98 protein-coding genes and 1 pseudogene are annotated in these 107,809 nt (G+C 34.2%); 22 read left to right on the top strand and 77 right to left on the bottom strand.

The window, feature by feature from the left end; translation table 11 throughout:
- Positions 1-207: 207 nt before the first annotated feature.
- The 23 genes from RT412_RS11495 to RT412_RS11390 form a co-directional block, all read right to left on the bottom strand.
- Complete coding sequence (locus tag RT412_RS11495) at positions 208-483, bottom strand: hypothetical protein (protein ID WP_313346629.1); 276 nt, start codon at positions 481-483, stop codon at positions 208-210.
- 35 nt (positions 484-518) lie between these two features.
- Positions 519-686: a transposase gene (locus RT412_RS17180; protein WP_398439355.1), complete on the bottom strand. Its 168-nt coding sequence runs from the start codon at positions 684-686 to the stop codon at positions 519-521.
- A 69-nt stretch (positions 687-755) separates the two neighbouring features.
- The gene (locus tag RT412_RS11490; protein ID WP_313346631.1) at positions 756-2,465 is read right to left on the bottom strand and encodes a stalk domain-containing protein; all 1,710 of its coding nucleotides are present in this window, start codon (positions 2,463-2,465) and stop codon (positions 756-758) included.
- A gap of 51 nt (positions 2,466-2,516) precedes the next feature.
- The gene (locus RT412_RS11485; protein WP_313346633.1) at positions 2,517-3,719 is read right to left on the bottom strand and encodes a hypothetical protein; all 1,203 of its coding nucleotides are present in this window, start codon (positions 3,717-3,719) and stop codon (positions 2,517-2,519) included.
- Entirely contained in the window at positions 3,697-4,923 is a 1,227-nt protein-coding gene (locus RT412_RS11480; RefSeq protein ID WP_313346635.1) for an O-antigen ligase family protein, read from the bottom strand. The genes RT412_RS11485 and RT412_RS11480 overlap by 23 nt, the downstream gene beginning before the upstream one ends.
- A gap of 37 nt (positions 4,924-4,960) precedes the next feature.
- Entirely contained in the window at positions 4,961-6,055 is a 1,095-nt protein-coding gene (locus tag RT412_RS11475; RefSeq protein ID WP_313346638.1) for a glycosyltransferase, read from the bottom strand.
- Positions 6,056-6,069: 14 nt separating this feature from the next.
- Entirely contained in the window at positions 6,070-7,086 is a 1,017-nt protein-coding gene (locus RT412_RS11470) for a Gfo/Idh/MocA family oxidoreductase (RefSeq protein ID WP_313346721.1), read from the bottom strand.
- A gap of 14 nt (positions 7,087-7,100) precedes the next feature.
- Positions 7,101-7,679 carry an acyltransferase gene (locus RT412_RS11465; RefSeq protein ID WP_313346640.1) on the bottom strand — a complete coding sequence of 193 codons (579 nt, stop codon included), beginning with the start codon at positions 7,677-7,679 and terminating at the stop codon, positions 7,101-7,103.
- Between the two features lie 2 nt (positions 7,680-7,681).
- Positions 7,682-8,866, bottom strand: coding sequence for a DegT/DnrJ/EryC1/StrS family aminotransferase (locus RT412_RS11460; RefSeq protein ID WP_313346643.1), 1,185 nt, complete (start codon positions 8,864-8,866; stop codon positions 7,682-7,684).
- 13 nt (positions 8,867-8,879) lie between these two features.
- A complete protein-coding gene (locus RT412_RS11455) occupies positions 8,880-10,217 on the bottom strand; it encodes a UDP-glucose/GDP-mannose dehydrogenase family protein (RefSeq protein WP_313346646.1) in 1,338 nt (445 codons plus the stop codon).
- A gap of 1 nt (position 10,218) precedes the next feature.
- Positions 10,219-11,487: a glycosyltransferase family 4 protein gene (locus RT412_RS11450; RefSeq protein ID WP_313346649.1), complete on the bottom strand. Its 1,269-nt coding sequence runs from the start codon at positions 11,485-11,487 to the stop codon at positions 10,219-10,221.
- A 144-nt stretch (positions 11,488-11,631) separates the two neighbouring features.
- On the bottom strand, positions 11,632-12,267 hold the full coding sequence (locus RT412_RS11445; RefSeq protein WP_313346652.1) for a sugar transferase: 636 nt from the start codon (positions 12,265-12,267) through the stop codon (positions 11,632-11,634).
- A gap of 24 nt (positions 12,268-12,291) precedes the next feature.
- Positions 12,292-13,533, bottom strand: a complete 1,242-nt coding sequence (locus RT412_RS11440; RefSeq protein WP_313346655.1) for a polysaccharide pyruvyl transferase family protein — start codon at positions 13,531-13,533, stop codon at positions 12,292-12,294.
- Between the two features lie 22 nt (positions 13,534-13,555).
- The gene (locus RT412_RS11435; RefSeq protein WP_313346658.1) at positions 13,556-14,227 is read right to left on the bottom strand and encodes an HAD-IA family hydrolase; all 672 of its coding nucleotides are present in this window, start codon (positions 14,225-14,227) and stop codon (positions 13,556-13,558) included.
- Positions 14,221-15,204, bottom strand: a complete 984-nt coding sequence (locus tag RT412_RS11430; RefSeq protein WP_313346661.1) for an ATP-grasp domain-containing protein — start codon at positions 15,202-15,204, stop codon at positions 14,221-14,223. Before RT412_RS11430 ends, RT412_RS11435 begins: the two co-directional genes overlap by 7 nt.
- A 1-nt stretch (position 15,205) precedes the next feature.
- Entirely contained in the window at positions 15,206-16,321 is a 1,116-nt protein-coding gene (locus RT412_RS11425) for a DegT/DnrJ/EryC1/StrS family aminotransferase (protein ID WP_313346664.1), read from the bottom strand.
- A 104-nt stretch (positions 16,322-16,425) separates the two neighbouring features.
- Complete coding sequence (locus RT412_RS11420) at positions 16,426-18,330, bottom strand: nucleoside-diphosphate sugar epimerase/dehydratase (protein ID WP_313346666.1); 1,905 nt, start codon at positions 18,328-18,330, stop codon at positions 16,426-16,428.
- An 18-nt stretch (positions 18,331-18,348) separates the two neighbouring features.
- Entirely contained in the window at positions 18,349-20,208 is a 1,860-nt protein-coding gene (locus tag RT412_RS11415; RefSeq protein ID WP_313346669.1) for an O-antigen ligase family protein, read from the bottom strand.
- A 233-nt stretch (positions 20,209-20,441) separates the two neighbouring features.
- Complete coding sequence (locus RT412_RS11410; RefSeq protein WP_313346672.1) at positions 20,442-20,903, bottom strand: small multi-drug export protein; 462 nt, start codon at positions 20,901-20,903, stop codon at positions 20,442-20,444.
- Between the two features lie 51 nt (positions 20,904-20,954).
- A complete protein-coding gene (locus RT412_RS11405) occupies positions 20,955-21,926 on the bottom strand; it encodes an LCP family protein (RefSeq protein WP_313346674.1) in 972 nt (323 codons plus the stop codon).
- Between the two features lie 136 nt (positions 21,927-22,062).
- Positions 22,063-23,091 carry an S-layer homology domain-containing protein gene (locus RT412_RS11400; RefSeq protein WP_313346676.1) on the bottom strand — a complete coding sequence of 343 codons (1,029 nt, stop codon included), beginning with the start codon at positions 23,089-23,091 and terminating at the stop codon, positions 22,063-22,065.
- A gap of 127 nt (positions 23,092-23,218) precedes the next feature.
- The gene (locus RT412_RS11395; RefSeq protein WP_313346679.1) at positions 23,219-24,730 is read right to left on the bottom strand and encodes a GGDEF domain-containing phosphodiesterase; all 1,512 of its coding nucleotides are present in this window, start codon (positions 24,728-24,730) and stop codon (positions 23,219-23,221) included.
- Positions 24,731-24,886: 156 nt separating this feature from the next.
- Entirely contained in the window at positions 24,887-26,167 is a 1,281-nt protein-coding gene (locus RT412_RS11390; protein ID WP_313346682.1) for an ABC transporter substrate-binding protein, read from the bottom strand.
- A gap of 225 nt (positions 26,168-26,392) precedes the next feature.
- Between RT412_RS11390 and RT412_RS11385 the strand changes: the two genes are divergently transcribed.
- On the top strand, positions 26,393-27,811 hold the full coding sequence (locus RT412_RS11385) for a HAMP domain-containing sensor histidine kinase (protein WP_313346685.1): 1,419 nt from the start codon (positions 26,393-26,395) through the stop codon (positions 27,809-27,811).
- Here RT412_RS11385 and RT412_RS11380 read toward each other — a convergent pair.
- Genes RT412_RS11380 through RT412_RS11360 form a run of 5 tightly spaced genes read right to left on the bottom strand, consistent with a single transcriptional unit; the run spans position 27,800 to position 32,444 of the window.
- The gene (locus RT412_RS11380) at positions 27,800-28,504 is read right to left on the bottom strand and encodes an ABC transporter ATP-binding protein (protein ID WP_313346688.1); all 705 of its coding nucleotides are present in this window, start codon (positions 28,502-28,504) and stop codon (positions 27,800-27,802) included. The two genes, RT412_RS11385 and RT412_RS11380, sit on opposite strands and share 12 nt — an antisense overlap.
- Positions 28,482-29,225: an ABC transporter ATP-binding protein gene (locus tag RT412_RS11375; RefSeq protein ID WP_313346691.1), complete on the bottom strand. Its 744-nt coding sequence runs from the start codon at positions 29,223-29,225 to the stop codon at positions 28,482-28,484. Before RT412_RS11375 ends, RT412_RS11380 begins: the two co-directional genes overlap by 23 nt.
- Complete coding sequence (locus tag RT412_RS11370) at positions 29,206-30,192, bottom strand: branched-chain amino acid ABC transporter permease (RefSeq protein ID WP_313346693.1); 987 nt, start codon at positions 30,190-30,192, stop codon at positions 29,206-29,208. Before RT412_RS11370 ends, RT412_RS11375 begins: the two co-directional genes overlap by 20 nt.
- Positions 30,186-31,040 (bottom strand): branched-chain amino acid ABC transporter permease, encoded by an 855-nt coding sequence (locus RT412_RS11365; protein WP_313346696.1) that lies wholly within the window; start codon positions 31,038-31,040, stop codon positions 30,186-30,188. Before RT412_RS11365 ends, RT412_RS11370 begins: the two co-directional genes overlap by 7 nt.
- Positions 31,041-31,100: 60 nt before the next feature.
- On the bottom strand, positions 31,101-32,444 hold the full coding sequence (locus tag RT412_RS11360) for an ABC transporter substrate-binding protein (protein ID WP_313346698.1): 1,344 nt from the start codon (positions 32,442-32,444) through the stop codon (positions 31,101-31,103).
- 189 nt (positions 32,445-32,633) lie between these two features.
- On the opposite strand from RT412_RS11360, the gene RT412_RS11355 reads away from it, so the two are divergent.
- From RT412_RS11355 to RT412_RS11335, 5 genes are all read left to right on the top strand, one after another.
- Positions 32,634-33,308: a response regulator transcription factor gene (locus tag RT412_RS11355; protein WP_313346701.1), complete on the top strand. Its 675-nt coding sequence runs from the start codon at positions 32,634-32,636 to the stop codon at positions 33,306-33,308.
- A gap of 469 nt (positions 33,309-33,777) precedes the next feature.
- Positions 33,778-35,052 carry a homoserine dehydrogenase gene (locus tag RT412_RS11350; RefSeq protein ID WP_313346704.1) on the top strand — a complete coding sequence of 425 codons (1,275 nt, stop codon included), beginning with the start codon at positions 33,778-33,780 and terminating at the stop codon, positions 35,050-35,052.
- Between the two features lie 173 nt (positions 35,053-35,225).
- Positions 35,226-36,176, top strand: coding sequence for a TAXI family TRAP transporter solute-binding subunit (locus RT412_RS11345; RefSeq protein ID WP_313346707.1), 951 nt, complete (start codon positions 35,226-35,228; stop codon positions 36,174-36,176).
- Positions 36,177-36,227: 51 nt separating this feature from the next.
- On the top strand, positions 36,228-36,707 hold the full coding sequence (locus RT412_RS11340; protein WP_313346710.1) for a DUF1850 domain-containing protein: 480 nt from the start codon (positions 36,228-36,230) through the stop codon (positions 36,705-36,707).
- On the top strand, positions 36,704-38,656 hold the full coding sequence (locus tag RT412_RS11335; protein ID WP_398439342.1) for a TRAP transporter permease: 1,953 nt from the start codon (positions 36,704-36,706) through the stop codon (positions 38,654-38,656). The genes RT412_RS11340 and RT412_RS11335 overlap by 4 nt, the downstream gene beginning before the upstream one ends.
- A 90-nt stretch (positions 38,657-38,746) precedes the next feature.
- On the opposite strand, the gene RT412_RS11330 is transcribed toward RT412_RS11335, so the two are convergent.
- The gene (locus RT412_RS11330) at positions 38,747-39,466 is read right to left on the bottom strand and encodes a pseudouridine synthase (protein ID WP_313346712.1); all 720 of its coding nucleotides are present in this window, start codon (positions 39,464-39,466) and stop codon (positions 38,747-38,749) included.
- A gap of 153 nt (positions 39,467-39,619) precedes the next feature.
- On the opposite strand from RT412_RS11330, the gene RT412_RS11325 reads away from it, so the two are divergent.
- Complete coding sequence (locus RT412_RS11325) at positions 39,620-40,231, top strand: LysE family transporter (RefSeq protein ID WP_313371174.1); 612 nt, start codon at positions 39,620-39,622, stop codon at positions 40,229-40,231.
- Between the two features lie 70 nt (positions 40,232-40,301).
- Here the strand turns inward: RT412_RS11325 and RT412_RS11320 are convergent, their stop codons facing one another.
- The 7 genes from RT412_RS11320 to RT412_RS11290 all read right to left on the bottom strand — a co-directional run bounded on the left by RT412_RS11320 (position 40,302) and on the right by RT412_RS11290 (position 48,205).
- Positions 40,302-41,165: a radical SAM protein gene (locus RT412_RS11320; RefSeq protein WP_313344836.1), complete on the bottom strand. Its 864-nt coding sequence runs from the start codon at positions 41,163-41,165 to the stop codon at positions 40,302-40,304.
- Positions 41,166-41,167: 2 nt separating this feature from the next.
- A complete protein-coding gene (gene murA / locus RT412_RS11315) occupies positions 41,168-42,421 on the bottom strand; it encodes a UDP-N-acetylglucosamine 1-carboxyvinyltransferase (RefSeq protein ID WP_313344833.1) in 1,254 nt (417 codons plus the stop codon).
- A 357-nt stretch (positions 42,422-42,778) separates the two neighbouring features.
- Entirely contained in the window at positions 42,779-43,030 is a 252-nt protein-coding gene (locus RT412_RS11310) for a hypothetical protein (RefSeq protein WP_313344831.1), read from the bottom strand.
- A 128-nt stretch (positions 43,031-43,158) separates the two neighbouring features.
- Positions 43,159-43,575: a putative ABC transporter permease gene (locus RT412_RS11305; protein ID WP_313344828.1), complete on the bottom strand. Its 417-nt coding sequence runs from the start codon at positions 43,573-43,575 to the stop codon at positions 43,159-43,161.
- 340 nt (positions 43,576-43,915) lie between these two features.
- Positions 43,916-46,021, bottom strand: a complete 2,106-nt coding sequence (locus tag RT412_RS11300) for a HAMP domain-containing sensor histidine kinase (protein ID WP_313344825.1) — start codon at positions 46,019-46,021, stop codon at positions 43,916-43,918.
- A complete protein-coding gene (locus tag RT412_RS11295) occupies positions 45,993-46,685 on the bottom strand; it encodes a response regulator transcription factor (RefSeq protein WP_313344823.1) in 693 nt (230 codons plus the stop codon). The genes RT412_RS11300 and RT412_RS11295 overlap by 29 nt, the downstream gene beginning before the upstream one ends.
- 8 nt (positions 46,686-46,693) lie before the next feature.
- The gene (locus RT412_RS11290; protein WP_313344821.1) at positions 46,694-48,205 is read right to left on the bottom strand and encodes a glycosyl hydrolase; all 1,512 of its coding nucleotides are present in this window, start codon (positions 48,203-48,205) and stop codon (positions 46,694-46,696) included.
- Between the two features lie 184 nt (positions 48,206-48,389).
- On the opposite strand from RT412_RS11290, the gene RT412_RS11285 reads away from it, so the two are divergent.
- Both RT412_RS11285 and RT412_RS11280 read left to right on the top strand, forming a co-directional pair.
- The gene (locus tag RT412_RS11285) at positions 48,390-48,812 is read left to right on the top strand and encodes a nucleoside recognition domain-containing protein (protein WP_313344819.1); all 423 of its coding nucleotides are present in this window, start codon (positions 48,390-48,392) and stop codon (positions 48,810-48,812) included.
- A gap of 4 nt (positions 48,813-48,816) precedes the next feature.
- A complete protein-coding gene (locus RT412_RS11280) occupies positions 48,817-49,272 on the top strand; it encodes a nucleoside recognition domain-containing protein (RefSeq protein ID WP_313344816.1) in 456 nt (151 codons plus the stop codon).
- A gap of 11 nt (positions 49,273-49,283) precedes the next feature.
- On the opposite strand, the gene hisS is transcribed toward RT412_RS11280, so the two are convergent.
- From hisS to RT412_RS11260, 4 genes are all read right to left on the bottom strand, one after another.
- A complete protein-coding gene (gene hisS, locus RT412_RS11275; RefSeq protein WP_313344814.1) occupies positions 49,284-50,534 on the bottom strand; it encodes a histidine--tRNA ligase in 1,251 nt (416 codons plus the stop codon).
- A 130-nt stretch (positions 50,535-50,664) separates the two neighbouring features.
- Positions 50,665-51,993, bottom strand: a complete 1,329-nt coding sequence (gene dsdA, locus RT412_RS11270; RefSeq protein ID WP_313344812.1) for a D-serine ammonia-lyase — start codon at positions 51,991-51,993, stop codon at positions 50,665-50,667.
- Positions 51,994-52,092: 99 nt separating this feature from the next.
- Entirely contained in the window at positions 52,093-52,305 is a 213-nt protein-coding gene (locus tag RT412_RS11265; RefSeq protein WP_313344809.1) for a DUF2922 domain-containing protein, read from the bottom strand.
- Positions 52,306-52,378: 73 nt separating this feature from the next.
- Complete coding sequence (locus tag RT412_RS11260; protein ID WP_313344807.1) at positions 52,379-52,612, bottom strand: DUF1659 domain-containing protein; 234 nt, start codon at positions 52,610-52,612, stop codon at positions 52,379-52,381.
- Positions 52,613-52,717: 105 nt separating this feature from the next.
- Here RT412_RS11260 and RT412_RS11255 point away from each other — a divergent pair, with 105 nt between their 5' ends.
- Both RT412_RS11255 and RT412_RS11250 read left to right on the top strand, forming a co-directional pair.
- On the top strand, positions 52,718-54,583 hold the full coding sequence (locus RT412_RS11255) for an Eco57I restriction-modification methylase domain-containing protein (protein ID WP_313344804.1): 1,866 nt from the start codon (positions 52,718-52,720) through the stop codon (positions 54,581-54,583).
- Positions 54,584-54,592: 9 nt separating this feature from the next.
- Positions 54,593-56,218: an S-layer homology domain-containing protein gene (locus RT412_RS11250; protein ID WP_313344801.1), complete on the top strand. Its 1,626-nt coding sequence runs from the start codon at positions 54,593-54,595 to the stop codon at positions 56,216-56,218.
- Between the two features lie 66 nt (positions 56,219-56,284).
- Here the strand turns inward: RT412_RS11250 and pepT are convergent, their stop codons facing one another.
- Positions 56,285-57,508 (bottom strand): peptidase T, encoded by a 1,224-nt coding sequence (gene pepT, locus RT412_RS11245; protein WP_313344846.1) that lies wholly within the window; start codon positions 57,506-57,508, stop codon positions 56,285-56,287.
- Positions 57,509-57,637: 129 nt separating this feature from the next.
- Here pepT and RT412_RS11240 point away from each other — a divergent pair, with 129 nt between their 5' ends.
- Positions 57,638-58,273 (top strand): lactate utilization protein, encoded by a 636-nt coding sequence (locus RT412_RS11240; RefSeq protein ID WP_313344799.1) that lies wholly within the window; start codon positions 57,638-57,640, stop codon positions 58,271-58,273.
- Between the two features lie 79 nt (positions 58,274-58,352).
- Here RT412_RS11240 and RT412_RS11235 read toward each other — a convergent pair whose 3' ends face one another.
- Positions 58,353-58,871, bottom strand: a complete 519-nt coding sequence (locus tag RT412_RS11235) for a peptidylprolyl isomerase (protein ID WP_313344796.1) — start codon at positions 58,869-58,871, stop codon at positions 58,353-58,355.
- 247 nt (positions 58,872-59,118) lie between these two features.
- Here RT412_RS11235 and RT412_RS11230 point away from each other — a divergent pair, with 247 nt between their 5' ends.
- Positions 59,119-60,078 carry a hypothetical protein gene (locus RT412_RS11230; RefSeq protein WP_313344793.1) on the top strand — a complete coding sequence of 320 codons (960 nt, stop codon included), beginning with the start codon at positions 59,119-59,121 and terminating at the stop codon, positions 60,076-60,078.
- A gap of 102 nt (positions 60,079-60,180) precedes the next feature.
- On the opposite strand, the gene RT412_RS11225 is transcribed toward RT412_RS11230, so the two are convergent.
- Together RT412_RS11225 and RT412_RS11220 are read right to left on the bottom strand one after the other, a co-directional pair.
- Positions 60,181-61,641 carry an ATP-binding protein gene (locus tag RT412_RS11225; RefSeq protein ID WP_313344790.1) on the bottom strand — a complete coding sequence of 487 codons (1,461 nt, stop codon included), beginning with the start codon at positions 61,639-61,641 and terminating at the stop codon, positions 60,181-60,183.
- The gene (locus RT412_RS11220; protein ID WP_313344787.1) at positions 61,631-62,326 is read right to left on the bottom strand and encodes a response regulator transcription factor; all 696 of its coding nucleotides are present in this window, start codon (positions 62,324-62,326) and stop codon (positions 61,631-61,633) included. Before RT412_RS11220 ends, RT412_RS11225 begins: the two co-directional genes overlap by 11 nt.
- Before the next feature lie 172 nt (positions 62,327-62,498).
- Between RT412_RS11220 and RT412_RS11215 the strand changes: the two genes are divergently transcribed.
- Positions 62,499-62,927, top strand: coding sequence for a DUF2680 domain-containing protein (locus tag RT412_RS11215; RefSeq protein ID WP_313344785.1), 429 nt, complete (start codon positions 62,499-62,501; stop codon positions 62,925-62,927).
- An 89-nt stretch (positions 62,928-63,016) separates the two neighbouring features.
- On the opposite strand, the gene RT412_RS11210 is transcribed toward RT412_RS11215, so the two are convergent.
- The 10 genes from RT412_RS11210 to RT412_RS11165 form a co-directional block, all read right to left on the bottom strand.
- Entirely contained in the window at positions 63,017-64,069 is a 1,053-nt protein-coding gene (locus RT412_RS11210; RefSeq protein WP_398439335.1) for an AI-2E family transporter, read from the bottom strand.
- Positions 64,070-64,147: 78 nt separating this feature from the next.
- Positions 64,148-65,905, bottom strand: a complete 1,758-nt coding sequence (gene pyk / locus RT412_RS11205; RefSeq protein WP_313344782.1) for a pyruvate kinase — start codon at positions 65,903-65,905, stop codon at positions 64,148-64,150.
- A 225-nt stretch (positions 65,906-66,130) separates the two neighbouring features.
- Positions 66,131-67,090 (bottom strand): 6-phosphofructokinase, encoded by a 960-nt coding sequence (gene pfkA / locus RT412_RS11200; RefSeq protein ID WP_313344779.1) that lies wholly within the window; start codon positions 67,088-67,090, stop codon positions 66,131-66,133.
- A 37-nt stretch (positions 67,091-67,127) separates the two neighbouring features.
- Positions 67,128-70,625, bottom strand: a complete 3,498-nt coding sequence (locus RT412_RS11195) for a DNA polymerase III subunit alpha (protein ID WP_313344776.1) — start codon at positions 70,623-70,625, stop codon at positions 67,128-67,130.
- A 22-nt stretch (positions 70,626-70,647) separates the two neighbouring features.
- On the bottom strand, positions 70,648-71,220 hold the full coding sequence (locus tag RT412_RS11190) for a chromate transporter (RefSeq protein ID WP_313344774.1): 573 nt from the start codon (positions 71,218-71,220) through the stop codon (positions 70,648-70,650).
- Complete coding sequence (locus RT412_RS11185; RefSeq protein ID WP_313344772.1) at positions 71,217-71,783, bottom strand: chromate transporter; 567 nt, start codon at positions 71,781-71,783, stop codon at positions 71,217-71,219. The genes RT412_RS11190 and RT412_RS11185 overlap by 4 nt, the downstream gene beginning before the upstream one ends.
- Positions 71,784-71,820: 37 nt before the next feature.
- Positions 71,821-73,353, bottom strand: coding sequence for a cardiolipin synthase (gene cls / locus RT412_RS11180; RefSeq protein ID WP_313344770.1), 1,533 nt, complete (start codon positions 73,351-73,353; stop codon positions 71,821-71,823).
- A 113-nt stretch (positions 73,354-73,466) separates the two neighbouring features.
- Positions 73,467-74,954, bottom strand: a complete 1,488-nt coding sequence (locus RT412_RS11175) for a carbon starvation CstA family protein (protein WP_313344767.1) — start codon at positions 74,952-74,954, stop codon at positions 73,467-73,469.
- A 250-nt stretch (positions 74,955-75,204) separates the two neighbouring features.
- The gene (locus RT412_RS11170) at positions 75,205-76,824 is read right to left on the bottom strand and encodes a carbon starvation protein A (protein ID WP_313344765.1); all 1,620 of its coding nucleotides are present in this window, start codon (positions 76,822-76,824) and stop codon (positions 75,205-75,207) included.
- A 57-nt stretch (positions 76,825-76,881) separates the two neighbouring features.
- Positions 76,882-77,373, bottom strand: coding sequence for a hypothetical protein (locus RT412_RS11165; protein ID WP_313413274.1), 492 nt, complete (start codon positions 77,371-77,373; stop codon positions 76,882-76,884).
- 166 nt (positions 77,374-77,539) lie between these two features.
- Here RT412_RS11165 and RT412_RS11160 point away from each other — a divergent pair, with 166 nt between their 5' ends.
- Both RT412_RS11160 and RT412_RS11155 read left to right on the top strand, forming a co-directional pair.
- Positions 77,540-77,833, top strand: coding sequence for a hypothetical protein (locus RT412_RS11160; protein ID WP_313344761.1), 294 nt, complete (start codon positions 77,540-77,542; stop codon positions 77,831-77,833).
- 11 nt (positions 77,834-77,844) lie between these two features.
- Positions 77,845-78,774, top strand: coding sequence for a TRC40/GET3/ArsA family transport-energizing ATPase (locus RT412_RS11155; protein ID WP_313344758.1), 930 nt, complete (start codon positions 77,845-77,847; stop codon positions 78,772-78,774).
- Positions 78,775-78,805: 31 nt separating this feature from the next.
- Here the strand turns inward: RT412_RS11155 and RT412_RS11150 are convergent, their stop codons facing one another.
- The 11 genes from RT412_RS11150 to RT412_RS11100 all read right to left on the bottom strand — a co-directional run bounded on the left by RT412_RS11150 (position 78,806) and on the right by RT412_RS11100 (position 88,749).
- A complete protein-coding gene (locus RT412_RS11150; protein ID WP_313344755.1) occupies positions 78,806-79,606 on the bottom strand; it encodes an undecaprenyl phosphate translocase family protein in 801 nt (266 codons plus the stop codon).
- 98 nt (positions 79,607-79,704) lie between these two features.
- Positions 79,705-80,949 carry an MFS transporter gene (locus RT412_RS11145; RefSeq protein ID WP_313344752.1) on the bottom strand — a complete coding sequence of 415 codons (1,245 nt, stop codon included), beginning with the start codon at positions 80,947-80,949 and terminating at the stop codon, positions 79,705-79,707.
- A 137-nt stretch (positions 80,950-81,086) separates the two neighbouring features.
- A complete protein-coding gene (locus RT412_RS11140; RefSeq protein WP_313344749.1) occupies positions 81,087-81,635 on the bottom strand; it encodes a ferritin family protein in 549 nt (182 codons plus the stop codon).
- A gap of 98 nt (positions 81,636-81,733) precedes the next feature.
- A complete protein-coding gene (locus tag RT412_RS11135) occupies positions 81,734-82,522 on the bottom strand; it encodes a zinc dependent phospholipase C family protein (protein WP_313344747.1) in 789 nt (262 codons plus the stop codon).
- A gap of 20 nt (positions 82,523-82,542) precedes the next feature.
- Positions 82,543-83,196 (bottom strand): hypothetical protein, encoded by a 654-nt coding sequence (locus RT412_RS11130; protein WP_313344744.1) that lies wholly within the window; start codon positions 83,194-83,196, stop codon positions 82,543-82,545.
- Between the two features lie 183 nt (positions 83,197-83,379).
- Positions 83,380-83,841, bottom strand: a complete 462-nt coding sequence (locus RT412_RS11125) for a methylated-DNA--[protein]-cysteine S-methyltransferase (protein ID WP_313344741.1) — start codon at positions 83,839-83,841, stop codon at positions 83,380-83,382.
- 90 nt (positions 83,842-83,931) lie between these two features.
- Positions 83,932-84,843 (bottom strand): HAMP domain-containing sensor histidine kinase, encoded by a 912-nt coding sequence (locus RT412_RS11120; protein WP_313344738.1) that lies wholly within the window; start codon positions 84,841-84,843, stop codon positions 83,932-83,934.
- 133 nt (positions 84,844-84,976) lie between these two features.
- Positions 84,977-85,831 (bottom strand): 2-oxo acid dehydrogenase subunit E2, encoded by an 855-nt coding sequence (locus tag RT412_RS11115; protein ID WP_313344736.1) that lies wholly within the window; start codon positions 85,829-85,831, stop codon positions 84,977-84,979.
- Between the two features lie 295 nt (positions 85,832-86,126).
- Positions 86,127-87,092, bottom strand: coding sequence for a stalk domain-containing protein (locus tag RT412_RS11110; RefSeq protein WP_313344734.1), 966 nt, complete (start codon positions 87,090-87,092; stop codon positions 86,127-86,129).
- An 88-nt stretch (positions 87,093-87,180) separates the two neighbouring features.
- Positions 87,181-87,939, bottom strand: coding sequence for a YoaP domain-containing protein (locus RT412_RS11105; protein ID WP_313344732.1), 759 nt, complete (start codon positions 87,937-87,939; stop codon positions 87,181-87,183).
- A 186-nt stretch (positions 87,940-88,125) separates the two neighbouring features.
- On the bottom strand, positions 88,126-88,749 hold the full coding sequence (locus tag RT412_RS11100) for a flavodoxin family protein (protein ID WP_313344729.1): 624 nt from the start codon (positions 88,747-88,749) through the stop codon (positions 88,126-88,128).
- Between the two features lie 193 nt (positions 88,750-88,942).
- On the opposite strand from RT412_RS11100, the gene RT412_RS11095 reads away from it, so the two are divergent.
- Genes RT412_RS11095 through RT412_RS11085 form a run of 3 tightly spaced genes read left to right on the top strand, consistent with a single transcriptional unit; the run spans position 88,943 to position 92,522 of the window.
- Positions 88,943-89,581: a TetR/AcrR family transcriptional regulator gene (locus RT412_RS11095; RefSeq protein ID WP_313370258.1), complete on the top strand. Its 639-nt coding sequence runs from the start codon at positions 88,943-88,945 to the stop codon at positions 89,579-89,581.
- A 2-nt stretch (positions 89,582-89,583) separates the two neighbouring features.
- A complete protein-coding gene (locus RT412_RS11090; protein WP_313344724.1) occupies positions 89,584-90,282 on the top strand; it encodes an ABC transporter ATP-binding protein in 699 nt (232 codons plus the stop codon).
- Positions 90,276-92,522: an FtsX-like permease family protein gene (locus RT412_RS11085; RefSeq protein WP_313413272.1), complete on the top strand. Its 2,247-nt coding sequence runs from the start codon at positions 90,276-90,278 to the stop codon at positions 92,520-92,522. Before RT412_RS11090 ends, RT412_RS11085 begins: the two co-directional genes overlap by 7 nt.
- 82 nt (positions 92,523-92,604) lie before the next feature.
- On the opposite strand, the gene RT412_RS11080 is transcribed toward RT412_RS11085, so the two are convergent.
- The 5 genes and pseudogenes from RT412_RS11080 to RT412_RS11060 form a co-directional block, all read right to left on the bottom strand.
- Positions 92,605-93,135, bottom strand: coding sequence for a 2'-5' RNA ligase family protein (locus RT412_RS11080; protein WP_313344718.1), 531 nt, complete (start codon positions 93,133-93,135; stop codon positions 92,605-92,607).
- A gap of 156 nt (positions 93,136-93,291) precedes the next feature.
- Positions 93,292-93,525 (bottom strand): annotated as a pseudogene (locus RT412_RS11075) (ArsR/SmtB family transcription factor); the annotation flags it as partial.
- A 141-nt stretch (positions 93,526-93,666) separates the two neighbouring features.
- On the bottom strand, positions 93,667-95,265 hold the full coding sequence (locus tag RT412_RS11070; protein WP_313344716.1) for a hypothetical protein: 1,599 nt from the start codon (positions 95,263-95,265) through the stop codon (positions 93,667-93,669).
- Between the two features lies 1 nt (position 95,266).
- Positions 95,267-96,166, bottom strand: coding sequence for an ABC transporter ATP-binding protein (locus RT412_RS11065; protein ID WP_313344841.1), 900 nt, complete (start codon positions 96,164-96,166; stop codon positions 95,267-95,269).
- Positions 96,167-96,182: 16 nt separating this feature from the next.
- Positions 96,183-96,806: a TetR/AcrR family transcriptional regulator gene (locus RT412_RS11060; protein WP_313413271.1), complete on the bottom strand. Its 624-nt coding sequence runs from the start codon at positions 96,804-96,806 to the stop codon at positions 96,183-96,185.
- A gap of 390 nt (positions 96,807-97,196) precedes the next feature.
- Between RT412_RS11060 and RT412_RS11055 the strand changes: the two genes are divergently transcribed.
- Entirely contained in the window at positions 97,197-97,541 is a 345-nt protein-coding gene (locus tag RT412_RS11055) for a hypothetical protein (protein ID WP_313344710.1), read from the top strand.
- A 105-nt stretch (positions 97,542-97,646) separates the two neighbouring features.
- Here the strand turns inward: RT412_RS11055 and RT412_RS11050 are convergent, their stop codons facing one another.
- Together RT412_RS11050 and RT412_RS11045 are read right to left on the bottom strand one after the other, a co-directional pair.
- A complete protein-coding gene (locus RT412_RS11050) occupies positions 97,647-98,726 on the bottom strand; it encodes a chromate transporter (protein WP_313344708.1) in 1,080 nt (359 codons plus the stop codon).
- Positions 98,727-98,824: 98 nt separating this feature from the next.
- Positions 98,825-99,754, bottom strand: coding sequence for a helix-turn-helix domain-containing GNAT family N-acetyltransferase (locus RT412_RS11045; protein WP_313344705.1), 930 nt, complete (start codon positions 99,752-99,754; stop codon positions 98,825-98,827).
- 246 nt (positions 99,755-100,000) lie between these two features.
- Here RT412_RS11045 and RT412_RS11040 point away from each other — a divergent pair, with 246 nt between their 5' ends.
- On the top strand, positions 100,001-100,465 hold the full coding sequence (locus tag RT412_RS11040; protein ID WP_313344703.1) for a ferritin-like domain-containing protein: 465 nt from the start codon (positions 100,001-100,003) through the stop codon (positions 100,463-100,465).
- Positions 100,466-100,752: 287 nt separating this feature from the next.
- Here the strand turns inward: RT412_RS11040 and RT412_RS11035 are convergent, their stop codons facing one another.
- From RT412_RS11035 to ppsA, 5 genes are all read right to left on the bottom strand, one after another.
- On the bottom strand, positions 100,753-101,553 hold the full coding sequence (locus tag RT412_RS11035; RefSeq protein WP_313344701.1) for an ABC transporter permease subunit: 801 nt from the start codon (positions 101,551-101,553) through the stop codon (positions 100,753-100,755).
- A 4-nt stretch (positions 101,554-101,557) separates the two neighbouring features.
- Positions 101,558-102,355, bottom strand: a complete 798-nt coding sequence (locus RT412_RS11030; protein WP_313344698.1) for an ABC transporter permease subunit — start codon at positions 102,353-102,355, stop codon at positions 101,558-101,560.
- A 13-nt stretch (positions 102,356-102,368) separates the two neighbouring features.
- Positions 102,369-103,241, bottom strand: coding sequence for an ABC transporter ATP-binding protein (locus tag RT412_RS11025; RefSeq protein ID WP_313344696.1), 873 nt, complete (start codon positions 103,239-103,241; stop codon positions 102,369-102,371).
- A 78-nt stretch (positions 103,242-103,319) separates the two neighbouring features.
- Positions 103,320-103,943 (bottom strand): TetR/AcrR family transcriptional regulator, encoded by a 624-nt coding sequence (locus tag RT412_RS11020; RefSeq protein ID WP_313344693.1) that lies wholly within the window; start codon positions 103,941-103,943, stop codon positions 103,320-103,322.
- Positions 103,944-104,360: 417 nt separating this feature from the next.
- Positions 104,361-106,985, bottom strand: coding sequence for a phosphoenolpyruvate synthase (gene ppsA / locus RT412_RS11015; protein WP_313344691.1), 2,625 nt, complete (start codon positions 106,983-106,985; stop codon positions 104,361-104,363).
- A 151-nt stretch (positions 106,986-107,136) separates the two neighbouring features.
- On the opposite strand from ppsA, the gene RT412_RS11010 reads away from it, so the two are divergent.
- Positions 107,137-107,709 carry a TetR/AcrR family transcriptional regulator gene (locus tag RT412_RS11010; RefSeq protein WP_313344688.1) on the top strand — a complete coding sequence of 191 codons (573 nt, stop codon included), beginning with the start codon at positions 107,137-107,139 and terminating at the stop codon, positions 107,707-107,709.
- The last annotated feature ends 100 nt before the right edge of the window (positions 107,710-107,809 follow it).

Below are 107,809 nucleotides of genomic sequence, written 5' to 3'. Positions count from 1 at the left end.
ATTATCTCATCTTATTATTTTGCTGTAAATGTACCGGCAGGTTTGACGCTTACGACGCGAGTGTAGATGATAAATAGAATTAGTTCTTTCCGGAGTTGATTGATTTCAGTAAAAAAAGTGGTATAATCAAAGTAAGCGTCAAATACGCCCACCCCAAATACCACTTTTAAATATATAATTTTTAGCTCAGCATCTTTTGCTGAGCTTTTATAAAATATCGTCAAATTTTAATTCTTTAAGTGCTTTTTTCATAATTTTACGTAGCTTATCTTCTGGATCATCATGGTGTATATCAAATGCTTTTTGAAACAAATAATAATTAATCATATCTGCGTAAACCTCATCCTCACGGCACATTGCATCATATTTTTCAATAAAATTATGCATGAAATCTAACGTAAAATTCCAATAGTCGCCGCCATTTACAAATTCTTCAGCCATGCCAACAATAAAATCTATATTAGGAGTCTTTTTTCTTCTCATTTTTAAATGCCTAAGGAAGTAGTTTTGGTGTATTTTTAAATATGTATGTATTCAAAAGGATCTATCTTGTTAATTTTTGCCGTTTCCACAATGCTCATGGATAATTCACTTGAATCTGCACCTTTTGGTGTATTTGAAAACAAAAAGTTCTTTCTGCTTACCACAAAGCTTTTTGCCAGATGTTCCGCATTGTTGTTGCTAATAATTATGTAACCTCATAATAAAAGTGCGTATATAAAAAAGTAAAAATTTATATACCTAAAAACATTTAATTACTTTAACTTCGATGCAAGTCTACATACAAGCTCATTCGCTCCATTGTAATAACTATCAGGAAGTTTAACAATTTTATGTCTTTCTCTAGTTGTATTCGGTCCGACATATATATCTATAACATTCTCATAAAGGGGAAATCTTTGTGCTGTTTCATAATATGCTTCGCTTATTCTTTCAGTTTTTAATAAGCTCCACCATCCCAGTGTGAATGTGCCAGACAACTCAAACGGCCCATATCCGTTCCCCTGTCCTTGAGTTAGGTAATTCCATCTGTAAATGCCGTTTCTTCCATCCATGAAATTTGTTGTTCTATATCCATTGAATTCTTCGTTGGGCTTAACCAACACATTTTCGTAGAATTGTTTTTCAAGATTAGTTCTTATATCAATAAAATAATCCATTTTATCAATATCTCCGGCTGATTCGTAAGCGCCTATAAAACTGTTTATCCATAGAGGAAACCTATGGCTGTGTGATGAATCACTTGCAATTCCTTCTACAGGCATTGGCATAATATCATCAGACTTTTTATCATTGCCGGCATATGTATAATCCGGATGCTCTTTTTTTACACCGGGTTGGAAAACCCAGTTTCCGCCTTCTGTTATAACACTTTCTTTGCAGAATACTTCATATGCATAACCAACTATTTCTTTTTTATAATCAATTTTATTAATATATGAATCGTTTACAGAATTCTCATAATTATATAAATTAGCCCCAATTGCAAGAACAAAAAAATCCTCGTCAATTATTGCTCTATAGTAACTTCTGTTAACATCCCGGTTATCCAGCTTCCACCGAATCCGCTCCTTTATTCCTCCCTCAAACGAATCCCTATTCCATTGCCACGCAGGTTCCCTTTCCCACATACTGTATATTTCTTCGTTGATTATATGCACCAAACCATCAGGTATCAGATGCTCGCTCTTACTTTCTTCGCACAGAACAACAAATTGGCTTGCCAGGTACAGATAATGGAGCCTGTCCAGCCTTTCTTCTACTATATCTTGTTGGTTATAAGTATATACTTTAACAAATCTCTCAAAGTGATCTGAAAACTGATTTTTCCAATTTTCCTGATTATAAGTAAAGGCAGCATGCATTGGTATCATAAGATAATGACCAGCATCATAAGCATATAAGTTTATCCACAAATCATCCTTCAAATAATCTTCGAACGTATTTTCCCATAATTCTATATCACCATCATCTATAGAACTTCTATCAATACTCAAGCTGCGGTTTTCTTTGTCAATTTCTTCGACTATAACAAAACCTTGATTTTCGTGATAATCAACACTAACATTAAGCATTTCCTCAAAAAAACTACTTGGTGCATAGCTTCTGTTTCCTTTGATTTCAAGCAGACAGTTAGTAGGAGTCACATAATCTTCATTGTAATAATTGCTATCCATTTGAAGAAATATGTTCTCATTATCTTTTTGCAATCTTACCTCTTTACCCTCCTGCCAAGTTACGTCAAATCCCAATATTTCTCCTATTTTTCTCAAAGGAAGCATCATTGTCTTCGATTCATTCACATATGGTGCAGAATCAGAAACATCCAATATATTTCCGTTAAAACTAATTTTAATTTGTTCACTTAATACGTCAGCTCCAGATGCATAAACCGAACTTGAATTATTAAAAATTAAAATAAACGAAATAATTATTGCTAAATAAACATAATACTTCTTTTTCATTTTGATGTATGTCTCCAATATTTTTTAGTAAATTGCATATAAAGCATAATCTTAAATATAGGTATTTTTAATCTTCAAATTACTTACATATACGCCTATCATAAGCAATAATTTTAATACGTAAGTCATTAAAATACCAATGCAAAAACCTTTCAAGCCATATAAATTATAAAATAGTATTGTAAAAATAATATATACTACAATTTCTGTAACGCTTAGTACCATCTGCCAGTTTACATTATTAAATCTTAGGATTATGGGATTTATCACCGAACATACAGCTCCAATAATGGCAGTGGCTGTAGTGATATTCACTAACTCAAGAGATTCAATTGCCCAATCAGGATATAAAAGAAGCAGTAATGGCTTACTCACGACTATGCACACATAGTATCCTACTATTCCAACCACACCTGCAAAAGAAAGTATTTTTAAAAAATTTCTTAGATTTATTTCCTTTATATTAGGCAAATAACTTAAAAATACACTGCTGATTGGGGTTATTCCCATAGAAATAATTTTACCTAATATCGTAGATGAATAATAAACAGATACCGCCGCAGGTCCCAGTAAAGGATATATAATCAACTTGTCAGCATATGTAACAAATGATTTTAAAAATGTTGAAAAAAACAGAACAGCACTTTTATACGTAGTACTTTTAAACAAACGAGTAACTGCATATTTTTCGTTAATTAAATTAGAATTTTTTATAATATATATTAAGCTAACAAGATATCCGCATAAATAAATCAATTGCCAATATCCGATAATATTAAAAATTAAAAATCCTGCAAAATATCCAATCATCAAGAAAATATTGTTAAGTAGAATCGCTTTATAATTCAGGCTTATCCTGAAAGCAACTATTAAATACTCACGACCAAGATTTAAGGCCGAAACAATTATGCTTAACAAAATACTCGCATACGAAAACGACCCTTCATAGTATACTGTTCCGACTATCATAATGATTGTATTTACTACCAATCCAACAATCAATAAAATATTAAAATCGCCTTCCACATCATTCTCTATATATTCATTATTTTGCAGAAGTCTTATATTATTGAGAACATTTCCATACGGATGACCTATCAGATTGAACAAACTGACCATTGTTATCATCAGTCCGTATTCGGCATTTCCCAATTTTTCCGCAACAGCAGGATATATTAGTAATTGAATAAGTACAATAGGCACAGCTGTTGCAGCTATATTTAAAATCATATCAAATATTATTTTTCTTTTCATCTTGCTCCTTTATTCCTATTAATTTTGATTTAGTTATGATATTTAATATTAGCCCTAAAAAAATCCAAAATTTAATATCAACTAAATATGAACTGCTTATAAATAGATGTACAAAGCCTAAACTAAACCATATTATAATCATATCATATTTCTCATTATCTTTTATCATAAGTGCCCTGATGATTAATAGAAATAAAATAAAAATAAGTATCAAGCCCACAAACACTCCAAAGTCTAACAACAATTCCAAAAATATATTATGAGAATAACTACCTGTTATAACTCTATCACCTGCTAACCCTAACCCCAAAATAGGATTAGTATATATTGCAGAAAGTATGCTATAATATATATTTTCTCTGCCACTTAGATGAACTCCAGATTCTAAAAATAAATGTATACTTCTGCTATTGATGCCTTTTTCGATTAAAAAACCATTTAACGAAATAAGTATATTCCTATAGTTAATTAATAAAATAGTTATTAAAGCAACAATTAGAGTATATTGAAATATATTTTTTCTATTTAGAATCTTTTTCTTTTTAAAGAACTTTAAAACAATAAAAATTATTGCACATAAAATTGGACCTCTTGCTCCTAAAGTAAGAATTATAATAACTAAAATCAAAAAACTAAAAAAATATTTTAACGTAAATTTATCCATAAGTTGATCTAAATATATGACCGCTGGAATCAATATATAATATGATAAGGTCATACTATATGAACCAACAGATGCTTTCCCTAAAAATACCATTACAGCTATAATTATACCAAATACAGTCATTACATTACTTGATTTTTTCATGATTCGACCAAAAACATTTAAATTATAAATACTGTAACAAAAAATAAATGATGGCAAGCAAGTGAAAAAGAACGGAAATATCAATATTTCAATATACTCTCTATTTTCAGTGAAATTTAGATAATTTATTAAAAAAACAAGTGCTGCTGCCACATAAGTTAAAATTAATTTTAGATTGTTCCTCTTCAGTGCAACTGGTAACGCATAAATAAAAATAATACCAACAATTAATTTTGATATTATTTGAACCTTATTTCCTATATCTGTATCAATAATATCAAAGAAAACAAGAATAAAATATTGTAATATAAGTACAACAAAAGTTGACATCAGTGCAATACTTAGTTTTATATCACCTTTAATTCTTGCTTTTGATATTTCACAATTACTATTCATCATATCCTCTACAAATTATTCATCAAATTTAGTTAAACTAACAATATATGTTATTTAAATTTTTGACTACATCTTCCCATATATAATTATATTGCATCTCACTTAAATTATCTTCCTTTTCTGCAATTACATATCTATTTTTATTTATATGGTTTATTAAAAATTTAATTTTTTCAACATTTCCAACGTCAACAGAAAATCCAATAATGTTCTCAGTTACAATTTTTTCTAAAGCTGTATCCTTATTAACAATAATAGGAGTCTTTGTTATTATAGCTTCAAACAGTTTTATCGGATATGCATTTTTCCAATTTTCAATATGTTCATTATAAGCAGCATATAAAATATCTGTTCTTTTATACAATTCACAACTTTCGCTATAATGATATTTCCCTGTTATTTCAACGTTTTTATATTTATCTTCAACTTCTTTTAGCTTGAAATACGAAACTCCTGCACCATGTATCGATATATGTACATCTTCCATCTCTTTACATGCATTCATTAAATTCATTAATTCATCATATTGTCTGACTGCTCCAATATATGAAATTCTTAGTTTATCGTCTCGTATTTTTTCACAATTAATGTAATTTTCTCTCTCTGGATAATTAGGCAAAAAAATGAGCTTTTCTAAATTTGCCCTTTTCATCGAATATTTTTGTACATCATTTAAGTAAATAATAAAATCTGATTTATCATGCAAATAATTTACAATGTATCTGATAAATAATTTTATTTTCTGTTTTTTGCCTTGCCCTTCATAAAATTCATGCATATCAAAAATCATTTTACTTTTTTTATTTTTAATCAAACATCCAACAACTGCACCATCCAAATCATGACAATGTATATAATCATAGTCTTTATTCTTTAAATATTGTTTAACTTGCTTTTTAAAAGAAAAATAAGCACCAATTTGCTTCAGACCGGAACCATATTTTGAATAAGGATAAAATCTTTTTATATTTATCCCCTCAACATTTTCCGTTTCTCTTTCTAAATACTCATTTTCTCTATCCCAACACAAAATTTCAACTTGTATTCCTATGGAATTTAAGTATTTAGCTTCCTTATAAACTCTTGGATCAGGATCAAATCTATTTGTAAGTATCATTTTAACTTTTTTCATAAATAAAACACCCTTTACGCATTGTCATATGCTCTAAGTATGATTTCTAATGCTTTTTTACCTTCTTTTCCGCTTATATAAGGTTCTCTATTATCTCTAATTGCACCAATAAAATCTCTATACAGCGAAATATGTCCTTTTCCATACACACTATCAACTTCTGTATTTCCTTCTTCACTATCATAATCCCTTTCATCAGCAAACTGCCATGTTTGAATTTTATTCACCGCAAGTCCACCAATAACTACAGTTCCCTTTTCACCAAATATGCTTAAAGTTTCTTCAAGGTTTTGCGGATATACACAGGCACTTCCTTCCACAATACCGATTGAGCCATTTTTGAAACGAATGAGTATTGCTCCGAAGTCTTCCATTTCTATACTTCTCAAAAAAGTATCTCTCTCACAGGTTATTCTCTCAACTTCACTTCCCATCATCCATTGTAACAAATCTATATTGTGAATGCATTGGTTCATCAAAGTACCACCATCCAGAACTTTGGTTCCTCTCCAGGGTGCTTGATTGTAATAATTTTGGTCTCTTGTCCACAAAATTCTTGCAGTACCGTTTATTATTTTTCCGAAACGCTCTTCTTCAATAGCTCTTCTCAATTTTTGAATAGGAGGATTAAAACGGTTTTGATGACACACTCCAACCTTTAAGGTTTTCTCTTTGCCTAACTCAATAATCCTATCTGCATCTTCCAAAGATAAAGCCATTGGTTTTTCTATAAGCACATGTTTGCCATGATTTAAGCAATCAATGGCATGCTTTGCATGATAACCGCTCTCCGTACATATCACCACAACATCTATTTTTTCATCTTCAAGCATTTGAATATAATCAATATATACTTTTACATCGGCATTTGCAACATTATCTTCATACTGATTTTTTCTTTGAAATGCTTTGTCCTTTATAATATCACATACCGCAACCAAATTGCAATTATTTGAATTATATATCAAAGCATCTATATGATTTTTTGATATTCTTCCACAGCCTATTATTGCAAAATTCAGCATATTAATCACCTCTTTAAATTTTATAACATTTCATCCAGAACATTATTTTCATTTAATAAATATTTAGCTTCACATTTGTCACAATATATTTTTCTTTTTGACATTGTTAACCTTTCTCCACATTTGCATACATATCCAACTATTTTACCTGGGTTGCCTATTACTAAAGCATAATCAGGCACATTCTTTGTTACAACTGTTCCTGCTCCTATCATAGCATATCTGCCAATTTTATTTCCACAAATTATTGTAGCATTTGCTCCAATAGATGCACCTTTTTTTACAATTGTTTGTTTGAATTCAGATTTTCGCTCTATAAAACTTCTTGGGTTTAATACATTAGTAAATACACATGATGGACCGAGAAAAACATCATCTTCACAGACAACTCCAGTATATATGGAAATATTATTTTTTATTTTTACATTATTGCCTATAATTACACCACTTTCTATAAAAACATTTTGTCCGATATTACAGTTATTGCCTATAACAACATTATTCATAATATTACAAAATTGCCATATTCTTGTATTTGCACCAACCCTAGCATTTTTATCTACTAAGCTAGTGCTATGAACAAAACTATTATCTTTCATGTTTATCCCTCAAAGTCATTAATAAATTTTATCACTTGATCTTGTTCCAAATTTGTCAGTTCAGCAAACATAGGAATAGCTAATGATTTTTCTGAAATTTCTTCTGCATTAGGCATGTCTCCCAATTTATAGTTTAAATACTTAAACACTTCCTGCATATGAAGTGGTACAGGAAAATATATACCTGTTGTTATGCCATATGACTCAAGATACAATCTTAATTTATCTCTATGATTTGTTTTTATTACATAAACATAATATATATGTTTGTTATTTTTCCCCTTTAAAGGGCAAACAATATCTTGATTCTCTATTTTATCACTATAACAACCAGCTATGTGTATCCTTACTTCATTCCATTCATCTAAATATTTTAATTTAACTCTAAGTATCGCAGCCTGAATTTCATCCAGTCTGGAATTGTGACCAACTACATAATTAAAATACTTGGGTTGATTCCCATTGAAATCGGTATCATTCAAATCTTCTTTTATATTATTTAGAATATTGTAAGTATATTTGCCATCAAGTCCACTTCCATGTGCTCTGTAAGCTTTGCATATTTTTGCATAACTATCATTATTGGTAGTAATGATTCCTCCATCTCCTGCACAGCCCAAATTTTTGGTTGGGAAAAATGAAAAACAAGCAATATCACCTAAATTGCCCGCCCTTTTATTTTTATACTCCGCGCCTGCAGCTTGTGCAGCATCTTCTATGACCTTCAGATTATACTTTTTAGCGATAGCATTTATCTCATCCATATCCGCACATTGCCCATATAAATGTATCGGTATTATTGCTTTAGTTTTGTCTGTTATTTTTTCTTCAATTTTTGTATAGTCTAACACATATGTATCTTTAGTACAATCAACAAATACCGGAATAGCGCCAACCATTGCAATTGCTTCAGCAGTGGCAAAAAAACTCATAGCACAAGTGATTACCTCATCGCCAGATCTAACTCCAATTGCTTTTAATGCTATTATCAAAGCATCTGTTCCGTTGCCAACAGATATAGCATGTTTTACTCCCAAATATTCAGCAAATTCTTTTTCAAATTGTTTTACATTGTCCCCCATTATATACTTGCCTGATTTTAAGACTTGTAAAACTTCACTGTTTATTTCATTTTCTATATTATCATACTGTCTTTGTAAGTTCATTAAAGGTATTTTATTTTCCATGCTTCATCATCTCCTAAATTCCAACGGCATTATATTTAAATAGTTTATTCATTTCATCTTTCTTTTTTGCATATATGTTTCTGAGGTCAAAAAAATAATTATCAGACATATTATATTTAATCCTGTCTAAATCTAATCCCCTAAATTGAGCCCATTCAGTTATTATAACCATAGCATCCGCATCCTTTGAAACCTCATATTCATTTTCCATATATTTAATATTTTTCTCCAGATTTTTAAGCCTCCATTTAGATTCTGTCATTCCTTGAGGACAGTATGCCTGTATCTTTGCTCCAGCTTGGATCAATCCTGTTATAATATCAATAGAAGGAGCATCTCTCATATCATCCGTTTCAGGCTTAAATGACAATCCCAGAACTCCTATTATCTTATTTTCCAAACTTCCGTTATTGCCCATCGCTGATATAATCTTATTTAACATTTTCGTTTTTTGTTTTTCATTTGCATCTATAGCAGCTTGTATTATTTTCATTTCTTCGTTGTACTGTTTTGCTATATCTACAATCGCCTTTGTATCTTTCGGAAAACAACTTCCTCCATACCCCGGTCCGGCATGTAAAAATTTAGGCGATATTCTTCCATCCATTCCCATTGCACGTGCCACCTCTTGTACATCAGCACCAACCTTTTCTGTCAATAATGCCATTTCATTTATAAATGAAATTTTAACTGCTAAAAAAGCATTAGAAGCATATTTTATCATTTCTGCAGTTTCTATATTTGTATAAATAATAGGAGGCTGATTAATATTAAATAATCCATATACATCCCCCATTATTTTTCTTGCTTTTTCGGCTTCTGGCTCTGTTCCGATTACTATTCTGTCAGGATTCGAGCAATCCTTCATTGCCTTTCCTTCTCTCAAAAATTCAGGATTAGAAACAACATCAAAATCATAATTAACTTCTCTTTCTTTCAGTATCTCTCTCACAGTTGATTTGATTTTCTTTCCCGTTCCTACAGGAACTGTTGATTTTGTTACAATAACCTTATATTCATCCATATTCGATGCTATATCTTTCGCAGCTTGTAAAACATATTGCAAGTCCGCACTTCCATCTTCATTGGATGGTGTTCCAACGGCAATAAAAATAACTTCGCTTTTACGTACCATTTCAATGACATTTGTTGTAAACATAAGCCTTTTCAACTTAATATTTTTTTGCAATACTTCCTGCAATCCCGGCTCATATATTGGTGTTTCACCTTTGTTCAACATATCAATTTTTTCTTTTGAAACATCCATACATGTTACATTCATACCAAATTCAGATAGAATAACACCTTGTACTAATCCAACATATCCTGTACCTATTATACCTATTTGCATCTTAATTTACCTTCCTAATAGTATCTCTTATTACTTCTTCTAACTTATCAGTAAGTTTTTCAAAATCAAAATCTTGTGCTGCTTTTATTGAATTCTCTCTGTAAATGTCATATTCTTGCTTTGTCATATTATAAAATTTCAATATATTCGCTGCTATTTCTTCAACATCTCCATTTTTGATAGAGAAGCCACAATTGTATTTTTCAATTAGATCGTAATTCATTTTTATATTAGAAATTATTGGCTTGCCAGAAGCAAAATATTCAAACAATTTATTTTGGCTACCTCCATATTTGAACACGCTTACTTTATCATTATATATTAGTAAATTCAAATTCGATTTTCCTAATATATATGGAATATATTTTTTATTCACACTTCCCTTAAACACAATATTTTGTAAATGTTCTTCATTACATATTACTTCTAAATATTTTCTATCATCCCCATCCCCATATATAATAAACTTAATATCTTTAAAATCTTGTTTATTCATTAATCTTGCAACATTAACTATAGTTTCAATATTATTAAAAGCTCTTATTGACCCTGTGTATATTACTTTAAAAATACGTTCGTTATCAAAATCTATATCTTCAAAAGCTTCTGATACTTGTTTTTCCTTGAAGTTATATAAATCAACACCATTATTTATATGATAGACCTTTGACAAATCTATATCATCCCATCCTTTATCTAAAATATAATCTCTTCCTCCTTCCATGGTAAAGATTATGCTGTCAGCCTTTCTATAAATATAATGTTCAAACTTATATAAAATTTTAGTAATAAAATTCCTGTCAGTAATTTTATCCATTTCAACTAAAGTAAGCGGCCATAAATCTCTAACTTCACATATACAAGGCACGCCAAACTTTTTTGCAATCTTTATTCCTGCTACTAATGTTAGCGGATGCACACTTGAAGCTATAATTACATCTGGTTTTCCATTTTGGTCTCCATATTTTATTGATATAGAAAGTAATCCTTTGTAAAAGTCCACCATATTTTGGATGCGTTTTATACTATTTTTAATATAACTATGAGTTTTAATGAATACAAATTTTATTCCTTCAACTGATTGGATTAAATAATTATTTTGCCTCATGTTTATGCATTCTGATGAATTATGTCTTGTAGATGCACAGAAAATTGTTACATCATAGCCTCTGTCAATTAAATTTTTAGCAAACCAATAATGTCGCCCACCTTTATTGAAATACATATTTGTAGCATAATGGTTTATTATCCATATTTTCCTAGCGTGCATATGCATTTTCTCCTTATATAGTCCATGTAGTTAAATTAATTCTAATAACTCAAAATTTTTGCTTGTAATAATCTACAGTAATTTATTCAATAACATTGCAAGTGTATTTGATTGATCAATAATTGTGCTATAAGTTGTTTTATTTTATGTCTTGGAAACATCGTCTATAACATCTCCTGCATGCTTGCTTATTTCATCGTGAGCAACAAACTCAATCTTTTCACTTTTAAATACAACGACAAAAGTCTTTAAAATGATCTTTAAATCATTTAAAAATGTTATATTATCAACGTAATCTATATCATATTGTATTTTCTGCTCCCAGCTTAAACTATTACGCCCATTAACTTGCGCGAGTCCTGTTAATCCAGGCTTCGCTTTCAATCTTATTACTTGATTATCATCATACTTTTCGACTTGATATGATAGTGTTGGACGAGGACCTACTATTGACATATTCCCAATGAAAATATTGATTAATTGAGGTAATTCATCAATGCTAGTTTTTCTAAGTATATTCCCCACTTTAGTTATTCTGTCATAGTTTTCGATTCGTGACCCATCAGGATAAAAGCTGTCTTCGAAAGTCAGCATCGTCCTAAATTTAAAAATTTTAAATTCTTTGCCTTCTTTCCCAACTCTCTTTTGAGTAAATAGTGCCGATCCATTTGAATCGATTTTAATTAAAATAATGACTATAAGAAAAATTGGGGATAATAATATAAGACCTATTCCACTTGCAGTTACATCTATGAAACGTTTAAAAAATTGTTGATACATATTTATCGCTCCGTCTTTAATAAATTATTTAATGTTCCGGTCGAGGAAGGATTTCCTCTTTTGCTTTAATTTCTCCATGTTTTTTTCATACAAATAATTATAGTTATTTCTTTGAACACGAGTGATGTGTTCAAAGTGTTCTGATATAAAATCCAAAGCTTCTAAATAATCTAATCTCAAATAGTCTCTTTCATCAAAATCAATGCCATTTAATGCTTGGTTCAACATGCCCAGATTTTTATTGTAATAATACCTTTTATCGCCCAATACATCTTTTAGTACACTTACTATTGGAGTTTCAACTGATAAAGCCACTACTAATGCGTGGTATCTAGAGCTAATAACTAACTCTGCCTTTTTTATCAATTCAGTAGCATCTTCAATAGGTAAGTAGCCTATCGAATCAATATCAAAATAAGTATAATTGCTAAGTGTTGATTCAAAATATAAAGCTTGATCCATCCCCCCATGTTTAAGATTAAAGGGAAGAAATAATATACTTAAACCAAATTTTTGATGAATATTATGAGAAAACTTCTTAAATAATTGAATATTTTTCTTGATGAAATCTATAGGTAAAAATGTTTCCATAACTATATATCTCTCAAGTTTTATTGGTCTCCTAAGATCTTTATTAATTAATTTCTCATTTACAATAAAAAAATCATCTGGAATAAACTCAATTCTGTCTTTGTCAATACCTATTTGACTTGCCCACATTGGAGACAGTAGATTATCTCTTGAACCTATTACAGAATTTTTTAACGCATTAAAAGTACATCCGAAAAATTCAGCATCATCGGTAAACGGACCATAACTATTACCCGTAAAGACAACTCTCTTGTTAAGATTATTCGCAACTAATATCGGAGCAATAATCTTTAACAATCTCTCAATTCGATGTGGCATGCTCCACAAACTGTTGAAGTATCCTCCACCATTAACAACTAAAACATCAAGATCACTCATAACAGACGCAATTTCATCATAATTTAAGAGATTATGTAAAATATCTATTGGTGTTAGTATTCTAGTTTTGCTTTCTTCAGCGATATTAAATTTATCTTTGAATTTCACATCTACTATATTGATGTTGAAATTAGATAAATAATCTTTTTTTATAGTATTCAGGAATGGCGAATCATAAGAAAATAAAACTATATCACTTATTTCCAAATCATATATGTTGTTTACAACCATAGCATAATCACCAAAATTGACATCTGCAAAAGGTCCTGTAAATCCAATTTTCCTTTTTTCTATCATCTTAGACACCTCTAATATAGAATCATAAATAGCTTTTTATCTCTTCTATCGACTTAATTCTAAAATCTTCTTCTATGGATTGATAGTAGGTTTTCGAGGAGTGTACATAATCCTGTCTCATAATTCTGAACGTTTTAATAGGATAAATAGTTCTGATGTGAAAATCTTTCTCTGGATTATCTCCTACATAAATCATCTCATCAAAATTAACTTCTAATTTCTCTCTAATAAGTTCAAAAGCCTTAGGATGTGGCTTCCAATAATCTCGTCCAAGTTCATCCGTTACAATTATTTCATCAAAGTATTCATCTGCTCGAACGGTTTTTAGTTTCTGACGTTGTGCTATAGCATATCCATCAGTAATAATACCAACTTTAATTCCTAATCTCTTCAACTCCGAAATACAAGGTAAAACGTCATCATATAAATGAATGTCTGGTAAATGTCCTCTGTACTCGTTAACTAAATCAAGTATCATTTCTTTAGAATACTCAATTTGATATTTATCATAAAGTCTATTAAATACATTCTGATGACTAACTCTAAAGATACTCATTAAATCAACAAATACTTGATTTTTGTCAACACCGAATCTCTTCTCAACAATCGCAGCAATATGACGGTATCCACTTTTTATATATTCTTTTTCAGAAATTAATGTGTCGTCTAAATCGAAAATTACTGCCTTTACCATTGGATAATCTCCATGTTTCCATCTACACATATGCTATTATCAAATCTAAAGAACATAATATTATCTCGATAATTTTCGTTATATTCTATCTTTTCTCCCCTTAACAAACGATATAGATTTTCACAAGAGTCTGCACCACTTTGAATACTCATTGGTGCACCGCCACCAAATCTAGGATTGATCTCAATATATTTAATACCTTTATTTGTTTTCATTAGTTGTACTGTAATATGACCGATAGGCTTTAATATCTTAACAAGCCTTTTTATATCTTCAATAATTTCATTATCTTTAACAATCTTTCCCTTAGAGATTTCACCGCTTCGTGTTGCCATTCTTAGTCTTGGAACAACGGTGATTAAATCCCCATTAAAATCTAAAAAAACATCAACTGTAAATTCTTTTCCTTCCATGAAGTCCTGAACTATAGGCTCCTTTATTAAGAATCTGTAGGTATTCAATTCTTCTAAATTGTTTACTTTGAAAGTATTGATACTTGAACTTCCTGACTTTGGTTTAATAAATAATGGGAATTGTATATTTTTAGAATCTAATTCTTCCTCAGAGTACATCTTAGGAATTTTAAACCCGTTTTCTTCAAGAAACTTTTGCGTATTGATTTTATCTCTGCAAATAGACACCGCTTCAGTACTAGATATTAACACAACAGCGCCAGATTCAGATTCTATTCTTTCTCTCTCTTCAGACAAGAGTAACAAGTCAGTATCAATTGTAGGAACAACTAACTTAACATCCTCTTTCTTACAAACATTAATAATCTCATCTATATAGTTAGGCTCATTAATACTAGGTAAAATCACTTTTTTATCTGCAAAATAAATAGCTGGTGCAGTCTCAGAACAATCTCCAGCTAAAACATTGCTCTTAATATTCAATCTCTTGGCCGCTTTTTGGAAGCTTTGTACTAACTCTACTCTTCTACCTGCACTTAATATTAAAATATTAATTTCTCTCATATTACGTCCACTGCCCTTTTATTATTTTTACTATTCTCTCAAGATCTTCATCTGCCATCTTCGTATCAGATGGCAAGCACACACCATTCGCAAACAGCTTCTCACTAACATTGCCACCGACATGATCATACTTAGCAAAGAATGGCTGCATGTGCATAGGCTTCCATACAGGTCTTGACTCGATATTCTCTTTCTCTAGTGCTTCCATAACATTTAAAGGTCTAACTTTCCCTTTTAATGTCATTACACTTAACCAGTAATTCGGCTCATTCCAGTCGTTGATCGGCATGAAATCTACACCCTCTAATTGACCTAATTCCTTCTTATAAAATTCAAATATATATTTCTTTTTAGCTACTCTCTGGTCTAACACCTTGAGCTGCCCTCTACCAATCCCAGCAACTACATTACTCATCCGGTAATTGAAACCTAATTCGCTATGCTGGTAGTGCCTCGCTGCATCTCTTGATTGAGTAGACCAGAACCTAACTTTCTTAATCTTCTCTTCATCATCAGAAACAAGCATGCCGCCACCTGAAGTAGTGATAATCTTATTTCCGTTATATGAGAACACACCAAACTTACCATAGGTTCCAGTATGTCTTCCTTTATAATAAGTGCCCAAAGACTCAGCTGCATCCTCGATGACAGTTACATCATATCTATTGCAAATCTCCATAATCTTATCCATATCAGCAGACAGACCATATAAATGTACAACTAAAACAGCCTTTACCTTGTTACCATAATTCTTGAAGGCTGTCTCTAATGCCTTTGGATCCATATTCCACGTTTCATAATCACTGTCGATAAATACAGGAGTTGCATTCTGATAGATAATCGGATTGGCTGTAGCAGAAAAAGTGAGAGTGGAACAGAACACGATATCGTCTTCGCCAACACCTATTGCCTTCAACGCCATATGAATTGCTGCTGTTCCGGATGATAGAGCAGCTGCATGTTTTGCTCCTACTTTATTGGATAGCTCATTCTCAAATCCATCTACATTAGCCCCTAACGGAGCAATCCAATTAGTTTCAAAAGCTTCATTAATATACTGCATTTCATATCCTTCATCACTCATGTGTGGTGAAGATAAATAAATCTTTTTATTCATAGTTTATCCCTTTCAATGAGATCCCTCGCTTTGCTCGGGATGACAATAAAATTATGAGATTCTTCGCCTACGACTCAGAATGACATCTTGTAAATTTTTTCATCTCAGTTTGGGTGACCGATTAAGCAATTAATTGCCTCTGATTTCTCGTTAGTTGTTCTTTTATATGTCGGTACTAATTTTTCTATTAAAAATATTATTCTGTCAACATCTAAATCATGTGCTGCTTGTTCTAATTCCTTAATTAATTCAAATAGTTCTTGTTCATCAAATTTTGTAGGTCGTTCTATGAAAATTTTATCTATATCAGTTTTAATTTGATTTTCATTATTAGTTATTAGTAATTCTTCATATAGTTTTTCTCCCGGTCTAAGTCCGGTGTATTCTATTTTTATGTCGACTTCCGGTTCTAACCCAGAAAGCTTGATTAAGTTGTATGCCAAGTCTTTTATTTTAACCGGCTCTCCCATATCTAAAACGAATATTTCTCCGCCCTTTGCCATAGATGAAGATCTAAGAACAAGTTGGACAGCTTCAGGTATAGTCATGAAATAACGGGTTATTTCTTCATGAGTGACGGTAATAGGTCCACCTGCTTTAATTTGTTGTTTAAATAATGGAATTACAGAACCGTTACTACCCAATACATTGCCAAATCGTACAGCTACATAATCAGTTTCACTGTGTTTGTTAAATGATTGAATTATCATCTCGGCAATTCTTTTAGTTGCTCCCATAACATTAGTAGGATTAACCGCCTTATCAGTAGATATAAGAACAAATTTCTCGACATTATATTCATCAGATGTCTGAGCAACATTATAGGTTCCAATAACATTGTTTTTTATTGCTTCTTCAGGATTTTTTTCCATTAACGGAACATGCTTATGTGCTGCTGCATGAAATACTATGTCAATATTTTTTGATTCAAATATTTTATCTAATTTATTCTTATCCCTAACAGAGGCAATTTCAACCTCTATATCTAAGACATCTCCATATGCTCTTATTAATTCTTGCTGTATATCATATGCATTATTTTCATATATATCGAGAATAATTAATTTTTTAGGTAAATATGATGATATTTGCCTGCATAATTCTGAGCCTATAGAACCTCCGCCTCCTGTAACAAGAACAGTTTTATTATTAATATATTTCTTAGTTAATTCACAGTCTAAGTTTATAGGTTCCCTACCTAGCAAATCATCTACCTGCACATCTCTGATTTTAGCCATTACATCCATGTCATTTGTAAGCAGGCTGTATACTTCAGGTAATATTTTTAATTTACATTTTGTAGTTGAACATATATCCAAAATACGCTTTTTGTTTTCTTTATCTATTGAAGGAATTGATAGTATTATTTCTTCAATTTTATATTTTTTTACCATCAAAGGTATGTTTTCTGTTAAAGATACAATAGGAACTGAGTTAATACTCCTGCCTACCTTGGTTTCATCATCATCAACTATACATCTTACTATATAATTATTAGGATTATTTCTGTCTATTTCATTTAATATAGCTGACGTAGCCTGTCCCGCACCAACTATCATTATATTTGTATAATGACTTAATTTCTTTGTATTCTTATCTCCAAGTATCAAAATTGCCCTGTAGACAATTCTTACTGCCATGGTGCAAAAGCTTGATACAGGAAATACTACAGGATATACATAGTATCTGACAGGTATTCTAAATAATATAGTCACTGCAAAAAACAGAATGTTCCCAACAACAGACGCTTTAAGACATTGAAATATATCTTCTATACCTGCATACCTCCACATATTTTTATATACACCCATTACTATAAAAGCACCTATATAAATTGACGTAAAAATTAGAAACTGCTCTTTGAAAAAATCTATTTTTATTGGATGTATACCACTTACAACATATGGCATTAAGTATGATAATACTGCTATGCAAGTATCAATAAGCACAAGTATTAATTTGCGATATTTATTTAATATATTGTATAAATCTTTATATATTCTTGCCATTTTAGCCTCAATTCTTATTTATGCTTCAGTACTTTTACTCTGCAATCTTATATTTATACTTATACCTATACCAAGTACTATCCAAAATAATGGTGATACGGATACAATATGGTCATTAAACATTGCAGCAACTAAGTATCCTATTATACTAACAAAGCATGCTGCTCCGATAATTTTATCTAATGAATCAAATATTGTTTTGCTATACCATATTAAACTGTTAATAATATATATTCCCCATATAACTATTAATGCTATCAAGGAAATAAATCCGGTATTTACAGCTATTTGCATATACATATTGTGTGGTTTGTCAATTACTAAATTCGCATTTGAACCGTTTCTTAGCTTAGCTACAAAGTCATCTTGGGGAAATGCTATTGGATAGTTATCTGCTCCTGCACCTTTTATTATAAACGTTTTAAGCAACGGAATTGTTCTACTCCATATATATCCTCTGCCGGACATAAATCTTTCTAATCCATCTAACGGTTCAAATCTGTCTGCTACCATGGGGTCTACTATTCTTCCACCTGAACCTAATATTTTTATTCCATCTTGAGCAAAGTAAAAATTAATATTTCCCCATCCCCAGTGAGTTGTTAAAGTTAGTCCAGGATAATTTTTTGAGATTGTAAAATTATTAATTTCCCAATAATCATCTTTATCATTTATTCGATTTATTTTAATTTTGTTTCCAGTTTGTGTTATAGATAATTCATTATAATCTTTATCCGAAAAATATAGTTTATCTTCTTCTATTTTCAAATTTAAAATTTGTCTGTTGGTTTTTATAGAAATAGAATCTTTCCCCAATTCTATGTTTTCAAACTTAAAGTCTGTTTCATTTTTTTCTTTAATTTTATTTATTTGTTCAACAATATTAAAAGTTTTCAATCTACTATATAATGCTCCATCAGAAACAACATTTAATCCAACTAACATTACCACCATTACAGCAAGTAGTCCAATTGATACTTTCCAATGTTTCTTTATAACCTTCCTGAACAACCACAAAGCAAATATACTTGCTACTGCAACGCCAAGATACCCAGCTCTCGAATTACAACCTATCCAAACAAATAACATCAGCAATACAGCTATCCCTGAAATAATTCTCTGTTTTTTAGTATTTGCCCCCAACAGAAATGCAACTGATAACGGCAGCATCAATGTAGCAAAACTGCCTACGAAGTTTGTATTAAACAATGTACCGTATATTGTTTTAGGTCCGAAGGAAAATGATAGATCTTCTACAACTAAGTTTCCCGGTATGATTAGAGATTTACCTATTTCTGTTTGGAAGAAATCAAAACCAAAATATTGTCCTACACCTATAATTCCTTCTATTATCATCAAAAACAAAAAGGCATTGACAAACAAATTTACATCTCTTTTGTTGTTAACAAAGTTTATTGTTAAGAATGTTAAAAGTACATAGCTTAGCAGTACAAACATACCTTGGTACATATCAACAAAACCCCATAGAGCTGTCGGTTTGTCTATTGCAAACATGGTTGATATTATCACGAATAGTGCGTAGATACCGAGAGGTATATAGTATTGCTTTAGGTTTTTTAAGGGCAGTTTTTTTTGTAAATAAAGTATTATATAAAATAAAAGTGCGATCGTTGTTAAAGCAACTACCCACCATGATTTCCAGTAGCTGAAGAAATCCAGGTACTGGCGCTGACCTGTCCAATATAATGCTTGAGTTGTACCTGTAAGATCAACGTATTTTGCGTATACTATTAAAGGTACAAAGCCTGCTATTAATAATAGTGGTAAGAAATAAAAAACTGACAATTTTTTATTTTCATAATCTATGGTAATTACATTTTTTGTTTTGCTTTCTATGTTTTGTTTTTTGATTTTCACAGTAATACCCCGCATATGGTCTTTATTTGTCGTATAATATTGTAACACCTTATACCGTATGTTGCAATGCTTTTTGTGAAAGTTTATATTTGCAATAACTGTAAGTTGTTACTATTCACAGTTACCCAACAATTTGTCAGCCTGAGCGTAAGCGAAGGATATCATCTTTTGAAATTCTGAGATTTTCCACCTTCGGTTCAGAATGACACGGTCGGCGGCTATTATATCTGAGTTTACCATCCAAATATACTTACAGCTCCAAAGCTTAAAGTCATTATGAATATTGATGCAACGAGATTTCCGATTACAATTGTGGGAAAGGCGTACTTAAATCTCAAGTCGAGCAGTGAGGCAATAAGGCTTCCGGTCCATACTCCCGTACCGGGCAGTGGGATTGCAACAAAAATAAACAGTCCCCAGTATCCGTACTTCTTGACATTGCCGCTTTTGTTCAAGGATTTGTGTATGAGCTTATGTATGATTTTTTTGAAGGTCACTGTTTCCTTTAAATAATTAAAAATGGGTCTTATTGTAAATAAAATTATCGGTACCGGAAGGATGCTTCCCAAAAAAGCAAGTATGGTAGCATGGATGGGTGACATACCCAAGGCTATCCCTACCGGTATTGCTCCCTTTACCTCCACTATGGGAAGTGCTGCGGTAAATATTACTTTAAATTCGTTTAGTATAAGCATTTATGTCTCCATTCTCTACTGCGTTCAGAATGACAGAGCACTCAGGACGACTTAATATCCTATATATTCCTTTAGTAGTTCTCTGTTTTTCTGCAAGTCGGGAACAAGTACCGACATATCATTGACTGTAGCAGGAATGAATGCATCGTCTGCCGGTAGACGGTATGTTTCTATATCTGAAACACCCATGAGAATCACATTTGTTGCAAGTCCTAATATTTGCGTGCTTGTCAGATTGGTTGTTACAAGAGGCAAAATGTCATCTGCAATATCTAATAAAGTTTTTATGTTCGAATCCTTTAGTTTGTTAAATACTGCAACAAGCACTTTTCGTTGACGCTCTGTGCGTTCATAATCATCATGTCCGATGTATCTGATTCTGACATATTTTAAAGCCGTTTCTCCCGTCAGGTTGTTTGTTCCCGACTTCAAATTTAGTCCGCTTATGCTGCTCAGATAGTATGCTTCATCTATGTTTAAATCTATATCTACTCCGCCTATTTTATCTATTATTTTCTCAAAACCGGCAAAATCTACTTCTACACATCCATCAATTCCTACATGGAAATTTTCAGTTACTGTTTCAGTCAAAAGATCCATTCCTCCAAAAGCATAAGCAGCATTGATTCTATTGTCGGCATAGTCGGGAATCTCTACATACATATCCCTCATAAGAGATGTCAATTTTATAGAATTGCTTTTATTATTTACTGTGGCAATAATCATTGAATCGGACCTGGAGCTTTCTTCTCCGGAGCTTATATCTTTGCCGATTAAAAGAATATTGATGATATCTTTATCCTCTTCGGTAACTATATCATTTTTATCAACTCTTGGTTTACCGTTCCTGCTTGTTACACTGTCATTATGAGCAGAATCTATAACAGGCGGTTTTTCATTGCGATTGATTTTATTTAACAATGAATTTACATATAAGCTGATTATTATTAATATTATTATTAAAGTTGAAAAAGCCACTGTGAAATTTTTTTTATTTAATAAAATTTTCTTTAATTTTTCCATCTCTCACTACACCTATATTTATATAGTCATTTTATTATTATATTATTATGGAGTTATATTATCAACTGTTTTTTGATTGACACCTAAGTAAACAAGACCACAGGCAAGCCGGTGGTCTTGTTTAGTTTGCTGCAAATTACTCTTTTTTCACAATGAATTTATAGGTAGTGTCAGTATACACTGTATTGCCTATTTGCGGGCTTGACACTGTTAACTCAATTAAATACTCATCGTTTTCGTCTAAGTCAATACTTATTACACCGTTTACCGCAGATAAAGTAGTAACTGATGATGGTGATAATTGTGGAGTTATTTTAACATCAATTATTGCGTTGTTTGGTGTTGTAATTGCAGTAATTGTGATGGCTGATGAAGTTGTTGTAAACAGAACCGAACCTGTTGTTACTGCTGATGGCGTTGTAACATCAAAGGTTAATCCATTTTCATCTTCAATTTTAAAGCTTGTGATTATTGCTGCAGCGGTTGTTACTGTACCGCCGCCACCACCACCACCGCCGCCACCACTACCGCCATTAGGTGGTGTAGTTGGTTCGGTTGGTTCAGTTGGTGTTTCTTCTTCGTAAGACCTGTCGATAATTACCAAAGCTTCTGCTCTGGATATAAATCTGACAGGTCTGAAGGTATTGTCTTCATAGCCAATCATGTATTTTGCTCTTGCTATAGCACCGACTCCACCCTTAGCCCAGGTTGCTATTTGAGAAGAGTCATTAAATACATTTACTCCCGAAGCATAATCACTTAGTTCTTTGATTCTTGCAATAATCAGTGCGGCTTCCTGTCTGCTGATCTTGTTATCCGGTCTTGCTGTGTTATCCTCATAACCCATCAAATATCCGGCTTTTACAGCTTTTTGTACTTCCGGGTAATACCAGTCATTTGAATTTACATCACGGAAATTAATTGTTTCCTTTTCAGTATATTCAAATGCATTGTTTACCATTGTCATAAATTCTGCTCTTGTAATTTGTGAATCCGGTCTGAATGAACCGTCTTCATACCCTTTCAGCTTATTGCCGTCAAACCACTTCTGTATGGTGTTTTCAGCCCAGTGACCAGAATAATCGGCACCGAAGGCGAAACTTGGCATCAGAAGTGTCAGCAGCATAGCGAGTATCAGGGTTAATGCTGTTTTTCTTTTAAACATCCAATATCCTCCTTTTGTTGTATTTATATAATCAATTAATAAATAATTGACTATTACAAAATTAAAAAAGCCCAATAATATTGGGTTCGTTAATTTCAATACAAAAAAACAGGGTATTTGCTCATTATTAAGGAAATATTAATAAATACTCCTCCAACTCTTCCGGTGAGAGGGGTATGGAGTAATAGAATCCTTGTATCATGTCACAGTCAACAGTTTTAAGTGTTTCTATTTGTTCTATCATTTCAACACCTTCCGCGACGACCTTTATTCCGAGGCGATGGGCGGCATTGATAATATAATCAACTATGATTAATTTTTCGTCCTTTATGATTTTATCTATGAAAATTTTATCTATTTTTAAATAGTCGAATTTATCTGCAAAATCAACCAAGTTCTTTAATGAATTGTGTCCGGTTCCGTAATCATCAAGAGATATTTTGATACCCATGTGTTTTAAGCTTTTCAACGTCTTAGCAGCGGTTTCTCCGTCGTTTATAATGGATCTTTCAGTTAATTCAAACTGTATGTTTTTTGGCTTTATGTTATTTTTTGATATACAATCCTTTACATAATCTATGAATGTATCATCTGATAAATCTCTTGCCGAAACATTTATGGAAACAGGTATTTCTATACCCTTACCATTCCATATTTTTATTTGATCTATTACATTTTTTATAACCCACTTAGTTATTTCATTGATGAAACCGGCATCTTCTGCTATTTTAATCAGCTCAGCTATTGACATATTATTGTGATTAGAGTCATTCCATTTAAGCAATGCTTCAGCACTTTCAACCTGATTTGTTTTTACGTTTACTATAGGTTGATAATGCATTTTAAACATGTTGCCTTTTAATGCATGATACAGCGAAACAAGGTCCTGATAATATCTTTCTTTATCTTTTTCTGCCATATCATCATAAATCATTACGTCGTTGTGAGTCATATCAGACAATTTCAATGACTTGCCGAGCATAACGATTATATTGTCTACGTTTGTTTCATGTAACGGATAATTTACTATACCTGCCTTAATAACAGGTGAAATAGGTAAATCATCTATGTATATAGGGTTTTTTGTTTGTTGTATAAATTTCTTGGCTAAACTATATGCATCATTTATATTATATCCCGGCAGCATTATAACTATTTTGTTCCCATAGGCAGAATAAACGCATATATCGCAAAAAAATTCCCCTGCAATTTCATGCAGCTTTATATATGATTTGTCTCCTACTTCAAAATTTACATATTGCCTGATCATATCCATATTTTCATATTTAAATAATATTATTGATATGCTTGAGTATTTTTTACTGCTGATTTCACTGTTTAAATCAACCTTTAGCTTATTTAAATTGTGATAACCTGTTGTAACATCCTCATATGCTTTCTTTTTTTCTAATTCATTAAATTTGTCTGCTTTTTCCGACAGCTTGCCCACAATTAAAACAATCACTATGGATATAATAATTCTAAATACCCACAATGCCGTCGGCTGCATGGCATTTGTCGCTGCGTAAGGCGTGAACGGTCCTATTACAGCAATTTGTAATAATACAAAACTCATCCACAAAACTATATTGTTTTTTATCGCAATATTTTTCATTAATTTTATTAACTTCTTATACATATATACACTCCCTATACCCCACTCATATGCCCAACATTTCATTCAGGATAAACGACCGGCACCAAATCATAGATTTGGGTCGTCTGCATATATTTCGGCAGATTTGCAAATTAATTTGGGGGGATTTGTAAAAACGCCGGGTGTCTGACCCAGCGTTTAATTCTTGTTTAGAATCTGCGGTTGTTTTTCTTGAATTTCCATTGGCCACACTACTTCATACTTATCGTCTTGTATCTGAACCATAAATGAAATTGTCTGAGAGTTCTGACCGTTTTCATTGAACCTAATGCTTCTTGATATGAAGTACGGTGTTTGAAAGCTCTTGGTTTTTAAAACTTTAACAATTTCATCGCTGTCTGTTGAACCGGCAGTATTGATTGCATCAGCAATTATCATGGCTGATGCAAATTCCTCCAATGCCGGACCGTCAATATCTTCACCTGATTTTTGCTTATAAAGTTCATTAATTAAATTTTCTGATTCGCTGTTTTTAAATATTGCCGGCATGCTTGCGCTTGAACCGGAAAAATAATTACCGTCATCTCCTAAATTGTCTATAAACACAGGGTCCTGGAAACCTCCGCAATAGTTCAAAACGGCTTTTGGAACTATATTGTTTTCCTTATATTTTTTCACAAACTGTGTTACATCCTCAATATATGATGCCTGAAATATAACGTCAGGATTTGCTTCTTTTATTTTCTTGATACCATCATCTATATCTAACAAATCTTCTGAATATATAACCTTAGCAGCTATTTCAAATCCCTGTTCTCCATACTTTTCATCAAGCCACTTATCTACCATTTCAGCAGCGTGAATTCCATATTCGTTGTCTATATATACTACTCCTATGGTTTTTATGCCTGCGTCGAAGCTTTTATTCAGATATGCTATATACTCAAAGAAAAATTCCGTTTCCATATCATCATTGGGGGCAATTCTGTAAAAATAGTTATAACCTCTGTTTGTTAAGGATGCGGAGCTTGATGATCCCGCAAGAAAAGGTATCTTATACTCTTCAGCTACCTGACTTGCTGTCTTGGTTGCGGAACTATGATATGCTCCTATCAGTGCGGCAACATTCTCTTCTTTTATTAACCTTTCTGCTTCAGTCCTTGCTGTTTCAGGATTTGCTCTATGATCTGTATATATAAATTCTATTTTTTTATTATTAAAATCAGGAAGACCTTCTGTCGAACCTAAAGCAAAATCTACATCGTGTTTGCCGTTTATTATTTCCCCTGCCACCTCGATAGCGTATTTAAGCTTTGTACCGGTCGGCTCTGCCGGTCCTGTCAAAGGAAGCAAGACACCGATTTTAACGGTTTCATCCTTTTCATCTGCAATGATATCAAAACCTTTAATATTTATAAATGCTATTAAAAAAATAATTGTCATAATAATTATTAAGCTTATTTTAATATTATCTTTCATGATGACGTCTCTCCTTGCAACTTGCTAATGACATAAATCTACTTTATGGTTAGCACACATATTATAACATAGTGTATTGAAATTGGAAAGAAAAATGTTTTCCCTGCATGGATTTTGTGGTATACTTGAATAATCAGGGAGATTACTCTCTATGCTCGGAATGACACAAACCACAGGGAGATTCCTCGCTTTGTTCAGGATGACAAAATATAAAGAGGTTTTCTTATGAAAAAATATAATATAATGCCTGCGAAACACGGTTTAAAATATAATATTTGGTTTTACTTTGTTTTTTTAATAATTTTTATTGCCATGCTTATGTGGTTGTTTCAAATTGTATTCTTTAATCAATTTTATTTAAAATTTAAAGAGCGTGAAATAAGAAATATAGGTAATGTTTTAATTTCTGAATATAAGACCGAAAATTTCCACGGCAATATTTACAGAAAAACCAACTATGACAGCATGCCTGTTCGTATATTTAACAGAGACGGCATTGCTAATTTGGCTTCGTCATTATTACAGCTCTCTAATCCGGACCCCATTGATATTATATTGTTTTCTGAGCCGTACGTCGAAACCTACACTAACGAAATTTTCAAGGTAGTGGATAATCCAAGCACCTCCGGCTCTCAATACATGGTTTACGGCATGTTTTTGAAAGAAGGCGAAACCGAAAGCAAGGATATTTATATATATATCTTTTCACAGCTTGCTTCCATGGATAATACTGCCTCGGTTTTAAAGGAACAATTAGTTTTAATCACAATAATATCTTTAATATTTGCTGTTATATTATCGCTGATTATCTCATTCAGATTAGCTAAACCAATATCTCAGCTTACGGATACAGCCGGTCAATTAGCTACAGGTAACTACGATATAACCTTTGAAGGCGGTGTCTACGCTGAAATTGATAAATTAGCCGATTCTTTAAACTATGCCACAAATGAGCTGTCTAAAACCGATAAGCTGAGGAGAGAATTAATATCTAATGTTTCTCATGAGCTTCGCACACCTCTTACATTGATTAAGTCATATGCTGAAATGATAAGAGATTTATCCGGCTCTAACCCCGTAAAAAGGGAACAACACCTTAACGTTATAATTAATGAGTCAAACCGGCTCACTGATTTGGTTAATGATATATTGGATTTATCTAAATACGAATCAGGTACAAGCCAATTGGAATTTTCCTGTGTAAATATTACTCAGGTGACTAAAAATATAATCAAAACATTCAGCGATATGCATTCCAATGATGGTTATACTTTTATTCTGCATTGTGAAGAGGATTTAGAAGCTTCAGTCGATAATAAAAAGTTTCATCAAATACTTTACAATCTTATTTCCAATGCAATAAATTATACCGGCGATGATAAAAAAGTATTTATATCTGTCAGAAAAGCAGATAGTAAAATCAGATTTGAAATTACCGATTCAGGCGACGGAATACCATCAGATAAAGAAGAAAAAATTTGGGATAGATTTTACAGGGCAAATGAATACAAGTCCCGCCCTGTTTCAGGCACGGGACTTGGTCTGTCAATAGTTAAAAGCATTTTAAAGCTTCACAATGCCGAATATGGCATAATAAACAGGAAGGGAAACGGCTGTACTTTTTGGTTTGAACTACAAACCTAAGTATGCTTTTTTAACTATGTCTGTTTCCATCAGCTCTTCGCCCGTACCTTCAATTACCATTCTGCCGTTTTGAATTACGTATCCTCTATCGGCTATTTCCAATGCTTCCTGAACCTTTTGTTCAACCAGTAAAACAGTAAGTCCTGTTGAGCTTACATATTTTAATGCCTGCATAACTGTTTCCACCATCAGAGGAGCAAGTCCGAGAGACATTTCATCTACCATTAACAGTTTTGGATTTGACATAAGCCCTCTGGCTATTGCAAGCATCTGCTGTTCTCCGCCGCTCAATGTTTCTGCCTTTTGATTTTCTCTTTCTTTAAGCTTAGGAAATATTTCATACACCTCAGACAGCTTTTTGTTTTTTTCTGATTCTGATTTTAAGATGTATGCACCCATCATTAAATTATCTTTTATACTTAGCTTGCCAAAAACATGTCTGCCCTCCGGCACATGAGATATACCTCTCTCAACTATTTTATTCGGTTTCAGATTATCTATCCTTTCATCCAAAAACTCTATTTCTCCGTTCATCGGCTTCAACAATCCCGAAACAGTTCTTAAAATGGTTGATTTGCCGGCTCCGTTTGAACCGACAATTGATACTACTTCTTTTTCTCTTACTTCAAAGGATACATCAAAGATAACAGGAACATTATCATATCCAACTTTAAGATTTTTGACTTTTAGCATGATATTTATCCCCCAAATAAGCTTTTATTACTTCGTCGTTATTAACAATGTCCGAAGGTATACCTTCGGCAATTTTTTTACCGGCATTTAAAACCACAATATTGTCGGATATAGGCATTATCGCTTCCATTATGTGCTCGACTATCAGGAGTGAAAGCCCGCTTTCTTTAAGCTTTAAGCAAAGATTCATTACATCCTTGATTTCTGTTTGATTAAGCCCTGCCATACACTCATCCAACATAAGTATTTGCGGTTTAGTCGCTAAAGCTCTCGCTATTTCAACTCGTTTTTTATCAACTATGGTCAAGCTTCCTCCAAGAACATTTTTCTTTTTGGTAAGGTCTGTCAATTCCATAATTTCTGATGTAATACGCTCGGCCTCTTTTCTGCTTTTTGTATGAAGAAATGCACCTGTCATTATATTTTCTTCAACAGTCATTTCCTTTAACGTCTGAACTATCTGAAATGTCCTTGTAATTCCTAATCTGCATATTTCGTAGGCAGTAAAACCGGTGATATCCTTATCCTTGTAGGTAACTTTTCCGCTAAATGGCTGATAAAATCCTGTTATACAATTAAAAAGAGTGGTTTTTCCGGCTCCGTTTGGTCCTATTAAGCTAACTATTTCATTTTCATGAATGGTAAAGGATACATTTTCATTAGCAACCAAGCTGCCGAATTTCATAGTTATACTATCTATGTTAAGAATTTGCTTCAACATTTCCTTCACCTTCCTTTTTAAATTTCTTCGCTACTTTGTTTACCAAGCCGATAATTCCTTTCGGCTGATAGCATGCAACAAATATTACCAGCAAACCAAATATCATTAAGTCTATTCCTCTGCCTGTACCGCCTAATTTTACTCTGGTGATTTCTGATAGAGGTATAAGTATGGAAGCACCGATTAACGGTCCGTAAATATTGCCTATACCGCCCAAAACCGTCAAAAGAACTATTTTAATCGATATATCCAAAGTAAAAATCATAAACGGATCTATATACAATACATACTGAGCATACAATGAGCCGGCAAATGCAGAAATGAACGCACTTATAACCATTGCCAATGTTTTATAATTTGTCGTATTAATTCCTATGGATTCGGCTACCTCATGACTTTCTCTGATAGCTTTCAAATAAAATCCTGTCTTTGAATTTTCGATGTAGTTACATACAAATATCACAATCGCAAACAATCCCAATGCAATATAGATGTATGGGAGCTTTGTAGTATGAAATTCCATGCAAAGCCAGCTGTCATTAACTATGGGAAGTGAAATCCCGGTTGCACCCTCTACAAATTTCCAGCTTACAAATAATTGTTTAATAATTTCGGCAACGGCCAAAGTTGCTATTGCGAAATAACTTCCCTTTAATCTGAAGGTCGGGTAGCTTATAATTAAGGCAACCGCAGCTGCAAATATTGCTCCTACAAACATACCCATCCACGGACTTATATCAAATTTATAAAAAAGAACGGACGAGGTGTATGCACCTATACCAAAAAATGCCGCATGTCCGAATGATGTTTGACCTGCGAAGCCGGTAATAATGTTCCAGGCCTCCCCAAGTGTAGCATATATAAGCAGCAGCACCATAATATTATGGAAGCTGTCCGATTTAAAAATTAAAGGCAATACTGCTAACGCAGCTATAATTATGATTAATGTCTTCTTATTCTTTACCATCCGAACAACCCCTTTGGTCTTACTTGTATAACGATTAAATAAATTAAAAATACAAGTGCATATTTAAATTGTGTTCCTAAGAAATAACCGCCCACTGCCTCCGTCAATCCGATTATTAAACCGGCAAACAGTGCACCTTTAATATTTCCGAACCCTCCGAGTGCCACTATAACGAAGGCAAGTATGCTGTAAAGTGCTCCCGATTGAGGATATATTGGAAAAAATGATGACATTAAAGCTCCTGCCACGCCGACGCATGCACCTGAAAGTCCAAAGGTTATGGCATAAATTTTGTCAGTATCTATTCCCATAAGTGATGCGGTATCCCGGCTTAGAGCAGTTGCCTGAATTGCTTTTCCTGTCTTCGTTTTATTCATAAAATATATTATAATCAGGGTCATTACAATGCTTCCGATTGCTGCCACAACCTGAGGCATACCCAATATTATGTTTCCTATCACTATTTTATTGTCAGTTACCATTGCACCGTTAATGTATCTGTAATTTGGACTCCACAAAAATTGTGCTAAATTCTTTAAAAACATACTTAATCCGAATGTAGCAAGAAGAGCAGTCAAACCGCTTCCTCCTAATACCTTTTTAATTATCAGCTTATATATTAAAACTCCTAAGACAAATATAACCGCTGCACTTATAGGTATTGATAACAGCGGGTCTATTGAATACAACTGAAACATCCAAAATGCAGAATACATGCCCAGCATTAACATTTCACCGTGAGCGAAATTTGTAACATCCATAACGCCCCAGGTCAAGGTTAAGCCAACGGCAACTAAGCTGTATATAAATCCCATTAATATTCCGTTGCTTATAATTTGCCCTAACATAATTCCTCCTTTATTTTTGTCATCCTGAGCTATGCTCAGGATGACAAATAAATTATCTTCTTACTTACGTTCTGTCCATGTTGGGAATGGAGCAATCGGTTTAGCAGTTTGAATGTCTACAGGGAAAACTGCTTCATACTCTGCATTTTGAGTTTGCACTATGAATGATGCCGAATATTGATTCTGACCTTTATCATCGAATTGAATTGCACCTGTTGAGAAATATGGAGCATCAAATTTTGCAGTTCTTATAACTTCCATTACTGCATCCCCGTTTGTGGATTTAGCTTGATTGATGGCATCAGCTACAACCAATAAGGAAGCAAATTCTTCTAATGCAGGACCGTCAATATTTTCTCCGCCTGATTTAACCTTAAATAATTCGTTTATCTGATTTACAACTTCCATTTTATCAAACAATGTAGGTGCGCATGCAGCTCCGCCTGAGAAGAAATCTCCGTCCTTATCAAGGTTTACTACAAATTGTGTATCCTGGAATCCGCCGCAATAGTTTACAACTGCCTTCGGTGTGAATTCAAATTCTTTATACTTCTTAACGAATTGAGTTATATCACCTATATATGAAGCGTGGAACAATACGTCCGGATTAGCTGCCTTAATTTGTTGAACCTCAGTATCAACGCTTGTTACGTCTGTCGGATATTTAACTGCAACGACTTTTTCAAAACCATCTGCAGCATATTTTTCCTCTAACCACTTATCAACCATTTCAGCTGCGTGAACGCCATACTCATTGTCTATATATACAACTCCGATTGTTTTAATGTCAGCGTTAGTTTCTTCGTTCAAATATTTCAAATATTCAAAGAATACTTCTGTTTCCATATCATCATTAGGAGCTATACGTGTGAAATAGTTAAGCCCTCTTTCAGTTAAAGCAGCTGAGCTTGATGAGCCGGCAACGAAAGGTATTTTGAATCTTTCTGCTGATTGACTTGCAGGTTTTGTTGCAGAACTTTGATATGCGCCGATTAATGAAACAACTTTTTCATTTTGAATTAATCTTTCTGCTTCAGTCTTTGCTATTTCCGGATTTCCCTGATGGTCTGAAAATACTACCTGAACAGGTGCATTTCCTAAGTTTGGAAGCCCCATAGTTTCAGCTAACGGCAAAGCAATTTCCGGATGCTCTCCGTTGATGATTTCTTGTGCCACTTCAATTGCATATTTCAATTTAACACCGGTTGCTGCAGCTGAGCCGGACAACGGCAATATTGCTCCAACCTTGACAGGTTCACCTGATGCCGGCCCTTCAGGTTCATTCGCAGGACCTTCTGTCTTCGGCGGTTCTGCCGGTGTTTGAGTTTGACTGCTTGTACAGCCGGTTGCTGTAATTGAAATTAACATAATTAACACTAAAAACAAAGCTAATTTTGATTTCATTAATACTCCTCCTATTTTTAATAAATATGTAATCGTTTTCATTGTACGCGCTGATTGTGTTAAATAAATGAACAAATTATGATAGTTTTGTGAAAATTGAAAGATTAATTTTAAATATTGCATTTTTTGCTTTATTATTTACATTTATATGCTATAATTTTAATAGTATATCATTAAGGAGTGAATGTCTTGTACAAAGTTCTTATAGTTGATGATGAAATTAAAATTCGTGAGGTTATAAGAGAATATGCTGAATTCGAGGGTTATTGTGTCAGTGAGGCAAACGATGGCATGACTGCTGTAAACCTTTGCAAAGAAAATGATTATGATATTATAATTATGGATATCATGATGCCGAAAATTGACGGATATCATGCAGCAAAGGAAATACGTAAGATAAAGGAAGTGCCTATTGTAATGCTGTCAGCTCGCGGGGAAGAATATGACAAGCTGTTCGGATTTGAAATAGGAATTGATGACTATGTTGTTAAGCCGTTTTCTCCAAAGGAATTAATGGCAAGGATTAATGCCATTTTAAAGAGAAACTATAAAAAAGATCCTGATTCTATAATGAAAAGCTTCAAATTTAAGGATCTCGAAATTAATATGTCCGGTAGATGCGTCTATGTGGAAGGAGCAAAAGTCGACCTTACTCCAAAGGAATATGAACTGTTATTTTATTTAGTAAAAAATAAAAATGTGGCTCTTTCCAGAGAAAAAATTTTATCAGAGGTCTGGGGATATGACTTTTTCGGATTTGACAGAACTGTTGATACTCATATAAAAATGCTTAGAAATAACCTTGGAAAATACAGATATATAATTTCTACCATACGAGGTATAGGATATAAATTAGAAGCGTAAAAAATTTAATTTTTTTATGTTTAAAGCTGCACTTAGGGGGTATATTATTAATACAACTTAAGTTAAACTAAAATCTTACAGAAACACAAAATCTATCAGTAATTTGAGGACGCACTGCAAAAGTATTGCACGGGAGCTTTCTATAGGAAAAGCTCAAGGTTGCAGTAATGGATAAGATGAATCAAATGAAAAAAGTAGACTTGTAGGATAATAGGTTAACCAGTTGATAATATAGATGGATATTGACAAAGGAGGTGGTTCCAACAGGCATGATAAAAGAAAACCCAAATAAATAGCACCTGATTTTCGAATTAAAAAGAAAATTGGGTGCTATTTATTTTGTAACGGTTGTGTCATCTATCAATTAATTAAAATTAAATATTGATTAAGGCTCTAAGTTATGATATATTGTTTCAATATTCAATTTAAAAACATGTGTGTTTAATATATAAACATCAAGGAGGACAAAATGAAGTCAATAAACTTAGGAATATTAGGAATGGGAACTGTTGCGTCAGGACTTATAAGTATTATTGAGTTTAATAATACAAAGATTGTCGGAAATATAGATAAGCAGCTGGTTATCAGCAAGGTTCTTGTAAAAGACATCAGTAAAAAAAGAAGTGTAAATTTGCCGGCAGATACCTATACAACAGACGCTTATGAAATCATAAATAACAAAGATATCCAAATCATTGTTGAATTAATCGGAGGGATAAATCCTGCTTATGAATACATAAGAAATGCGTTAAATAACAAAAAGCATGTTGTAACGGCTAATAAGGCGCTTTTAGCAACTCACGGCGAAGAATTAGAACAGTTAGCTCATATAAACGGCGTCAGATTGATGTATGAAGCCAGCGTCGGCGGAGGTATTCCCATAATTAATACTATTACAGAAAATCTTTCAGCAAATGAATTTGAACATATAGCCGGAATAATTAACGGAACGACTAATTATATCCTGACTCAAATGACAGAAAACGGTCTTGAATATGAGCAAGCTGTAAAGGAAGCGCAAAGGTTGGGATTTGCCGAAGCTGATCCTTCTTCGGATGTAGACGGTGATGATGCCGCATATAAGATAGCCATATTGTCTTCAATTGCATTTGATCAAAGAATTAGTGTTAGTGATATACCAAAGGAAGGTATCACTAAAATTTCTAAAGAGGATATTATTTATGCAAAGGAATTAGGTTACAATATTAAGCTTTTAGCTTCTGCTTCCAAGTCAAATAACGAAATAGAATTAAGAGTTCATCCTGCATTTGTACCTTCAGACCACCCTTTATCAACTGTTAAAAATGAATTTAATGCTGTATTTTTAAAGGGCAACGCCGTAGGGGAGATAATGCTTTACGGCAAGGGAGCAGGTTCGCTTCCAACAGGCAGCGCTGTGTTAAATGATATAGTATCCATTGTTAAAAATGAAAGCAGGAAATATGCAGAAAGTATAAATGCCGATAAATACAAAATAGTAAACAGAGCATATAAAAAATACTACATCAGATTTGAAGTTATAGATAAACCGGGAGTATTGGCAAGAATAGCGAGTGTATTCGGTAAAAATAACATATCCTTAGATTCTGTTGTCCAAAGACAAAAAAACGGCAATAATACAGCACCGTTAGTGTTCATTACTCACGATATTGAAAGAAAAAATATTGATAATGCCTTAAAAGAAATTAGTAATTTTGATTGTGTAATTCAAATCGCCAGCATTATAGTGGTGGAGGATTTCTAAGAAATTTGTCGTTCATCTTTTTATTTACATTTTTTTACTCCAATGGTATAATGTCTTAATATAACGTTTGCATAAAAATTGTAATGAAAATAATTAAGAAACATATATTTGTTTTAAGGGATGTATGTCCTTTTATTTATAATTTATTTACAATTAAATCTTAGGAGGAATTTATGAAAAAAAGAATTTCAGTATTATTAGTTATAGCTCTATTAATGACAATTGTTATGGCAGCTTGTTCAACTCCTCAGACAAACCTTATTTTAGCTACAGGCGGAACAACAGGTACCTATTATCCTTTTGGCGGCGCTATGGCAAACATTTTTAACACAAAAATTGAAAATATGAATGTAACTGCACAGGCAACAGGCGCATCTGTTGAGAACTGTAAGCTGTTAGGTAAAAACGAAGCCGAGCTTGCTATATTGCAAAATGATATGCTTGACTATGCTTATAACGGAACAGAAGCTTTTGCTGAAGGAAAACTTGAAAATCTTCGCGGCATAGCAAAATTATACCCTGAAATTATTCAAATCGTTGCTGCAGAAGGAATTAACGGCATTGAAGATTTAAAAGGCAAAAAAGTATCGGTTGGAGCTCCGGGCAGCGGTGTTGAAGCAAATGCGAGACAAATATTGGAAGCATACGGCATGACTTATGATGATATGTCTGTAAGCTATTTATCATTTGCTGAATCGGCAGATGCTTACAAGGATAAGCATATTGATGCATTTTTCGTAACTTCAGGTATTCCTAATTCATCAATTCAGGATATTGCAGCAATGAATCCTGTTTCATTGGTATCATTATCTGATAATGCAATAGGAACCTTGGTTGAAAAATATCCTTTCTTCGTAGAATACACAATACCTTCCAATACATATAACGGACAGTCTTCAGACGTTAAGACTGCTGCTGTGTTGGCTTGTTTGGCAACAAACAGTGAAGCTTCAGAAGATATTATTTACGATATTACTAAGTCATTATTTGAAAACCAACCGGAACTTGCAACTGCTCACGCAAAAGGTGCAGAGCTTAAGTTAGATGAAGCTGTTGATGGTATATCAATACCACTTCATCCGGGTGCTGAAAAATACTTTAAAGAAACAGGCATTTTGAAATAGTGTAAAACCGGGGGGACATTCCTGTGTTCCCCTTCCACTTAAGGAGAACAAATGAAAAATAAAATATTCATTGTCTCGTTTTTTGTTTTATTAGCAATAATTTTTCTTTTTGTTCCCTTAATAGAGCAGTTTACTATTTCTAACGGGAACACAAACAAAATAGTATATATAGGAAGTGTTGATGATTTCAGATATTTTCATATAAGCTTCCTGCATTCAGTTAACAGAACACCTGTAAATGAATTTTACAAAATAGATAAAAATAAGTTCATAGTTTATAAAACAACCTTTTATTCATATGGTGCAGGAATGGAGGGTGGTACACTTAAAGATGGTGTGGTTGAAATAAATGATATTGACAGAGAATTAAAAGAATTTACTTACATGGTGGGAACCTACGCAGATCATACTCTTTATTCAGATAACATAAGCTTTAAATTAGAAAAATTTATTGAGCACCAGCAACCTGCCGTGTTTCAAATCAAACGATGCTCAATATTTAATATATTAAGGAGGAATTTTCAAACATGAGTGACTCTAACTTAAATGAACCCCCTGCTGAAAAAAATGTTGATATTGATGAAAATTTAGATATTGATGAAATAATGGCCAAATTCGACAAAGAATCCTCATATAGGAGATTAAGCGGAATACAAAATAAAATTGTTTCCGTATTAGCAGTAATATTTGCATCATTTCAGCTTTATACTGCGATATTCGGAATATTGCCGGCTCAGATACAACGTTCTGTTCATTTAGCTTTCATTTTTGCTTTAGTATACTTATTGTATCCGGCATCCGGTAAAGCCGACAGAAAGAAATTCGGATGGATTGATGTTTTATTTTCAATAATAGGTTTTTCGGTAGCAATGTATATTTCGTTAAATTTTGAAGCTCTTTTATTAAGAGCCGGAGATCAAAATACATTGGATATTGCTATAGGAATAATTGGTATTATTTTTGTACTTGAAGGTGCCCGAAGAGTTGTTGGATTGCCGATTGCAATAATCGCAACCGTATTCCTTGTCTATGCATTCGTAGGTCCGTACATGCCGGGATTCTTAAACCACAGAGGTTATTCTTTGTCAAGAATAGTAAGTCACATGTATTACACTACAGAAGGAATTATAGGCATTCCTTTAGGAGTTGCAGCCACATTTATATTTCTTTTTATAATGCTTGGCTCCTTCTTAGAGAAAACAGGTATCGGAGAGTTTTTTATCGACCTGGCAAATTCTGTTGCAGGCTTTGCTGCGGGAGGACCGGCTAAGGTTGCAGTAATAACAAGTGCATTAGAAGGAACTATTTCAGGAAGCTCCGTTGCTAATACTGTTGGTTCGGGCAGCTTTACTATTCCTTTAATGAAAAGCTTGGGATATAAGCCTGAATTTGCGGCAGCAGTAGAGGCGGCAGCATCCACCGGCGGTCAGTTAATGCCCCCGATTATGGGTGCAGCGGCATTCTTAATGGCAGAATTCATCGGTATACCATATTCTCAGATTGCCAAAGCTGCAATAATACCGGCTCTGCTATATTTTACAGGTATCTTCATAAGCGTTCATCTTGAAGCAAAAAAATTAGGTATGAGAGGAATGAGCAAAGAGGAGCTTCCTAAAATTTCAAAGGTTATGCTTGACAGAGGATATTTGTTCGTTCCGTTAGTGGGAATAGTTTATTTCTTAATGGAAGGCTCTACTCCTGTTAAAGCTGCCCTTTATGGTTTAGGACTTTCTGTTGTAACAAGTGCTATCAGGAAATCAACAAGATTAAGTTTGAGAAATATATATGAAGCATTAGAACAAGGTGCTAAAAATGCCCTTGGAGTTTCAATGGCATGTGCTTGCGCCGGCATTATAGTAGGAACTATTACATTGACAGGATTAGGACTTAAGTTAGGCAACGGATTGGTTGCACTGTCAGGTGGAAAATTATTGTTGACATTATTCTTTACAATGATTACTTCCATAATATTAGGTATGGGGGCACCGACTACGGCAAACTATGTTATAACATCGACCATAGCAGCTCCTGCTTTAGTTTTGCTTGGAGTTCCGGTACTTGCGGCTCACATGTTCACATTCTACTTCGGTATTATTGCTGATATAACTCCACCTGTTGCCTTAGCTGCCTTTGCAGGAAGTGCTATAGCAAAGAGTAATCCTTTAAAGACGGGGGTGCAAGCAAGCAAGCTTGCAATTGCGGCATTTATTATACCGTATATGTTTGTTTTGAATCCTGCTATATTGTTGATTGATACAACACCGATACAAATTGTACAAATGATAATAACGGCAGTAATCGGAATGGTCGGAATAAGCTCTTCCATGGAAAATTACTTGTTTGCACCTATGAACAAGTTTGAAAGAGTCGTATTTCTGGTTGGCGGATTGATGATGATTCATCCGAATATAATAACAGATTTAATAGGAATTGCAATATTAGCAATTGTATTTATATATCAAATGAAAAAAGCTAAGTAAGATGCCCTGACTCTATTTTGAAGTAAATATTTTTGTGAATGAGACTGCGAGAATCTCATCTTTTCATCCGGTGAGATCCTCGCTGTTTTTTTATTTTTGTTTTAACATCTCAATTTCATTGTCGGTCAAATGCCTGTATTCTCCTACCTTCAATCTTTCATCCAACTTCAAAGGTCCCATGGACAATCTCTTTAAATATATTACCTCATTGTTAACGGCATTAAACATTCTTTTAACCTGATGAAACTTGCCTTCTTTTATTGTCACGTAGCAGGATGACGGATATCCGGATTCAATTATTTGCAGCTTAGCAGGCAAGGTTTTATAGTTTTCATTGGTTAATATAACTCCTTCGGAAAATGCTTTTACATCCTTCTCCGTTATTTCCTCCTCCACCTCTGCATAATAGGTTTTATCAACGTGTTTCCTTGGCGAAAGCAGATCATGGGCAAGCTGACCGTCATTTGTAATCAACAAAAGACCCTCTGTGTCCTTATCTAAACGTCCCACAGGAAACAGATTATATATTTTATCCTCTTCGTTCAATAAATCTATAACTGTTTTGTCAAAGTTGTCTTCTGTAGCCGAAACAACTCCGCTTGGCTTATTCATCATCAAATATATGTACTGAACGTATTTTATTATTTTGTCTTTGTGTTTTATTTGGTCAATATCGGTGTCTATAATTTTTGAACTGTCTTTTACAATTTCATCGTTTATTTTAATATGTCCTTTTCTTGCATCCTGCTTTATTTGCTTTCTTGAACCAATTCCCATATTAGAAAGGATTTTATCTATTCTGAATTTCATATTTACCCCTATAACATGACTATACAGTGCCATTATTTTAATTCATTATAACATTTGTACCTAATGTGTCAACGCTAATATCATGCATTGACTTTAGAATAATTAAGTAATATCATTTATGCAGGCGAAAAATTTAATCAAGAGAGGTGCTTCATGATTCAAACAATTATTAAAGGATTTACTATTGGCATCGCATACGTTGCTCCAATAGGTATGCAAAACATGTATGTAATCAACACGGCAATGACCCAGCCAAAATCAAGGCTATACATGGTTGCACTTATAACTATTTTTTTTGATATTTCATTGGCTCTTGCCTGCTTTTTCGGAATGGGTGCATTAATTGAAGCAGTTCCCATAGTAAAAATATTGCTTTTAGGTCTTGGCTCTGTTGCAATTATCTGGATTGGTATCGGGCTCATACGATCTGCTCCGAAGCTAAACAATACGATGGAAACCAAAAAAACTTTCGCACAAGTTGCTTTAGCATGCTTTTTGGTAACCTGGGCAAATCCGCAGGCACTCATAGACGGAACAATGCTTTTCGGCGGATTCAGAGCTTCACTTTCGACAGATATGGCAAAATACTTTATAATTGGTTCTTCATTAGCATCATTAGCATGGTTTTTATCACTTGGAACAATTGTAAGTGTATTTAAGAAGGCATTTAATGAAAAGGCATTGAAAATAATTAACATTGCATGCGGAGCGGTTATAATTTATTATGGTATAAAATTAGGAATAAATTTTTTTGAAACGATTTAATTAAAAAAGATGAGATAATTTCTCATCTAAGATTGATTACAAAGTAATCAAGATGATAGGTTGTATATATTTACAACCTATCGTTTCCCATTGGTATAAAATCATTACTGTCTCTGAACTTTTTCAATCGTTCAATTAACATATCTTTATCTTTGTTCAAGACACCTGCTTGATTCAAATAATTTGAAACGTGGTTTGCTCTGAATATACAATCAGTTAACTCCATATTTTCAAGCATAATTATATTTTCATCTAATGTTTGGATTGGATCCAGCAATTTAAACTTGCCCTGTCTTACGTCATCTGCAAGCTCCGATTCTTCTTCAACGACTAATCTCAACAATGAAAAGTAATGGGGATTTATTGCCGAAATAACCTTTGCGGATTCTACGGCATGCTCTTCCATAAACTCTACTCCGCCAAGTCCTGAAATAATCATGCATGAAAGCTTAAATCCCGCTTTTACCGCCTTCTGACCTGCTTCGATCATCTCACGCTGATTAACTCCCTTTTCCATCACAGAAAGCACTTTGTCTGAGCCGCTTTCAACTCCGAGATACAAAAGTTCTAAGCCATGTTCCCTTATCAGTTTTAATTCTTCATCTGTTTTTCTTATCAAATCCAACGGTCCCGAATAAGAGCTGATTCTTTGAGCCGATGGAAATTCGGCTTTTATATAATTTAATAAACCGATTAATTTATCAGTTTTTAAGCATAATACATTACCGTCAGCTAAAAAAATCCTCTCCGGTCTCTTATGATAAGCTTTTAATTCCTTTATGTGCTCTTTTATTTCATCATTTGATTTTAATCTGAACTGCTTGCATTTATACATGTAGCAGAACCTGCATTTATTGTGTGAACAGCCCTCAGTGACTTGGATTATTAAACTTCTTGCTTCACTGGGCGGTCTGTATAATGGCATTGAATACATCGTTATTCCTCGCAATGTATGTTAGCTCCGATATTTTGAAGCTTTTCTATAATATTTGCATAACCTCTTTTTATATGATAAACTTCCGTGATTTCTGTTTCACCGTCAGCTATAAGCCCCTCAATTATTAAAGCAGCTCCTGCTCTTAAATCAGTTGCTTTAACCTTTGCACCGCTTAGTTTACTGCTTCCTTTTAAAATTGCGCTGCTTCCTTCAATTTTCACATTTGCTCCCATTCTGGACAGCTCGCTTGCATGCATAAACCTATTTTCAAAAATAGTTTCATGTATGATGCTTGTACCCTCCGCTATGGCCAGCATAGCCATAAATTGTGCCTGCATATCCGTTGGGAATCCCGGATATGGAAGAGTCTTAATATCTACGGGTTTGATATTGCCGTTAGATACAACCTTTATTTTATCATCATATTCTTCTACAGTTGCTCCTGTTTCTCTGAGTTTTGCAATAACAGGCTGAAGGTGACTGGAAACAACGTTTTCTATTGTAACATTTCCTCCGGCTGCAGCTGCCAAAACCATATATGTACCTGCTTCTATTCTATCAGGGATTATTGTATGTTCTGTCTTATGAAGCTTCTCTACTCCCTTTATACGTATTGTCTTTGTTCCCGCTCCGATTATATTGGCACCCATACTGTTTAAGAAATTTGCCAGATCTACTATTTCCGGCTCTTCGGCGGCATTTTCCAGAATTGTTTCTCCTGCGGCAAGCGAAGCTGCCATTATAATATTTTCCGTAGCCCCTACACTGGGGAAATCTAAATAAATATCATTACCGATTAATCTTTCAGTCGCAGCATTAACATATCCGCTTTCTGATTTTACCTCAGCGCCTAAATATTTAAAACCTTTTAAATGCAAGTCAATAGGTCTTGTCCCAATAGCGCACCCACCGGGCATATAAACCTTTGCGCTATTGCATCTTGCCAATAAAGGTCCCATCACTAAAAATGATGCTCTCATTTTACTGATTAATTCATATGGTGCTTCACATGTATTTATATTCTTGGCTGAAATTTTCAGCGTGTTATTTTCTATTTTTTCTACATTTGCTCCCAAGCTTTCAAGAAGTTTACACATAACCTGAACATCTTGCAAATATGGTACATCATGAATTATACATTCTTCATCAGTCAACAGTGTCGCTGCCAATATAGGCAGTATTGCATTTTTGGAACCGTCAACTCTTATATTCCCATTAAGCCCTAAGCTTTTTCTTACTATTATTTTTTCCATGTTTCTCCCTTAATAGCTACTGTTTTTATATTTATATATAATAACATTTTTCGCAAAAAATTTCAATAAAAAAAAGAAAATAGCGTATGATTAAAATAAAGGGGGACGTTATATTTAAAAGTTACACGCTGTTTTCTTTTTTAGTATTATGAGCAATTAATTATTTTTTATTCATATTTTAAAAAATTTATGGTTACTTCACTCTAATACTATAAAATTTTTAATTTTTATTCATTTCTTTAGTGTGTAGTCATTTTTCAATAACGTATGGAATAAAGGGATTTAAGATTTTTATAATAAAGTAGGTAAAATCATCATTATAAACAACCTGTCAATCCCTTCAACCCTCATTCTTTGCTACTTATTAACAACATCTTTAATATCTTTTACATCTCTTTCAATAACCGTTAATTTTTGCTCATATCCTTCTAATACATCTGCAAATTTATCGATACTTACTTGAAATTTTGATAACATTTCATAATTCTTTGATTCTCTTTCAGCACTTTGTTTTGTGCTATCTGTATACATCCTAAATATAAACCAGCCACATCCTATTACGCAAGCTACAGGAAAGCCGAAATTTTGAATTATATTATTTATATCCATGTTAATTACTCCTTTAAAAAAAGAAAGCATATGCTTTCTATATTATTATATGTATCTTATTTATACTTGTCTCAAAACTGCTGTATCTATAGAGTTATTCAATTAAAAAAATATTCCTGAAAATTCTTTTATATTAATTTGTAATGTGGTTTTTCTTCTTTGAACATCCAATATCTTAAATAATCATCTAAATATATAGCAGGTAAAGCAAGAAAAAACCATATGACACTTGTTTTCAAACTTATTTGCCCAATTAAATTAAACTTTAAATTACTATAGTCCCAAATATCTAATTTTAACCAGATATTTAATATTACTCCTGCAATAAATTCTATTGCTGTTACTATAAAAGAGGATATTATCATTTGTTTTACAAGAGACATTTTATAAGTGTAAAGTTCATTTAGCAAGCCTATACAAATAAAACACAGCCCTCCTACCAAAATCATAGCATAATGGCTGTATCCTCTATATACCAATTCAATAAAATAATATATTACCCCACCATATATAAGCAAAGTCATATATTCAAATACTTTTTTCATAGCTCATTACCTCAAATTTCACTGTAGTCAATTATTATACTTTCCAATTCTTCGTGAGTAATACAATTTTTAATTTGTACTTCTAAGACCTGCTGTTGTTCCACCCTTGGATAGGTATTCCCATTTTATTATAAAATCATAAACCAATTCTCCCGTTAATTTCAATATTTTTTGTAATTCTAACAATTTACTTAAAATACAAAAAACGTGTAATTTTAAATACCTATGGGGACGTTATATTTAAAAGTTACACGCTGTTTTCTTTTTTAGTATTATGAACGATTAATTATTTTTAAAAAATTTATGGTTATAAAATTAAGCGGGGGGCTTTTTCAGCAGTCTAAGATAACTCCCATCGTTTTAAAATTACCTCTGCTGTAAACAAATCTGCGTCAATGCTGATTTCCAAAATACCTTCCTGGATCTCCATCAACGATTTTGCTATGGCAAGACCTAAGCCGCTTCCCTCAGAGCTTCTTGACTCGTCTCCTCTTTTAAATCTTTCCATCAATTCCTCCGCAGGAATATTCAGCTCATAGGCAGAAACATTTTTAAAGCTTACTCTTGCTTCTTTTTCTGTTTCTGTAATATTTATATAAACTCTTGAGCCCCTGATCGCATATTTAAAAATATTAGATAACAAATTCTCCATAACTCTGCTTAACAATCTGCCGTCTGCCCATGCATATACTTTTTCCTCAGTCGCAGTTACCTTAAATGTCAATTCTGATTCATTAATTTTTTCATCTAACTCTCCTAATATTTGTGAAACCAATGCATTTACATTAACTTTCACAAATTTTGGCTCAATGCTCCCGCTTGTTGCCTTTGCTGCTTCAAATAAATCTTCTGTGAGTGTTTTTAACCTTTTTGATTTTCTGTCTAAAACCTCTAAATACTTTGGAGCATTATCCGAACAAAGTCCTTCTCTTTTTAATAAATCGATATACGACATTATTGATGTAAGCGGTGTTTTTATGTCGTGAGAAACATTGGTTATTAATTCGGTTTTTAATTTTTCACTTTTTACCTCGTTTTGAACTGCCGTTTTCAAACCGCTTGTCATTTCGTTTATATTTTCTGCAAACTGTTTAAATTCTCCGGTTCCTTCTACGATTATTTTTTTGTCATAATCACCATTTTTGGCAATCTGTAAACCTGCCTGAATAGTTTCAAATTTCTTGACCTTTGTATATACAATATAGACGGTAGTTAAAGCGATAATTACCAATAACGGAGGATAGTTTAAGCTGTATGCCGATATTCCTATTAAAAATATTATTGCTCCTATTGATTTTAGCATCAAAGGTCCGCTTGCAACTATTTTTAGTATACTGTTAATTAGAGCTCTAAATAACAAGTAAAACAATGAATGCTTTATAAATGTTCTATTTTTGATTTGTCTTACAATGGAAAAAAACAATAATAATATTATTGTTACGAATATCAATGCTGAAGATATCATTGTAAATCTAAATAAATTTATGTTTACAAACCTGAGATCCAATACACTGTAAAAATTAAAATATCCAAAGGCAACAATACCTGTTATCAATATTAAATTTAAATCGGTAGGTAAATCGTCTATTGTATATAAATTGATTTCTTCATTATGCACTGTCCTGCCCGTGACTGAAGAAAGGTAAACAAAGCATGTTAATATAATACATAAACATAAAACTATAACTGCTGTGTTTTTAATTAATATCTGCCTGTCGGAATTCCATCTGTTTACACGAAGCAGAAGACCATCATCGGTTAAGCTTGCATAGATGGAAGTTTTATCTCTTTGTTTTTCTAATTTCTCAAATATATCCGTCAAGGATGCGGAAAAGCTTCCATATCCGTTATTTGGAACTATTTCAATGGATTTATTATCTATTACAATATATACATTGAATAGCTTATAATAGTTTTTATCCGGTCTTTCCGTATTGGTTATTACATTTTTACCGTCAGTTGCATAATAAATTAATCCTTTTGGATCATTCAGGTCATCTAATATTTGATGGTAAGTTGTCAAATCAGAGTTCAATATTGTTTCTTTTACTTTCTCTATTTCCTTACTTCTTTCCTTCCAAAAAAGCTCTTTTGACTGCTGATTGTTTTCGTAACCCATTTCGGTAATATAATTGTTATACAAATTAGTAAGCTGCCAACTGTCCTCTATTTCTAAATCTTCGACCGTTTGTCCTTCGAGTATATAATCCTCACTTTTATAAACACTCAAAATATATTCTAATCGATTTGCAGCATAACGAAGCTCGTTGCTTAGTGTATTACTTTTTAAATAATTCTTTTCTGATATACTTTCATAATTTTCTACATTGAGATAAATATTCAAGCCGGAAGACACACCTACCATAACGCATATCAATATCAATACAAAAGCAGCTATTTTAGTAATTCTTTTTCTTTTATAAATCTTCCACTTTGTAACCAACACCCCACACCACCTTCAGGTATCTTGGATTTTTCGGGTCTATTTCTATTTTTTCTCTTATCCTTCTGATATGGACTGCCACAGTGTTTTCGGGATTAAAAGAAGGTTCGTTCCATACCTCCTGATAAATTTCATCTATGGAAAACACCTTGCCTTTATTTTTTGTAAGCAATAACAATATTTTATATTCAACCGGAGTCAGCTTCACTGATTCTCCGTCAACGGTAACTATTTTTCTTTCGTCATCCATAAACAAGCTGCCTGTTTTATAACAGTTGCTTCTTTCTACTTCACCGGCTCCGCCTAATGTGGTATATCTTCGAAGCTGCGACTTAACTCTCGCCAATAGCTCCAACGGATTGAACGGCTTTGTAATATAATCGTCGGCTCCCATATTAAGTCCAAATACAATATCTGTTTCTTCTGATTTGGCAGACAGCATAATTACGGGAATATTTTTTATTTCCCTGATTTTTGTTGTAGCTCTTATTCCGTCCATTTCCGGCATCATTATATCCATAATGACTAAATGCACTTCATTGTACTTAACCATTTCTATGGCTTCTACGCCGGAGTAGCTCTTTAAAATATTATAACCTTCATTTTTTAAATATATCTCTATTGCGTCAACTATTTCTTTATCATCATCACAAACTAAAATATTCATATTATCTCCTACTTTAATCTTTCAAGTCCGTTACGGACAGCATCTATAACATCTTGCTCCTGATCTATACGATAATTTCTTGATACTGTTATTTCCGGCTTCGTCATGTCGTAATCCTGACCGTTCCACAAAACTGCAAGCTTAATTTGTCCATACTGAGTAATTCTGTTAAACATATCCTCTAACCATTCACTTTTATTACCTCCCGATGAAGCACATGAAAATTCCGTTATCATCATGGGGTGTTCGAAGTGCTTAACATAGTCATAATAGAAATGATCATAGCTTTCCGCAAAGCTTCTCCATGTCTCTCCTTTGTAATAGTTACCTGTATTATATGATGTGAGACCTACTATATCTACGTATTCATCTCCCGGGTAATAGTTTAAGTAATGGTTATACGAATAGCCGGGAAATGATTTTTCATTTGGGTTCCATACGAAAATTAAATTATCTACTCCATGCTCTTTAAATTTATTGTATATGTATCTCCAGCATTCAATAAATAAATCTGTGTCCTTACCCACCAGATGTGCTGAATACCAAACCCATTCGCCATTCATCTCATTGTTTAATCTGAACAGAACCGGATAATCATATTCATTAAAGCTTTGTGCCAGATGGTCTAAATAATCGTCATATTTTCCTTCTATTATATCAAGGGTTATATCTGTTTCCCTGCCATCAATTATATCAGTGGTGTATAAGCCATATTCTACAACCTTTCCTTGTTCCTTTGCCAGATTCATATAATCTGTTTTGAAAGGACGCACAAATGAGTTATATAGCAATACAACCGGAAATTCGTAATTAAACATTTGTTCAAGCTGCTTTAATCTGTAATCGTATGTAGGATACGTTGGTTCAAATATTCCAAAATCTATTTTTTCATTATTGATAAAATAATTATCAAAAAACTCTTGTGTTTTTTCATCAAAGTTTTTTTGTACCGGTTTAAAAACGGCATCATCCTTCATTGTTCCTGTTTTATCTATTAATTTAAAGCTTGGCATAATATAATCTATATAAACAGGATATTCGGATTTAATAAACACTGTTATTATTTCCTTGTTATGCCTCGGAAATGCAATCATAGCATAATAATTGAGATCCGGTTCATCACTTTTTACCTTTCTTCTTTCAAACAATGTAATATGACCGTAAGCTCCGTTAAAATTATGATTGAATTCTTTTGTTATTACAAAATCAGAGTTTTTTAATATTCCTTTATTTCCGTAATTTATATATGTAGTAATATTATCTAAAGAGTTTTCAAAATTATCATACAAAATATCAACCACTACATTTTCAGACTCGAATCTGCTTTTTATACTTACAATGTCTTCCTTTAATTCAAGATTATCCAAAAGAATAATTTCATATCCGTAAGGATTGTTGGTATATTTATTATAACCTGATGAATAGGGAGCTAAAATTGTTGAATCTTCTTCTGCAAATGCAAAATTGATTGACAATATCAACAGTGAAATTGTAATAGCAAATATTTTTTTAAGGTTCATAAATTTCTCCTTTTTTCTCTTAATTTTCTGTCATCTACAATTTTACCAAGACATAATAAGGTTGTCAAATGAATAGGAATAAAAATATACATTGTTAATAAAAAGCAATTGTGTTATAACTATATTAGAATGTCCCTCGGCTATATGTGGCGAGGGATGCTGAGATGACAGGAGGAATTATAAAATGATTACTATAAATACATTTAAAAGGGGGTTAACCAATGGTATTACCACCCTTTTAGATTTAATGAAAATATTAGTTCCCGTCTACGTAATAGTGCAGATTTTATCATTATCCGGATTACTAAATATAATAGCTGAATTCTTTGCACCGATTATGTCAGTATTCGGACTGCCTGGTGAAGCTTCACTAATAATGATATTAAGTTATTTTTCAGGCACATATGCAGCGCTGGGTGCCTTGGCTGCAATAGAATTGACAGGTCTTCAAATAACCACAATAGCAATAATGAGCTCCATAGCGCATAATTTAATAACTGAAGGTGCTGTTGTTAAAAAGTTAGGGGTTAGCACATTTGCCAGCATTTCAGTTCGTTTATTTTTTTCATTACTAATGGGATTTTTATTTTATAGGATATTTGGGTGATGTTATGGATGCAATAATTGATATATTAATTAATCTGATTTCATTTATATGGAGTATAACAAAGGTGTTAATACCCATAATGATTGTAATTGAAATATTCAAGGATACTAAATTGATAGATAAGTTATCAAAAGCAATTAAACCGGTTTCCAATTTTTTCACTATAAGTGAAAAATCCGGTGTATCATTGCTGTTCGGAATAGCATTCGGGTTGACTATCGGTGCAGGAGCAATTATACAAAGTGTTAAGGATTACGATGTTGATAAAAGAAGTATCTTCTTGATTACAATGTTTTTATCCGTATGTCACGCTGTGGTTGAAGATTCAATGATTTTCGCAAGTGTAGGAGCAAATATAGCGGCACTGTTAGGTGCGCGTTTTATTTCCGCAATACTAATAACATTTATATTATCAAGATTTATTAAGAAAGATGCCTTTGAAGTAGAAAAGGGAGACTAAATCTCCCTTTTTTAAGATAACCCTTTTACTTCTGTCTCTTCTTTGCTGTAAACAGCAAATTTATTAAATCCATACTCTGTAAACTGGTTTAGTTGTTTGCCAAGCTTTTTAGCTTTTTCGTAAACGGATACCGAATATCCTGCATTTCTTAATTCATCGGATTTTCTCATAACATCTACATAATTGTCCGATGATTCAAACAACAAAACTAATTTTTCCTGATTAGGAACCTTGAACTTTTCTTCCATCAGCTGATTTACCAATCTTTCAAATCCGATTGAAAAGCCAATTGCAGGGATTTTCTCACCTATGAAGTTACCAACCATTTCATCGTATCTGCCACCGCCTGCTATTGAGTAACCCAAGTCCTTATACGCGATTTCAAATATTGAACCGGTATAGTAGCCCATGCCTCTTATTAAAGTGAAATCATATTCTATTTCATATTTATCTTGCGCGTATTCTCTTGACCATTCAAGAATTTCTTCCACTTCTTTTTCAACTTCTTCAGCCACTCCATAATTTTTCAAGCAACTGGTTTTTTCTTTATTGATGTTTTCAAGTGCCTCAATTAACTTATTTATGGAGCCTTCTGAATATTCCTTAGCTTTTAACTCCTTTTCCACTCCCGACAAACCGATTTTGTCTAACTTGTCGACAATTATACACACATTGTCAAATTCTTCTTCGGTAAATCCACAGTTTAGTATTACGGTTTTTAATACTCTTCTGTCATTGAATCTTACTATGAAATCAGTTACACCCAATGCGGTCAGTGCTTTTGCAGTTGTTGCAATAAGCTCAAGCTCCGCCTTGTTTGTACTGTCTCCGATTATATCTATATCACATTGCTTGAAGCTTCTGTACCTTCCTTTTTGTGCTCTTTCGGCTCTGAATACATTGCCTACCTGCAAAGCTTTAAATACTGAAGGTAAATTTGATTTGTTATTGCAGTAGAAACGGCTAAGCGGAACCGTAAGGTCGTATCTGAGTCCTAAATCGGCTAAGTCATCCTCTGTCAGAGCTCCTTTTGAAAAATCAAGCTTATCTCCTCTTTTTAATATTTTGAATATTAATTTAAGGTTTTCTCCGCCTTTACTGCCTATTAGGTTTTCAATATTTTCTACAACCGGAGTTTCTATCAGTTCAAATCCGTTTTGCTTATATGTATTAATTATAACACCCTCAACGTAATCTCTTATTTCCTTTTCTTGCGGTGTTATATCTCTCATCCCTTTTGCAGGGTTTAAATTTGCTTTCATCGTTCCTCCTTAAAATTCATCTGCCGTTATTTATTTTATATGTTAGCAAAGTATCTTTTCGTTATCAATACTTTTTTGTAAATTCCTATGAGATTCCTCACTAACGTTGGAATGACATATTGCATTCTCATCATTTCAAATGGGTAGCTAAAAATTCCCTGTTTATCTCTTCCGGTACCAAGCTTCCTCCTGTTGCCCAGCTTATATGAGTTGCATTTTTCATTTTATCTCTCAATTGATGTTTATTTATATAATCTTTTCCTGCTTCGGATTTTTCTATTTCTATTACTCCTTCAAATCCGGCACATGCAGACGGTTCAATATCTATATGTTCAGAATCATGCAGCATTCTCATGTTATCGTATAATTTGTAATCCTCTACGGTGAAAACTCCACCCATCAGATAATCCATCATTCTTCCCACAAGCTTAGAAGGTCTTCCCACCGCCAATCCATCTGCATGAGTTTTTCCATCTATACCAAGATCCTGAACGCTTATATCGTTATGAAGTCCGGTTGCCATACCTATTAACATTGCAGGTGCATGAGTAGGCTCTACAAAGAAGCAATGTATATCATCCTTATAAATTGATTTTAACCCGTATGTTATTCCTCCCGGCGCTCCTCCTACTCCGCAAGGCAGATAAACAAACAACGGATTATCCTTATTTACTGAAATATTCATATCATCTAATTGTTTTTTCAATCTTCTTGCAGCAACTGCGTATCCTAAGAACAGATTCATTGAATTCTCATCATCTACAAAATAGCTCATAGGGTCTTGGTCGGACATCTTTCTTCCTTCTTCCACCGCCTTGGAAAAGTCGCCGTCATATTCTACAACATGTGCACCCTTGGATCTTAGCAAATCCTTTTTCCACTGCTTTGCATCAGATGACATATGTACTATTACATTAAACCCTAATGCTGCTGAGGTAATGCCTATACTGAGTCCTAAGTTGCCTGTTGAACCCACTTGAATTTTATATTGACCGAAAAAATCCTTAAATCTTTTTTCTGCCATAATTGAATAATCGTCGTCTTCCTTTAAAATATTATTTTTTAAAGCAAGGGTTTCAGCGTATTTAAGAACTTCGTATATTCCTCCTCTTGCCTTCACAGAGCCGGCTATAGCCAAATGACTGTCCATTTTCAGAAGCAGTTTTCCGGAAATCTGAGTGTCGTATGATGCTATTAATTTCTGTTTCATATTATCTGTTGCTTTTAATGGCGACTCTATAATTCCATGGGATTTTTGCGTTTCAGGAAAGAGAATTTCTATAAGAGGTGCAAACTTATTTAAACGTCTTTCTGTATCATCTATCAATGATGTGTCAAGGTTTATTATTTTTGCAGCTTCTTCGTATTGCGTATTTTTAGGATTAATCCATAAAACTTCCTTTAACTCGGAAACCTCTTTTAAAATTTCATTATTGTTTATTAATTCAGGATTTTTCATTCGCTCCTCCTTGTATGTATATGTCATCCTGAGCGTATCTTCCTCTCAGGATGACATAATTGTTAATTTTTAATAATTATATCACAGTATTTCCGGAAGTTATATTAAAATTTCTTCGGTTGTAGATATTATTTCAGCTGATTTTATTTCGATTAAATCGCCTTTTTTAGTTTCAAATACATTTTTCGCAATTATATTATCCATAACTGCTCTTACCTCAGCTTCTGTCAATCCATCTCTTGGTTCGTCAACTGTTAATGAGGTTGTTGCTCCGTCTAAGGTTTTAAATGTCATCAATAACCTTTTTGCCATATTATCACCCCTTTATTATAGATTTTGTTAGGGCTCGGCATAGTGCAGTCGAGCGTCATAATAGGTTTAGAGCTTAGTCCTCAATCTCGTTTAATAGCTGATGCTCTTCCAGGCGAACAAGATTTACTAACGGGTATTCTTGAAGCTGTGATAGCTCAATACCTAAGCTATACACATCTTCGTTATCTGCTGTTGCCTTAATGTTTGAATAGGTCTTATTTTTGATGATATCTTTATCGTTTTCGTCTGTGCCTGCGTTGTAGAATAATTTTAATTTTGAATTAGCTTGATTAACTATAACTGCCATCTTATCACCTCCACATGTACTATATAGCATTTTATAGCCGATTATATTGATTTTATTTTTAAAAAATGATAAGATATGCAAAACAAAGCAACTCAAGAGGTACTAATGAACAAGTCGTTGGCAAAAGGAATAGCTTCGATTATAAAAGAAATAGGATATACAGATTATATATGCAGTGTTAAATATGTAATTTTTTTTGTATCCAAAATTCTTTATGATATAAAAGCTTCAGGAAATGGTATTTTAACCCAAGGTTATGCTAATTACAGAAATACCCCGAGTTTTTACGGTGATAAACCGAATGTTTTTAAGGAGCATATAAAATTTAACTTGAATGATAAAAATACCGAAGAAAAAATATTTAATTTAATTTCATTAAATATAGATAAAATTTCAATGTACAGTCCTGCTGAACTATATGAAGATTTGCTGACTTTTAGGGAAAAGAAATTGTTGGGACAAGTGTATACACCTTATGAATTAATTAATAAGATGCTTTCTCAAATATTTCGTATAAAGGGTATAAACAAAAAATTAAGAATTCTTGATCCTTCCTGCGGAGGAGGTTACTTTCTTACAGAAAGCTTTAAAAGAATTAAAAGTAAGTTAAATGATGAAGACGACAAATATATAATTGAAAATATGCTTTATGGTATCGATATAGATGATTTTTCTATATTCTTAACAAAAATGAGCATTCTTTTCATCAGTGACAGCTCTGATGTACACTTTAATATATATAATTTGGATTTTCTTATTAATGATATTAACTTAGGTGATTTTGACATTATTGTCGGAAATCCTCCCTATGTGGGCCATAAGAATACATCAGCCGAATATAAAAAAGGTTTGTATGAAAAATATTCTGATGTTTTTTATGATAAAGCGGATATTTCCTACTGCTTTTTTCAAAAGGGTAAATCATTGCTAAAATATAACGGTATCCTATCCTTTATTACCTCAAGATATTTTTTAGAGGCACTTTACGCTGATAGATTGAGAGAATATTTAAAAGAGAATTTCAGTATTGTATCTCTGTCCGATTTTAGCGGAAAAACGACTTTTAAAAATGCTATGGTAAGCCCGACCGTTATAACATTATTTAATTTGGCTGGGAACAATAATCAATTTTCATACGTCAAATATATTAATGATGAAATTGAAAGCTTTCTTTACGATCAGGATAAGCTTAAAAATACCGGATGGACTATTTTAAAGGATGCAGACGAACAGCTGTTTAACAGAATTAACGCAATTTCCAATACTTTCATAAAGGATGTCTGCAGTATAAGACAGGGAATAATAACCGGCTTGGACAAAGCTTTTATTGTGGATGAGGAAATTATCAAAAATTATAATATCGAAGAAAATTTACTCAAGAAATGGATTAAAAACAGTAACATATCAAAATCAGATATTAAATATAATAATCTATACTTAATTTACACAAATTTGATAGATAATGAAAAAAATTATCCAAATACAATCAATTACTTGTCCCGGTTTAAGGAGAAACTGTCAAACAGACGAGAATGTAAAATTGGATATCGTAAATGGTATGAACTCCAATGGGGTCGTATTCAATCTGATTTTGAGAATCCAAAAATAGTTTTCCCATACAAGTCCAAGAGCAATAATTTTTGTTATGATGAAGAAGGTTACTTCTGCAGCGCAGATGTTTACTTTATGAATAATTTAAGAGATAATATCAATCATCAGTATTTACTGAACTATTTAAATTCCAATGTATTTGAATTCTATTTCAAATGTGTTGCTAAAAAAGTAGGAAGCAATCTTTATGAATATTATCCCAACAAATTAAATAATGCAAAATTATATTTACCCCTTGAAAGTCATGCGCAAAATATATCTGATTTAGGAAAAATTAGTATTGAATTATTCCTGAAAAAGATGTTTAATATAACTGAAGAGGAGGTAAATATAATTTATAAATATAATGAAAAAAGGTGATGACGCATATTGAACAAATTTATTAAGCTATTATTATTAATTACTATTTTTAATGTGTTATCCATTCAACCAGCATTAGCAAAAACAGTGTATTATGATACATATAATCACTGGGCGGCAAGCGATATTGATTTTGCTTCTAACACCTTAAATGTTTTTAAGGGCTATGGTGATTTTACTTTCAGACCTGAAAATAATATCACCAGAGCCGAATTTATAACCATTTTAGCAAAAACAGCTTATAGTCAAAAACAAATGAATGAGGTTTACACAAGTGACATGTCTTATAGCGATATGTCCGATAAGCATTGGTCTTATACATTTGTAATATCAATGTATGAACGTTTGAAATCAAATAAGGATTATTCATTCTACGATGTTTTTAAGGGATCTGATTTTTATCCGGACAGACCGATTACAAGAGAAGAATCAGCAGCTCTCTTGGCAGTCTTCAATAAGGAAACAATATATGACAATAATCTTAATTTTAAGGATGTAAGTACTAATAACAAATATTATAACGAAATAAAACGGCTTTACAATTCGGGAATTATTTCGGGATATGAAGACGGAACCTTTAAAGGAAGCAACAATATTACAAGAGCAGAATCAGCAGCATTGATAAACAGAGTTTATCAAGACATTAAAACAAGCGACAGCAGCAAATATTTAAACAAAATTGAATTCATGCCTATCAAAGGTGAAGACATGTACTCATATTTTGAAACATATAATTGGAGCAATGCCACTGCTGACGACAGGAAATTTATTAAAGCTAAGGATACTTTAGAGTATGTGTCCTACGGCGGATTAATTTTCCCTGAGGATGCTCATCTTTATGATTTGAATGCAGTTGAAACAATGGCTGCTTTACGTTCAAACGGTTACTACAATGTAGCGGGCACAAATTTTTACATGATTACTTTCGGTAAATATTCAGATGAAGAAAAATCCAAATTTGCTGATGAATTATTAGCAAATATAATTACAAGAAATGATTTGAATGATTCTGAACTAATGCAGATTTTTACCGTGGTAAGCAAGTATAACGTTAAAGAAGATTTATATATGGGAGCATTGGAAAAATGGTATAATTTAACCACAAATAACAATGCCAAAGCAAATATTTTATTTTACAGGTATACTTATTATATTAAAAACAACAATAAAGAAATGCTTAGGACCTTAGTGTTTGATGATTTGAAAAAGTCAAACGACATACCTTCTCTTTTAAATATAAAATGGGACTTAACAGCAGGTTCTGAATTAGTTGATTTCAGAGATTACAGCTTCGGCAAGTACAGTTATTCACTTTACAAGGACACAAACTTCCTGAAATACACGTCCGGAGTTAATGCATTAAATAAAAGCTTAAGAGTTGTTGAACTTATAAATCTTTTAATGATTGAAAAAGCAGAAAAGCCATCAACACTTGGCTTAATTGAATACGAAGGTATTTTTAGCAAATACTCTTTGAATCGTCTCTATGTATTAAATTTTATAGGTGAATACGAAAGAGCATTTGTAGAAGGTATCAATGATTATGATATCATCAAGACATTTAATATTTATAAAACAAATAAGAGTGCTATTGATGATATGTATATCGGTATACTGAAAAATGTTAAAAATTAAAATGAGATCCCTCACTTCGTTCAGAATGACAATTCTGTCATCCCGAACGAAGTGAGGGATTTTCTTTTATTTTACATTCAATCTTACTATTTCAACTAAAAGCTCTACCACTCTTTCCATTGACTGTACTGGTATATACTCATATCTGCCGTGAAAATTATGTCCGCCTGTACATAGATTAGGGCACGGAAGACCCATATAAGACAATCGCGCTCCGTCTGTTCCTCCCCTTATAGGCACTATAACCGGTTTTATTTCTAAATTTTCCATAGCTTTTTTTGCTGTTTCAATTATATGCATATGGGGCAATATTTTTTCTTTCATATTGTAATAGGAATCTGTCAACTCAACCTTAACAATACCCGCACCATACTTTTCGTTAAGGTAGGAAGCAATTTTTTCAATTCTTTCTTTTTTTTCATTAAACTTTTCAAGGTTGTGATCTCTTATAATATAATGCAAATTAGTTTTTTCCACTTCACCGTGTATATCGGTTAAATGATAAAAACCCTCATATCCGTCAGTGTTATCCGGGGTTTCTCTCACAGGAAGCATATTTTGAAACTCCATGGCAATTAATATAGAGTTTACCATTTTATTTTTGGCGCTTCCGGGATGAATATTAACTCCGCTTATTTCTATTTTGGCACTTGCTGCATTAAAGTTTTCGTATTCTAATTCTCCCAATTTGCCGCCGTCAACCGTATAAGCAAAATCCGCTCCGAATTCTTTTACATTAAACAATTCTGCACCATTTCCCACTTCTTCGTCAGGAGTAAACCCAATTTTTATTTCACCATGTTCTATATCCGGATTGTTAATAAAAAATTCAGCCATGGACATTATTTCGGCAATACCTGCCTTATTGTCCGCACCCAATAAAGTAGTACCATCGGTAACTATCAAATCATTACCTGCATAATCCAATAAATGCTCGAACATTTCTGTCTTCATAACAATATTTTTCTCTTCGTTTAATACGATATCCTTACCATCATAATTATGTACTATTTTAGCTTTTATATCATTTCCCGGCATATCGGGAGATGTATCCATATGGGCAATAAATCCAATAACAGGTATATCCTTATCAATATTTTTCAGTAATGTTCCGTAAACATATCCGTTTTCATCCATGTACACATCTTTAATACCTATTGCTTTCATCTCCTCAACTAAATAACGTGCTAAATCCTTTTGCTTTTCACTGCTTGGTATTTTATCAACGTCAGGAACTGATTGCGTATCATATTTTACATAGTTTAAAAATCGTTCGTGTACTTTCATTATATATTCCTTTCTTTTTCGGTTTTTGGGGACGGTTCTTTTCGTTTCCTCCCCCGCAGCTCTTGAATTTATATTTACTATATTATATAATTAATGGAATGATAAAACAATTAAAATATTTGGGAGGGTAAAATGGATTTCTTAAAAGAAGGATATAAGGTTAAGGCTTCAACCATAATCAAGAATCTTCAAAAAAGATTTATGGAAGGTTACTATGTTGATACAAAAGAGGAAGCTATAGAAAAAGTCATGTCATTGATTAAGCAGGACGACGTTGTTGGCTGGGGCGGTTCTTATACTATAGATGAATTAGGTATAAAGAAGCTTCTTGAGGAAAAGCAAATTTCAGTTATAGACAGAGATAAGGCAAAATCTCCTGAAGAAAGAGTTAAGCTTATGAAACAGGCATTAACTTCAGATGTTTTCTTAACAAGTACCAATGCTGTCACAATGGACGGAGAATTAGTAAATATAGATGGTAACGGCAACAGAGTAGCTGCTCTATGTTACGGTCCCGACAGCGTAATCGTTGTTGCAGGTATGAACAAGGTTGTCACAGAGTTAGATATGGCTGTAAGAAAGATACGTCTTGATGCAACAGTTCCTAATGCTTTCAGAACAAATTCACAGCCACCATGCCGCATAACAGGTAAATGTTCAGAATGCACTATGAAGGACACATTGTGCGGTCAAATAGTAATCACAAGAATGTGTAAGCCGCTAAACAGAATTAAAGTAATATTAGTTGGAGAAGGTTTAGGATTTTAGGACATTAGATGAGCAGTTGGTTAGAAATTGATTGACGATAGATTTAAGAGCGCTTAAGCGCTCTTTTTCTACTGCTAATCTATTGTTTTTCAGGTTCTTCGTATGTTTCACCGAAAGTATCGACTGTTACTTTTTTTAACTTGACGTCATTAACGGGTTTATCTCTGTAATCTGTTTCTGTATTAGCAATTTTATCTACTATATCAAGTCCTTCCATAACTTTTCCGAAAGCAGCATATTGTCCGTCTAAATGAGGGGATTTCTTGTGCATTATGAAAAATTGTGATCCCGCTGAGTTAGGATTCATAGCTCTCGCCATCGAAAGAATTCCTGCATCATGCTTCAAATCATTTTTAAATCCATTGGATGTAAATTCTCCCTTTATGGAATAGCCGGGTCCGCCTGTTCCTGTTCCGTTAGGGTCTCCTCCCTGAATCATAAATCCGTTGATAACTCTGTGAAAGATTATCCCGTCATAATAGTTTTTATTAATTAACGAAATAAAATTTCTCACTGTATTGGGAGCAATTTCAGGATAAAGCTCTGCTTTTATTATATCTCCGTTTTCAAATTCAAATGTTACTATTGGTAATTTCATATGTCCTCCTCCATAAATTAGGGACATTTCTCCTATCCACAAAAACTTTCTCTGACATAAAGAGATGTGTCCCTTTTCCTTGTAATGTTATCATTTACTATACTTTACACTAATATGCAAATAAATTCAAGGATATTCGGAAGTCATAAAAACAAAATATTTTTTTTAACATATGCAGTTGTAACAAGTATTGTATATACGAATATATTAAAGTAAGTTATAGAAATAATAAGGAGGTTATATAAGCATGAAATGCTCAAATAAAAATGATGTGCTTGGAACAGGCGGCATAGCTGAAAGATGCTGTGTTGGTCAATCCGGATGTGATTGGGACGGCACTTTAAGAAACGTTGTAACAGAACCAATTTATGTACAAAAAGTTTATGATGCTGTATTATTTAACTTACAAGGATTAAAAACAGCTCCAAATACTTGTTTTGAACCAGATTTAGGTTGCGGAACAAATATCATAAGAATAGCTGATATTAGATGCAGAAAATTTTTCAACCCTGATAACATTAATGATGAATGCAACTTGAAAATTAACCCGAATACGGAATTATCCGGCGGACAGTTCGTTAAGAAAGAAGACGGCAGCGATTTTAAAGTTGTTGGACCGGACGGTACATTAAGCGAAAAATTAGTTTGGGTTGATACAGAATTTTGTGATGAAGAAAATCGTGGAACTCCTGTATTTGGTACTCAAAACATAGAAGTTTCAGGATGCGTAGAAATAGAATTGGATTTAGTTGTAACTCCATGTAATTCTGACAATGAAAGTATAATTACATTGACTGCTGTTGTTGAAATAGCAGACAAATGCAATCCATTAGTATTAACTAATTTCTTTGAAATATGTGTACCATCAGTATTTGATACTGCATTCTTGCCAAGATTTACTGAATTCTGCAACTTAGATTGCATAGTTCGTCTTGCTACAAATAGCATTCAAAGAGACTTTACTCTTGACCCAAGAACTGGTCAATTAGCAGTTAACCTAATAATTTCATTATGTATTTCTTGTGAAAAGAAAATAGTTGTTCCGGTTCAATTGTGTGTGCTTAGCACAGGATTTGTACAATTAGCACCAGAGCAAGCAGCTCTTTGCCCGTCATTCCCACGATTGTTCCCAAGGCAAATAGATGAAAATTCTGTTGGTGGAACAGGTGGCGTATGCAGACCAAGAACTCAATCAATGGAAGATTAAGCAGACGACCCAAATTTTAATTTGGTGTCGGTCGCTTATACTGTAAGTGAAAGCAGACGACCCAATCTGAAACTTTAAAAAACCTGCGCAATGCAGGTTTTTTTATTTGAATTTAAATGTAAAGGTTGTTCCTTTGTTTTGTTCGCTAATAACCGATATGTCAATATTATGTCTTAAAGCAATTTGTTTCGCTATGGTAAGCCCAAGTCCTGTGCCTTTTTTATTTTCTACAGTTTTAACTCGATAATACCTATCAAATATATATGGTAAGTCTTCTCTATGAATTCCTATACCTTCATCTCTTATATTTATCTTTTCTCCATCAAATTGAACATGTATTTTACTGTTAGAATATGAAAATTTAATTGCATTTTCAATTACTATAAGAAACATCTGTCTTAACCTGCCATAGTCGCCGTTTATTACGTATGCATCATCTTTAAAACTGTATTCTATCTCTATTTCTTTATCCTTTGCAATACTATGACCACTCCTTATTGCATCCTTTAAAACGTCACATATATTAATTTCTTGCATTTCTATTTTAAAATCTGTGTTCTGCAATCTTGAAAGCTCTAAGAGATCATTTACTAATCTTTCTAAGTTTTTGCTTTCACTAAGCATCTGCCTATGATATTCCTTAACTGATTCAGTATCTTCTATTATACCATCATTAAGTGCCTCTAATGAGCCCCTTATAACTGTTACAGGTGTTCTTAGTTCGTGAGAAATGTTAGTTATAAAATCTTGTCTCTGCTTTTGAAGCTTTTCACTTTCTTGACTGGCACTTTTTAACCTATCGCTCAATTCATCGATTGTTCCTGCAAGCTCCCCTATTTCATCCTTAAGTTTTACCCCGGTCTTTACTTGATAATTTCCTTCTGATAAAAGTAATGCTGTAATATTGATTTGTTTTAATGGTTTTGTAAAGGTTAATGCCAACACAACAGATAATATAAATGATAATATAAGTGCTGTTATAATACTGAATACTAATATTTTATATCCTTCACTTATGGCATCGTCTACACCCTTAACAGGTGAGTGTAATAGCAAGGCACCTATAACCTTATTGTCTATTTTAATGGGAGTTCCCACAGTTATGGTAGGAGTATTCAACAACTGACTAAATCCCTGGCTAAACGTTGTATTTCCATTAAATACACTCTTAACCACCACATCAGCATCCGCAGGAAGGTCTTGATAAATGTATTGCATATGTGACATTGTTCCTATTGTCAACAAATTCAAATTTTCATCTACAACCCACGCATCTGCCAATGCAATAGTATCTAAATTCCTAAAGTACGCACCGAGTCCTCCCTGCATCATCATTCCCATGCCTCTTCCCCTAACCATATTGCCTAAATTTAATCCTGTACCATCAGTTAATCGAGAAATTGTTTCAGCAATAGTAATAGCTCGGTTTTCTAAATTCTTTTTATGAATTTCTACTGCGTTACTTTTAAATAAATTACCAAAGATTATGCCTACGATAACGGATAAAATAAGAAGCACCACAGAAAAATATGCTGTTAATTTTACTGCAATTTTATTTTTCATCATCCTTCACCTCAAACTTATAGCCCACTCCCCATATAGTTTTTATATCCCAGTTATCATGTTCAAATTCATCAATCTTAGAGCGCAGTCTTTTAATATGGGAATCTACAGTTCTGTTGTCTCCGTAATAATCATATCCCCACAAACTGTTAAGCAGATTATCTCTTGTAAAAACTTTATTTTTAGCGTTAGCTAATGTCCATAAAATTTCAATTTCCTTTTTAGTCAATGATATATTATTATTGTCAATAGTAACTTCATAATCATCCATATTGATTTTTAAATTATCAAAGGATAAAATCTGTCCATTCTTTTGTTCATTGTCTCCAATCCTTCTCATAATGGCTCTTACCCTTGCCATTACCTCTCCCGGAGAAAAAGGTTTCACAATATAATCATCTGCACCTATGTCGAGACCCATTATTCTTTCAAAGTCCTCTCCTCTTGCTGTGATCATAATAATTGGTACGTTTGACTTTTTACGTATTTCACGACATACCTCAAATCCATCCATTTGTGGCATCATAACGTCTAACAAAATAATGTCGGGATTGTACATATTATATAAATCTAAAGCTTCAACACCATTATAAGCAATTTTAGCATCGTATCCTTCAGATTTGGCATATTCTTTTAGTATTGATGTTATCTGTCTGTTATCATCTGCAATTAGCATTAATGCCATATGAATCACCTCTTTTTGTATTTATATTACCATATGGTAATATAAAATTGTGACAAATTTATGTTATTTATAATTTAAATATCATATTTTTTTTATATAAATGACATAATTTTGCCACAATTGTTCTTTATAGTGTACATATAAACAAATTATTAAATGGAGGTTTAAAAAAATGAAAAAATTTAGTAAAACATTAGTTATCGCGTTGGTGTTGTTTGCTTTTGCAGCCGCATCATTAACAGCTTATGCAGTTACCTTTAGCAATCCGGTAGAAATAATTTCAAATCTCACTGGGAAATCTGCAGAAGAAATTACAAATCTAAGATTTGATTCAGGTAAAACTTTTGGAGCAATCGCAGCTGATGAAGAAAGGTTGGAAGAATTTAAGGAAGAAATGCTTGAATACAAAAAATCTTTCTTGGATGAAAAGGTCAAGGAAGGTGTTCTTACTCAAGAAGAAGCTGATGAGTATTATAACAGAATACTTGAAAGACAGGAAAATTGTATTGGTACCGGTGGTAGAAGCATCGGATGCGGATTCGGCGGAAGAGGCATGGGCGGCTTAGGACAAGGAAGAGGCATGGGCAGAAACTGGCAGTAAAGCTATGGGAGATCCTTCACTACGTTCAGGATGACACGTTGTTTGTGTCATTCTGAGTATTAGCTTAGGAATCTCCCTTTTGCACTGTCTTATTTTTTCAGATTTTCCTTTTCTATATCACACATTCCTTTTTCTATTAACCGAAGGTTTACTGATTCTTCAATAATAGTTTTAATCAGTACAACTGCAGGAACTCCCAATACCATACCGGGAATCCCGAATAAATTACCTGCAACGGTTACTGATGTAATAATCCAAAATGGGCTGACCCCCACGTTTTCGCCTACAATTTTAGGGTCAAGAATATTAGCATCCAATTGCTGAATAACTATAATTATAATCAAAGCAGCAAGTGCCTTTGTCGGATCTAAAAAAAACGATACTATTATTACAGGCACAGAACCGATTATCGGTCCAAAGAAAGGTATTATATTGAAAAAGCCTATGATTGTACCCATTAACGGTGCATATGGAACCTTGAATAAATAAAATGCAATAACACATACAATTCCTACTATTGCAGAATCTAAAAGCTTGCCGTTTAAAAAAGATTTGAAAATTTTATTTGACTGACTGAATACGGTAAGTATTTTCTTTGAGTTTTTTTCATTAAAATAAGCATAAATAAATCTTCTTCCTCTTGCAAGAATATCTTCTTTTTCAACAAGCATATAGATATTAATAATAAAGCTTGTAATTACCGTAAATGTGCTTGTGCCTATATTTCTTAAAAATCTCATTAAAATATTTGACATATCTATAAGCAATCTATTAATTGTATTTTTTACGGACTCACTTGCCTGTAAAATGTAATCTGTCAGAAAATCTATATATCTGCTGTCAATTTTACCCTTAAGATTATTAATAATCTCAACAATGTCAACATTCCCGTCCATTATAAAATTGACTATATTGTTTATATTGTCAACGATTTGCGGCACTACCTTATATACTATGAAGCTTAAAAGCCCGATTAAAATTATACAGGCAAGAAGTATCCCCTGTGAGCGTCTTACTTTGAGCTTTCTTACAAAGAAGTTAACCGCAGAGTCTAATAAATAAGCCATTATAAGCGCGTATATTACCGGCTTAAAAGAATTCGTTATCCACACAAAGGTTTTTGGGCTGAATACAATCAACAATATAATAAAAACTATAAATAAAATCGGTAACGATATTTTTAATATGCTTTTGTTCTTTTCTATAATTTTCTCCCCCTACTACATTATATGAGCTTGACCTCTGTACACTACGCCTAATTTACCGTTCACAGTGAGAAGCTCTCCGTCCTTTATTTTTGTTGTGCAGCCTTCAGCGCCTACAACTACTTCTTTACCTAAATTGAGCCCGGCAATGAATGCATGTGAAGTTAGTCCGCCCTCTTCAACTATAATGGCTGAAGCCGAAGCAATAAAATCAACCACATCCTTATCTGTCGCACTCATTACTATAATGTCTCCGGGTTCAAATTTTTCTTTTAAATCTGCAGCATTTTTTGCCACTCTTGCTCTGCCTATTATTGTTTCCTTTCCAACTCCAACCTTTTTATATAGCAGCTCGCTTACAATGTGAACCTTCAATAAATTAGTACTTCCGGAAATCCCTACAGGTACACCGGCAGTAATAACTATCAGATCACCATTTTTGATATACCCTAACTCCAATGCTCTGTTTACAGATTTATCTATAATTTCATCAGTTGAATTCATTCTGCTTATTTTTATCGGATAAACACCCCAGTACACTGACATTTTGCGCATTACTCTTTCATGTTCTGTCGCAGCAATAATAGGCGCAATTGGTCTGTATTTTGAAACTGCCGCTGCGGTATAACCCGAAGATGTTGCGGAAATAATTGCTGAAGCGTTTAAATCCAAACATGTCCTGCATGTAGCATAGCTTATTGAATCTGTTATACCGTTTTCAAATTTAACGTTTTTGTTTTGTAAAATTTCCTTATAATTCAATGAGTTTTCTATCATCACCGCTATTGTTGACATTGTTTTTACCGCCTCTAAAGGATAGCTTCCGGATGCTGTTTCACCGGATAGCATTATGGCATCCGTACCTTCAAATATGGCAGTTGCAACGTCTGAAACTTCAGCTCTTGTAGGTCTTGGATTTCTCATCATTGAATCAAGCATTTGCGTTGCTGTTATAACCGGTTTTCCCGCATCATTACACTTGCTTATCAATGTTTTTTGCACAAGAGGCACTTCCTCCGCAGGTATTTCAACTCCCAAATCTCCTCTTGCAACCATTATTCCATCTGACACTTCAATTATTTCATCTATATTTTCAACACCTTGCCTGTTTTCTATTTTAGAAATAATCATTATGTGATCGGCATTTTCTTCTTCTAAAATTCTTCTTATTGATATAACATCATCGGCTTTTCTGATAAATGAAGCAGCAATATAATCCACATCATTTTCTATACCAAACTTAATGTCTTCTATATCTCTTTTTGTCAGAGCAGGTAAATTTATTTGAACGTTAGGTACATTTACACCTTTTTTGTTTTTAATAATACCTCCATTTTTAACAATACATTTTAAATCAGTTTCATTTATTATTTCTACAACTTTTAATGATATTAGTCCGTCATCTATTAATACAGTATCTCCCTGTCTTACATCCTTTGCAAAATTTCCGTATGTTAAGCTGATTATATCTTTATTACCAAGAAGCTCTCTTGATGTAAGTACAATATCCTGTCCTTCTGTCAGCTCTGCCTGACCGAATTCAAAGTCTCTTGTTCTTATTTCAGGTCCCTTTGTATCAAGCATTATAGCTGTTGATGTTCCTAAATCTTGCCTGACTTTCTTAATAACATCTATTTTTTGTTGATGTTCTTCATGATTTCCGTGCGAAAAGTTTAGCCTTGCTACATTTAAACCATTCACTACTAATTGTCTGAATATTTTTTCGTCCTGCGATGAGGGTCCTATGGTGCATACTATTTTTGTTTTTCTCATGTATTTCAACTCCCTTAATAACAATTGACTATCAATTGATTTGCTATTGATTTGCTATTGATTAGCTATTGATTAGCTATTGAATTTTGTTTATATTCTTTGTAATTATATATTCTAACCGCTAAATCATGTATTCTTTTATTAATTTCGTTATATTGTTGATTTTTGATATATAATTCATATGTATCCCCCTCTATCCATCGCTTATCTATCGTCTATCAATTGCTATATTGATAGTATTTTTGTTAATTCGTATGTCTCTCTGTCAAATGCTCTTTTCATTGAAAGTGCTTCTTCTATATCCATGTAAAATATTTCATTGCCTTTAACGCCGATAACCTTATTGAAATTTTCACAGCATAATAATTCCACCGCTTTTGCACCCATTTGACTGCCTATTAATCTGTCATATGCAGAAGGCGTTCCTCCCCTTTGTGTATAACCTAATACTGAATATCTGGTGGTAATACCTGTTATTTTTTCTATTTGCTCACTTATATCCTTGGCATCCCCTGCTCCCTCTGCAAGCAAAACAATGCTGTGCTTTTTACCTCTGGCTCTTCCCTGCATTATCTTATCACATACTTCATCTATATTATTCTCAACTTCCGGAATAATAACCATTTCGGCTCCTCCCGCAAGACCTGCATAAAGAGCGATGTCTCCGCAGTTCCTGCCCATAACCTCAATTACATTAGTTCTGCTGTGAGATGATGAAGTATCTCTTATTTTTTCCACTGCTTCCAATACAGTTGTAAGTGCGGTAAAAAATCCTAATGTATATTGTGTGTATGGAAGATCATTGTCGATTGTTCCCGGAATACCGACAACGGGTATTCCTACCCTGCCAAGTGCCAAAGCACCGTTCAAAGTTCCGTCGCCGCCTATTGTAACGAGTCCGTCTATACCTAAATATTTTATATTTTTAAGTGCTTTCTGAAATCCCTCTTCTTCAATAAATTCTTTGCTTCTTGCACTGCCTAATACGGTGCCTCCTCTGTGAATTATATCGGCAACAGAAGAAAGGTTCATTTCTACGCTATCCCCTTCTACCAATCCTCTGAATCCGTTTTTTATACCAACTATATTAATATTATTATAAATTCCAAATCTTACAACTGCTCTGATTGCAGCATTCATGCCAGGTGCATCTCCACCGGCAGTAAGTACACCAATTTTTCTCATACAAACCTCCATTTACGATTGTAATTCTATTGTTCTCCTATTGCTCCCTTATTGCAATATTTTTTTCTCCTAATAAACCTTTCAAATCGTTAATTAAATTTTCATTGTCTATATTTACCCAACTATTGGCGGGTAAAACCATATTTGCTTTTTCTTGACTGTTATAGATTATAACACAATCGCTGCCCGGACACTTACAAATATTTTTAAAAAGCTCATTTTTTATTTTTTTATATGCTTCAGTATTGTCAATCTTCAAATACAATTTTCTTTGCTTTTTAGTTTCTGAATTTATATCTTCCTTTTTTAGCTCGGTTATTTTATTGCAAATAATTTTAGGTGCTTCTTCTTCAGAGGCATCGATTATTCCTTCAACGACAACTATATTGTCTTCATATAAAATATCCTTACAATTTTCGTAAATTTTAGGAAAAACTATTCCCTCCACAGCACCGTACAAATCCTCCAAGGTTATGAAAGCCATCATATTGTTATTTTTAGTTATTTTATTTTGTTTTTTTACAATTATTCCACCAATAACAATTCTGCTTCCGTCCTGAATCTTTGCATTGCTTTCATGAGAGTCCTTTAGCTCAATAATTTCACTTGTATTTGTGGTTGCTATTTTTTCAAGCTCCTTTTCATATTCAGACAATGGATGACCGCTTAAATACACTCCTACCATTTCCTTTTCCATAGTAAGCAGTGCTTTCTCATTATATTCGGAAATCTTAGGCATTTCTTCATCTGAAGTCATATTCAAATCCTGTGAAATTATATCATCAAATAATGAAAATTGACCTTCCACATTTCTTTTTTTCTGGTTTATAATCGAATCTATGGTTCTTTCGTATATTGCCATGAGCTGTGACCGGTAAACCTTTAAAAAGTCAAATGCTCCGCATTTTATTAATGATTCTATTTGTCGCTTGTTTAAAACACTTTGATCTACCTTGGTGCAAAAATCCGTAAATGATGTAAATTTACCCTTTTTTTCTCTTGCATCAACTATTTCCGCAATAACATTTGATCCGACATTTTTAACTGCGGCAAGACCAAATCGAATTTTTCCATTTTCCACAGTGAATTTATTACAGCTTTCATTAACGTCAGGAGGCAAAATTTCAATTCCTAAACGCTTGCACTCTCTGATGTATAATGAAACAGTACCTGTACTGCCCATGATGCTTGATATTAAAGCCGCCATAAACTCTACAGGATAATAATGCTTAAGCCATGCAGTTTCATAAGCCAAGGCTGCATAAGCAACGGAATGTGCTTTAGGGAAGGCATACTTTGCAAACTCAACCATTAAATCATATATTTCATTTGAGGTCTTTTCATCAACACCGTTATTTACAGCTCCAAGTATTGCCGGTTCCCCATTTTCAGATGGTTTGCCGTAAATGAAGTTTTTTCTTTCTTCAAGCATAACGCTCATTTTTTTCTTTCCCATGGCACGTCTTAACAAGTCCGAGCGCCCCATGGTAAATCCGCCTATATCCCTTACTATCTGCATAACCTGTTCCTGATAAACCATGCAGCCATAGGTAACATTCAGTATATCTTCTAATTTCGGATGCAGATATTTGATTTTTTCAGGATTCTGTCTGTTTTTTACATATACCGGAATTTGTCCCATCGGTCCCGGTCTGTACATGGCGTTGGCTGCCACTATATTTTCAAATTCTGTCGGTTTTAACTCGGTTAAAAAAGCTCTCATGCCCGTACTTTCAAACTGGAATATCCCTAAAGTTTCTGCGGCTGCAAACAGCTTATATACTTCCTTATCATCATATTGACAATTATCGAAATCTACCTTAATACCATGATTTCTTTCAATTAATTCAATAGTATCTCTTATAACTGTCAATGTCCTGAGTCCTAAGAAATCCATTTTTAATAAACCCAGTTCCTCTAACTCTATCATATTAAACTGAGTTGTTATTACATCCTTGTTTCTTGAAAGAGGAACGTATTCTGTTACATCTTCTTTTGAAATCAGCACACCTGCAGCATGGGTCGATGCATGACGAGCAAGCCCCTCTACCTTAAGTGCTAAATCAATAAGCTTTTTAACCTTTAAATCTCCTTCATAGGATTCTTTCAGTTCATTGTTTATTTCCAAAGCACCGTTGATAGTCATACCTATGCTTATAGGAATTTTTTTAGCTGTTAAATCAATATCTTTGTAGGGTAAATCCAAAGCTCTGCCTACATCTCTGATGGCTCCTCTTGCTGCCATGGTACCGAATGTTATGATTTGTGCTACCTTTTCATTGCCGTATTTTTGCTTAACATATTCTATAACTTCCTCTCTTCGTTCATAGCAAAAATCCACATCTATATCAGGCATGCTTATTCTTTCAGGATTCAAGAACCTTTCAAAAATCAAATTATGTTTTAACGGATCTATATTGGTTATTTTCATAGAATAAGCAACCAGGCTTCCTGCCGCCGAACCTCTGCCCGGTCCAACCATTATATTATTATCTTTTGAATATTTAATAAAATCCCAAACAATCAAAAAATAATCCACATATCCCATCTGCTCGATGATACTTATTTCATAATCTAATCTTTTTTGAATTTCATCATCTATATTTTTATATCTTTCCCTTAAACCCTTCTGACATATTTCTCTGAAAAATTCTGTCTTTGTATAGCCCTCAGGAACTTTGAACTCAGGCAAATGAACTGTATCAAAATCAAGCTCAACATTGCAGCGCTCAGCTATTAAAGCTGTATTTGCAATTGCTTCTTCAGGAAAAAGCTCTGACATTTCCTCATATGATTTTAAATAAAATTCATCCGACGGGAATTTCATTCTGTCTTCTTCGTTAACGGTTCTTTGCATTTGAATGCATAAAAGTACATCATGAAAATATGCATCATCTTTGTTTATATAATGAACATCGTTGGTTGCAACCAATTTTACTCCTGTTTCCTCACTCATCTTAAGGAGACCTTGATTCACTTTCTTTTGTTCTTCCATGCCATGATCCTGCATTTCAAGAAAAAAGTTATCTTCTCCGAATATATCTTTATACATAAGACAGGTCTTAAGTGCCTGCTCATAATTATTGTCTAATAAATATGACTGTACCTCTCCTGCCAGGCATGCGCTTAACGCAATAACACCCTTGCTGTATAACCTCAAGGTTTCATGGTCTACCCTTGGTTTATAGTAATATCCGTCAACAAAACCGGCAGAACATAGCTTAATAATATTTTTAAACCCATCATAATTTTCTGCAAGCAGGACCAAATGGTATTGATTTTTGTCAAGCTGAGAATCCTTGTCCGTCATTTTTCTTGGTGATATATATGCCTCAAAACCAAGTATTGGTTTTATGCCTGCTTTTTTTGCAGCTTTAAAAAACTCAACAACTCCATACATGCAACCATGATCAGTAATGGCCAATGAAGTCATGTTAAGCTCTTTTGCTTTATCTATTAATTCTCCTATTCTGCAAGCCCCGTCAAGCAAGGAAAATTCAGTATGTACATGTAAGTGCGCAAATTTGTTTTCCATAGTTCTTCCTTCTTAAATAAAATTAAATAAGTCCGTATGCAACTATTCCTATTACACCTGTAGCCAGCATAACCATAATGGGGTCTAATTTATATTTTCTTAAGACAACCACACCAATAATAATTAGGATTATTGACAGAAAATTCAGATCGCTTAAGTTCATATTCATAAGGGTACCCCCTTCTGTTTTGAATACAGCCAGCAAAAGTATCGATAATCCTGCTGAAGCAATTAATGATACGACAGCAGGTCTTAAACCCTTTAATACGCCCTGAATAGTTGATAAATTTTTATATTTAAAATAAAAATAGGATAATATTAAAACTATTATGCAGGATGGCGTTACACAACCGATTGTTGCGACTATAGCACCTGGCAGACCGGCAACCTTTGTTCCTACAAATGTTGAAGCGTTTAAAGCAATCGGGCCGGGAGTCATTTGCGAAATTGTAAGTAAATCTGCGAATTCTTCCATCGTAAGCCATTTGTGTACCTCTAACACCTGATGTTCAATTAATGGTAGTGCTGCATAACCTCCTCCAATGCTAAATAATCCAATTTGGAAAAAGCTAATAAAAATTTCTAACAAAATCATTGTTGTTTTCCTTCTTTATATAAATTGTAATAAAAAACCCCAAAGGCACCGCTTAATATAATTATTAATGCAGCGTTAATATCAAATATAACTGCTGCTATAAAGGTTGTAATCATTACAGCCATTGATATTTTATTTTTGCTTTTAACAATATCTCTTACCATTTTAATTATTACGTCAATTATTACAGCCGCAACCCCTGCTCGCATACCTAACAACAGTGCATTTGCTATTTTGTTTTCTTTAAAAGCAGCATAAAACTTTGCTATAACAGTAATTATTATTAAAGGAGGAAGAATTGTTCCCAAAATTGTAACGAAAGAACCCATTACACCTCCCAAACGGTAACCTACCATTATTGAAGTGTTCACTGCAATCGGGCCCGGGGATGATTGTGATATGGCTACAAGGTTAAGCATTTCCTCTTCGTCAATCCATTTTAGTTCTTCAACAAATCTTTTTCTCATTAAGGGCACTATAACATAACCGCCGCCTATAGTGAACGCGCTTAATGCAAAAGTTATTTTGAATAATGTCCAATAAAATTTAAGATTTTTTTCCATATCAATACATGTCCTTTATACTACTGATTGAAATCAGCTACATCATCGGTGCAAATATTCTTAAAACCGTTCTTGCTATTTTTCTTATTTTAGAAACATTTCTTAACTGATCCAACGATACCTTCTGGCTTATCTTCAGTGCGTTCAAAGTGTTTTCTTTTACCTGCAGTACACTGTCAGAATTATAAAGCCATACTCCACATTCAAAGTGCAAATATAAGCTTCTATAGTCAAGATTTATGGTTCCGACCACTGCATAGGTGTCATCCACCACAAATGTTTTGCCGTGATTAAATCCCGGAGTATACTCATAAATTGATACCCCCGATTCCAACAGCTCCTCGTAATTAGAACGAGTTACTGCAAATGCATACCTTTTGTCAGGTATATGAGGAGTTATTATCCTTACATCCACCCCTCTTTTAGCTGCTAAGGATAGTGCGACCATCATTTTATTATCTGCTATCAAATAAGGTGTTTCTATGTATATATATTTTTGTGCTTGATTAATTAAATTCATATAGACAGCTTCGCTTACATGCTCATCGTCTAATGGACTGTCATCAAAGGGCTGAACAAATCCGCAGCATCCTATTTCACCTTCTGTATCCTTCGGCATAAATAAAGAATAATCTTCCTCTTCTTTTCTTAAATAGCTCCATACGGAAAGAAACATTACCGTTAAGCTCCATACCGCATCGCCTTCTATTTTGATTGCACAGTCTCTCCAATGTCCGAATTTTTCAATTTTATTGATATATTCATCCGCTATGTTTACACCTCCCGTAAATGCAACCTTTCCGTCTATAACCGCAATTTTTCGATGGTCTCTGTTGTTTAAACGGATTGACATGATAGGTATGATGGGATTGAACACACAGCACTTAATTCCCATTGTCTCAAGCTTTTTATTATATCTGAGCGGTAATTTAAACGAGCCGCCAAAATCGTCATATATGACACGTACTTCAACGCCCTGTCTTACCTTATCTATTAGTACATTTAGAATTGTATTCCACATTAAACCTTCTTCTATGATAAAAAACTCTAAAAATATGTACTTTTCAGCTTGCTTCAATTCATCTATCAAGCTTTCAAAGAAGCTTTCCCCAGAAGGGAGTAACTCTGTATAAGAATTATTGTAAACAGGGCACATCGTATATTTTTCAATATATTTCGCCTGATTATATGCAATATTGTTATCCTCAAACAACATTTGAACAGTTTTTTCATTTTGGCTTAAGCACTCCTTCATCTTTTCAGAAATAAGGGTCATGCTTTTTTTCATCCTGCTTGAAAGACCCGCCCCACCGGACATCAGGAAAAATAAACCTCCGAAAATAGGAAACAGCATGATGGGTATGATCCATGCAATTTTATAAGCAGGGTCACTTTTACTGTTTAAAATATAAATGACCACCAAAATACTTATAAGCATAAACAAAAAGTTAAAAATAAAAAGATAATTGCTAAAGCTATCAATTATAACCACGAATGTTAATATTTGGGCTAAAATTGAAAGCACTACAAATGTTACCCTGTTAAATAGTATCCTGAGTATACTTTGCATAAAAAACTCCTGTTAAAAAACAAATCTTTTATATGCTATTGTATCAAAATTTCATATAAATGTAAATAAAGAGCCATAAAAAAAAGACCGCCTGACGACGGTCTCATATTTCTTTAGTTTAATACGTTTTGAAGTATTTTTTCCTTATGAGATTCACCATGTTTTCTGATGAACCATGCATATCCTAAGCATGCTACTGCAGCAAGAATCATTGAAGCCATGTAGCTTGATGGATCTAATCCTAATCTTTCGTCTAACTTCAATCCTATTGGTGCATGGAAAATGAAGCTTAATGTTACGAAGAAGTAGAACATTCCCGGAATTAAAGATACCAAGTAATTCTTTCCCGTAATATACAAGTAAACTGCAATTGTTCCTAAAGCAAATGTAGCAACAAATTGGTTTGTAAATGCAAAGTATCTCCAAAGAATATTAAATCCTTCTGGGCTTGATTTTGCATAATAAAGAACGAATAATGCCGGTACAAAAAGACAAGCTGTAGTTATAATTCTCTTCATAGGAGCTTTTTGGTCAATGTTAAATTGTTCAGAAACCATTAATCTTAATGATCTGAATGCAGTGTCTCCTGAAGTTATAGGAAGAACTATAACACCTACGATAGCGATCATACCGCCTATTGGTCCTAAGAATCCTTTAGAAACCAATCCAACCATCAAAGTTGGAGCTGTAGCTAAATCTGTACCTTTTCCGAATATAACCATTGCACCAGCTGCCCATGCCATAGCTATAAAACCTTCAACCAACATCATGTTAAAGAATGTCATTTTACCTTCTTTTTCACTCTTAACTGTTCTTGAAATTAAAGTAGCTTGTGTTGCGTGGAATCCTGACATGATACCGCAGGCAACAGTAATAAAGAATGTAGGTATAAAAGGAAGTCCGCCCGGATGTTGTTTAAATGGGTTAGTTGCATATGATAAAGCAGTTAAGTTTGCACCGCCATCTATTAATACTCCTATAAATATTCCTATCGCTGACAATATTAAGAATCCGCCAAATATTGGGTAAACTCTACCGATGATAGCATCTATCGGGAATAATGTAGCTATTAAGTAGTATAGGAATATACCGCCGTAAACTATCCAAGTAGTAGGATTATCTACTGCTGCTGCTTGGTTAAGAACTTGAGTAACAATTAAATCTCCAGGTGTATAAACGAATACAACGCCAACTAAGAACATTAATATCCATAAGAAGAAGTTATAAACTTTTATTACATTGTTACCTAAATATTTTCTGATAATTTTTGGCATCTGTGCTCCGCCGTTTCTCATAGATATCATTCCTGAGAAATAATCATGCATAGAACCCGCAAGTATACATCCTATAGGAATAGTGATGAATGCTATAGGTCCGAACAGAATACCTTGAATTGCTCCGAATATAGGGCCTGTACCTGCTATATTTAGCAATTGAATTAATGAATTTTTCCAACTTTTCATTACGACGAAGTCTACTCCGTCAGCTTTAGTAATTGCCGGTGTTTCCCTGTCATCAGGACCGAAAGTTTTTTCACAGAAATTTCCGTAAAAATAACCACCAACAACAAGAACTATAAGTCCGATTAAAAATGTTGTCATGTTTAATTCCTCCTGTCAATTAATAACAACTATGGATATACGGAATTTGAAATTTCAACTAAATGTTAGATAAATAAAAGATAAAATGATAACTAAGGAATACTAACATTATGTTATTAATTTTTAAATGCCTAAACCCATAAATGGATTGTAGCACTTTCGATAAATTTAGTCAAATTATTTTTCATTTTGACAAAATAAAAAATCTCTCTTATGAAATCTATAAGAGAGATTTTTAAATTATATTTTCTTAACTTGATTTAGAAGTATCACTCAGTTCGTCTTTTTTAAATACTATTGAATAACCTTCTTTTGCAAGAATTAATGCCAGTATGAACAATAATACTGGGAATATTACCAAAATGTAGTTTCCTGCTGCTAAGTTTGATTTGATTAAGAATACTAATGCTGTTAATGTAACAACCAACATGAATATCATTGGTATGGTTAGCATATGATAATTCTTTCCTGTTTTCTTTAACCAAACTGCTACTGCTAATAAAGATAATGCTGCCAACAATTGATTTGCTGAACCGAATATAGGCCAAATTTTAGCATATCCGCCTGCTGCAAGGTATCCGCCTATTAAAACAGTAATTGCAGTTGAAACATACATATTTGAGAATATTGGTTTTTTCTCACTTTCAGGATTATCAAAGAATTCCTGGAATATAAATCTGCCAAGGCGAGTTGCAGTATCCAAGCTTGTTAAAGCAAATGCTGAAACTGCTAAAGCAACAAAGGATTTACCTATATCAAAAGGTATACCAAACTTAGCCATAAAAGTACCAACACCACTTGAGAATACATTTACCGGTCCGCCCTTTAATAATTCTGTTAACTCTCCGTTTGATATATATGCTGCTGTAATAAGTGCTACAACTGCCAATACTCCTTCTATAAGCATTGCACCGTATCCAACAGATTTTGTAGATTTTTCATTATCTACTTGTTTAGATGTTGTACCTGAACCAACTAATGAGTGGAAACCTGAAATAGCTCCGCAGGCTACGATTACAAACAGCATTGGGAACATCCATTGTCCGTTAACATCAAATGCTGTCACAGCCGGCAACTGAATAGACGGTCTGTAAACTAATAAACCGATTACTGCTCCAGCTATCATAGCATACAACAAGAAGGAATTTAAATAGTCTCTTGGTTGAAGTAATATCCACACAGGAGCTGTTGAAGCTGCAAAAATATATACCATCAATATAATAATCCATGTATTTACGCTTAAAGAAATAGGGAAAAGATATCCTAAATATACAGCTGCAAACAGCAATACCACGCCAACAACAGTTCCTGCTGCTAAGGATACACCTTTTCTGTATACTAAATAACCAAATATAATTGCCAATACAATAAACATCAAAGAAGATGAAGCTGCTGCCGGAACTGATGCAAAGGTACTTGCAACAATATTAGTAAAAGCTGCAACAACTAATAGTAATGTAAGCCATGCGAAAACTGAGAATAATTGCATTCCTCTTTTTCCCATATTTGTATGTATTACTTCACCTATTGATTTTCCTTTGTGACGAACGGATGCAAATAATGAACCAAAGTCATGAACTCCACCTACAAAAATACTTCCGATAACAATCCATAGAAATACCGGTACCCAACCAAATATCGCTGCCTGAATGGGTCCATTGATTGGTCCTGCTCCGGCTATAGATGCAAAGTGATGTCCTAAAAGCACAGCCGGTTTTGCCGGAACGTAATCAACACCATCATTGATTTCATATGCCGGTGTTTTTCTGCCTGGGTCTACACCCCATTGTTTAGCTAACCAAGCACCATATGTTACATAAGCAATAATAAATACTACAATACTAACAATAACAAGTAGCAATGCGTTCATAATTATTCCTCCTTTTTAATAAAATAAAACGATTGCAAAATTGTTTAGCAATTGGAACTAAAAATTATAGACTTCCTTTACCTCCTTTCCTTTTTTATTAGCTGATATTAAACCTTCATTAAGGGAGACTAATATTAAACGTATATCAGCCCAACCCTTAAATCCAAATGCGAAACCTTTATTATATCTGAATTGCTTTACAGCATTTTTTATATACTCTAAATCTTCTTCTATAATATTTTCTGTTACTATTATTCCTGAAATTGTGCTTGACATGTGCTCGTTAGATGGGTTTACAATAGAATTAACAGATTTTATTAAATTGTCTGTACAATTATGATAAGTATTTTTGTCAAAATCTTTAAAATACTTTAATAGAACATATTCATTATTTTCAAAAGCGTAGGCAACTGCTTTTTTAACCAATATGTATTTTTCGTTTCTAAGGTGATATTTTGCAAACAATTCGTAACTACATCCATTGATAATATGATTTTTTGATATGTCGAAACTGCCTCTTAGTTTATTTTCAATTGCATCAATATACATAGATAGTTCCATAATTTCACCTTTTATCAAAATGTATAATATCTTTATACATAAATATTATCACTGTTTTTGAATAGAGTCAAGCCACTATTTTACATAATTGACATTTGTCGTAAACTTAAATATAATCTATATATAGAATATTTAAAAAATATGGGGGCGTATGATGAAAAATGAAATATTTTTAAAAATTAAAGAGAATATTATGTTGTTTATACAGGGTGCCACCGACTTTAACAGAAAATCAAAAGCGCTTTTAATTAAAGAATCACATAATGAAATGGATGAATTTATGCTACTGTGCTTCGGCGACCTGTTAGGAATACCTATTCCAACAAGTTATTATTCACTTGAGCTGCTTCCTTTAATCGCTGATGATTTAGATGGATGGCATAACAGGATATCAGGAAGGCTAACCATTTGGCAGGAAAAATGGGGAGATTATGGATTTGATGCTTAGGGAGGTTAAATATGATTACATTTATAGGTGGTAAAGGCGGTGTGGGAAAAACAACCTGCAGCGCAGCGTATGCATTGAAGTGTGCTGAAAGTGGGCATAAAACACTAATCGTTTCAACTGACCCTGCTCATTCGACGTCTGATATTTTTGAAACTGAAATCAAAAATGAGATTACTAATATTATGCCTAATTTAGACGCTTTAGAAATAAACTCTGAAAAAGAAAGCAAAGCATACATGGATAATGTGAGATTAAGTCTTAAGAATGTTGTAAGTCCAATTATTGTAGAGCAGATTAACAAGCAAATAGATGCTGCTTCTATTTCACCCGGTACAGAAGAAGCCGCTTTATTTGATAAAATGATAGAAATCATTACGGAGAAAACAAACGATTATGATATAATCATATTTGATACGGCTCCGACAGGACATACCTTAAGACTGCTTTCTTTGCCTGAATTGCTGGGTGCATGGCTTGAAACACTGATTAAAAAAAGAAGCAGATCAATAACGCTTATGACTATGGCTAACCATAACGGTTATGCTGATAAAAAAGAAATAGAAAAAGATGAAGTTATTAAAATATTAAAGACGAGATATGATAAAATAAACAAAGCAAAAGATATAATGCTTGATAACAGCAAGCTTTCTTTTATATTTGTAACAAATGCAGAAAAATTGCCTATAGACGAAACGGTTAAGGCAATAAATATTTTAGAGAAATATAATGTAAGCGTAAACGGAATTATTGTGAATAAAATACTTCCTGACAATATGACCGATGAATTTTGGATTAATAAAAAAGAACAAGAACAAAAATATCTAAATATAATTAAAGAAAATTTCAATAATAAAAAAATCTTCCTGCTTCCTTTACTTGAAGAAGATATGAAATCAAACAATATTCAAATGATTGCCGATAAATTAGAAGAGTATTTTTAATATAACATTTTTTAAAAGAATATTAATTCTATTAAGCTGCCAATTTGCTAAGTGAATAGGTTAATACGTAGCAGCTTAATAGAATTATTATGTTTAATATATATCCGAGTGATAGCTGAAATCCGGGAAATATGGATATTAAAGAACCTAACACAAGTCCTAAAATTGCATAATAAGTAAAGCCATAATGTTTTTTAAACAAAGCAGAAATAAGCTTTGCAAACAACAGAATACTTAACCCGAAACCAATTCCCAAATAAAACATAAACATTATCTGCATGTTTGATATAGCTGATATAACCAATTCATATGAGCCTATATACATTAATATTATTGATGCACTTATCCCCGGTATTATTGTTCCGAAGCCAATAATTAATCCATATATTATAAAATTAATGACTGACGGATTATTTAAATTGTTTATGGTAACAGCACTTTTTTCAAGATATAAGAGAATTAAACTAAAGAAAAATGTCACAAAGAAGGGTATAAGATATTTACGTTTATAACCTCTTTTATTTGCTTCTTTTATAACCGATGGTATTGTTCCTAACATGAGTCCAACAAAAGCATACCTTATTTCAATTTCAAAATTTTTGAACAGGAATTCAATAATCCTGCTGAATAATAAAACTCCTAAAACTCCACCAATGCCAATAGGTATGAAAAATTTAACATTTTCTTTAAATTTATAACTTAAATTAGCAATAAAAAAAGTAATCTTATCATAATAACCAAAAATTACCGCCAAAGCCCCGCCGCTGACACCCGGAGCAATTGCACCTGCACCCATTAACATTCCCTTTAATACCTTTGAAAAAAAATCCATTTTAGTACCTCATTATCGGTTAATCTCTTCCTAATAGTAAATTATATAGAAAAATACTGAATTTATCAATAAAAAATATACTTATTCGCATTTATTTGTTAATTATTTAGTTTAACTGCCTTCTTAAATATTAAATATCCAGCAACAAACATGACTGCTATAAAGGCTACTCCAGTCTTGGAATTACCGCTGATTTGAGTAGTTATCCCCATAAGCATGGTTCCGGTAAATGAAGCTCCCTTTCCGAATATATCATAAAATCCAAAATACTCGCTTGATTTTTCTTTTGGTATAATCTTGGCGAAATATGAACGAGAAAGAGCTTGTATAGCTCCCTGAAACATTGCAACACAAACTGCCAAAAACCAAAACTCCCATGCTTTATCTAATTGTAATGCAAATAAGGTAATAAAGAAATAACCTGCAATGCTGAAGCTTATTAAGCTTGTAGTACTGTATTTTTTAGAAAGCTTTCCAAATATAATTGCAAAAGGAAATGCGACAACCTGTGTCAACAATAATGCAAACAATAAATTATTGTCGCTTATACCAACATCTTTTCCATAGGAGGTAGCCATTTCTATAATAGTATACACCCCGTCTATGTAGAAAAAGAAAGCTAAAAGAAATACAAAAATTTCTTTCTGCTGCTTTATATCCTTAAAAGTTTTTCCAAGTCTAATAAAAGCATTTTTTAGAGCATCCTTTTCAACCTCTACATAATGTATTTGTTTATAATTCTTGTAAAGAGGAATTGTAACTAAAAGCCACCATGCTGCATTTATAATGAATGCGGTTTTAGTGGCAAAATCGGATGTAACATTAAGCTTTTCTGCGGAAAGAATGAATACAAGCGATAGGGTAAAAGGTATACAACTGCCTATATACCCCCATGCATAACCATAAGATGAAAGCATATCCATTCTATCATCTGTGGTTACATCAGAAAGCATTGCATCATAGAATATAATACTTGATGAAACACCTACTTTAGCAATTACAAATACAACCAAGAATAGAATCCATGATAACGGTAATGCCAATGAAGCACAGCCGATTACACCCAACATTAAAAACAACGTGAACAACGGTTTTTTGTAACCCTTTGTATCTGCTAATGTTCCTAAGATAGGTCCTAATATTGCAACAATCAGTGTGGATATTGAAATAGCATATCCCCAGTAAGCTGTTGAATTTGCGGCAGAAATACCCATGGAAGAAGCAATATTTTTGAAATAAATAGGAATTATGGTTGAAACAAGAAGTATAAACGCCGAATTACCAACATCATATAAAACCCAGTATTTTTCTAACTTTGTAAGCTTGCTATCAGTTTTATTCATTTTTCACTCCCGTTATTTATTATTCTCATTGTTATACTATCCTAAAGAATCTTATTATTTATATGATAATCTACTTAATAAAACTTGTCCATAATTTTTGCCTTTAAAAAAAGCGAGCCTCACGTCTCGCCAAACTATTAGTAATTTTCACAATTCAATTCATAGAACCCTTGAGGATAGAAGCATATCGGGCAAACCTCGGGTGCACATTCACTCCATACCAGATTACCGCATCTTAAGCAAACCCATACAGTGCTTACCGGCTTGCAGAATACCTGATTATTTAGAATATTATCCGCTAATGCATTAAACCTGAAATAGTGATGCCTCTCTATTGCTGCAATTCCTTCAAACATATTTGCTATGTCAGTATAACCTTCCTCTCTTGCTACGCGTCCATATTCTAAATACAGGTCGGTTCCTTCATAATTTTCTTCCTCAGCTGCCTGTTGTAAATTTGTAAGTGTATCAGGTATGTTTCCCATCAAAAACCTTGACCAAATTATAGCATGCTCCGTCTCATTTCCGGCTGTAATACCAAAAATATTGCCTATCTGCTGATATCCTTCTCTCCGCGCGTTTTCTTCATAAATTCTATAGCTTGTGCTAAAAGTCAATTCTCTTCGCAGTGCATCCTGTAAGTTTTGGTATGTCTGACTATTTATAAATTCAATATTATTAACCATATGTTCACACCCTCTATATAATAAGTATATTTTATATTATATTATGTAGTACTTAAAATAAGGTGTGAAAATTACCCGTCATTCAACGTTTTAAAAAATCATCCGAAATTTCTGTTGAAGTATGAGTTAATACCGTCTTGGGCATTTAAATTATTATAATATTCATGTATTATTTCAACTGCTTTAATTATTGCTTTTTCATATAAATCATATAGATTTTTATTTAATTCATCGCACTGATGATTTGACTCATAGTTCATTATGAGTCCTCTCATTTTTTTATAATTGCCTGACAGCTTTAAGCCGGCGAAAATTATATATCGTTTTATTATCCATGGTGCAACAAGCAAATTTAAATTGAATTTCATTGACTTTAATGCTCTTAATATATTTTCACTTGAAATGCCTTCAAAAAAACGTGAAATTATCCGTGCACTATATTCACTTGGAATTATATGAGAAGCAGGCTTGAATGAAACAGGTTTCTTGTTATGTTTAAGCATAATAAATCTGTCAAATTCCGTTTCAATTTCACCATGTGTCAACTCATCATTTTCAAACAACCTGATATATGGATGACAATGGCTGTCTAACATGAAATGACATATAAAACCTAAAATATATGAGCATGAAGCATTAAAATTCTTACTATTTATTATTTCATTTCCTGCATTTTCAAAAAATGTATTTGCTGTATGCTCATGAAGGTCGTGTCCTGTCTTGCTTATCAGATTCGGCTTTAACGGTTGATAATAAAATAAAATATCCGGACCGTGGAGTCCGATATTATACAACTCTATATTTTCATTAATTATCCTTTTTGTTTCATCGTTTAAGTTTTTTAAAACCTCTTGTCCGAAAGTATAATGAGCATAAGTTGTAGGCATACAAACCTCCATTAATTTATTTATTCAACGTTTTTCTTTTCTTTTCTCGCTATAGCCAGCAATAAACCGAGGGCAATCGATAAGAATGCTGAAACCAATACTCTTAATTCCTTAGGAAGCATAAAAACAAAAGTATGGGCAGGAATCCAGAACAATGTACACATTTTAACCCAGCTGAATTCAACCAATGAATGCCAATCAACCTTGTCTACCAAGCTGCTTAACTTAATATTTTTCTTTTTCTCATAAATTGCATCAATATATAAATCTGTAAATCTATGGAATGCCATCATCATTGGTCCAAAGGTTAAATTCATAAATGCACTTCCAAAAAACGCCTGTGCTAATTTTGTACCTTCAAGAGGAAGCATGTTAAGCTTTTGAGCTGTGCCTACCCCTTCCATAACAACAGTAAACACTAAGGAAACCATCATACCGATAAGTCCCCAAACAGCTGCCCTTGCTATAATTCCCCTTGGGATAATGTACTTACCTTTTGCTAATCTTGTTCCTAACAAATCTCCCATTGTTGCAAGTATTCCAAATTTTATAAAACCACTAATATACGGATGTGCTCCTGAAAATTCCATAAACATTTCTCTGCTGAACGGTATCACTAAAATGAATACCCAAACAGACAATGCCGCTAACCATAAAAAGTCACCTTTTTTCATATGTTCTCCTTCTAACGCAGGCGACCCAAATTGCAATTTGGTGTCGGTCGCTTATACTGTAAGTGAAAATTAAATATGTTCAGCGATTCACTGAACATATTTATTATACTTAATTATTAATTAAAAATCAATTATTGTTATAACTAAAATTAATGTGTCCTCCGCCTCGTGCGTCTTGCTTTTTCAATGCTTTTCTATTGATAAAAGTAATTCCTTAATGTGTAAGCCACTGCCATAACCTACCAGACTGCCGTTTGAGCCAATCACTCTGTGACACGGTACTACAATCATAATAGGATTTTTATTGTTTGCTCCTCCAACAGCTCTGGAGCCGTTGGGATCACCTACCTTTTCGGCAATCTGCTTGTAGCTTTTTGTTTCCCCGTAGGGAATTTCGCACAATGCCTTCCATACCTTGTTTTGAAAATTTGTTCCGTTTAACTTAAGAGGAAGATTAAATTCTCTTCTTTTGCCGTCAAAATATTCATACAGCTGTTCTGAAGCACTTTTAATCAATTCTGTTTCACAAATATTGTAATCATCAGTATACTCACCTTCAGCTATTTCAATATTGGTTATTTCGGTGCCATTGTCCATTATCGCAAGCTTTCCAATCGTTGTATCATAGAAAAATATATTTTTCATGATTATCTCCTACACTAAAATTATTTTTATTACGCTATTTTATAACTAAATTATGATATCCCCCGATCCCATAGGCGGTGGGTAATTTTCTTAACTAATATTAATAATATCGGAAAATTCTATATGCACCAACTGATTAATTGTGTCATAATCAATAACCTTTGCGTTGTCATTTTTGTACAAACTATGAATCATATCTTTATTGTCAAGAGGAATTTTAACAGATATGCTTCCTTCATTTAATTTGCTTTCTACGCTGACCTTACCTCCATGAAGTTCAACTATTGCCTTGGCCAATTCAAGTCCTATGCCGCTTCCTTCCGAACCTCTGGACAGTGATTTGTCAGCTTGTCCAAATCTATTAAATATCTTTTCTAAATATTTCGTATCAATTCCAATACCATTGTCCGTTATTGTAATTTCTATATTCGTTTTATTGTCAGTAAATTTAACTAATATATTTCCTTTCAGCTTTGAAAATTTCACAGCATTGGATATAATATTCAGAATTGATTTTCCAAACAATTCAGAATCAATTGTAACATATTTTTCTTCTACATTTGTATCAAATAAAATATTAAGCCCCATTTTCTTTATTTTGGGGGCTATATTTTGAACTACATATTCTACAACCTCTACAAGGTTGACACGTTCAAGATTTAATTTGTATTCGCCGGATTCTATTGTTGTTAAATCCAAAATGTGGTTGATATACTTTGTTAATCTGAAACAGTTGTTTTTAATGAAATTTACATAATTCACCAAATTATCATCGCGGAAATCCTGAGTAGAAATTTCAATCATCTGTGCTGCACCGTATATTATGTTTAAAGGTGTTTTTAATTCATGAGAACAATTAATTAATAACTCATCATTTATGTTAATGTTTTTTTTTACACTATCTTCTTCACTTATCTCATCAAACAAATCTTCTAAAATTTCGCTCCCTTTTAGTTTCATCGGAATTATAATACCATTTTGTCTTTTGTTCTTTACCATCATACAATCAACCCCCTTACTTTTTTATTTGATATAGTTTATTATATACCCATAATATTAAAATTTAATTAACGAAATAAAAAATAATTGAGGTTAGAACACAAACTCTTTAATGCCTGTGTCCTACCTCAATTTATTAAACAATACATTTAATTTTTGCCTTTTCCTCAGTTGTTGATTCGAGTAAATGAGGATCTTCAAAATACTTCTCTAAAAGCTTAAATGATCTGGCAAAATATACTCCGTCACAAATTCTTTCGTCTAAAGTATATCCGATTTGGCAGCATTTTTTTACAACCACCTGATCATTAACAACCATAGGAAGCTTTACCGTTTTTCCTAAAGCAACAAAAATTCCTGTTGTGCCAAAATCGTAAAGGTGGTGATATATATAATTAGTATCTATTGATTTTAAATAGGTAAAAAACAAAGTTGTATGAAACGGACTTGCCTTAATTACTCTTTCAGGCAATAGATTTAATTGATCCATACTCTTTATAATTTTAACTAATAATTTTTTTACTATTCCCGGCATTGACATAACCATTGCCGCAAGCTTATCTGAATCAGTATTGCTTTTATAAGGCTTTGCTTCAGCTATTATTCTATCTATAATCTCAGATACCTCAAATATATTTTCCTTACCTGTAAATTCAAATTTTACGGTTGTTTCTTCGCCTTCATCACGCAGAGATCGCTTGATAGCCATTGAAACACAAATGTTGTTTCGTTCGTATATTTGACTGTTCATAATAAAGCGATTTAATTGAGGTCTCTTTGCTATTAACCTTACATATGCCGCTATAAAAATATGCAAATAACTTAACTTATATCCTTGTTTCTTTTTCTCTAAAATATAACGATCAATGGAATCTGCACAAACAACCTGCTTAGAAAAGTTCTGTGCGTCGCTGCGCTTTTCCATGATATAAGGAATAATTTTTACAAATGGTTCCAATGATTTTACTAATTTTCCGTCACATCGTTTCATAATGCCTCCTATGGAAAACACTTCTTAAAACATTATAGCATAATTATTAATTAAAATCCCTGTTTTTCTAACCAATTTGTTAATTTTTTTTTACAAATGTCTTTACTGTTATCTAATCTCCTTTTAACAAAAAAACTCTAAAAAATAATTTTCAAGAGTTTCTGTTTTTATATAATTTTCGAAATTCGGAAGGAGTACTTCCGAAATTTCGCTTAAAGTGACAAAATCATGACCACTACACAGCCGGTGGTCATGATTAACGTTAAACAATTTATCAATATATGTATTTACATTGCTATTCTGCTACATAGCCAACAGATGTATCAATTCCAATTTGATTTAACTCTCCGTCCCAAACAACAGCAAAATCAAACACTTCACCTACATCTCTCAGCTTGAAGTAATTATTTCCTCCAATTGTATACGCCTGAAGTTCAATTTCTTCTCCATCTAAATAGATTGTTGACTGATTAGTTATTGCTTGTACAGATTCTGTTCCGTCTGATACACCAAACTCTCCTCCAACAGGTGTATACGCTTCGCCGGAAACAAGGTTAATGGCATTTTTCTCTGCGTCCCAAGTCACTTCGAATTGTTTTTCTGAGCCGGTTACAGCCATAGCCAAATCTCTCAGTTTAAAATAATTGTACCCGTCGATATTATATGCTTCAAATGAAACATCCTCTCCGTCTACAACAACCTTAGATGCTGTAGGTACAGCAATTGCTTCCTCAACCGGTATATCAACAGTAGTGTCAGGAGTTTCAGTAGATTCTTCCGCCTCTACAAATACAAAATAAATATTATTAAAAACATTAATTACTTCTCCATTTGTATCCATAACAGAAAAATCAAAAACAAATACATTGTCTGAAACCAATTCTTCGAAATCTTCATACAATGACGGTCTATATGCAACACTGCCATCTTCTAATTCGTAGAAAAGGTCACCTATTTGTCCATAGAATGTTCCGGGAAATGAAGCTATTATTGATGCATCTTCATTGGTTGTTTGTATTTCAAAAAAAGTATACGTACCTAAGCTGTCCTTAACAGGTTTTTCAGCAACGACTGCCTTAATAACTTCTCCGTCTACCTCAACTTCTCTTATATCAATAAAGTTAGGTACAACAATTTTATAACCGCTGTCAGCATCTACTAAACTGATTGTTTCTGTCTGAGCTGCATAGACCGGAACCATCATAAGTCCCATAATTAACATAATTGATAATAAAAACTTGTGACATGATTTAATATACATATTATTTCCTCCAATTCAAATATAATCAATATCATAGCATAATGATGCAATATTTGCAATATATTGTAAAAATTTTGTATAATCTTAATTAAAATCCCTTTTCTTCGAGAAACTTCGCGAATTTACTTTCAGAAAATATTTCATTGGTTATAAACTTACCGTCATAGAAAAAGCTGTATGTTGTAAACGGAGCCGAAGCATTTTGTGCCTGCTCTCTTGATTCTATCTTTACCGTCTTAATGCTCTTACCTTTTGATTTGGCTGTCTCAGCTATTAACGGAACGTATTTATCAGTATGAGGGCACTGATTTGTATAATATAAAACCATACCATCCTCATCAATCGAACCACTTTTACAACAATCTTTGAATTTTGGCTCTATTGCATTTTCTTTCAGCGGAAGATACATAAGCTCATAATAAGGAGCAGCTGTATCACAAATCCTAAACCCCTTATATTTCAGATACTTCGGATCTGATAAAAATGGCATCTTTTTAGAAGAGGAAAGAATAACAAGCCCTTGTTTATTCTGAAGCTTAGCATCATTAATACATTCTTCCAACAGTTTATTCGCATATCCCTGACCTTTAAACTGTCCTGAAACCCAAAAGCAGTTTATAAAAATATAACCCTCTGCTACAATGGGGCACCAAGCATTTTCGGCAGGAATATATTCAATAAAAACCTTACCTTTTGCGTCAAGTCGTTTAAAAACAAGTCCATTTTCAAATTGCTCTTTCATCCAATTTTTCTTGGATGATACACACGATTCTCCTTTTTTGTCCGAAATTGCACAGCATATATGCTCCTTATCAATGTTGCTGCTATCGATATTAATGATATTCATGATTTACACCTTCCCTCAAAATAGTATTATACCATATTTTTGTAATTATAAATATCAGGTTTATCCTTCTTCCTGTGCTTGCGATCCGAACAGGGATTGAAGGCGTCTTGCCAGCACTCCCTGTTTTTATGTCTTCAAATGAAATCCATAATTATTCTTTATAAATGTATATTTAAATATATCTTTTTACCGAATAAAATTAGTTACATTACCCCGTTCAGTCTCCGGCATTTTCACACCATTTGCTTTTCCTGCTTCAATGCACTTCAAAAGCCAAGCCATGTTTCTTCCAAGGTTCCGCATGGTCTGCATACCTTCCAAGTCCTTCTTCACTTCTTCTGGTGTCATGCCATGAACCATATTCCAATAGGTTGAACAGGGCATGGGCATTTGATTAATTGTAAAATATTTGTTCAATACATCCAGGGCAGCTGTGGTACCGCCTCTGCGGGCAGCTGCTACAGCTGCTCCGGGTTTGTGAGCAAATATATCTCTCTGAGAAAAGAACATTCTGTCTAACACAGATTGTATCTGACCGCTTGGATGAGCGTAATATACCGGTGTGCCAAAGATAAAGCCGTCCGCTTCTTTTGATTTCGCAAGCCATTCGCTTACCACATCATCATTGAAAATACACGGTTTTTTGCATTCGCATTTACGACAGCCGATACAATCTCTTACCGGTTTTGCCCCAATCTGCAAAATCTCCGTTTCAATCCCTTCGTGTTCCAAGGCTGAAGCAACCTCTTGTAAAGCGGTATATGTACAACCTTTTGAACGCGGGCTTCCGTTAAATAATAATACACGCATAGTAATCCTCCTCCTTTTTTACCTGCTGTTTCTATTTTACCAATAAAGATCTAAAATTACAAATATAACTCATAATTAGATATGCTTTAAAGGTTAATGGGTTTCTCTTTTTCTAATAGATATTGACAAAATGACTTACAAGTCATATAATATGACCCATAAGTCATTTTTATTGTACAGGAGGATGAAAGCATTGCCAAAAAGAACCTTTAACCGTCTTGACGACGAAAAAAAAGAAAGAATCATGCGTGCGACCATTGAAGAATTCCAATCGTGCGGATTCGAAAGAGCGAAAATCGGAAATATTGCCCAAAACGCAGGAGTTGCTAAAGGAAGCATATATCAATATTTCGATGACAAAAAGGAACTGTTTTTATATTCCGTCACATGGTCGCTGGAATATTTTATGAAGGTTATCGACAGACAAACTCCATTGAAGGACATGGACGTCTATGATTATTTTCTTTCCGGAAGTCGCGAACGCTTTGAACTGATAAAACGAGAACCACTGCTTGTCTCATTTTCCATGGATATCTTCACGGGCAAATTCGGTAATCTTGCTCAGGAAGCAAACAAGGAATTATATCGGATTGGTGAAGAATACGAGCTAAGGTTGATTGAAAACGGTAAAATAAAAGGAACTATTAGAAATGACATAGACAACAAAACTCTTTTACTGTTTTTTCAAGGTGTTACAGAAAAATTCAGCGTTGAAATTATAGCAAAAGCAAAAAGTTTTAATTACGACCCTACGGATGAACAATATTGTGAAATGGAAAATTTGCTGAAAAGCATGGTTACATTATTAAAACAAGGAATGGAGGTAATTTAAGAATGTTTATTACAGTTAAAAACCTGAAAAAAAGCTATCAAGCAGGTGAAAACAAAAACGAGGTACTAAAAGAAGTAGACCTTACTCTTGAAAAAGGAGAGATCGGGGTTATTCTCGGTCCGTCCGGTTCGGGAAAATCTACACTGATGAACATCATAGGCGGCATTGACCGAGCTGACAGCGGCAATATCTTTATGGACGGTCTGGAAATTACTGCTCTTGATGACGACAAACTGACGGATTATCGTAGGAATTCGGTCGGTTTTGTCTTTCAGTTTTATAATTTAGTTCCAAATCTTACTGTAGCGGAAAACATCGAGGTGGTTTCCAACATATCAAAATCTGCACTTAATATGGATACGGTATTGAAGGCGGTTGGCTTAGAAAGCAAAAAAAGAAGCTTTCCAAGACAGCTTTCCGGAGGAGAGCAGCAACGTGTTTCTATCGCCCGTGCGATCGTAAAGAATCCAAAGCTTCTATTGTGTGACGAGCCGACCGGAGCACTGGATTACGAAACGTCCCGAGGTGTACTTTCCCTTTTGCAAAAAATTAACCGCGACTTTGGAACGACAATCCTTATGATTACCCACAACACAGCTATCGGAGATATGGCAAACAAAATTTATAAGCTGCGCAGCGGAGAGATTGTTGAAACTATACATCATGATGAAACGATCGCAGCAGAAAGGATTGAATGGTAATGACTCTATATAAAAAAGTAATTCGTTCCATGCTGGAGCACAAAGCACGATACATCGGTTCCATGCTTTTGCTCACAATCAGCAGCATGATGTTCGTAATGACGAACAATACATCTGTCAATTTGGAAAACACGTTTACTTCATTTTCTCAGCAAAACCTTTTATCTGATGCAGAATTTTCTATCGATACTGAATTTGATATTAGCTCATTTAGCGAGAAATTTGCTGCTAAAATTGAACTTGGCGGTACTGCGGATTGTGAGGTAGAACCCGGTCAAAAGCTTCGGATATTTTCTTCAATGAATTCAGTCAATATTCCTGCCGTTCAGGAGGGGAATTTACCCGGTGCTTCAGAAATAATGCTTGACCGTCTGTTTGCCAAAACAAACGACTACGAAATTGGCGACACAATCACTGTGGCAGGCAGGGATTTCACAGTTTCAGGCTATGTTCTTTTGCCAAATTTTATCTATGTAGTTGAATCAAAGGAAGTAATGATGAACGATCCCAACACATTCGGTGTGGGTGTCGTCGACAAAGCAGATTTCAATACCTTGCCCGATCACAATCAGGTTTATGCCATTCGTTTTGACGAAAGAGAGAATATTAAATCTCAGGAAACGGCAGTAAAAAACTCATTGCGTGCACAAGGCATGCAAATAACAAACTGGCAGAGCACCAACAAGAAGATTAATGTATCCTATATCCCTATGGAGGTCAGTGTATTATCCGCCGTTAGTGCAGCTGTGCCGCTTGTGATGCTTTTGCTTACCTGTGTTTTGCTTGGAATGCTAATGTGGCGAATGATTAAGAGCGAATCCGTCCTTATAGGTACATTTTATGCTCATGGCTGTCGAAGACAGGATTTACGTATCCATTACTTGATGTTTCCTCTGTTTGTATCCATTATCGGCTCAGTAACAGGCTCCATAATAGGTCTGTTTCTGATGAATGTTATGTTTAATTTTATGCTTACAGCTTTTCCTATGCCGGTTTATGAAACTATATATAATAATTGGCTGATTGTTTTTGCAATTTTGACTCCAATTATAGTTCTTTGCGGTGTCACATGGGGTATTGTAGGCAAAATATTAAAAGTGTCTCCGGCAACCCTCATGAAAGGCGGAGAATCAAAAAATGAGACAAATTTTATTGAGCGTAATCTACGTCTTGACCGACTTAAATTCAACGCAAAATTTCAAATAAGGGAACAGGTTCGCAGCTTATCCAGAAGTTTCTTTCTGCTGTTTGGCGTTGCTGTCGCGACAATGCTCATATTATATGGCTTTACAATGAAAAGCTCTGTTGACTATATGCTCACCAAGGGCATAGAAGAAATGTATAATCTTAAGTATGAGTACGTTTTTAAATCGGAAAAAACCGGAAATCCGCCGGCGGGAACCGAACAGTTTGGTGCGGCATATGTGAGCCTGATAGACAATGACGACACAAGTTTTTATGTTACCGGCGTTCTGCCCGACACGGAAAGGATCAGATTGAAAGATATATCCGGACAACCGCTTAAACCGGAGCAAAACACTATTACCGTCCCACTGGCTCAAAAGCTGAATGCTAATGCGGGTGATACCGTGATGGTATTCGATACGGAAACAGGAAAGGAACATAGTTTTATAATTGAGCAGGTTGCAGATACCTATGCAGGTGAATTTCTTTTTATGCCGCTTGACCAATTCAACTCTGAATTCGGACTGCCTGAGGATGCTTACATCGGTATCTGGAGTGACGAACCGATGACCTTTTCTCAAATGGAAATTCAGAGTACAAAATCTATTGAGGCAATCGTTGCGGGCTTCGGCAGCTTGATTAACCAAATGGGTCCCATGATTTACGGACTGATTTTCTCTGCCTTTATCGTAGGTCTGATTATTATATATATTGTGACCGGATTGGTAGTTGATGAGAGCCGAGCAAGTATATCGCTTATGAAGGTGTTCGGATACAGAAGGAAGGAAATCAATAAATTGATATTGGGCAGCAATACACTTATCGTTGTAATAGGTTATCTAATCGGAATCCCCGCTTTACTGGGAACCGTAGAAGCACTTTATCGATCTCTTACCGAAAGCCTTCAAATCGTACTGCCGGTTAAACTTAATATCTGGTATATAGTATTGGGCTTTATTATAGTGATGATAACATATGAATTTGCAAAACTGATGTGCAGAAAAAAAATATCTCGTATCCCGATGGACGAAGCATTGAAGGCGGGAATGGAATAAAAAGAATTTATCAGGGATTTGCAGGAAAATAAATGTACACTTTCAGGGTCTTCCAATAGTAGTAATAGGATTGGAAGACCCTTTATCTTAGTTCGAATACACCTACATCTTCACTTGTATCGGAAGAGGTTATTTTTAATTTAGTTATTTCTGCCGTAAATGGCGTAAAACTTTCCCAAAGAATTGAAAGCAATTTTTCTCCCTGCCCCGGATCAACCGAAGCAATTGTCATATGCGGAGTCCACTCTTGTTGCTTAAGCGAATATAGACATCCTTTGTCCGTACAGCAGTTATCGAATTTTTCACGTATGTTTGAATGGAGTTCCATTAAGCTATGGCTGGAGCAAGGAGCTAAAAAGCAAAATGGTGCATCTGAAAAAAACCCGAAATGATTAAAATAAATCTTAAGTTTTTTTTGCTGTGCTGCGACCTCACCAATCCATTTAAGCAAACTCTCTTCATCAAGTTCTGTATAAATACCAAAAGTTATATGAGGCTCGTATGCATCAATAGAGATACCTTCCGCCTTTAATCTTTCTTTTATCAGGAACACCTCTTGGTTAGCTTGGCTGTCGAATGTACCCATCACACATAGAGTCCGTAACTGATTCAAAGTATTCCTCCTTTCTTAACAGGTCTGTTTCATACACTGTTTTTCATCATGTGCTTTACATTTACGGTATTATATCATGATTGTGTAAATTACTCAATGCAAAACTGATTGATGTATACCCTCAGTACTTCAGCAGTAAAATCACCATATATCTTTTTAAGATTCGTGACACTTACAATGCCCATGATGTGTATTCTCCTTTCCCTGCATACAACCTTTATCCTCAGGTTTGCACACTTCTCTTTGAATTGCCGCCAATTCCTCAAATTCAGAAGCAAGAGCTCGCAGTTGTTTACGGTCTACATCGTAATGCATGAAATATCCACGTTTTTCTCCAAAAAGCAAACCTGCTTCACGCAATACCTTTAAGTGCTGAGAAATGGCTGCCTCAGTTAGTTCGAGGCGGCGTGCTAAAGCGCCTACGCATAATTATGCTGCAGAGCAGCTTCACTATTCTCAGCCTTGTATCGTCAGCGATTGCCTTCAATAACGCTGCGGTGTTTTCCTTACCTCAGTCTCATCAGTTATTTTTTAACCGATACTTCGGCTATTAAATCTCCATAATCCGATACCTGAAAGCGTCGCTGCAATAAAAGTCAACACAATCAACGGCACGATTGGAAGCTCATGGATCGGGATAATGTAATGGGCATAGGCGAAGGGCGTCCATTGCATCGCGGACCATCCGACTATTCCGACCTCCCAGAGCATCTCGATGAAGATAAACACGCCCAATATAAGCCAATTGAGAACAGAAGCGATACGTGGCAGCCAGCCGTACAGCAAAGCAGCGATACCGATAAATGTCCATACGGAAGGAATTTTCGAAAGGCTCATACCTAACACGCGGGGCAGATGACTGAACTCTCCCGAAGCAATGCTCCATCCCAGTCCGGAAGCCAAGCCGAGGGCGAAAAGTATCAGCACGCTGCCTGCGAAGGCAACCGTCAAATAGCTTCCCATCCATTTAATCCGGCTCACGGGTCTTGAGAGTACTATTTCGGCATAATGCTCCTTTTCTTCCTGCCGCAAACGTTGTACCGATGTGACGGCAAAGACAGATAGCCCGCCCATCAGTCCCAGAATGTAGATTAGAATGGCAATGAAGCCTTCCTGATTACCTAACTTTACTATAGCAGATGCCCAAGAAGCATCCATATGGGCGAACGTGGAGCTGATGGCTTCAGATACATTAGGCGTACCCATACCCATGATTCCTCCAAGCCATGCCATGCCGATTGCCCATGCCAGAATGCTGCATTTTTGCTGCCGCCATGCCATGGCCAGGGGAGAGCTGAAACGAGGAGATGCACCAGCCGAACCTTCGTTTTGTGGGATAAACCCGGCACCCATGTCACGGCGAGCAAGCAGCATGTAGGAGAGCATCACCGGCAATGCAGAGAGCATGATAAAAACCAGCAATTTCCACGCATGATTTCCCACATAGGGACCGGTGATACGGAACCATGCCTCAGGTGCAAGCCAAGCCCAGCCGGTGTAGCCGCCACCCATATTATTAAGAACCATGGCAACCATGGTTAACATATATACACCAAATACGCACCCTCTTGCGCTGCCGCTATGCTCAAAAATCTGTGCGACTAATCCGCCGATCCCGGCAAAGATACATCCGGAAGCAGCAAGGGTCAGTCCTGCCAGCAGGGAACCATTTCCCGCAAAGCCGTTGCCCATCAATACCGCGACAGTCAATAATCCGGCCAGCAGGCTTCCCCCGCAGGAAAGAATCAGGGCTGCCGACAAATTGGCGTACCTTCCTACCGGTCTTCCAAGAATCAATTCATTTCTTCCCGACGCTTCCTCTGTACGGGTATGCCGAATCATAACAAACGCCGCTCCGAACATAACTGCTACGGAAGCCTGCAGCAGACCACGCCACAGAATGGCACCTTCTATGCTTAACGGTACAATAGGTCCAAGAATAGCAGAAGTAAGGGGGCTTGCGGACAGCTCAGCGATAAACACCCGCCAATCCGGCATCGCTTTCACGAAGGACAGCTGCGACATAATAAGAAATATGGGAAGCAATGTCCATATAGGGAGCACTATCCTGTCTCTTCGCAGATAAAGCTTAAGCAGCTTACCTGTACCGACAAAATGATTTTGTTTCATGTCAGTTCAACTCCTTTCCCTCAAACTTATCTCCGTAGTGACGCATGAACAGTTCTTCAAGAGTAGGAGGTTCTGCCATAAGCGACTTGATACCCATTGGTGCAAGCGCATCCATAACAGCTTCCATTGCATTGGCATCAACAGAAAAGCGCCACTTCTCATCCTTTCGCGATACATCGTGAATCCCTTGCAGCTGATTCAGGTTTACATACTTGGCAAGCTCCACGGTCACGGTTGTACGTGTCAAATGTCGCAGTTCTTCAAGGGTGCCGGACTCAACAATTTTTCCCTGACGAATAATCCCCACCCTGTCACAGAGCGCTTCTACCTCTGCAAGAATATGGCTGGACAGAAAGACGGTTTTTCCCTGCTTCTTTACTTCGGCAATACAGTCCTGGAAAACCTGTTCCATTAACGGATCAAGACCGCTGGTAGGCTCATCCAAAATCATCAGCTCCGCATCGGAAAGAAAAGCAGATACCAGCGCCACCTTCTGACGGTTTCCTTTAGAATAGCTTCGGCATTTTTTCTTTGGATCAAGCTGAAATCTGTCCAGCAGTTCCTTGCGGCGAGAGGGATTGATTTTTCCCTGCAACCCGCCTAAGAAATCAATCACCTCACCGCCGGTTAGATTTGGCCACAAGGTCACATCTCCCGATACATAGACGAGCCGTTGATGAAGAGCAACGGCATCCTGCCAAGGGTCACCGCCCAGCAGTCTTGCCTCTCCGTCATTTTTACGCAGCATCCCTAAAAGAATCCGGATGGTTGTGGATTTTCCTGATCCGTTGGGACCGATAAATCCATACACCTCGCCTTGCTTTACAGTCAAATCAACTCCCCGTAAAGCTTGCTGCCTGCCGTAAGACTTAGTAAGTTTTCTTGTTTCAATTACATTCATCATAATAACCTCCAAATTATTTATAATAGGCTTTTCGCAACTCGTTAAGATATCCGTCAAACTCAGTACGGATTTTTTCAGAATCATACTCCAGAATATCCGCATTCTTAAATTGCTCCAGTATTTGCTCTGCGTATCCGCCTACCGCCCAGAAAATCAATTGCTTTGCTTTTTCTATATCCAAATCGCTGCGGAAACGTGATACATCTATATCACCATAAAATCGTTCAAAACTGCTTGCTTCCATCAGTTTACGCCTTTTTTCCAAATCGCCCTTCACCACTTCGGAATCGGTAAAAACCGCAACCCTTATAAAATCAAAAATCCACGGATATTTTTGCATTACCTGCATTTTAAGCAGGCAAGTTTGCCGCAGCCGTTCGAAAATATCCTTTTCATGCAGATTAATCCGGTCAAAATATACTCTCTCCAAAGTGTCTATGCAATAGTCGTAAAGAAATAGAAAGAAATCCTTTTTATTATTGACATAGTGGAACATTAAAGGTTTTGATATGCCGGATTCCCTGGCAATTACATTGGTTGAAGCGTCATCAAATCCTTTTTTTGCAAATTCTTTGAGCGCTGCATTTAAGACAGCATTCCGCCTTTCAGACTCTAAACTCATAAATTTTGAAAACATGGTAATTCCCTTCTTCATAATTTTTATAATCTTTTAACCAACAGATTCATTTTCCTGTTAGGTCAACATTATTATACATCTTTTTATCTAACAGGTCAATAGATGTTAGCAAATTTTTTTTAGTATAACTGATTGCATATAATAATTTATGTTAGGTTTAGAGCCAAAATAATGTCTTCTGTAAGCCCTGTTAATTAATGACCTGCATTAGGAATACTTTTAATCTCTGCATTGGGAACAAGTGTCTTATAACGCTCTGCTGTCTCAAACGAATACTAAAATGCAAATTATTACAGTTGCAAAATTTTACAAAAAATCCGAACTCTATTATAAATTTTTCATATAATAAATATTGAAAGACACTAAAATAGAAATGAGAGGAGTAATTATATGGAACTTAATGAATTTGCTGCTAATTATCCTGAATTATATGCAATGTTAGATGAAGATGTCAGATATTATGTAGTAGAAAACAATATGACCGGTGAGGAGTCTCTTCGTGCTTGGGACAATATGGTTGATAATATTGTAAATAAATATGAGCAGGGGAATTATTTCGGGTACAATACGGAGGAAGTCTTACCTCAACAAATACCCTTCGATGGCTTTAGGGGCAGAGATTTCGACTTCAGATTCCGCCGACGTCGTCGCCGTTTTCGCGACTTTAATATAAGAGATATAATCAGGCTTTTATTTTTAAGACAATTATTTGACAGAAGACGCCGGTTTTTTTAAAATAAATAAGAGGTAATATAATAAAAGAGCACCTTTCTGTTATATCTATTTGTTTGAACACTATATACGGCAAGGTGTTCTTTTGTTAAGGGTGCAAATTTGATTTCACACAACAAATCCTGCAATTAGAACAAATAAAACAATCAATGGTGCTGGGATTTTTTTTATGAATAACAGTATCACCGTAATGAGGATAACAAGAATATTGTCTGCTGCAAATTCGCTCTTTTGCATCAGAATTATTGCAGCTACGGTGATTAGTCCACCGGCAACGGCACCTGTGATTTGGGTTAGTACGCTCCCGCCACGAGCCGTCATTCCGCCTGCATAAGCACTGAAGCTAAACATTGGTCCCGGTAATCCTTGTATAAGACCAAAGCCGGTTAAAAACTCTTGATTTGTCATATACTGATTCACTTCTACTAACTCGCTGTACATAAGAGGCACTACTACCTGCCCTCCACCAATAACCAAGTAGCCATAGCGGTAAAAACTTTCAAACAAATGCAGAATTTTATTATCCCATATTAGAGTAAGAAGGAGGCTTCCTATTGCAAAGATACCAAAGGCAATCAAATATCTCCAAGGAGGGTTTATTTTTACACGATTCCAAAGATTCTTCTCTTTTGAAGTAATAATACTCACTAATCCACCTGAAATTAAAACTAAGGGATAAATCCAAGGCTCTCTAATAATGTAAGTGATTATTCCTCCTATCAGCAATAACAATAAAGTGATTTTGTCTGTTACTACCTTGCGTCCAATGCGATATGCCGCTACAATTATGAATCCCACAGCCATTGGCCCAACATAACGAAGTGTGTCCTGAGATATATTCATACTACCTAAAAATTGGCTTAAAAATGAAAGCAATGTCATCACTGTAGTCACTGGTAAAGCCCATACCAGCATAGTCAGAAATGCCAACAGTGGTCCTCCGATTTTATGTCCAATGGCTACGATTGTTTGTGTGCTGCTTGGACCGGGTAAAATCCCAGTTAAAGCTATAAGTTCAATTAGCTCTTCTTCAGTTAAATAGCTTTTCTTAATAACCAATTGGTCTGTAAAAACACCGTAATGTGCTTCAGGACCCCCATAAGCTCCCAAAGAGCATATGAATACATCTTTTAGGAATGTTCTCCATCGTACTTTATTATTATTTCCGGAATTCTCTCTTGTTTTCATAAAAAATTATCCTTTCATCTTCAGATTACCGTCTAAGTCTGCAGATATAATAAACTGCTTTCTTATCTGAAATCATAATATTTTCTCCTTTCCGATAATTATAGCTGCATCTCAAATTCAAGTTCCGTCAAATCTTCTCGCCACGAATTGTTTTTCTTTTCTGCAACCTTTATAAATCCGGCTTTGGTATACATGGCAATAGCCGTTTCAAGATCGTTGGTCGTATCAAGGAAAACAAACTTGAAGCCCTTCTCACGGCAGTAAGAAAGTGCGCAGTTCAACAGACGTTTTCCAAGACCAATGCCGCGATAATTGGGATGCAGCAGAAACCATCGAAGCTGCGCCCTATCACCGTGCCCCACGACACCGATACAGCCGATGACTTCACCATAATACTCCGCCAGCCACAATCTGTCACAATTGGGGTTATAATTTAACAAAAATTCACAAAAAGATTGTGCGACATATCCCTCAAAGGCTATCGAGTAATTGTATTCCTGCTTGTAAATCAAGCCGTGTAAATAAGTGATGTAACCTGCGTCTCCGGCTCTGACATCATGGCGTATTGTGATATCTTCGAACTTGATTCGCTTACCCTCAGTCAATATATTTTCGATGGATGTCATATTCCTGACAAGCCGGGATTGCTCCTCCTCCGTCAACGGATGAATAAGGTTAAATATTTGTTCGTCGGAACATGCATTCAGCTCGTTCATTTTTTCTTTGCCAATCTGCGTTACATACAAGAAATACGCACGTGCATCTTCGGGAGTGCGACGTTTTTCTATCATACCGTATTTCTCAAACTTCTTAAGAATGCGGCTTAAGTATCCAGCGTCCATACAAAGAATTTCTGATAGCTTTTTGGATGTACATTTCTCGATCTTTTCTATCTCATGAAGCACCCTAACCTCGGACAATGAAAAGGTGCTTTCGAGAATGTGCTGGTCTAACAAGCCGAGTACATTCGTATAAAAGCGATTAAAACTTCTTATGGTGCCAATTTCATTTTTCAATTTATTATTCATTCTGAAAACCTCCTTTGTTTGCATTATAGTAAAAACACTTGCTTTTGTCAATTTTTTTATTTGACAAAAGCAAGTGTTTGCTTTGAATATTTTAGAAATTTATTAATCTTTGTTTCTAACTGCTATTAAAATAATCTTCACTGCAAAATTTATTATAAGTATATGTTATAAATAAGCCATTTACTCACAAAATTAATGCTAAGGAATATTATAGTCTATATTCTTTATTATAAGAGGAGGGTAAATGTGTATTACTATAATAAGTACCTCAATGATGAAATAGAAGAAAGCATTGGTTGTGGTACATGTAAAAGCGATAGTCATTTAATAAACGATATAATTAATGTTATAATTAAAGAAGCTCAATTATATAAATTTTATCAAAGTTTAAATGATTTAACTCAAAATTTTAAATATAAACGAATTATATCTAACATTCAAAAAGATGAATTAAAACATTTTAAATGGGCTAACATGTTGATTTCAAAGATGGGAGGAGAAAAAACTCAAATACCTGAAGGCGAAATACCAACAGACTTTAAATGTGGGTTGAAAATAGCTATAAAAAACAAGCTTGAAATGTCTACATATTATAGAAACATTGCTAAGAGAGCAACTAATATAAGCATTTTTATTTATTTCACTCATATGGCTTACGAAGAACATCGTCATAAGTCTTGTTTAGAGTATATGTTATATGATTTAAAATAAATAGAAAATCATAAGCAGATTTTACGTGTACAAGGCCGCAATTCTTTTTACTGCGACCTCAACTTAAGATGGATATAAAGACTTATTCTATTCAGTGACCGCCTTAAGCGCCTCGCTCATAGAAACTTCGTTCACCTTCTTTGCACATATCAGCTTATTAAGCTGATATGTCAGCATGATGAGCACAAAGCAGACAAGCAATGCATCCGGAACAGATCGGTCGAATCAATGCTTTTCCGCTTGTCACAACTTCTTCGACAGTGGATGGATGGGCTAAATATTCATCATTACAAAGCTCGTAAATCTTTTCCGGTGTATCGTCTGCTTGCTTCAAAGAAGCTGCTTAAAATAATAACGAGCGAAAGTATAATGTATAGCGGGTTTAAGCCGTTTGCCGATACGCTTACTACTTCAAAATATCTTATCGGTGTCAAAAAATTCAAGAAATTCATTGTGCCAACGTAATCAAGCGCAAAGTTAATCACATAAAACACCATGACAGCAGCCATTGTAAGCAGACTTGCAGATTTATAATTTTTTGCCATGCTTGAAATTAGCAGCCCTATCGCGAACAGAACAATTTGCGTGATAAACATTCCAATGGTTGTAATAATATGCGTGCCGACGATGCTCATATCACCCAGCGGAAGAATTATGCACAAGTAGGACATTATCCCTACAGTAAGCGAGAATATTGCGAGGTTTGTGAAGGCAGCCCAAATTTTCGCCCGAACAATACCGGAACGCTTATATGGTTTTGAAAACAAAAATTCGCTTGTGCCGAATTTCTCTTCTCTCGCAACCGCGAACACTCCCAAAAAGCCCGCAAAGAAATATGCAAGCAAGTTAGACCAAAACACCATGCATTGATAAGCACCCAAGGCGGTATCGACCGGGGCTCCGTTCATTCCAAACAATACTAACACTATTTTGGGAAAACTGTCTGCCAATTCCGCTATATCAGCCAACGCGTCTTTAAGCACAACAAACTCTATCGCGGCGAACCCTGTGAGCATAATGATCAGAGAAAGCCAAATAATAAGCATTTTTCGTGTTAGCCTTAGTTCTTTCAGAAATATCGCTTTCATATTTTCAACCTCCAAACACAATATCTTTTTTGAGGAATTTTTTATAGCTGATTAACAGCAATCCTACGCCAAGCACAACATACCACACCACAAAATTCCACTCATAAAATCCCGTTTCAGCTATATCTATGGGACTAAAAAATGCAAATGGGGTAAAATATCCCAATATCGGCAGATTTATCTTTTTAGACACTGTACTCAGGCAAAACAGCACAAGCATAACGCATGAAGATATAAGAACAGGCGTGCGTACATTCGAGAAGAATGTTCCCGCTACTGTGCCGAAAACTACGAACATTAACTCTACCAATATTAGCGTTTTCGCAATTAATATGAAAGACCACCAATCAATACTTATATCTTTAATCGTCAATAACGCTACAGCCGCCCCTATTATATAAGCAGCTCCCACAATCAAGCTATCAACCACACAAGCGAAAAACTTTCCCCAAAAAACTTTACCTCGCGAATGCGGTTTGGTCAGCAAAAATTCCGCTGATTTGCTTGTATATTCCTTTGTGTGCGATGAAAAGGCTATGCTCATTCCGTGAATCGCCGCCGCCGTCATAGCAAAGCTGCCCAAAAAGCTAAGCATACCAAGCGGAGTAGTCATGAACGAGGCACTTACGCCCAAAACCTCAAGCAAAGGATTGTTTTGCATCGCATCAATCATTGTTATATCTCCACTTGAAGAAAAACCAATATAAACAGGGAGCATCAGAAAGATTAGCCCTCCCATAGATAACGCCCATATAATGATATTTTTCTTTAATTGTTTCAGCTCGTATTTAAAAATAGTCATTTTGAACCTCCTTCTACTTGTAATAGTGCATGAAAATTTCTTCCAAGGTCGGTTCCTCAATAAAAACATCGTAAACATTCAAAGCAGACATTTTTTTCAAAACATCAGCAACATTTCCCATATACATAAACGTTGCGCTTTTTCCTTCCAGCTTGTAGTTTGTTACGCCCTGCATATCAAAATGTCCGTCCGGTATCACATCCGCCTCCACGCTAATCTTTTTATGACTATTCGCGTGCAATTCGCTGATTTTTTTAATGCCGATAATCTTACCGTTTTTAACAATAGCCACGCGGTCGCAGATTTTTTGCACCTCAGACAGAACGTGAGATGAAAAGAAAATAGTCGCGCCCTTTGCGTTTTCTTCTTTCAAAATATCGAAAAACTCTTGCTGAACAAGGGGATCTAAACCACTTGTGGGTTCATCTAATATGATAAGTTTGGGCGAATGAAGAAGCGCGCACACAATACCAACTTTCTTTTTGTTACCCAAAGACAAATCCGCGATTTTGCGCGATAAGTCCAAATTCAGACGTTTGGACAGCTCCGCTATTTTGTCATCACAGTTTTTGCCATATAAATCAGCCGCATACCCCACAAGTTCACGAACCGTCATGTTGTCATAGTAAGCTGTTTCACCGGGCAGATATCCCACGTCTTTCGCTATTTCCGCCGCTTCTTTGATACAATCCTTGCCAAAGATTGACGCGCTCCCGGATGTTGGATGTATCAGGGCAAGCAATGTACGAATAGTCGTAGATTTTCCGGCTCCGTTTGGCCCGATAAATCCAAGAACCTCACCTTGTTCAACATTAAAGCTGATGTCCTCTATCCCTCGCTGACTTCCATAAAATTTTGTTAGATTTTTAAGTTCAATTACGCTCATAATCCCATTCCTTTCTTTAAAAGTTCCAACAGTCGTTCAAATTGTTTATCTCGACCCCGTAGGCCTTGACCCTGCATATTATTGTTCCTCCTTTTTATAAAAACAACGTTTCATTATATCAAAATATCCTTCCCATTCATCAAGCACTTCCAAGCCGGCATCTTCAATGGAATTAACCTGATTCCTTTGTTGTTCGGCAAAACTTAGCAAGGTCCAGTTAATTATATTAATCATTTTTTCTCGGTCAATATCTTCACGGAACTTTGTCCAATCTATATTTTGATAGCCTCTGTCCAAACCGCTTCCGATGAGATGTTTACGGGTTTTATTTATTTCGGATTTCACTTCATCGGCATCCTCGCTGGCTACAGCCTTTAGAAAATCAAATGCTTGAGGAAACTTTTTGTAAATTTTGAATTTAACTGATCCGAATTGTCTAATTCTTTCAAAAAAATCTCTTTCATTCAAATCTACTTCATCATAGATTTGATCAATCACCTCAACAACATAATCGAGCAGGAATAAATATAATTCCTTTTTACTGCTAAAATAATTGAATAAGGAACCTTTGGCTATATTCGCTTCCTTAATAATCTCATTTGTAGATGCCCTATCATATCCAATTCGTGCAAATTCCTTAATAGCCGCATTAATAATGCGTTCTCGTTTCTCCTGTTCTAAATTATTAAATTTCAAATACATGATAGCTTCCCACATTTCTTTCTTAATATTAATATTTCCTGTAAATAACCAAATGACCACTTCGGTCGTTTACTATTATATAACAAATGACCAAAGTGGTCAAGTTTTTTTTGCGTCTCGTGGTCCCATGACCTTACAGATGGAGTGACTTGTTGTTCTTTCTCTGGCATTGAGGGTTCTTAGAGCAGAAGATAACTTTCAGAGAGAAAAAGATATGCATTGTTTCGTTTGCCATTTCGGTTTCCTCTATTCTTTTTCACCACATCAGGCAATAAAAAAGAAGCTATGCTTCTCAAAAGAAAAACATAGCCTCATGTGCTTCTGCCTGACTGCAGATTTAAAAATTGTTTTGGGGTTATAAACAAAGTCATAGAGACTTTTCATCCTAATTGGGCAAAGCAACTGCATTCCGCACTGTTACAATATTTCTATATAACCTTCTGTTCCATTTACTCGAATTTTCTGTCCATCCCTTATTAGTTTAGTGGCATTTTCAACTCCCACCACCGCAGGGATACCGTACTCTCGAGTCACAACTGCACCATGGGTCATTAATCCCCCTACCTCTGTCACAAGTCCTTTGATAGATACAAACAATGGTGTCCAGCTTGGATCGGTAAATGATGTTACTAAAATATCGCCCTCCTCTATATTTGCTTCTTCCAACTTCAACACAACTCTTGCTGTTCCTTCAATGATGCCCGACGAAACCGGAACCCCAACCAAAGCACCTTCAGGTATATTTTCTGTATTGTATTCTCCAGAGATTACTTCACCCTCAGATGTCATTACTCTTGGAGGTGTCAGTTTCTCATATATTTCATATGCTTTTTTTCTCTTGGCAATGATACTGTAATCTAACTTTTGCGTCTGAACAACATTCCTAAATTCCTCGAAGGATAGATAATAAATGTCCTCTGTCTCTTCAATAAGTTCCTTTTTCAGTAATATATAAGCCTCGTTCAAAAGGGAATTTTTATAAATTTGAAAACGCCTTATAAAAGAGTACTTAGGGTACTCCCTGAAACCAATAACATTTCTTAAAACACTAATCATTTTCTTTGTCTTTTTTACTTTAGACTTTCCTCCAGGCAATTGTTCCAGACGGCTTAATAGCTCTTGTTCCTTTGCCAATGCTTCCAGGCGCCCTTGTTCAAATTTGTCAGCACTTGAGGTTTGCCCGACGCTTTTTATGTTGCTGAGAATCATAGGAATGATAGCCGTTGGTTTTTCACTCCAACGTGTCTTCGTTATATCTATCTCTCCCGGGCAACGCATACCATACTTTTCAAGAAATACCTTTATGGCTACGCCAACCGCTTTTCCGCCTTCTAATTTTGATAGATCGTCAAAAAAAGTCACATCTGATGCATGCTTCAAGTATTCGATTACAGCCGGATATTGCCTGGTGACATCAGCTACGTCTAAAAGTGCAAACCCCATTTCAGTAGTAACATTGTTTTCTGCAGATTTAGAAAGTATATCCACTGCACCTTTTTCTCCTAACCATTTTTCCATTTTTTTATTGATCCAGCTTGATACGAGACCTCCAACTACCATCATTTTCATGTTTTCAGGTCCTGTCAGTACAGTTTTCAACTCCCTTGTATCTTGTAAAATGAATTCAAACAGCTGATCTCCTGACAATGTCTTGATCCTTTGCTCCATATCATCTATTAATTTTTCATTGTAGGAAATTATATCTTTAATTTCTTTAGCTTCATTTTTCTTATACACCTTAATCGCCGGCATAATCCATGATAACGCCCCTGAACTTGTACTGATGGAACCCTTGCCTTTTGGAAGCCCTTTAATAAATTCTTTACGTTTCATTAAGTTAACCAGAGCATTCTTCATCAGTATGTCAGCATTGCCGGTACTGGAAATCAAAACCTTTCTTCCAATAGGCGAAGACAGATCATATGTCCCATCTATATAAAGCCTCCCGCCGGCCGGCTTTAAATTTTGCCCGAACCAGAATGACAGCATTTGACAAAATGACATTCCCAAAGGTTTAATGTCTTCAGTCATCATCTGTAAATGTCCTAAAGAGGCATACACACGGTTCTCTGAACCTTCTGCTTCCGGTATTGGATATAATGTCGTGATAGGCCGGCTTTGAACAATATGGAACCTTCCTTCAAACAAGCACCACTCAATATCTTGAGGGTGGGCAAAGTACAACTCAATACGTCTTCCTATTCCTTCAAGCTGTAAAATCTGTTCATCAGTCAAAGTTTGTGCCTTTTGTTTTTCCTGTTCAATTTTTCTTTCTTCTGTCCCTCCTTGATTCAAAGGACTAATTGCTAATTTTTTTGCAGAAATCTTCTTGTCGACGATCCTGCCTTCTCGAACCTTGTAATTATCCGCATTTACCAGACCTGACACTAAGGCTTCCCCAAGACCATAGCTTGCATCGATAGAAAGTACTTTCCGGTTGAAGGTTACAGGGTCCGCTGTGAACATAATTCCCGAAGCTTCAGGAAAAATCATTCTTTGAATCACCACAGATAAATATACCTTACGGTGGTCGAATCCATTTTGTATTCGATAAATTACAGCACGATCTGTAAATAAAGACGCCCAACACTTCCTGATATGATACAGGATGGAATCTATGCCTGCTACATTCAAGTAGGTATCCTGCTGCCCGGCAAATGATGCAAGTGGTAAATCCTCCGCTGTAGCACTTGAACGCACAGCATAGGCATCCTCTTTTCCAAACTTAGTTATATATCTGATAATTTCCGACTTAATTTCTTCATTGATTTCTTTCTCTTCAATAACTTTACGAATCTTCCTGCTGATCTCCTCAATTTTCTCTCTGTCTCTTGCTTGCAGCAATGATAATTGTTCTATAAGTGTGTTAAACTGTTCATTGTACTCCACTGCTTTTTTATAAGCTTCTGTTGTGATGCAAAATCCTTCGGGTACCATTATCTCTTCAATTTTAGACAATTCCCCCAAATTTAATCCTTTCCCTCCCACAACCATAAGTTTTGTTTTATCAATCTCATCAAAACTAAGCACATAAGAGTTCATACAAATTCCTCCTCGCCTTAACATAAAATTATGAAATAATTATAGTATATATTTCATGATACATCTTCATATTAATATTGTCAATACATTTATGAAATATTCCCTTGATATATTTCATAAATTTTGTTACACTGATAGTGAGGTGAATTATATGAATGGATTTGAAATCCGAAGAGAAAACAAAATGAAAGATATCTTAAATGCTGCTCTTCAACTTTTTTCAATGCGTGGTATTAAAAATGTCAGTATTGCTCAAATTGCAAAAAGTGCAAATGTATCTCAAGTGAGTATATATAACTTTTTTCAAAGTAAAGAAAATTTAGCAAGACAGGCTTTCTATAAAATGATGGATGATATAATGAGTGACGGGGAAGATTTAATTGAATGTAATCTCTCTTTTAAGGAAAAGGTCAATAAGATGCATTTTATTTCCAGTGAAGCCAGCGATAAATTTAGTAAAATTTTTAATCAAATTGAGTTTATTAATGATCCGCTGATTAAGAAATTTCTTGATGAGTATGGAGAAAATAAAACCATCCCTTTATTTATGAAACTAATAAAGCAAGGTAAATTAGAGGGGGATCTCGACAGTGATATTTCTTCTGAATCAATTTTAATTTACATTCATGCTATAAATAAAGCACTGCAGTCTAATTTAAGCATTAAAATAAAAAGCGATTTAGGTAAATTGTTTTTTTATGGCTTGTTTGGATCGGGTAATTAATAAATCACACTTAACGGACTTGAATAAAAAATCGGGCAAAAAAAACACTTTTTATGCCCGATTTTTACTCATTTTTGCTTAAAACCACTACATATGGTGA

This window comes from Sedimentibacter sp., from assembly GCF_032080165.1.
Lineage (GTDB): Bacteria > Bacillota > Clostridia > Tissierellales > Sedimentibacteraceae > Sedimentibacter.
Note: the sequence above shows the minus strand (reverse complement) of the source record. Positions and strands in the feature narration are given on the sequence as shown.

What these genes read in the sequence shown, in the direction of transcription:
- RT412_RS11225 (WP_313344790.1), bottom strand. Translation starts at nt 61,641, where the DNA reads ATGAAAAATAAAATTGCAGTAAAATTAACAGCATATTTTTCTGTGGTG.
- RT412_RS11390 (WP_313346682.1), bottom strand. Translation starts at nt 26,167, where the DNA reads ATGAAAGATAATATTAAAATAAGCTTAATAATTATTATGACAATTATT.
- RT412_RS11480 (WP_313346635.1), bottom strand. Translation starts at nt 4,923, where the DNA reads ATGAATAGTAATTGTGAAATATCAAAAGCAAGAATTAAAGGTGATATA.
- RT412_RS11410 (WP_313346672.1), bottom strand. Translation starts at nt 20,903, where the DNA reads ATGCTTATACTAAACGAATTTAAAGTAATATTTACCGCAGCACTTCCC.
- RT412_RS11440 (WP_313346655.1), bottom strand. Translation starts at nt 13,533, where the DNA reads ATGATAGAAAAAAGGAAAATTGGATTTACAGGACCTTTTGCAGATGTC.
- RT412_RS11460 (WP_313346643.1), bottom strand. Translation starts at nt 8,866, where the DNA reads ATGGAAAATAAAATACCTTTAATGAACTTACAAAGACAGTATGATAAT.
- RT412_RS11375 (WP_313346691.1), bottom strand. Translation starts at nt 29,225, where the DNA reads ATGTTGAAGCAAATTCTTAACATAGATAGTATAACTATGAAATTCGGC.
- RT412_RS11385 (WP_313346685.1), top strand. Translation starts at nt 26,393, where the DNA reads ATGAAAAAATATAATATAATGCCTGCGAAACACGGTTTAAAATATAAT.
- RT412_RS11155 (WP_313344758.1), top strand. Translation starts at nt 77,845, where the DNA reads ATGATTACATTTATAGGTGGTAAAGGCGGTGTGGGAAAAACAACCTGC.
- RT412_RS11145 (WP_313344752.1), bottom strand. Translation starts at nt 80,949, where the DNA reads ATGAATAAAACTGATAGCAAGCTTACAAAGTTAGAAAAATACTGGGTT.
- RT412_RS11220 (WP_313344787.1), bottom strand. Translation starts at nt 62,326, where the DNA reads ATGGCATTAATGCTAATTGCAGATGATAACAGACAGATAACATCAATA.
- RT412_RS11495 (WP_313346629.1), bottom strand. Translation starts at nt 483, where the DNA reads ATGAGAAGAAAAAAGACTCCTAATATAGATTTTATTGTTGGCATGGCT.
- RT412_RS11360 (WP_313346698.1), bottom strand. Translation starts at nt 32,444, where the DNA reads ATGAAATCAAAATTAGCTTTGTTTTTAGTGTTAATTATGTTAATTTCA.
- RT412_RS11165 (WP_313413274.1), bottom strand. Translation starts at nt 77,373, where the DNA reads ATGTATATTGATGCAATTGAAAATAAACTAAGAGGCAGTTTCGACATA.
- RT412_RS11215 (WP_313344785.1), top strand. Translation starts at nt 62,499, where the DNA reads ATGAAAAAATTTAGTAAAACATTAGTTATCGCGTTGGTGTTGTTTGCT.
- RT412_RS11045 (WP_313344705.1), bottom strand. Translation starts at nt 99,754, where the DNA reads ATGAATAATAAATTGAAAAATGAAATTGGCACCATAAGAAGTTTTAAT.
- RT412_RS11485 (WP_313346633.1), bottom strand. Translation starts at nt 3,719, where the DNA reads ATGAAAAGAAAAATAATATTTGATATGATTTTAAATATAGCTGCAACA.
- RT412_RS11335 (WP_398439342.1), top strand. Translation starts at nt 36,704, where the DNA reads ATGAGTGACTCTAACTTAAATGAACCCCCTGCTGAAAAAAATGTTGAT.
- RT412_RS11105 (WP_313344732.1), bottom strand. Translation starts at nt 87,939, where the DNA reads ATGAATATCATTAATATCGATAGCAGCAACATTGATAAGGAGCATATA.
- RT412_RS11255 (WP_313344804.1), top strand. Translation starts at nt 52,718, where the DNA reads ATGAACAAGTCGTTGGCAAAAGGAATAGCTTCGATTATAAAAGAAATA.
- RT412_RS11400 (WP_313346676.1), bottom strand. Translation starts at nt 23,091, where the DNA reads ATGTTTAAAAGAAAAACAGCATTAACCCTGATACTCGCTATGCTGCTG.
- RT412_RS11350 (WP_313346704.1), top strand. Translation starts at nt 33,778, where the DNA reads ATGAAGTCAATAAACTTAGGAATATTAGGAATGGGAACTGTTGCGTCA.
- RT412_RS11135 (WP_313344747.1), bottom strand. Translation starts at nt 82,522, where the DNA reads ATGCCTACAACTTATGCTCATTATACTTTCGGACAAGAGGTTTTAAAA.
- RT412_RS11110 (WP_313344734.1), bottom strand. Translation starts at nt 87,092, where the DNA reads ATGTATATTAAATCATGTCACAAGTTTTTATTATCAATTATGTTAATT.
- RT412_RS11240 (WP_313344799.1), top strand. Translation starts at nt 57,638, where the DNA reads ATGGATTTCTTAAAAGAAGGATATAAGGTTAAGGCTTCAACCATAATC.
- RT412_RS11465 (WP_313346640.1), bottom strand. Translation starts at nt 7,679, where the DNA reads ATGAAAGATAATAGTTTTGTTCATAGCACTAGCTTAGTAGATAAAAAT.
- RT412_RS11420 (WP_313346666.1), bottom strand. Translation starts at nt 18,330, where the DNA reads ATGGCAAGAATATATAAAGATTTATACAATATATTAAATAAATATCGC.
- ppsA (WP_313344691.1), bottom strand. Translation starts at nt 106,985, where the DNA reads ATGAACTCTTATGTGCTTAGTTTTGATGAGATTGATAAAACAAAACTT.
- RT412_RS11055 (WP_313344710.1), top strand. Translation starts at nt 97,197, where the DNA reads ATGGAACTTAATGAATTTGCTGCTAATTATCCTGAATTATATGCAATG.
- RT412_RS11030 (WP_313344698.1), bottom strand. Translation starts at nt 102,355, where the DNA reads ATGACTATTTTTAAATACGAGCTGAAACAATTAAAGAAAAATATCATT.
- cls (WP_313344770.1), bottom strand. Translation starts at nt 73,353, where the DNA reads ATGCAAAGTATACTCAGGATACTATTTAACAGGGTAACATTTGTAGTG.
- RT412_RS11395 (WP_313346679.1), bottom strand. Translation starts at nt 24,730, where the DNA reads ATGTATAAGAAGTTAATAAAATTAATGAAAAATATTGCGATAAAAAAC.
- RT412_RS11010 (WP_313344688.1), top strand. Translation starts at nt 107,137, where the DNA reads ATGAATGGATTTGAAATCCGAAGAGAAAACAAAATGAAAGATATCTTA.
- RT412_RS11475 (WP_313346638.1), bottom strand. Translation starts at nt 6,055, where the DNA reads ATGAAAAAAGTTAAAATGATACTTACAAATAGATTTGATCCTGATCCA.
- RT412_RS11310 (WP_313344831.1), bottom strand. Translation starts at nt 43,030, where the DNA reads ATGGATATAAATAATATAATTCAAAATTTCGGCTTTCCTGTAGCTTGC.
- RT412_RS11025 (WP_313344696.1), bottom strand. Translation starts at nt 103,241, where the DNA reads ATGAGCGTAATTGAACTTAAAAATCTAACAAAATTTTATGGAAGTCAG.
- RT412_RS11320 (WP_313344836.1), bottom strand. Translation starts at nt 41,165, where the DNA reads ATGTATTCAATGCCATTATACAGACCGCCCAGTGAAGCAAGAAGTTTA.
- RT412_RS11405 (WP_313346674.1), bottom strand. Translation starts at nt 21,926, where the DNA reads ATGGAAAAATTAAAGAAAATTTTATTAAATAAAAAAAATTTCACAGTG.
- RT412_RS11085 (WP_313413272.1), top strand. Translation starts at nt 90,276, where the DNA reads ATGGTAATGACTCTATATAAAAAAGTAATTCGTTCCATGCTGGAGCAC.
- RT412_RS11150 (WP_313344755.1), bottom strand. Translation starts at nt 79,606, where the DNA reads ATGGATTTTTTTTCAAAGGTATTAAAGGGAATGTTAATGGGTGCAGGT.
- RT412_RS11380 (WP_313346688.1), bottom strand. Translation starts at nt 28,504, where the DNA reads ATGCTAAAAGTCAAAAATCTTAAAGTTGGATATGATAATGTTCCTGTT.
- RT412_RS11370 (WP_313346693.1), bottom strand. Translation starts at nt 30,192, where the DNA reads ATGGTAAAGAATAAGAAGACATTAATCATAATTATAGCTGCGTTAGCA.
- RT412_RS11160 (WP_313344761.1), top strand. Translation starts at nt 77,540, where the DNA reads ATGAAAAATGAAATATTTTTAAAAATTAAAGAGAATATTATGTTGTTT.
- RT412_RS11430 (WP_313346661.1), bottom strand. Translation starts at nt 15,204, where the DNA reads ATGAGAGAAATTAATATTTTAATATTAAGTGCAGGTAGAAGAGTAGAG.
- RT412_RS11365 (WP_313346696.1), bottom strand. Translation starts at nt 31,040, where the DNA reads ATGTTAGGGCAAATTATAAGCAACGGAATATTAATGGGATTTATATAC.
- RT412_RS11115 (WP_313344736.1), bottom strand. Translation starts at nt 85,831, where the DNA reads ATGAAACGATGTGACGGAAAATTAGTAAAATCATTGGAACCATTTGTA.
- RT412_RS11450 (WP_313346649.1), bottom strand. Translation starts at nt 11,487, where the DNA reads ATGCACGCTAGGAAAATATGGATAATAAACCATTATGCTACAAATATG.
- RT412_RS11330 (WP_313346712.1), bottom strand. Translation starts at nt 39,466, where the DNA reads ATGAAATTCAGAATAGATAAAATCCTTTCTAATATGGGAATTGGTTCA.
- hisS (WP_313344814.1), bottom strand. Translation starts at nt 50,534, where the DNA reads ATGAAAGCAAATTTAAACCCTGCAAAAGGGATGAGAGATATAACACCG.
- RT412_RS11050 (WP_313344708.1), bottom strand. Translation starts at nt 98,726, where the DNA reads ATGAAAACAAGAGAGAATTCCGGAAATAATAATAAAGTACGATGGAGA.
- RT412_RS11100 (WP_313344729.1), bottom strand. Translation starts at nt 88,749, where the DNA reads ATGCGTGTATTATTATTTAACGGAAGCCCGCGTTCAAAAGGTTGTACA.
- RT412_RS11130 (WP_313344744.1), bottom strand. Translation starts at nt 83,196, where the DNA reads ATGAAAAAAGGTGACTTTTTATGGTTAGCGGCATTGTCTGTTTGGGTA.
- RT412_RS11120 (WP_313344738.1), bottom strand. Translation starts at nt 84,843, where the DNA reads ATGATGGTAAAGAACAAAAGACAAAATGGTATTATAATTCCGATGAAA.
- RT412_RS11445 (WP_313346652.1), bottom strand. Translation starts at nt 12,267, where the DNA reads ATGTATCAACAATTTTTTAAACGTTTCATAGATGTAACTGCAAGTGGA.
- RT412_RS11065 (WP_313344841.1), bottom strand. Translation starts at nt 96,166, where the DNA reads ATGAATGTAATTGAAACAAGAAAACTTACTAAGTCTTACGGCAGGCAG.
- RT412_RS11090 (WP_313344724.1), top strand. Translation starts at nt 89,584, where the DNA reads ATGTTTATTACAGTTAAAAACCTGAAAAAAAGCTATCAAGCAGGTGAA.
- RT412_RS11230 (WP_313344793.1), top strand. Translation starts at nt 59,119, where the DNA reads ATGAAATGCTCAAATAAAAATGATGTGCTTGGAACAGGCGGCATAGCT.
- RT412_RS11195 (WP_313344776.1), bottom strand. Translation starts at nt 70,625, where the DNA reads ATGGAAAACAAATTTGCGCACTTACATGTACATACTGAATTTTCCTTG.
- RT412_RS11455 (WP_313346646.1), bottom strand. Translation starts at nt 10,217, where the DNA reads ATGCAAATAGGTATAATAGGTACAGGATATGTTGGATTAGTACAAGGT.
- pyk (WP_313344782.1), bottom strand. Translation starts at nt 65,905, where the DNA reads ATGAGAAAAACAAAAATAGTATGCACCATAGGACCCTCATCGCAGGAC.
- RT412_RS11235 (WP_313344796.1), bottom strand. Translation starts at nt 58,871, where the DNA reads ATGAAATTACCAATAGTAACATTTGAATTTGAAAACGGAGATATAATA.
- pfkA (WP_313344779.1), bottom strand. Translation starts at nt 67,090, where the DNA reads ATGAGAAAAATTGGTGTACTTACTGCCGGTGGAGATGCACCTGGCATG.
- RT412_RS11285 (WP_313344819.1), top strand. Translation starts at nt 48,390, where the DNA reads ATGATTACTATAAATACATTTAAAAGGGGGTTAACCAATGGTATTACC.
- RT412_RS11425 (WP_313346664.1), bottom strand. Translation starts at nt 16,321, where the DNA reads ATGAATAAAAAGATTTATTTATCTTCACCACACATGAGTGATGAAGGA.
- RT412_RS11170 (WP_313344765.1), bottom strand. Translation starts at nt 76,824, where the DNA reads ATGAACGCATTGCTACTTGTTATTGTTAGTATTGTAGTATTTATTATT.
- RT412_RS11035 (WP_313344701.1), bottom strand. Translation starts at nt 101,553, where the DNA reads ATGAAAGCGATATTTCTGAAAGAACTAAGGCTAACACGAAAAATGCTT.
- RT412_RS11060 (WP_313413271.1), bottom strand. Translation starts at nt 96,806, where the DNA reads ATGTTTTCAAAATTTATGAGTTTAGAGTCTGAAAGGCGGAATGCTGTC.
- dsdA (WP_313344812.1), bottom strand. Translation starts at nt 51,993, where the DNA reads ATGAAAAATCCTGAATTAATAAACAATAATGAAATTTTAAAAGAGGTT.
- RT412_RS11020 (WP_313344693.1), bottom strand. Translation starts at nt 103,943, where the DNA reads ATGTATTTGAAATTTAATAATTTAGAACAGGAGAAACGAGAACGCATT.
- RT412_RS11125 (WP_313344741.1), bottom strand. Translation starts at nt 83,841, where the DNA reads ATGAAAAATATATTTTTCTATGATACAACGATTGGAAAGCTTGCGATA.
- RT412_RS11490 (WP_313346631.1), bottom strand. Translation starts at nt 2,465, where the DNA reads ATGAAAAAGAAGTATTATGTTTATTTAGCAATAATTATTTCGTTTATT.
- RT412_RS11140 (WP_313344749.1), bottom strand. Translation starts at nt 81,635, where the DNA reads ATGGTTAATAATATTGAATTTATAAATAGTCAGACATACCAAAACTTA.
- RT412_RS11185 (WP_313344772.1), bottom strand. Translation starts at nt 71,783, where the DNA reads ATGGAAAAAAATCTTAAATTTTATTGGACATTATTCAAAATAACTTTT.
- RT412_RS11290 (WP_313344821.1), bottom strand. Translation starts at nt 48,205, where the DNA reads ATGAACCTTAAAAAAATATTTGCTATTACAATTTCACTGTTGATATTG.
- RT412_RS11305 (WP_313344828.1), bottom strand. Translation starts at nt 43,575, where the DNA reads ATGAAAAAAGTATTTGAATATATGACTTTGCTTATATATGGTGGGGTA.
- RT412_RS11175 (WP_313344767.1), bottom strand. Translation starts at nt 74,954, where the DNA reads ATGACAACATTTTTAATCGGACTTATAGTTCTTGTTGTTGGTGGTTAT.
- RT412_RS11345 (WP_313346707.1), top strand. Translation starts at nt 35,226, where the DNA reads ATGAAAAAAAGAATTTCAGTATTATTAGTTATAGCTCTATTAATGACA.
- RT412_RS11260 (WP_313344807.1), bottom strand. Translation starts at nt 52,612, where the DNA reads ATGGCAGTTATAGTTAATCAAGCTAATTCAAAATTAAAATTATTCTAC.
- RT412_RS11435 (WP_313346658.1), bottom strand. Translation starts at nt 14,227, where the DNA reads ATGGTAAAGGCAGTAATTTTCGATTTAGACGACACATTAATTTCTGAA.
- RT412_RS11070 (WP_313344716.1), bottom strand. Translation starts at nt 95,265, where the DNA reads ATGAAACAAAATCATTTTGTCGGTACAGGTAAGCTGCTTAAGCTTTAT.
- RT412_RS11190 (WP_313344774.1), bottom strand. Translation starts at nt 71,220, where the DNA reads ATGATTTTGTTAGAAATTTTTATTAGCTTTTTCCAAATTGGATTATTT.
- murA (WP_313344833.1), bottom strand. Translation starts at nt 42,421, where the DNA reads ATGGAAAAAATAATAGTAAGAAAAAGCTTAGGGCTTAATGGGAATATA.
- RT412_RS11280 (WP_313344816.1), top strand. Translation starts at nt 48,817, where the DNA reads ATGGATGCAATAATTGATATATTAATTAATCTGATTTCATTTATATGG.
- RT412_RS11295 (WP_313344823.1), bottom strand. Translation starts at nt 46,685, where the DNA reads ATGAATATTTTAGTTTGTGATGATGATAAAGAAATAGTTGACGCAATA.
- RT412_RS11265 (WP_313344809.1), bottom strand. Translation starts at nt 52,305, where the DNA reads ATGGCAAAAAGGTTATTGATGACATTTAAAACCTTAGACGGAGCAACA.
- RT412_RS11325 (WP_313371174.1), top strand. Translation starts at nt 39,620, where the DNA reads ATGATTCAAACAATTATTAAAGGATTTACTATTGGCATCGCATACGTT.
- RT412_RS11340 (WP_313346710.1), top strand. Translation starts at nt 36,228, where the DNA reads ATGAAAAATAAAATATTCATTGTCTCGTTTTTTGTTTTATTAGCAATA.